At 74.3% G+C, this 114725-nt stretch carries 95 protein-coding genes, 3 pseudogenes and 2 riboswitches (1 of these 100 running past the window's edge); of the genes and pseudogenes, 60 read left to right on the top strand and 38 right to left on the bottom strand.

Annotated elements, in window-relative coordinates:
• The 4 genes in view from ABTY56_RS00490 to ABTY56_RS00475 are tightly spaced (at most 34 nt apart) and all read left to right on the top strand, a layout consistent with a single transcriptional unit that may run on beyond the window.
• On the top strand, window positions 1–545 hold the final stretch of the coding sequence (locus ABTY56_RS00490; protein WP_350624907.1) for a condensation domain-containing protein. The gene continues 1066 nt to the left of window position 1, outside the view; the window shows 545 of its 1611 coding nt (coding positions 1067–1611); its start codon lies beyond the left edge, outside the window; it ends in the stop codon at window positions 543–545.
• Window positions 536–2155 (top strand): argininosuccinate lyase, encoded by a 1620-nt coding sequence (locus ABTY56_RS00485; RefSeq protein ID WP_350624905.1) that lies wholly within the window; start codon window positions 536–538, stop codon window positions 2153–2155. Before ABTY56_RS00490 ends, ABTY56_RS00485 begins: the two co-directional genes overlap by 10 nt.
• Window positions 2152–3060 (top strand): GHMP family kinase ATP-binding protein, encoded by a 909-nt coding sequence (locus tag ABTY56_RS00480; protein WP_350624903.1) that lies wholly within the window; start codon window positions 2152–2154, stop codon window positions 3058–3060. The genes ABTY56_RS00485 and ABTY56_RS00480 overlap by 4 nt, the downstream gene beginning before the upstream one ends.
• A 34-nt stretch (window positions 3061–3094) precedes the next feature.
• Window positions 3095–5371 (top strand): pyridoxal-phosphate dependent enzyme, encoded by a 2277-nt coding sequence (locus ABTY56_RS00475; RefSeq protein WP_350624901.1) that lies wholly within the window; start codon window positions 3095–3097, stop codon window positions 5369–5371.
• 134 nt (window positions 5372–5505) lie between these two features.
• Here ABTY56_RS00475 and ABTY56_RS00470 read toward each other — a convergent pair whose 3' ends face one another.
• From ABTY56_RS00470 to ABTY56_RS00455, 4 genes are all read right to left on the bottom strand, one after another.
• Window positions 5506–6297 carry a thioesterase II family protein gene (locus ABTY56_RS00470; protein ID WP_350624899.1) on the bottom strand — a complete coding sequence of 264 codons (792 nt, stop codon included), beginning with the start codon at window positions 6295–6297 and terminating at the stop codon, window positions 5506–5508.
• Entirely contained in the window at window positions 6297–6941 is a 645-nt protein-coding gene (locus ABTY56_RS00465; protein WP_350624897.1) for a LuxR C-terminal-related transcriptional regulator, read from the bottom strand. Before ABTY56_RS00465 ends, ABTY56_RS00470 begins: the two co-directional genes overlap by 1 nt.
• A 149-nt stretch (window positions 6942–7090) precedes the next feature.
• A complete protein-coding gene (locus tag ABTY56_RS00460; protein ID WP_350624895.1) occupies window positions 7091–7303 on the bottom strand; it encodes a response regulator transcription factor in 213 nt (70 codons plus the stop codon).
• Window positions 7304–7308: 5 nt separating this feature from the next.
• Window positions 7309–7506: a hypothetical protein gene (locus tag ABTY56_RS00455; RefSeq protein WP_350624893.1), complete on the bottom strand. Its 198-nt coding sequence runs from the start codon at window positions 7504–7506 to the stop codon at window positions 7309–7311.
• A gap of 160 nt (window positions 7507–7666) precedes the next feature.
• Between ABTY56_RS00455 and ABTY56_RS00450 the strand changes: the two genes are divergently transcribed.
• The 4 genes from ABTY56_RS00450 (at window position 7667) to ABTY56_RS00435 (ending at window position 12982) form a co-directional block, all read left to right on the top strand.
• Entirely contained in the window at window positions 7667–8671 is a 1005-nt protein-coding gene (locus tag ABTY56_RS00450; protein WP_350624891.1) for a helix-turn-helix transcriptional regulator, read from the top strand.
• 88 nt (window positions 8672–8759) lie between these two features.
• Window positions 8760–9188, top strand: a complete 429-nt coding sequence (locus ABTY56_RS00445; protein WP_350624889.1) for a hypothetical protein — start codon at window positions 8760–8762, stop codon at window positions 9186–9188.
• 173 nt (window positions 9189–9361) lie between these two features.
• The gene (locus ABTY56_RS00440; RefSeq protein WP_350624888.1) at window positions 9362–10072 is read left to right on the top strand and encodes a rhomboid-like protein; all 711 of its coding nucleotides are present in this window, start codon (window positions 9362–9364) and stop codon (window positions 10070–10072) included.
• Window positions 10073–10261: 189 nt separating this feature from the next.
• Window positions 10262–12982 carry a ligand-binding sensor domain-containing protein gene (locus ABTY56_RS00435; protein WP_350624886.1) on the top strand — a complete coding sequence of 907 codons (2721 nt, stop codon included), beginning with the start codon at window positions 10262–10264 and terminating at the stop codon, window positions 12980–12982.
• 201 nt (window positions 12983–13183) lie between these two features.
• Here the strand turns inward: ABTY56_RS00435 and ABTY56_RS00430 are convergent, their stop codons facing one another.
• The 7 genes from ABTY56_RS00430 to ABTY56_RS00400 form a co-directional block, all read right to left on the bottom strand.
• Window positions 13184–13564: a VOC family protein gene (locus tag ABTY56_RS00430; RefSeq protein WP_350624884.1), complete on the bottom strand. Its 381-nt coding sequence runs from the start codon at window positions 13562–13564 to the stop codon at window positions 13184–13186.
• A gap of 378 nt (window positions 13565–13942) precedes the next feature.
• A complete protein-coding gene (locus ABTY56_RS00425; RefSeq protein WP_350624881.1) occupies window positions 13943–14881 on the bottom strand; it encodes an STM4011 family radical SAM protein in 939 nt (312 codons plus the stop codon).
• A complete protein-coding gene (locus ABTY56_RS00420; RefSeq protein ID WP_350624879.1) occupies window positions 14878–16212 on the bottom strand; it encodes an STM4012 family radical SAM protein in 1335 nt (444 codons plus the stop codon). Before ABTY56_RS00420 ends, ABTY56_RS00425 begins: the two co-directional genes overlap by 4 nt.
• Window positions 16209–17081, bottom strand: coding sequence for an STM4013/SEN3800 family hydrolase (locus tag ABTY56_RS00415; protein WP_350625243.1), 873 nt, complete (start codon window positions 17079–17081; stop codon window positions 16209–16211). The genes ABTY56_RS00420 and ABTY56_RS00415 overlap by 4 nt, the downstream gene beginning before the upstream one ends.
• Window positions 17082–17140: 59 nt before the next feature.
• Window positions 17141–18265, bottom strand: coding sequence for an STM4014 family protein (locus tag ABTY56_RS00410; RefSeq protein ID WP_350624877.1), 1125 nt, complete (start codon window positions 18263–18265; stop codon window positions 17141–17143).
• 15 nt (window positions 18266–18280) lie between these two features.
• Complete coding sequence (locus ABTY56_RS00405) at window positions 18281–19216, bottom strand: STM4015 family protein (protein ID WP_350624875.1); 936 nt, start codon at window positions 19214–19216, stop codon at window positions 18281–18283.
• 60 nt (window positions 19217–19276) lie between these two features.
• On the bottom strand, window positions 19277–20254 hold the full coding sequence (locus tag ABTY56_RS00400; protein ID WP_350624873.1) for an STM4015 family protein: 978 nt from the start codon (window positions 20252–20254) through the stop codon (window positions 19277–19279).
• A 201-nt stretch (window positions 20255–20455) separates the two neighbouring features.
• Here ABTY56_RS00400 and ABTY56_RS00395 point away from each other — a divergent pair, with 201 nt between their 5' ends.
• The 5 genes and pseudogenes from ABTY56_RS00395 to ABTY56_RS00375 all read left to right on the top strand — a co-directional run bounded on the left by ABTY56_RS00395 (window position 20456) and on the right by ABTY56_RS00375 (window position 24965).
• Window positions 20456–20782: a DUF8820 family protein gene (locus ABTY56_RS00395; RefSeq protein WP_350624871.1), complete on the top strand. Its 327-nt coding sequence runs from the start codon at window positions 20456–20458 to the stop codon at window positions 20780–20782.
• Window positions 20783–20941: 159 nt separating this feature from the next.
• Window positions 20942–22063, top strand: a complete 1122-nt coding sequence (locus ABTY56_RS00390; protein WP_350624869.1) for a DUF6745 domain-containing protein — start codon at window positions 20942–20944, stop codon at window positions 22061–22063.
• Between the two features lie 136 nt (window positions 22064–22199).
• Window positions 22200–22982 (top strand): annotated as a pseudogene (locus ABTY56_RS00385) (MerR family transcriptional regulator); the annotation flags it as partial.
• A 170-nt stretch (window positions 22983–23152) separates the two neighbouring features.
• Window positions 23153–24370, top strand: coding sequence for a glycosyltransferase (locus ABTY56_RS00380; protein WP_350624867.1), 1218 nt, complete (start codon window positions 23153–23155; stop codon window positions 24368–24370).
• Between the two features lie 199 nt (window positions 24371–24569).
• On the top strand, window positions 24570–24965 hold the full coding sequence (locus tag ABTY56_RS00375; protein ID WP_350624865.1) for a DUF5958 family protein: 396 nt from the start codon (window positions 24570–24572) through the stop codon (window positions 24963–24965).
• Between the two features lie 53 nt (window positions 24966–25018).
• On the opposite strand, the gene ABTY56_RS00370 is transcribed toward ABTY56_RS00375, so the two are convergent.
• Window positions 25019–25792, bottom strand: coding sequence for a class I SAM-dependent methyltransferase (locus tag ABTY56_RS00370; protein ID WP_350624863.1), 774 nt, complete (start codon window positions 25790–25792; stop codon window positions 25019–25021).
• An 83-nt stretch (window positions 25793–25875) separates the two neighbouring features.
• Between ABTY56_RS00370 and ABTY56_RS00365 the strand changes: the two genes are divergently transcribed.
• The 7 genes from ABTY56_RS00365 (at window position 25876) to metE (ending at window position 35287) form a co-directional block, all read left to right on the top strand.
• Entirely contained in the window at window positions 25876–26418 is a 543-nt protein-coding gene (locus ABTY56_RS00365; protein ID WP_350624861.1) for a hypothetical protein, read from the top strand.
• A gap of 7 nt (window positions 26419–26425) precedes the next feature.
• Window positions 26426–27205, top strand: coding sequence for a class I SAM-dependent methyltransferase (locus ABTY56_RS00360; RefSeq protein ID WP_350624859.1), 780 nt, complete (start codon window positions 26426–26428; stop codon window positions 27203–27205).
• Between the two features lie 215 nt (window positions 27206–27420).
• Window positions 27421–27593, top strand: a riboswitch (cobalamin riboswitch).
• A gap of 224 nt (window positions 27594–27817) precedes the next feature.
• On the top strand, window positions 27818–29317 hold the full coding sequence (locus ABTY56_RS00355; protein WP_350624857.1) for a CoA-acylating methylmalonate-semialdehyde dehydrogenase: 1500 nt from the start codon (window positions 27818–27820) through the stop codon (window positions 29315–29317).
• A 5-nt stretch (window positions 29318–29322) separates the two neighbouring features.
• Window positions 29323–30465, top strand: a complete 1143-nt coding sequence (locus ABTY56_RS00350) for an acyl-CoA dehydrogenase family protein (protein ID WP_350624855.1) — start codon at window positions 29323–29325, stop codon at window positions 30463–30465.
• A complete protein-coding gene (locus tag ABTY56_RS00345) occupies window positions 30465–31538 on the top strand; it encodes an enoyl-CoA hydratase/isomerase family protein (protein WP_350624853.1) in 1074 nt (357 codons plus the stop codon). The genes ABTY56_RS00350 and ABTY56_RS00345 overlap by 1 nt, the downstream gene beginning before the upstream one ends.
• Entirely contained in the window at window positions 31535–32419 is an 885-nt protein-coding gene (mmsB, locus tag ABTY56_RS00340; protein ID WP_350624851.1) for a 3-hydroxyisobutyrate dehydrogenase, read from the top strand. Before ABTY56_RS00345 ends, mmsB begins: the two co-directional genes overlap by 4 nt.
• 167 nt (window positions 32420–32586) lie before the next feature.
• Window positions 32587–32811, top strand: a riboswitch (cobalamin riboswitch).
• A gap of 160 nt (window positions 32812–32971) precedes the next feature.
• A complete protein-coding gene (gene metE, locus ABTY56_RS00335) occupies window positions 32972–35287 on the top strand; it encodes a 5-methyltetrahydropteroyltriglutamate--homocysteine S-methyltransferase (protein WP_350624849.1) in 2316 nt (771 codons plus the stop codon).
• Window positions 35288–35553: 266 nt separating this feature from the next.
• Here the strand turns inward: metE and ABTY56_RS00330 are convergent, their stop codons facing one another.
• Entirely contained in the window at window positions 35554–36132 is a 579-nt protein-coding gene (locus tag ABTY56_RS00330; protein ID WP_350624847.1) for a class I SAM-dependent methyltransferase, read from the bottom strand.
• A 55-nt stretch (window positions 36133–36187) separates the two neighbouring features.
• Between ABTY56_RS00330 and ABTY56_RS00325 the strand changes: the two genes are divergently transcribed.
• The 3 genes from ABTY56_RS00325 to ABTY56_RS00315 all read left to right on the top strand — a co-directional run bounded on the left by ABTY56_RS00325 (window position 36188) and on the right by ABTY56_RS00315 (window position 42731).
• Window positions 36188–36979, top strand: coding sequence for an AraC family transcriptional regulator (locus ABTY56_RS00325; protein WP_350624845.1), 792 nt, complete (start codon window positions 36188–36190; stop codon window positions 36977–36979).
• A 67-nt stretch (window positions 36980–37046) separates the two neighbouring features.
• Window positions 37047–38030, top strand: a complete 984-nt coding sequence (gene modA / locus ABTY56_RS00320; protein WP_502892999.1) for a molybdate ABC transporter substrate-binding protein — start codon at window positions 37047–37049, stop codon at window positions 38028–38030.
• Window positions 38031–38402: 372 nt separating this feature from the next.
• Window positions 38403–42731 carry a bifunctional nitrate reductase/sulfite reductase flavoprotein subunit alpha gene (locus tag ABTY56_RS00315; RefSeq protein ID WP_350624841.1) on the top strand — a complete coding sequence of 1443 codons (4329 nt, stop codon included), beginning with the start codon at window positions 38403–38405 and terminating at the stop codon, window positions 42729–42731.
• A 483-nt stretch (window positions 42732–43214) separates the two neighbouring features.
• Here ABTY56_RS00315 and ABTY56_RS00310 read toward each other — a convergent pair whose 3' ends face one another.
• Both ABTY56_RS00310 and ABTY56_RS00305 read right to left on the bottom strand, forming a co-directional pair.
• On the bottom strand, window positions 43215–44210 hold the full coding sequence (locus ABTY56_RS00310) for an endonuclease/exonuclease/phosphatase family protein (RefSeq protein WP_350624839.1): 996 nt from the start codon (window positions 44208–44210) through the stop codon (window positions 43215–43217).
• Between the two features lie 208 nt (window positions 44211–44418).
• The gene (locus ABTY56_RS00305; RefSeq protein ID WP_350624837.1) at window positions 44419–46341 is read right to left on the bottom strand and encodes a lamin tail domain-containing protein; all 1923 of its coding nucleotides are present in this window, start codon (window positions 46339–46341) and stop codon (window positions 44419–44421) included.
• A 424-nt stretch (window positions 46342–46765) separates the two neighbouring features.
• Between ABTY56_RS00305 and ABTY56_RS00300 the strand changes: the two genes are divergently transcribed.
• Complete coding sequence (locus ABTY56_RS00300; protein ID WP_350624835.1) at window positions 46766–48310, top strand: FMN-binding glutamate synthase family protein; 1545 nt, start codon at window positions 46766–46768, stop codon at window positions 48308–48310.
• Window positions 48311–48404: 94 nt separating this feature from the next.
• On the opposite strand, the gene ABTY56_RS00295 is transcribed toward ABTY56_RS00300, so the two are convergent.
• Window positions 48405–49739: an NAD(P)/FAD-dependent oxidoreductase gene (locus ABTY56_RS00295; RefSeq protein ID WP_350624833.1), complete on the bottom strand. Its 1335-nt coding sequence runs from the start codon at window positions 49737–49739 to the stop codon at window positions 48405–48407.
• A 138-nt stretch (window positions 49740–49877) separates the two neighbouring features.
• Here ABTY56_RS00295 and ABTY56_RS00290 point away from each other — a divergent pair.
• The 8 genes and pseudogenes from ABTY56_RS00290 to ABTY56_RS00255 all read left to right on the top strand — a co-directional run.
• Window positions 49878–50051: pseudogene (locus ABTY56_RS00290) on the top strand (CorA family divalent cation transporter); the annotation flags it as partial.
• 531 nt (window positions 50052–50582) lie between these two features.
• Window positions 50583–51413 (top strand): SDR family NAD(P)-dependent oxidoreductase, encoded by an 831-nt coding sequence (locus ABTY56_RS00285; protein WP_350625242.1) that lies wholly within the window; start codon window positions 50583–50585, stop codon window positions 51411–51413.
• A 354-nt stretch (window positions 51414–51767) separates the two neighbouring features.
• A complete protein-coding gene (locus ABTY56_RS00280; protein WP_350624831.1) occupies window positions 51768–53279 on the top strand; it encodes a GlnX family signal transduction membrane protein in 1512 nt (503 codons plus the stop codon).
• Between the two features lie 157 nt (window positions 53280–53436).
• Complete coding sequence (locus tag ABTY56_RS00275) at window positions 53437–53598, top strand: hypothetical protein (RefSeq protein ID WP_350624829.1); 162 nt, start codon at window positions 53437–53439, stop codon at window positions 53596–53598.
• 116 nt (window positions 53599–53714) lie between these two features.
• Entirely contained in the window at window positions 53715–54311 is a 597-nt protein-coding gene (locus ABTY56_RS00270) for a helix-turn-helix domain-containing protein (protein ID WP_350624827.1), read from the top strand.
• 63 nt (window positions 54312–54374) lie between these two features.
• The gene (gene lepB / locus ABTY56_RS00265) at window positions 54375–55394 is read left to right on the top strand and encodes a signal peptidase I (protein WP_350624825.1); all 1020 of its coding nucleotides are present in this window, start codon (window positions 54375–54377) and stop codon (window positions 55392–55394) included.
• A 268-nt stretch (window positions 55395–55662) separates the two neighbouring features.
• The gene (locus ABTY56_RS00260) at window positions 55663–55950 is read left to right on the top strand and encodes a hypothetical protein (protein ID WP_350624823.1); all 288 of its coding nucleotides are present in this window, start codon (window positions 55663–55665) and stop codon (window positions 55948–55950) included.
• A 91-nt stretch (window positions 55951–56041) separates the two neighbouring features.
• Window positions 56042–56701 carry a double zinc ribbon domain-containing protein gene (locus tag ABTY56_RS00255; protein WP_350624821.1) on the top strand — a complete coding sequence of 220 codons (660 nt, stop codon included), beginning with the start codon at window positions 56042–56044 and terminating at the stop codon, window positions 56699–56701.
• Between the two features lie 154 nt (window positions 56702–56855).
• Here the strand turns inward: ABTY56_RS00255 and ABTY56_RS00250 are convergent, their stop codons facing one another.
• Entirely contained in the window at window positions 56856–58511 is a 1656-nt protein-coding gene (locus tag ABTY56_RS00250; RefSeq protein WP_502892998.1) for an LCP family protein, read from the bottom strand.
• A gap of 223 nt (window positions 58512–58734) precedes the next feature.
• Here ABTY56_RS00250 and ABTY56_RS00245 point away from each other — a divergent pair, with 223 nt between their 5' ends.
• Window positions 58735–59133: a hypothetical protein gene (locus ABTY56_RS00245; RefSeq protein WP_350624819.1), complete on the top strand. Its 399-nt coding sequence runs from the start codon at window positions 58735–58737 to the stop codon at window positions 59131–59133.
• A 179-nt stretch (window positions 59134–59312) separates the two neighbouring features.
• Window positions 59313–60083: a DUF1775 domain-containing protein gene (locus ABTY56_RS00240; protein WP_350624817.1), complete on the top strand. Its 771-nt coding sequence runs from the start codon at window positions 59313–59315 to the stop codon at window positions 60081–60083.
• Between the two features lie 69 nt (window positions 60084–60152).
• Here the strand turns inward: ABTY56_RS00240 and ABTY56_RS00235 are convergent, their stop codons facing one another.
• The gene (locus ABTY56_RS00235) at window positions 60153–61061 is read right to left on the bottom strand and encodes a DUF8832 domain-containing protein (RefSeq protein ID WP_350624815.1); all 909 of its coding nucleotides are present in this window, start codon (window positions 61059–61061) and stop codon (window positions 60153–60155) included.
• 411 nt (window positions 61062–61472) lie between these two features.
• Window positions 61473–63218 (bottom strand): SpoIIE family protein phosphatase, encoded by a 1746-nt coding sequence (locus ABTY56_RS00230; RefSeq protein ID WP_350624813.1) that lies wholly within the window; start codon window positions 63216–63218, stop codon window positions 61473–61475.
• Window positions 63219–63618: 400 nt separating this feature from the next.
• Here ABTY56_RS00230 and ABTY56_RS00225 point away from each other — a divergent pair, with 400 nt between their 5' ends.
• Window positions 63619–64842 (top strand): ROK family transcriptional regulator, encoded by a 1224-nt coding sequence (locus ABTY56_RS00225; protein WP_350624811.1) that lies wholly within the window; start codon window positions 63619–63621, stop codon window positions 64840–64842.
• A gap of 223 nt (window positions 64843–65065) precedes the next feature.
• Window positions 65066–65578, top strand: a complete 513-nt coding sequence (locus tag ABTY56_RS00220) for a hypothetical protein (RefSeq protein WP_350624809.1) — start codon at window positions 65066–65068, stop codon at window positions 65576–65578.
• Between the two features lie 135 nt (window positions 65579–65713).
• Here ABTY56_RS00220 and ABTY56_RS00215 read toward each other — a convergent pair whose 3' ends face one another.
• The 6 genes from ABTY56_RS00215 to ABTY56_RS00190 form a co-directional block, all read right to left on the bottom strand.
• Window positions 65714–66373 (bottom strand): thiaminase II/PqqC family protein, encoded by a 660-nt coding sequence (locus ABTY56_RS00215; RefSeq protein WP_350624807.1) that lies wholly within the window; start codon window positions 66371–66373, stop codon window positions 65714–65716.
• Window positions 66374–66567: 194 nt separating this feature from the next.
• On the bottom strand, window positions 66568–66966 hold the full coding sequence (locus ABTY56_RS00210) for a hypothetical protein (RefSeq protein WP_350624805.1): 399 nt from the start codon (window positions 66964–66966) through the stop codon (window positions 66568–66570).
• Window positions 66967–67076: 110 nt separating this feature from the next.
• Window positions 67077–67667 (bottom strand): DUF6817 domain-containing protein, encoded by a 591-nt coding sequence (locus ABTY56_RS00205; protein ID WP_350624803.1) that lies wholly within the window; start codon window positions 67665–67667, stop codon window positions 67077–67079.
• Window positions 67668–67757: 90 nt separating this feature from the next.
• Entirely contained in the window at window positions 67758–68708 is a 951-nt protein-coding gene (locus ABTY56_RS00200) for a ketopantoate reductase family protein (protein WP_350624801.1), read from the bottom strand.
• Window positions 68709–68745: 37 nt separating this feature from the next.
• Window positions 68746–69549 carry a hypothetical protein gene (locus ABTY56_RS00195; RefSeq protein ID WP_350624799.1) on the bottom strand — a complete coding sequence of 268 codons (804 nt, stop codon included), beginning with the start codon at window positions 69547–69549 and terminating at the stop codon, window positions 68746–68748.
• On the bottom strand, window positions 69546–70100 hold the full coding sequence (locus ABTY56_RS00190; RefSeq protein ID WP_350624797.1) for a hypothetical protein: 555 nt from the start codon (window positions 70098–70100) through the stop codon (window positions 69546–69548). The genes ABTY56_RS00195 and ABTY56_RS00190 overlap by 4 nt, the downstream gene beginning before the upstream one ends.
• A gap of 114 nt (window positions 70101–70214) precedes the next feature.
• Here ABTY56_RS00190 and ABTY56_RS00185 point away from each other — a divergent pair, with 114 nt between their 5' ends.
• The 4 genes from ABTY56_RS00185 to ABTY56_RS00170 all read left to right on the top strand — a co-directional run bounded on the left by ABTY56_RS00185 (window position 70215) and on the right by ABTY56_RS00170 (window position 74277).
• Window positions 70215–70511 carry a hypothetical protein gene (locus tag ABTY56_RS00185; protein ID WP_350624795.1) on the top strand — a complete coding sequence of 99 codons (297 nt, stop codon included), beginning with the start codon at window positions 70215–70217 and terminating at the stop codon, window positions 70509–70511.
• Window positions 70512–70601: 90 nt separating this feature from the next.
• Window positions 70602–71375, top strand: coding sequence for an ABC transporter ATP-binding protein (locus ABTY56_RS00180; RefSeq protein ID WP_502892997.1), 774 nt, complete (start codon window positions 70602–70604; stop codon window positions 71373–71375).
• 5 nt (window positions 71376–71380) lie between these two features.
• The gene (locus tag ABTY56_RS00175; RefSeq protein WP_350624793.1) at window positions 71381–72787 is read left to right on the top strand and encodes an FtsX-like permease family protein; all 1407 of its coding nucleotides are present in this window, start codon (window positions 71381–71383) and stop codon (window positions 72785–72787) included.
• Between the two features lie 266 nt (window positions 72788–73053).
• The gene (locus tag ABTY56_RS00170) at window positions 73054–74277 is read left to right on the top strand and encodes a sensor histidine kinase (protein WP_350625237.1); all 1224 of its coding nucleotides are present in this window, start codon (window positions 73054–73056) and stop codon (window positions 74275–74277) included.
• 268 nt (window positions 74278–74545) lie between these two features.
• On the opposite strand, the gene ABTY56_RS00165 is transcribed toward ABTY56_RS00170, so the two are convergent.
• Entirely contained in the window at window positions 74546–75214 is a 669-nt protein-coding gene (locus ABTY56_RS00165; RefSeq protein WP_350624791.1) for a response regulator, read from the bottom strand.
• Window positions 75215–75272: 58 nt separating this feature from the next.
• Between ABTY56_RS00165 and ABTY56_RS00160 the strand changes: the two genes are divergently transcribed.
• On the top strand, window positions 75273–75776 hold the full coding sequence (locus tag ABTY56_RS00160; RefSeq protein ID WP_350624789.1) for a hypothetical protein: 504 nt from the start codon (window positions 75273–75275) through the stop codon (window positions 75774–75776).
• A gap of 40 nt (window positions 75777–75816) precedes the next feature.
• Here ABTY56_RS00160 and ABTY56_RS00155 read toward each other — a convergent pair whose 3' ends face one another.
• Both ABTY56_RS00155 and ABTY56_RS00150 read right to left on the bottom strand, forming a co-directional pair.
• Window positions 75817–76347, bottom strand: a complete 531-nt coding sequence (locus tag ABTY56_RS00155; RefSeq protein WP_350624787.1) for a DUF5959 family protein — start codon at window positions 76345–76347, stop codon at window positions 75817–75819.
• A 401-nt stretch (window positions 76348–76748) separates the two neighbouring features.
• On the bottom strand, window positions 76749–77747 hold the full coding sequence (locus ABTY56_RS00150) for a ScbA/BarX family gamma-butyrolactone biosynthesis protein (protein ID WP_350624785.1): 999 nt from the start codon (window positions 77745–77747) through the stop codon (window positions 76749–76751).
• Window positions 77748–78209: 462 nt separating this feature from the next.
• On the opposite strand from ABTY56_RS00150, the gene ABTY56_RS00145 reads away from it, so the two are divergent.
• Together ABTY56_RS00145 and ABTY56_RS00140 are read left to right on the top strand one after the other, a co-directional pair.
• On the top strand, window positions 78210–78926 hold the full coding sequence (locus ABTY56_RS00145) for a ScbR family autoregulator-binding transcription factor (RefSeq protein WP_350624783.1): 717 nt from the start codon (window positions 78210–78212) through the stop codon (window positions 78924–78926).
• A 241-nt stretch (window positions 78927–79167) separates the two neighbouring features.
• Entirely contained in the window at window positions 79168–80022 is an 855-nt protein-coding gene (locus ABTY56_RS00140; RefSeq protein WP_350625235.1) for an AfsR/SARP family transcriptional regulator, read from the top strand.
• 73 nt (window positions 80023–80095) lie between these two features.
• On the opposite strand, the gene ABTY56_RS00135 is transcribed toward ABTY56_RS00140, so the two are convergent.
• The gene (locus ABTY56_RS00135) at window positions 80096–80572 is read right to left on the bottom strand and encodes an SgcJ/EcaC family oxidoreductase (RefSeq protein WP_502892996.1); all 477 of its coding nucleotides are present in this window, start codon (window positions 80570–80572) and stop codon (window positions 80096–80098) included.
• A complete protein-coding gene (locus ABTY56_RS00130; protein WP_350624779.1) occupies window positions 80569–81354 on the bottom strand; it encodes a TioE family transcriptional regulator in 786 nt (261 codons plus the stop codon). Before ABTY56_RS00130 ends, ABTY56_RS00135 begins: the two co-directional genes overlap by 4 nt.
• Window positions 81355–81466: 112 nt before the next feature.
• Between ABTY56_RS00130 and ABTY56_RS00125 the strand changes: the two genes are divergently transcribed.
• Window positions 81467–82687 carry an erythromycin esterase family protein gene (locus ABTY56_RS00125; protein WP_350624777.1) on the top strand — a complete coding sequence of 407 codons (1221 nt, stop codon included), beginning with the start codon at window positions 81467–81469 and terminating at the stop codon, window positions 82685–82687.
• Between the two features lie 32 nt (window positions 82688–82719).
• Here the strand turns inward: ABTY56_RS00125 and ABTY56_RS00120 are convergent.
• Window positions 82720–83772, bottom strand: a pseudogene (locus tag ABTY56_RS00120) (LysR family transcriptional regulator); the annotation flags it as partial.
• Window positions 83773–83843: 71 nt separating this feature from the next.
• Between ABTY56_RS00120 and ABTY56_RS00115 the strand changes: the two are divergent.
• Window positions 83844–84599: a maleylpyruvate isomerase family mycothiol-dependent enzyme gene (locus ABTY56_RS00115; protein WP_502892995.1), complete on the top strand. Its 756-nt coding sequence runs from the start codon at window positions 83844–83846 to the stop codon at window positions 84597–84599.
• Between the two features lie 21 nt (window positions 84600–84620).
• Here ABTY56_RS00115 and ABTY56_RS00110 read toward each other — a convergent pair whose 3' ends face one another.
• Window positions 84621–85031, bottom strand: a complete 411-nt coding sequence (locus tag ABTY56_RS00110; RefSeq protein WP_350624775.1) for a hypothetical protein — start codon at window positions 85029–85031, stop codon at window positions 84621–84623.
• 141 nt (window positions 85032–85172) lie between these two features.
• Here ABTY56_RS00110 and ABTY56_RS00105 point away from each other — a divergent pair, with 141 nt between their 5' ends.
• The 8 genes from ABTY56_RS00105 (at window position 85173) to ABTY56_RS00070 (ending at window position 101062) form a co-directional block, all read left to right on the top strand.
• The gene (locus tag ABTY56_RS00105) at window positions 85173–86435 is read left to right on the top strand and encodes a PP2C family protein-serine/threonine phosphatase (protein ID WP_350624773.1); all 1263 of its coding nucleotides are present in this window, start codon (window positions 85173–85175) and stop codon (window positions 86433–86435) included.
• Window positions 86436–86809: 374 nt separating this feature from the next.
• On the top strand, window positions 86810–88216 hold the full coding sequence (locus ABTY56_RS00100) for an MFS transporter (protein WP_350624771.1): 1407 nt from the start codon (window positions 86810–86812) through the stop codon (window positions 88214–88216).
• Between the two features lie 48 nt (window positions 88217–88264).
• Complete coding sequence (locus ABTY56_RS00095) at window positions 88265–89563, top strand: amino acid adenylation domain-containing protein (protein ID WP_350624770.1); 1299 nt, start codon at window positions 88265–88267, stop codon at window positions 89561–89563.
• A gap of 438 nt (window positions 89564–90001) precedes the next feature.
• Window positions 90002–93124 (top strand): non-ribosomal peptide synthetase, encoded by a 3123-nt coding sequence (locus ABTY56_RS00090; protein WP_350624768.1) that lies wholly within the window; start codon window positions 90002–90004, stop codon window positions 93122–93124.
• Window positions 93121–94296 (top strand): acyl-CoA dehydrogenase family protein, encoded by a 1176-nt coding sequence (locus tag ABTY56_RS00085; protein WP_350624766.1) that lies wholly within the window; start codon window positions 93121–93123, stop codon window positions 94294–94296. The genes ABTY56_RS00090 and ABTY56_RS00085 overlap by 4 nt, the downstream gene beginning before the upstream one ends.
• A 27-nt stretch (window positions 94297–94323) precedes the next feature.
• Window positions 94324–96150 (top strand): amino acid adenylation domain-containing protein, encoded by a 1827-nt coding sequence (locus ABTY56_RS00080; protein WP_350624764.1) that lies wholly within the window; start codon window positions 94324–94326, stop codon window positions 96148–96150.
• Window positions 96151–96302: 152 nt separating this feature from the next.
• Window positions 96303–98198, top strand: coding sequence for a non-ribosomal peptide synthetase (locus ABTY56_RS00075; protein WP_350624762.1), 1896 nt, complete (start codon window positions 96303–96305; stop codon window positions 98196–98198).
• On the top strand, window positions 98195–101062 hold the full coding sequence (locus tag ABTY56_RS00070; protein ID WP_350624760.1) for a condensation domain-containing protein: 2868 nt from the start codon (window positions 98195–98197) through the stop codon (window positions 101060–101062). Before ABTY56_RS00075 ends, ABTY56_RS00070 begins: the two co-directional genes overlap by 4 nt.
• 117 nt (window positions 101063–101179) lie before the next feature.
• Here the strand turns inward: ABTY56_RS00070 and ABTY56_RS00065 are convergent, their stop codons facing one another.
• The 3 genes from ABTY56_RS00065 to ABTY56_RS00055 all read right to left on the bottom strand — a co-directional run bounded on the left by ABTY56_RS00065 (window position 101180) and on the right by ABTY56_RS00055 (window position 105387).
• Window positions 101180–102559 (bottom strand): vWA domain-containing protein, encoded by a 1380-nt coding sequence (locus ABTY56_RS00065; RefSeq protein WP_350624758.1) that lies wholly within the window; start codon window positions 102557–102559, stop codon window positions 101180–101182.
• Entirely contained in the window at window positions 102556–103866 is a 1311-nt protein-coding gene (locus ABTY56_RS00060) for an AAA family ATPase (protein ID WP_350624756.1), read from the bottom strand. Before ABTY56_RS00060 ends, ABTY56_RS00065 begins: the two co-directional genes overlap by 4 nt.
• 63 nt (window positions 103867–103929) lie before the next feature.
• Complete coding sequence (locus ABTY56_RS00055) at window positions 103930–105387, bottom strand: hypothetical protein (protein WP_350624754.1); 1458 nt, start codon at window positions 105385–105387, stop codon at window positions 103930–103932.
• Window positions 105388–105797: 410 nt separating this feature from the next.
• On the opposite strand from ABTY56_RS00055, the gene ABTY56_RS00050 reads away from it, so the two are divergent.
• The 3 genes from ABTY56_RS00050 to ABTY56_RS00040 all read left to right on the top strand — a co-directional run bounded on the left by ABTY56_RS00050 (window position 105798) and on the right by ABTY56_RS00040 (window position 108449).
• A complete protein-coding gene (locus tag ABTY56_RS00050; protein WP_350624752.1) occupies window positions 105798–106634 on the top strand; it encodes a Rossmann-fold NAD(P)-binding domain-containing protein in 837 nt (278 codons plus the stop codon).
• A gap of 262 nt (window positions 106635–106896) precedes the next feature.
• Window positions 106897–107490: an anthrone oxygenase family protein gene (locus ABTY56_RS00045; RefSeq protein ID WP_350624750.1), complete on the top strand. Its 594-nt coding sequence runs from the start codon at window positions 106897–106899 to the stop codon at window positions 107488–107490.
• Between the two features lie 233 nt (window positions 107491–107723).
• On the top strand, window positions 107724–108449 hold the full coding sequence (locus tag ABTY56_RS00040) for a polysaccharide deacetylase family protein (protein WP_350624748.1): 726 nt from the start codon (window positions 107724–107726) through the stop codon (window positions 108447–108449).
• Between the two features lie 52 nt (window positions 108450–108501).
• Here the strand turns inward: ABTY56_RS00040 and ABTY56_RS00035 are convergent, their stop codons facing one another.
• A complete protein-coding gene (locus ABTY56_RS00035) occupies window positions 108502–108969 on the bottom strand; it encodes an anthrone oxygenase family protein (protein ID WP_350624747.1) in 468 nt (155 codons plus the stop codon).
• A 219-nt stretch (window positions 108970–109188) separates the two neighbouring features.
• On the opposite strand from ABTY56_RS00035, the gene ABTY56_RS00030 reads away from it, so the two are divergent.
• From ABTY56_RS00030 to ABTY56_RS00015, 4 genes are all read left to right on the top strand, one after another.
• Window positions 109189–110196, top strand: a complete 1008-nt coding sequence (locus ABTY56_RS00030; RefSeq protein WP_350624744.1) for an AraC family transcriptional regulator — start codon at window positions 109189–109191, stop codon at window positions 110194–110196.
• Between the two features lie 127 nt (window positions 110197–110323).
• A complete protein-coding gene (locus ABTY56_RS00025) occupies window positions 110324–110902 on the top strand; it encodes a TetR/AcrR family transcriptional regulator (RefSeq protein WP_350624743.1) in 579 nt (192 codons plus the stop codon).
• A 189-nt stretch (window positions 110903–111091) separates the two neighbouring features.
• Window positions 111092–112249 carry an SGNH/GDSL hydrolase family protein gene (locus ABTY56_RS00020; protein WP_350624741.1) on the top strand — a complete coding sequence of 386 codons (1158 nt, stop codon included), beginning with the start codon at window positions 111092–111094 and terminating at the stop codon, window positions 112247–112249.
• A 187-nt stretch (window positions 112250–112436) separates the two neighbouring features.
• Window positions 112437–112808, top strand: coding sequence for a hypothetical protein (locus ABTY56_RS00015; protein WP_350624739.1), 372 nt, complete (start codon window positions 112437–112439; stop codon window positions 112806–112808).
• Between the two features lie 219 nt (window positions 112809–113027).
• On the opposite strand, the gene ABTY56_RS00010 is transcribed toward ABTY56_RS00015, so the two are convergent.
• Both ABTY56_RS00010 and ABTY56_RS00005 read right to left on the bottom strand, forming a co-directional pair.
• The gene (locus ABTY56_RS00010) at window positions 113028–113681 is read right to left on the bottom strand and encodes a 4'-phosphopantetheinyl transferase family protein (protein WP_350624737.1); all 654 of its coding nucleotides are present in this window, start codon (window positions 113679–113681) and stop codon (window positions 113028–113030) included.
• Between the two features lie 5 nt (window positions 113682–113686).
• Entirely contained in the window at window positions 113687–114583 is an 897-nt protein-coding gene (locus ABTY56_RS00005) for an alpha/beta fold hydrolase (RefSeq protein ID WP_350624736.1), read from the bottom strand.
• Between the last annotated feature and the right edge of the window lie 142 nt (window positions 114584–114725).

Genomic DNA, 114725 nt, shown 5'->3' with positions numbered 1-114725 from the left:
CCGAGGGCTTCGGGCCCCCGTCCACCACGGCCGAGGACGACCTGCTGCTGGAGGTGTCCGGCACCACGGCCCGCCTGGAGTACAACACCGCCCTGTTCGGACGGGAGACCGCCGCAGGGCTGCTCGCCGACTACGCGGCGGTGCTCACGGCGGCCCTCGCCGACCCGGCGACACCGCTGTCCCGCCTCCCGGCCGGCCCCGGGCCGGAGGGGGGCGCCGGCCCGGCCCCACGGCCCGGGCACGTCCCGCCGCGCACCGCCGCCGAGGAACTGGTGGCCCGCGCCTGGGCCGATGTCCTCGGCGTCGACCGGGTGGGCGTCGACGACGACTTCTTCGCCGTCGGCGGCCACTCGCTGCAGGCGCTGCGCCTGCTCGCCCGGCTGTCGTCCGACCACTGCGTCGAGACCACCGCCGACGCCTTCTTCGCGAACCCGACCGTCGCCGGGCTGGCCGCCGGGCTGGAGCGGCACACCGCCGACCCGGGCCGACACACCGCGATGCGCCGGGAGGACCGGACCGACCCCGAAGGAGAGACATGGCAGTGACCGGCCGGATCGACGGCGTACCCAGCGAGGTCTGGGACGAGGAGGTGCTGGCCCCGCAGTTCGGCTACGAGGCCCAAGCCCTGCTGCCGCACTACGTCTCCATCGAGAAGGTGCTGCTGCTGGAGTACCGCAGGATGGGCCTGGTCGACCCGCAGGGCGCGGCCGCGATCGCCGGACGGCTCGACGAGCTGACCCCCGAGCTGATCCGGGCGGACCCGCGGGACAACATGTCGGACATCTTCTTCGCCATGGAACGTCACGTGGCCCGCGGCGGCACCGCCCCGTTCGCGGCCTGGCACGTGGACCGCAGCCGCAACGACTTCCAGGCCTGCGGCCAGCTGCTGTCCTGTCGCGAGAACGTCCGTGCCCTCGCCGGGGACCTCGTCGCCCTGGGACGCACGGCCGCGGCACGCGCCGCCGAGCTGCCGGACAGCCCGATGCCCGGTTACACCCACGCGCAGGCCGCGCAGACCATCACACCGGCCTTCTACCTCTCGGCGCTCTCCGAGGAGACCCTCCGCGCGGCCCGGCGCCTGCTGACCACCTACGACGAAATCGACCGCTCGCCCCTCGGCGCGGGCAGCATGGCCGGCCAGGAACTGCCCTGGGACCGCGACCGGATGGCCGGACTGCTGGGCTTCCGGGAGCCGCAGCCGCACGCCCTCGTCTCGGTGGCCTCCCGGTCCTGGGCCCTCGCGGTCGCGTCCGAGCTGTCGAACTTCGCCGTGCTGCTCAGCCGGTTCACCACCGACCTGATGACGTGGAGCGGCGCCGGGTTCGGCTTCGTGGACTTCCCCGACGCGCTGGCCGGGATCTCGGCCGCGATGCCGCAGAAGCGCAACTTCCCGGTCCTGGAACGGATCCGCGGCCGCTGCTCGCACGTCGTCGGCTGCGCGACCCAGCTCGCCTTCGCCCAGCACGGCACCCCGTACGCCAACAGCGTGGAGGTGTCCAAGGAGGCCGGGCGGCACCTCCCGGCCCAGTTCGCCGCGCTGCGCTCGGCCCTGAGGCTGGCCCACACCGCCCTCGCCACCGCCACCTTCCGGACCGACCGCATGCGCGAGGCCTGCGAGGGGGACTTCCTCGGCGCCTTCACCCTCGCGAACCTGCTGACGCTGGAGGCCGGCGTGCCGTGGCGGACGGCCCAGGTCATCGCCGGAGCCTATGTCAGGGCCGCCATCGCCAAGGGCCTGTCCGCGGCCACCCCCGACGGCCCGCTGCTCGCGGCGATCGCCGAGGAGCACGGCCGGCGGGTGCCCGAACCCGCCGGACTGCTGTCCGGCTCCCTCGACGCCGACAAGGCCGTCCGGGTCAAGCAGTCCGCGGGGTCGACGCACCCCGATGCGGTGCGTGCCCTGCTCGCCGCGCAGGACCGCGGATTCCGGGAGGTGTCCGAGCAGTGGCGGCTGCGCGGCGAGGCGGCGAGCGTCGCCGCCGCGCGCGTCGACGCCCTGCTGGTCGTCGAGGACACCGCCGAGGGCATCGGTGACGGTCCTGCCGACGGCATCGGTGAGGGCACTCCGGCGGGCACCGGCGACGGCATCGGTGCGGATCCTGCCGAGGGCACTGCGGCGGATCCTGCCGAGGGCACTGCGGCGGGCGCTCCGTGACCGGCCCCAGCCTCATCACCCGCCGCCCGGGCGCGGACCTGCGCAGCGGCCGGGCCGACGCCTCGGGCACGTTCGGCGAACTGCTCCAGGGACGGCTGCCCGACGGCACCGACTTCCTCGTCACCCTGCCGATCACGCTCCGCTCCCGGGCCTGGTTCCGCTTCGACCCGGCCGGTCCGCTGCGGGTCTTCCCCGCCCACAAGACGAAGTCCCTGCGGCTGGCCGAGGCCATGCTGACGGCGCACCAGCCCGGTGGCGGCGGGACCCTGATCCTGGACAGCGACCTGCTCATCGGCAAGGGACTGGCCAGCTCCTCGGCCGACCTGGTCGCCACCGCGCGCGCGGTCGGGGGCGCGCTGGGGCTGGACACGGGCCCGGCGGCGGTGGAGCACTGGCTGCGCCCGATCGAGCCGACCGACGGGGTCATGCACCCGGGCGTCGTCGTCTTCGAGCACCGCGAGGTACGGCTGCGCGAGGCCCTGGGCGGGCTGGCGCCGGCCACCGTGGTGGCGGTGGACGAGGGCGGCCACCTCGACACCGTCGCCTTCAACAAGCGTCCCAAGTGCTACTCGCCGGCCGACACCGCCGAGTTCACCGGTCTGCTGGACACCCTGACCGCGGCCGTGCGCGCCGGCGACCTCGCCACCGTGGGCCGCGTGACCACCCGCAGCGCCGTCCTCAACCAGCGGTTCGCGCCCAAGCGGCACCTGGACGCGATGCTGGCCGTCGCGGAGCGGACCGGGGCGCTCGGCGTGGTGTGCGCACACAGCGGCACCATGCTGGGCCTGCTGTTCGACGACGCGGACCCGGACCGCGCCCGCAAGGTGGCCGAGGCGCACGCGGCCTGCGAGGCCCTGGGCGACGACACGTTGCTGTTCCGGACCCTCACCCAGCCCGCCCGGTAGCGGCGGATCCCACACCTCCCAAGGACGTGCACACATGCGGCAGGAATCGGTCATCGACGGCATCGGCCACACCCCGGCGGTGCGGCTGCGGGTGGACGCCCCCGACGGCGTCGAGGTCTTCGCCAAACTGGAGATGCAGAACCTCTTCGCGATGAAGGACCGGGTGGCCCGGCAGGTGATCCTCGAAGCCCGGCGCACCGGCGCGCTCGCCGAGGGCGGCCCGATCGTGGAGAGCTCCTCGGGCACGATGGCGCTCGGGGTGGCCCTGGTCGGCACGTACCTCGGCCACCCCGTGCACATCGTCACCGACCCGCGCATCGACCCCATCACCCTGGCCAAGCTGCGCACCCTGGGCTGCGAGGTCCACGTCGTGGCGGCGATGACCGGGCAGGGGTGGCAGAGCGCCCGGCTGGAGCGCCTGGCCGAGCTGATGGCCTGCCTGCCCGGCGCGTTCTGGCCGCGCCAGTACAGCAACCCGCAGAACCCGGCCGCGTACCGCGGCCTCGCCGACGAACTGGTCGCCGACCTGGGGTCGGTGGACGTCCTGGTCGGGGCGGTGGGCAGCGGCGGCTCGCTCTGCGGGACGTCGAAGGCGCTGCTGGAACGCCTGCCCGACGTCTCGGTGGTGGGCGTGGACTGCGTGGGCAGCGTGCTCTTCGCCCAACCGGACCGCCCGACCCGCAAGCAGGGCGGGCTCGGCAACAGCCTCTTCCCGGAGAACATCGACTACCGGCTCTTCGACGAGGTGCACTGGCTGTCCGACGACGAGGCCTTCGACGCCACCCGCCGGCTCGCCCGGGAGCAGAAGATCTTCGGCGGGAACACCTCCGGGTCGGTCTACCGGGTCCTCACCCACCTCGCGGCCCGCGCCGAGCCCGGCACCCGGCTGGTCGGGATCATGCCGGACCGCGGGGACCGGTACGTGGACAGCGTCTACGCGGAGGGCGACGGCGCGGGCGAGGCGGGCGCCGCCGGCCGGGGCGCGCCGCGGGGCGTGGTCGCCGAGGCTCCGGAGGAGGTGGAGTACGGTGCCACGGTCTCCGGTTGGTCGTTCGCCCGGATACCCCGCCGGGACCGTCGGCTGCTGCTCTTCGTCGAGTCCAACACCACCGGCACCGGGATGATCGCGCTGCGCACCGCCGTCCGGCTGGCCCTGGAGCCGGTGCTGTTCACCAAGGACGCAGCGCGCTACCCGGAACTGCCCGACACCGGCTGCCGCGTCGTCGTCTGCGACACCGACGACGAGGCCGCGCTGGCCGAGGCCATCGCCCGGGTGAGCGCCGGGCGCCGGGTGGCGGGCGTCACGACGACCAGCGAGTTCTACCTGGAGCACACCGCACGGGCGGCCGCGGCCCTGGGCACACCCGGCAACCCGCCGGAGGCGATGACCCGCTGCCGCAACAAGGCGCTGACCCGTACCGCGCTGCACGAGGCCGGGGTGACCCAGCCCGGGTTCGCTGTCGTCACGGATCCGGACCCGGAGCGGATCGCGGCCGCCGTCGCCGCGGTGGGGCTGCCCTGCGTGGTCAAGCCGGTCGGGGAGTCCGGCTCGCAGTCCGTGCTGTGGTGCGAGGACGCCGCGACCGCCGCCGCGCACGCCGTGGAACTGCTCGCCGTCACCCACAACGTGCGCGGCCAGCGGACCCCGGGCGCGGTGCTGGTCGAACAGTACCTGGAGGGGCCCGAGTTCAGCGCGGAGATGTTCGGCGTGGACGGCGAGGCCCGGTGCGTCGGCGTCACCCAGCGCACCGTCAGCCCGCTGCCGCACTTCGTCGAGACCGGTCACCTCTTCCCCGCCGACATCGACGACGCGCTGGCCGAGCGGATCGCCGACACGGCCCGGCAGGCCCTGAAGGCCGTCGGCTTCGAGCGCGGCCCCGCGCACGTCGAGCTCAGGCTGACCGCCGACGGCCCGGCCGTCATCGAGATCAACGGACGGCTGGCCGGCGGCATGATCCCGGAGCTGATCCGCCCGGCCACCGGGATCGACCTGCTGGAGCAGCAGATCCGCGCCGCCGCCGGCCTGCCGCTGAACCTGTCGGCCGACCACGCACGCCGGGCCGGCCTGCGGTTCCTGACCGCGCCGCGGCCGGGCCGGCTGACCGGCGTGGACGGGGTCCGGCAGGCGGAGCGGGTGCCGGGCGTGGAGCGCGTCCTGGTGAGCGGGACACCGGGGCGCGAGGTCCGGCCGCCGCGGAGCGCCTACGACCGGCTGGGCCACGTCATCGCCGTCGGCTCGTCGCCGCAGGACGTCGGACGGGTGCTGGCCGAGGCGACCGGACTGATCGAGCTCGGCGTCGAGCAGGACTGACGGGCCCGGCAGGGTGTGACGGGCCGGGGACTTCTGCCGGGCCCGGCAGGCGTGACGGGCCCGGCAGGCGTGACGGGCCGGGGAGGGGTGACCAGCCCGGCAGGTGTGACGAGCCGAGCGAATTCGGCTGGTCGTCACACCTCGCTCGGGGCCCGTCGGTCGTCAGCGCGCTCGTGGAGGTCGGCGGCGATCCGGGCGAGCATGGCGTCCATCTCCTCCCGCAGGAAGAAGTGGTCCCCGGGATGGACCTGAAGGGCGAAGGACGCCGAGGTGTGGTCGGCCCAGCCCGCGGTCAGCTCCGCCCGGACGATCCGGTCGTCCCGGCCGGCGAACGCCGTGATGGGGCAGGAGACCTGGCTCCGCGCCTCCGCGTGCCACTGTTCGAGCAGGGTCAGGTCCGCCCGGAACACCGGCAGCATGAACTCCATCAGTTCCGCGTTGGCGAGGATCTCGGGAGGCGTGCCGCCCATCTCGGACAACTCCGCCATCAGCGCCTCGTCCGGCAGGTCGTGCAGCGGCTTCGGCTCGGGGGCCGAGGCCGGCAGCGCCCCGGACACGAAGAGCCGGGCCGGCGGTGTCGCCCCGGGCCGCCGCTCCAGCTCCTCGGCCACCGCGTACGCGATCTTCGCGCCCATGCTGTGCCCGAGGATCGCGAAGGGTCCGCTCTCCGGCCGGAGGACCTCCTCGCACAGCGCGTCGACCATGGCGGCCATGCCGCTCACCAGAGGATCGCGCAACCGGGTCCCGTGGCCCGGCAGTTCGACCGGGACGACCTCGACCGCGAGGTGCCGGGCCGCCTCCGCCCACGGGCGGTAGAAGTGCGCCGCCCCGCCGGCGAATGGGAGGCAGTAGACACGGGGCAGGCCCGTCGTCCCCTTGGTCCACGGCAGCCAACGGGCACTGTGGTCCTGGTTCTGTCGCAACATCAGATGACACCGTTCTGGTGGGCGAACACGGCGGCTTGCAGGCGGTCCCTGAGGCCGAGCTTCCTGAGCAGCTGGGAGACGTGGAACTTGACCGTCGACTGCACGATGCAGAGCCGCTTGGAGATCTCGGCGTTGGACATCCCGTTCGCCAGCAGCGCCAGGATCTCACGTTCGCGGAAGGTGAGGAGGTTGAGTCCGAGCGCCGGGAACAGCGCGGGCTGCTTGTCCCGGACCCAGCCCAGGAGCAGGGCCGCGATGTCGGGCGAGAGGAAGGAGTGGCCGGTGGCCATGGCTCTGATCGCCTGGGGGAAGTCCTCCACCAGGGTGTTCCGGGTGACGATCCCGGTCGCGCCCGCCAGGACGGACTCCAGGACGGCGTCGTCCTCGGCCGGTGCCATCAGCAGCGTGCGGGGGGCCTCCTGGCCCGGCCCCAGGAGTTCGCGGACGAGATCGATCCCCGTCATGTCCGCGAGCTCGAAATCGGCCACGACGACGGCGGGGTTCAGCTCGCGGGCCAGCGCGGTGGCGGTGCTCCCGTCCGCGGTCTCGCCGACCACCCGGATGTCCGGCTCGGCCACGAGGGCCGAGGAGAGTCCGCTGCGCATCAGCGGCTGGCCCGCACAAATCAGGATCGGTATTTCCATCGGTCTGTGACATCCCCCTTCTCCGGAGTGGTCCTCCCAGCACGCCCGGTACCCGCCGGTCCGGGCGTCGCCGCAGGGCGGGTCGCCGGCCGGCCGGACCTGTCCGACCCCCGTCGGGAGTGCTGAGCGGATTCGGACTGGATCAGCGATCAGCCCCTGTTGGGCCCGGCGGGCCCAACGGCGTCGAGCTTGAGGGCGATGGCCAGCAACTGGGTGCGGCTGCTGGCCCCGCTCTTGGCCCGCATGTTGCGGATGTGGGTCTCGACGGTGTGGTGGCTCAGGTGCAGCAGGTGGGCGATCACCCGGGAGGTGCGGCCCTGTGCGAGGTGAACGAGGATCTCCCTCTCCCGCGTTGTGAACAAAGGGCTCAGCCTCCCCAGGAGGTGTCGTTGCAGCGGGTACTGGCCGGGCAGGTGAAGGTGGCGGACGGGGCGGGCCCGGCGCGGTGGGCGGCTGCGGTGGCACCGTCGTGGTGGGTGTGCCCCGCGGCGGCCGAGGCGGTCGGCGACAGCCAGGCGGCGGCAGCGCCGAGCAGCGCCACGGTGGTGAGGATGGTGCGCTTCATGGGGATCTCCCGGGGGTCGTTTGCATTCGCCCCATTGGGTGAAGGGGCCATGGCTCCACTCTGGCGGGCATCGAAGATCGCCGACATGCTTGGAACCGTTCATCAACTTGCCTGGCAGCAAAGGGGTGTGGGGGTAAATATGGACAATTGCGATCGCGATGTGACAGAGCGTCGGACCCAAGCAGGCCCGGGGTGCGAATCCGACCTCTCCGTCTACGCATGGTTCGCGGAGAACCGGTACACCGGCGCCCACGATCCGGCGGTCGTGGCCCGGGCGACCGGACTGTCCCCGTCCGCCGTGACGGCGGCGGTCGAGCGGCTGCTCGACACGGGACTGCTGGCACCGGCCGGCGCCAGGCAGGAGGCGCTGCGGGTGGTGTCACCCGACTCGGCCTTCTTCCGGAGAGCCGCACCCGTCGAGGCGGAGATCCGCCGGCGCCAGGACGACATCGCCCGGATGCGCAGCCGGTTCGACGAGTTCGCCCCGCTGTTCCCGGACAGCCGGGAGTCCGGCGCGGGCATCGAGGTGATCCCCACCCTGGCGGAGGTGCGCTTCCTGCTCAACCGGCTGGGCGAGCAGTGCACCACCGAGGTGGTCTCCTGCCAGCCCGGCGGCGGCGCCCGGTTGCCTGAGGCGATGTCCGAAGCCCTGGTGCGCGACCGGGCGATGCTGGAGCGCGGCGTGCGCATCCGCACCCTCTACCACCACACCGCCCGCTTCAACGGCCCCAGCCAGGCCTATGTCGCCGCCGCCTCCGACCTGGGCGCCGAGTACCGCACCACGCACGAACTGGCCGGGCGGCTCATCATCATGGACCGCGAGACCGCCTTCCTCCCCGCCGCGGGCCCGGAGCTGGGAGCCGCGGTCATCCGCGACCCGTCGACCGTCGCCTACCTGTACGAGATGTTCGAGCTCACCTGGGGCCAGGCCACCCCGTTCCAGGAGTCGACCGGACGCGAGATGGAGGCCGTCGCCCGGGAACTGCACTCCACGATCCTGCGCCTGCTCGCCGACGGCTTGAAGGACGAGGCGATCGCCCGTCGGCTGGGCATGTCGCTGCGCACCGCGCGCCGTCACATCGCCGAGATCCTGGAGCAGCTGGGTGCCGACAGCCGCTTCCAGGCGGGCGTCGCCGCCAGTCGGGCGGGCCTCCTGGATACCTGAAAATCGTGATGCCGTCCGACACGCCGATGCACCATGCTTGACACTCCTACATCACTGTGGTGGACGGCACCGCCGAAGGAGACGACACGTGAACTGGGAACGTCTGAGCGAGCGCCCCGGGATGGATCCCTACCTCCAGGAGCTGGCGCTCTTCCTGGACGCCCACTTCGCCCGCACCTTCGGCCTGCTCTGGCCCGAGAACGACCCCGCCGTCCCCCGAGGCGCCGGCGGACCTCCGGACACGGCGCTGGCCGGGTACGTCGCGGCCGGCCTCACGAGCGTGCTGGGCTGGAAGGTCGAGCACGCCACCGGCGCCCGACCACCCTCCGGCCACGTCCTGGTGATCCAGTCCGCCGGATCGAGCCGCTGGACGCTGCGGTCGCTCGGCGACCCCCCCGCCGAGGTCCCCACCCTGAGCGGCGAGGCCCTGTACGTTCCGCCCGGCTACCGTTGCAGCGCCGTGCACAGCGACGACGCAAGGCACGTCTTCCTCGTCGTCACCGGGCCCGAGGAGTAGCCGCCGGCGCCCCTGCCCTCCAGCTCGGTGGCGAGGGTGCGGGTGCGCCGTCGGAGAGGGGCCCAGGGGGTGGCGGATCACCCGGACGGGCCGCCGCGGCGGCGGGTGGCGGCCGGGCGGGGTGAGGGTGAGGGGGAGTGGACGGTGCGGGAGGGTGTGTCGAGGAGGCGTCGATGGCCGGCGGTACCGCCAGGAGCTCCGAGACGCACCGGCGGCCCTGGTGGGCACGCACCGCCCACGCGGTGTGGGCCTACGTCCGGCGTGCGCCGGGCACCTACATCTGGCTGGCGATCCTGCTCGTCACCACGCAGGTGATCCGGCACGTCGACCCGGTGACCGCCGACCGCATCCTGCAGCGGCGCTCGACCAACCTGCACCACCTGCAGGTCTCGCCGGTCCGGGTCCTGGTGGCCAGCGCGCTGTGGATCGCGGGCGGCGGATGGCTGTCCTACTTCCTGCTCTACAACCTCTTCCACGTGCCGGCCGAGCGCTGGCTCGGCACGCTGCGCTGGATCTCGGTGGCGGCGATCGCGCACGTCGGCGCGACCTATCTCAGCGAGGGTGTGCTCGGCTGGGCGATCCACCGCGGCCTCGCCCCGCCGAGGGCCGTCTACACCCTCGACTACGGCGTCAGTTACGCGCTCGCCGGCGTGGTCGCGGTGCTCACCTACCTCATCGTGCGGCCCTGGCGGTACCTGTACGCGGTCGGCGTGCTCGTCGTCTACGGACTGGGCGTCCAGCAGAACCGGGACTACACCAGCATCGGTCACCTCAGCGCGGCGCTGATCGGCTTCGCCTGCTACCCGCTGACCCGGGACCGCCCCGGCGCCTTCGACCCGGTCGCCTCGGTGCGCGCGGCTCGGCGGCGCGTACGCGGGCACTGATCGGGAGTCCGCCGACCAGACATGACGGGCAATCAGCATTCTGTGAATGCCAACTGGGTGAAACCGTAGGAGTATTACCGCCTTCTTACCGTACGCCCCTTCCCCCGGGCGGATCGGCCGACCAGGCTGTCCCCCTGTTTCCGCCGAGTCGCGCGACCGCGCGACCGGCCGCAGGGGAGGACCGCAACCGTGCCCACCAGGCAACGACGACGGCTGCTGCTGAGCGCCGTCACGCTCACCGCGATCGGACTGACCACCACCCAGGCGCTCGCAGCGCCGCCCGTCCCCACGGAGTCGCAGCCGTGGCAGGTCCGGCACCAGGCGGACATCGGGAAGAAGCACGCCCGGAAGGTGCGGAGCGCCGCCGGCGCGACCACCGCGGCCCCGGCGGCCCCGGGCCTCAGCCCGCGGGCCGAGGCAGAAGCCGGGGACGGCGGCGACGAGGCGGAGAACTCCGCCGAGGGCACCGCGCAGTACACCGAGGCCCGCACCGCCCCGGGGGTGGTCGCGCCGGGCGCCTACGGCGCGGCCTGGGCGCAGTTGCAGTCCGTGCCGCACACCGGCGGCAGCTGGGACCACGTCACCGACAAGCCGTACAACTCCGACGACCCGCGCTACCGCGACGTCAACTCCAACTCCAGTGGCGGGTCCGGTCTGGTGACGGGCCGGATCACCGGCCTCGCTGCCGACCAGGACGGCTACGTCTACGCGGGCGGAGCCAACGGCGGAGTGTTCCGCTCCCGCACCGGCGGCGGTCACTGGGAGCCGATCGCCGACAAGCTGCCCACCCTGTCCACCGGCACCCTGAACCTCGACGAGGGCGGCCGGCTCTGGTACGCCACCGGCGAGTCCAACACCGGCGCGACCTCGTACGTCGGCACCGGCGTGTACGTGCTCGCCGACCCCGGGCACGGTGAGTTCCAGCCGGGCAGCCGGGTCGGAGGCGCCGAGCTGGAGTCGACCATCATCCACGCGCTGCGCTTCGCCGGGGGCACCGTGTGGGCGGCCACCAGCCGGGGTGTCTGGAGCCACTCGACCACCACGCTGTCGGGCCCGTGGACCCTTGAGTTCGCGCCCAACCCGGAGTACCTGCCCGGAGGTTCCAAGGCCGGGGACCCGGCCGCGCCGTACAAGAACATCGCCAACGACATCGCGATCGACCCCAAGGACCCGAGCAAGGTGATCCTGGCGGTGGGCTGGCGTGGCGGCGACACCTACAACGGCTTCTACAGCAAGGCCGCGGACGGCAGTTGGCAGCGGGTGGCCTCGCTGGGCGACCTGCCGACGGACGCGTCCGACGTGGGCAACGTGACCTTCGCCCGCTCGGCGGACGGCTCGCGCTACTACGCGATCGACCAGTCCCCGGCGGTCATGGCGAGCGACCCGGACACCGGCCTGAAGGGCATCTACGTCTCCAAGTCCGGCTCGCCGTCCGGCCCGTGGACGCTTGTCGCCGACAAGGACAAGCTGAAGAACTCCGGCTCCGCGCTGCAGGACGACGGGTACCAGCCCGGCATCCAGGCCTGGTACAACCAGTCCCTCCAGGTCGACCCGGCCGACCCGGACCACGTCTACGCCGGTCTTGAGGAGGTCTTCGAGACCACCGACGGCGGCGCCAAGTGGGCCACCGTCGGGCCGTACTGGAACAACGGCTTCCCCTGCTGGAGCATCGACCCGGCCAGGCAGACCGGCGACTGCTCGCCGACCACCCACTCCGACCAGCACGCCGTCGCCTTCGGCGGCTACCAGGGCAAGGCCACCGTCTACGTCGGCAACGACGGCGGCGTCTACCGGCGCCCGGCTGTCGGGCAGTTGGACGCGTTCGGCCACGCCAAGGACTGGACGCCGCTCAACGACGGCACCATCGACACCCTGCAGTACTACTCCGTCGGCGTCGGCAAGGACCCGGCGGACCGCTCGGGCCGGGGCGTGATCGTCAGCGGTGGTCTGCAGGACAACGGCCAGTCGATCCTGCGCGCCCACGACAAGGTGATGGGCTCCAACTTCGGCGGCGACGGCGCCGACACGCTCGTCGACCCGGCGAACGGCTGCAACATGGCCGAGGAGTACGTCTACCTCGACATGTGGGTCACCCAGAACTGCGCGGTCAACGACGGCAGCTGGACGAAGGATCCGAGCAAGGCCACCTCCTACGAGGTCGCCCCGCCGGACAAGGACGCCGGCGCCGCGCGGTTCATCGCGCCGATCACCAGCGACCCGAAGGACGGCAACACCTGGATCGCGGGCGGCCAACACGTCTGGGTGCAGCACAAGGGCTACGCGATCCGCAGCGGCAGCGAGTGGACCTCGGCCTACGACCTCGGTGCCGGCCACGTCGCCAGCGCGGTCGCGACCGTCGGCGGCACCGTGTACGCGGGCTGGTGCGGCCCGTGCAACAACGTCGGTTTCAGCCGCGGCATCGCGGTGGGCAAGACCGACGGCAGCGGCTGGCACCAGCTCGACCTGCCGGTCGACGGCACCCTGCCGAACCGCTACATCTCCTCCTTCGCGGTGGACGAGAACGACGCCCAGCACGTCCTCGTCGCCTTCAACGGCTTCTCGCGCACCTGGACGGAGGGCCCCGGCGCGGGCATCGGCCACCTCTTCGAGACCCACGACGGCGGCACCACCTGGACCGACGTCTCCGCCAACCTGCCCGACGTCCCGGCCACCTCGGTGAAGATCCTGCCGAACGGCGGCCTGGCCCTCGGCACCGACCTGGCCGCGTTCTACCGCGCGCCGGGCACCACCGACTGGCGCGTCCTCGGCCGCAACCTGCCCACCACCGCGGTGCAGCAGCTGAAGATCGGCCCGGACGGCAAGCTCTACGCCGCCACCTTCGGCCGTGGCATCTGGTCCTTCGACCTGCGCCGCCTCGGCCACGGCCGCTACGACGAGGCGGACGACTGATCGGTCGACCGGGTGATCGGTTGACCGGCTCGCTCCCGTCGCCGTCGGCGGCTGCCGCCGCCCGGTCCGCTCCGCGCGAGTGGGCCGGGCAGCGGAGCCGCCGTGCGAGGGGTGCCGTGGGGCGGGAGGCACGGGGGCACGACGGGCCGGTGGGCGGACCCTCGCGGAACCGTCCACCGGCCGGGTGGATGGTGGGACGGCCTACGGCCCGACGCGCTGGGCCACGCAGAGGATGTTGCCCTCGCTGTCCTTGAACCAGGCGGCGCGCATGCCCTCGCCCTCGGCGACGCCGTTGACGGTCTTCAGGCCGGGGAAGTCGTACTCCTCGAAGGTGATGCCGCGGTCGCGAAGGCCGGCCATCTCGCCGTCGAGGTCGGCGACCTTGAAGCTGGCGAGCGTGTGGGCGGCCTGCCCGCCGCTCGGTGTGTGGTAGACGGAGAACTGGGTGCCGCCGCAGTCGCAGGCGAACTCCTCCTCACTCTCATCGGTGAGTTTGAGGCCGAGGGTGTCGGTGTAGAAGGCCTTGGCGCGGGCGAGATCGGCGGCGGGGATGACTGCTTGCAGCGGTGCGTCTCCAAGCATGGTGTATCGCCTCCTCCCTGCTACCAGGCTAGGGAATCCGGAGCCGGGCCGCCCGGCGGGCGGGGTGCCGCTGCGGGGGGTGCGCGCGGCGTTGCCGGGAGTCACCGGCGCGGGGTGAGCGAGCGGACGGCAGGTGGGCGCCGATCATGTCGCGGAGCTGCAGACACACGATTCAGTTGTCAAGGAGCGGTTCGCAGGCCGCCACCGTGCCGGGGTGCCGCCGGCCGGGGCCACTGAGCCGGGGTGCCGCCGAGCACGGGGCCCGGCACGGCTGCCGGTCGTATGCCGCTGATCATGTCGGGCTCCTTCCTGAATCTGCCGGTCGTGTACGGTCGTTCGTACACTTTCACGCAGCGTGGTCGGTTCGCAACCGATTTATCACCGGCGCTGCGGCCACCCGTCCGGCACGCGCTCCAGGACGCCCGCGCCGAACAGCTCGTACAGCGGCAGGGTCTCCAGGTGGACGTAGCCGATGTGGCAGTCGCAGGCCTCCGCCGGACAGGGACGGGGCCCCAGCCCGGCGCGGTAGCTGCCGTCGTAGAGGTTGCCGAGGACGTCCCGGACGAAGTGGCAGCGGCGTACGGTGCCCCCGCCGTCCACCGACAGCACGGACTCGCCGGTGCGGCAGGGCAGCCCGGCGCTGGGGTGGGCGTGCCGGCTGTAGCCGAAGTGCGGGTCGATTTCGGCCCACCTGGCGGCCTCGGCGTCCGGGTAGGAAAGGCCCTCGGCGGCGTTGACCCACAGGTAGACGCCGCCGGCGAGTTCGGCGCGCAGGCGGCGGGCCTCGTCGAGGTGCTCGGGCTGACCGACCACGCCGACGCTGTAGCGCACCCCGAGCGCGTCCAGCTCGCGGCACTTGGCGAGGAACCGGTCGCGGGTGACCTGACCCGGGTGGAAGGTGACCCAGAGGGCGAGCGTGTCGAGGTCCGCCTCGGCGAGCCAGCCGGTGCGGCAGCTGAGGTTGGTCTGGATCGCGACCCGGCGGACGTGCGGCAGGCGGCTCAGCTCCACCAGCGCCCGGCGGTACCAGGAGCGGACCAGGCCCTCACCCCAGGGCGTGAACAGCAGCGACAGCGTGTCGCCGGTGCCCGCGCGCCCGGTGGCCCAGACGGTGAAGCGCTCCAACGCGGCCCGGTCGGCGCGCAGTTGATCCGGGGTGTCGCGGCGCTTGGCGAACGGGCAGTAGGGACAGTCGTAGTCGCAGGAGGCCAGCGGGCCGCGGTAGAGCAGGGTGAGGTCCCGCGCGCCGCCCTCCTCGGCCGGCCCTGGGGCGGGAGCAGCGCCGGGTGCGGCGGCGGGCATACCGAGGAAGGTCATCTCGCCTCGTACGCCGCCATCAGGGCCCGGACCTCGGGCGAGAACAGCATCGGGCCGGCCGCGTCCGAGTGCGCCAGCCCCTCCGGCGAGAGCCGCAGGTGCTCCGGGTCGTCCGCCGCGAGCCAGCCGCGCTCGGCGAACTCGGCGAGCTCGGCCGGGAAGTCCTCTGCGGGCGAACCGCCGAACCGGGCCCGGTAGTCGGCCAGCGGCATGCCCCCGGCCTGCAGCAGCGACTGCACCAGGTGGCGCCGGCGCGGCTCCGCGCCGTGCATCCGGTGGCCCACCTCGGCCCGGTGGAAGTCCTCGGTGGCGACGTAGTCGTCGATGATGCCGCGCACCTCGGTGGCGTTCACCGCGTAGTCGAAGGAGTAGTGCAGCCGCGAGGTGTAGGAGCGGGCACCGCAGCCGAGGCCGACCATGCCGTCGGTCTGGCAGGCGTACTCGCCCGCCCCGGCCTGCGGGGAGGCGGCGCGGCGGAACATCCGCATCGACACCTGCTCGTACCCCTGGGAGAGCAGGTGGTCGCGGCCGGAGCGGTAGAGCCCGAGCCGACGGGCGTCCCAGTCCGCCCGGCTCTCCTGCTCGCCGCGCCGGGCCAGGCCGGTCAGCGGACGGACGTACAGCGGGTACAGGTACAGCTCCTCGGGCTGCCAGGCGAGCGCGGCGTCGAGGGAGCGCAGCCAACTCGCCTCCGTCTGGCCGTCGATGCCGTAGATGAGGTCGATGTTGAGGACCGGGAACCCGGCGGCGCGGATCCGACCGAGGGCGGCCTCCACCTCGGCCCGCTTCTGCGGACGGACGGCGGAGCGCGCCTCCGCGTCGTCGAAGGACTGCACGCCGAGGCTCAGCCGGGTGGTGCCCCGGGCGGCCAGCACCTCCAGCCGGTCGGCGGTCGACGTGGCGGGCGAGGCCTCCACCGAGAGCGGTACCGCCCGCAGGTCGGCGCCCATCCGCCGCTCGGCTATGTCGCACAGCCGCTCCAGCTCACCGGCCGTCAGGTAGGTCGGCGTGCCGCCGCCGAACGCGGCCAGCGCGAACCGGGCGCCCTCGTCCAGGGCCTCGCGGACGGCCACGGCCTGCCGCTCCAGCGCGTCCAGGTAGGCGGTGGTCAGCCCCTCGGGGCCGCCGATCCGGGTGAACAGGTTGCAGAAGCCGCAGCGGACCTCGCAGAACGGGATGTGCAGGTAGAGCGAGAGCGCGTGCTGCGCCTCCCCGGCCCACAGCTCGCGCAGCAGCGGGCGCTCGGGCAGCGGACGGTAGGCCGTCTTGTGCGGGTAGGCGTAGACGTACGACTGGTACGGCGATTCGACGCGCGGGGGTGCCGTGGTCATGCGCGCTCCTCGGGGGCTGCGGAGGAGGAGAGGGCGGCGGAGGAGACGGCAGCGGCGTCCGCCGGTCGGGCCGGGAGGGTGAAGTGGGCGTACGGGACGGTCCAGACGACCTCGTGGCCGATCCGGTGGCCGGTGTAGCCGTCCTCCCCGTACGCGGTGCCGTGGTCGGAGCAGACGATCGCGAAGCACGGGCGGCGGGCGCTCATCGCCTCGAACAGTCGGCCGATGTGGGCGTCGACGTACTCCAGGGCGGCGGCGTGACTGGCCCGGGAGTCGCCGTGCTCGCGGTCGGCGCCGGGCAGGTGGAACCAGTTGGGCTGGTGCAGGGCCGAGACGTTCAGGAAGAGGAACAGCGGCCGACCGGCGGGCTGTTCGGCGGCGACCCGCTCGGCCCGGGCGACCTGCTCCTCGAAGGACGTCGGGGACGCCACGCCGAGCTCGGGCGCCCAGTGGCTCTCCTGGAACAGACCGGGCAGCACCGAGCCGAGCGGGCCCTGGTTGTTGAAGAAGCCGACGCCGCCGATGCACACCGTGCGGTACCCGGCCGCGGCCAGGGCGGTCGGCAGGTCCGGGGCGTCGAAGACCCAGGTGCGCGGGGCGGTGCTCTCGGAGCCGGCGAAGCGGGCCGCGAACAGCCGCGGGTGCGGGCCGTCGGGGGAGGCCGGGGTCGGCAGGAAACCGGCCAGGATGGCCTGGTGGGAGGCGTAGGTGAAGCTGCCGGGCGCGTGCCGGCGCTCCCAGCGGCCCCCCGGGAGGACGGCGGCGAGGTTCGGGATCCGGCCGGCGGCGGCCAGCTCCTCGGCGACGTCGAAGCGGAGCGTGTCGAGGGTGACGAGCAGCAGGTCGTGGGTGCCCACCACGGCGTTCATGTCGGGGGAGGGCGCGGGAGAGGAGGCGGGCACGGTGGCCGGGGCGGTGGTCTGGTGGTTCATCGAGCGGGTTCCGTGATCTGGTGGTCCGTCGCCCGGAGCGGCGATCGGGAGGGTGCGGTGAGGGCGGCGAGCTGGGCGCCGTAGGTGTCGAGGCCCTCGGCGGGGCCGCCCGGCAGCCCGGTGAGGCCGGGGAGCAGGTCGCCGAAGGCGTTCACCTCGCCGACCAGGGCACGCCGCCAGCCCGCCGTGGGCAGGACGTCGACGCCGACCATCGGCGAGGCGGGGAAACAGGCCGCGGCGCGCTCGGCCGTCTCCAGCAGGGCCGGCCAGGCGGGGCCGGCGGCCTCCCGGGCCGCGTCGAGACTGCCCCGGGCGCCTCCGAGGTGCAGGTTGGTCATCGGTTGGGTGCTGGTGCGCACCACGGCGTGGGTGGCCCGGCCCGCGACCACCACGACCCGCAGGTCGGCCGAGCGGCCGGACTGCGAGGCCTTCGGGATCCACTGCTCGACGTGCAGCCCGTCCGGCGCCAGGCGGTCGACGATGGCGGCGACCTCCCGTTCGCTGCGGTAGCGGCGCACCCGCAGCGAGTTGTGCAGCTGCCCGCCGGCCAGCTCGACCGACGTGGTGGCCAGCAGCTGCCCGCGCGGCCCGAACTCCAGGGCCGTCACCCCGGAGGCGGAGGAACCGTGCGCGGGCTTGACGAAGACCCGGCGCAGACCGGCCTCGGCGAGGCGCGTGCGCAACTGCTCCCAGCCGGTGACCTCGCCGCCGAGTGCCCGGGGCACCGGGACCCCGGCCGCGGCGAGCAGCGGGTGCGCCCGGCGCTTGTCGAACATCACGGCGATCTCCTCCGGATCGCCCAGCAGCCGCACGCCCGGCCGCGACGCCAGCCCGCGCAGTGCGGCCAGCACGCCCGCGTACCAGGCGGCGGTGCCCTCCACTCTGGTCGGCGCGTAACCGGGGCCGAGGACCGGGCCGCGCAGCAGCCGGTCGACCTCCGGCTCCTCACCGGGCGACTCGATGCGCAGCAGACCGCCCTCGGGCAGCCGGTACCGGCCGCGCAGCACGTCCAGCCAGGGCAGGACGGCGGGCTCGGGCAGCCCGGCGGCCCGGGCGGCGGCGGCGAACAGCGTCACCCGCCGGTGGCCCGGGTTGCCGAGGACGGTCAGCTGCGGCGTCATCGTCGTGCCACCCGCCTACTCGGCGACCGAGACGTACCGGTCGTCATCGTCGTCCGGGCCGCCGCCCTCGGCCTCGCCGAGGTCGAGTTCGACCCCGGGCAGGGCCTGGCGCAGGCGTTCCTGCAGCTCGTCGCTGAGGTAGTGGTGGTGCAGGTCGAGCGCGCGCAGGTGGGTGAGCGGCTGGCCCTCCAGCAAGGCGGTGGCGCCCTCGTCGGAGAGCACGCCCATGGAGAGGTCGATCGACTCCAACCCGGCGACCACGGGCGCGTGCGCGAGGGCGGCGGCGATCTCGTCCTGCAGCTCGCTGTTGGCCAGGCCGAGGTGGCGCAGCGCGGGGAAGCGCGTGCCGTCCAGGAACGGTGCGAGGTCGTCCATCGTGGTGTCGCCGCCGTACTCGTCCACGCCGAGCCACAGCTCCAGGCGCTCCAGCGCGGGCAGTTCGGAACCCGCCACCGCGCGCACCACGGTGGACGGCAGGCCGCCGGACTCGAAGCGCAGGCTGGTCAGCCGGTCGTGCCGCACCGGCTGCAGGACGAGATCCATACCGCCGCGCACGGTCAGCGACCTGAGCCCGGGGAACGCGGTCAGCAGCGGGGTGACGTCGTCCATCTCCAGCCAGGAGATCTCGCACTCGTCGAAGGTCACCTCGCCGAGGAACAGCGCCTCCAGGGCGGGCAGACGCTCCGCCTCGGCCGTGACGGCCTCGACCACCGCGCGCACGGAGTCGTAGCCCTCCTGCCACCAGGGACCGATCACCACGGCGCGGACGCCGGCCGGGTCGACGGTCCGGAGGAAGGACTGCCAGAGCTGACCGAAGTCCTGCTCGGAGCCGTATTCGAGGGCGAGGCGCCAGGCGACGGCGCCCGCGGCGGGCTGCGGCCGGGTGGCCTCGGCGTTGAACTCGTGGATCGGCAGCTCGTGGAAGCGCTCGATGTGTAGGGAGACGGTCATGTCTGGTCCTGGCTGGTCGTCGGGTCGATCGGTCGGACGGGGGCGGGAGGGCGCTGACGGCTACTCGGCGACGGCGACGTAGCGCCGCCGGCCGTCGGGCTTTCCGGGCTCGGACAGGTCGACCTCGACGCCGGGCAGGGCCTGGCGCAGGCGCTGCTGCAGCTCGTCGGTGAGGTAGTGGTGGTGCAGGTCGAGCGCGCGCAGGTGGGTGAGCGGCTGGCCCTCCAGCAGCGCGGTGGCACCCTGGTCCGTCAGCACACCCATGGCGAGGCTGAGCGACTCCAGCCGGGCGACCACCGGCGCGTGCGCCACGGCGGCCGCGATGTCGTCCTCGAACTCGCTGTTCTGCAGGCCGAGGTGGCGCAGCGCGGGGAAGCGCGTGCCGTCCAGGAACGGTGCGAGGTCGTCCATCGTGGCGTCGCCGCCGTACTCGTCCACCCCCAGCCAGAGCTCCAGGCGCTCCAGCGCCGGGAAGTCGCAGCCGGCCACCGAGCGCACGACCGCGCCCGGCAGGCCGCCGGCCTCGAAGCGCAGGGCCTTGAGCGCCTCGTGCCGCAGCGGCTGCAGGGCCAGGCCGCCCTTGCCGTCCCAGTCCTCCGAGGCGCCGCGCACCACCAACTCCGCCAGCTGAGGGAAAGCCGTCAGCAGCGGCGTGACGTCGCACTGCTGGATCCAGGAGATCTCGCACTGCTCGAACGTGATGTCCCCGACGAACAGTGCGCGCAGGGCGGGCAGACGACCGGCGGCGGCGACGACCGCCTCCATCGGCTCCTGGAAGCTGTCCGGCTCCTCCGGCGACCACTGGCCGATCACCACGGCCGTGACCCGCTCGGTGTCGACGGCGTCGAGGAACTGCTGCCAGTGCTCGGCGAACGTCGACCCGGACTCGTAGTCGAGGTTGATCCGCCAGGCGGCCGAGGCCGCGTCCGGCAGCCGGAGCGCAGCGGAACCACCCCGCTCCGCGGACTCCTCCAAGGCCTCGACGAAGTCGAAGACGGGGAGACCGTGGAACCGCTCGATGTGGTCGTTGACAGTCATGCGCCGCTCCTCCGGGGTCTGGGCCGAACAACTGTCTACCAGCAGGGACTGACAACCCGGCGGGCGGGTCGGCGCCGGGGCGCGTTGTCAGACCCTTGCCCTATGGTCCGGTCATGGCTCCGGAGAGTGACCGCGGGAGGCGCTGCGGAGCCGTGGGCTCCGGCGTCCGCCGGGGTCCGGCCGTACGGCGAGGGAGGACTGATGTACCGCCAGGGTGACGTGCTGATCGTGCCGGTCGAGGAGGGTGCGGTGCAGCCGCGGGTGGCGGACCTGGCCGTGCAGCCCCGGGACGCGAGGGGCCGGATGGTGCTCGCGCTCGGCGAGGTCACCGGGCACGCGCACGCCGTGGTCGGCCCCGGCGAGCTGCGCCGGGAGGCCGGGCCGTTCGGCGCGGGCTGGCTGCACCTGCCCGAGGGCGGCCGGGTGGTGCACGAGGAGCACGCGGCGATACCGCTGCCCAAGGGCTTCTACCGGGTGGTCCGTCAGCGCGAGTACGTCCCCGGCGCGGTGCGGATGGTCGCGGACTGACGTCCACTGCGCCCGTCGGGCGGGGCGCCGTACCGGCCGCCGTACGGGGTCGGCAGGCGGTGGGCGGAGGGCGGTGGCACGGCCGCGGGCGGGGCCCGCGGGAACGGAAACACGAGCGGAACAGCCGGGTGGGGAGCCCGGCCGGGAACGGAGCAGGCGATGGAGACGGTGACCCACGACAAGCCGGCAGCCGCGCGGACCACGGACGCGCCGGCGGCGGCCGGTCCCGCCGAGGTGACGGCCCGCTGGCGGGCGGCCGCCGCGGCCACCGGCACGGGCGACCGGGCGGTGGCCGAGCGCGCCGTCCGGGCCGCCTACCGGGCGGCCGGGCTGCCCGAACCCGTGGCGATCCGCTGGTTCGGTTCGCCGCTCGCCGCGGCCGGGGCGGCGATGGAACTGCGGGCCGCCGGTGCCCAGAGCGTGCGCGAGGCCGTGCGCACCCGGCCCTGGGAGGAGGCCCGACGGCGGACCGTCGAGCAGGTCGGCGCGGCCGACTGGCCGGCGCACTGGGCACTGACCGGCGGCGAGCTCGGCCCGGTCACCACCCCGCTCGCCGACCGGGTGCGCAACGCCGTGCTCGACCGGCTCGCGCCCGAGGCCGACCGCGAGGCGGACACCGCCGTGGCCACCGGGGCCCGGGCCCGCCGCACCACCGTCCGGCTCGCGCTGCTGGACGCCGTCCGTGGCCACCACGACGCGCCGTGGTTCGCCGCCTTCGAGGCCGCCGGGGCGAGCGCCGACGCCGTCGCGCCGCTCGCCGAGCTGGCCCGGGAGGCCGGCTGGTGGTGGCCCTACCGCGAGGTGGCCCTGCTCAGCGAGCGGCCGACCGAGCTGCACCGCGACGAGGCCGGGCGGCTCGACCGGGCGGACGGGCCCGCGCTGGAGTACGCCGACGGATTCGCCCTGCACGCCTGGCGCGGCATGCCCGTTCCCGCGGAGTTCCTGGCGGGGCTGGCCGAGGTGACGGTCGAGCGGATCCGCACCGAGGAGAACGCCGAGCTGCGCCGCGTCCTGCTGGAGCACTACGGCTACGACCGCTACCTGGCCGACTCCGGTGCCGAGCCCATCCACCGCGACGAGACCGGTGTGCTCTGGCGGATCGTCCTACCCGACGACGAACCGGTCGTGATGGTCGAGGTGGTCAACTCCACTCCCGAGCCAGACGGCACCCACCGCACCTACTGGCTGCGCGTCCCCCCGAGCACGCGCACCGCCCGCGCAGGGGTCGCCTGGACCTTCGGCATACCCGAGACCGCCTACCACCCGCAGCGCGAGACCTGACCGGCCCTGCTTCCCGGCCGGCCCCAGGGGCAGGCCGCCGAGCTGCGCGTGTTGACCCTCACCCCACGTCAGGCCGCACGGTGGGGCACAGCGAACGCACGGATGCACGGGCGGCACGGACGGCACGGGAGGACTCATGAGCTGGTCGGTGGGACAGGTCTCCGGATTCGCCGGGGTCACCATTCGGACCCTGCACTACTACGACCGGTCCGGGCTGCTGTCGCCCAGCGAACGCAGCCCGGCCGGCTACCGGCTCTACAACGGCGCGGACCTCGCGAGGCTGCAGCAGATCCTCTTCTACCGGGAACTCGGCTTCCCGCTCGACGAGATCGCCGACATCCTGGCGGACCCGCAGGCCAACGCGCTGGACCACCTGCTGGCCCGGCGGCAGGCCCTCACCGAGCAGATCGCCCGGCTGCAGAAGCTGGTCGACGTCGCCGAGCGGGCCATCGAGGTCCAGCGCACCGGGGTCGAGCTCGGCCCGGAGGAACGCTTCGAGGTCTTCGGCGACGTCGTCTTCGACCTCAGCTACGCCGCCGACGCCCACCTCAAGTGGGGCGAGCGGGAGAGCCACCGGGAAGCCCTGGCCCGCGCCGCCACCCACTCGAAGGAGGACTGGCGGCAACTGATGGCGGAGGCCGCCGAGTGGCGCGGCCGTCTGCTGGCCGCCTTCGACGACGGCCTGCCGGCCGACCACGCGGTGGTGCTGGACCTCGCCGAGGAACACCGGCGGCACGTCACCCGGTGGTTCACGCCCTGCCCGCCCGAGATGCACTGCCGGATCGCCGACGACTACGAGGCGGACGCCCGCGCCTTCGCACTCGTCGTACCGGCGGCCGAGCAACGCCCCGGCCTGGCCGGCTACCTCCGCACGGCCATCAGCCGCAACGCCGAACGGCACCGCGCGAACGAGCCCGATTCGGCGAACGGGCCCGAGACGGCGAGCGAACCCGAGACGGCGAACACGTCTCAGCCGACGAACGGCACCGGGCCAACGAACGGCACCGGGCCAACGAACGGCACCGGGCCAACGGACGGCACCGGGCCGACGAACGACTCCGAGACGCCGATCGACCCCGAGGTGACGCGATGAGGATCCTCGTGATGGCCGCAGGCTCGCACGGTGACGTCGCGCCCTACACCGGGCTCGGGGCGCACCTGCGCGGCGAGGGGCACCACGTCGCGCTCGCCGCTCCGGAGACCTTCCGCGAGTCGGCGGCCGACAGCGGCCTGGAGTTCCGACCGCTCCCGGTCGACCCGCGCGGGGCGCCCGCCGGTTCCAAGGGCGGTCGCCCCGAACTGCTCGCGCGAGCGGCCGCGTTCATCGACCGGCTCGGTGACGCGCTCGCCGACGCGGCTGCGCCCGGTGCCGACCTGCTGCTGCTCAGCACCACCACCGCACCGCTGGGCTGGCACCTCGCGGAAGCGATGGACGTACCGAGTCTCGGTGTCTACCTCCAACCCACCCTGCCGACCGGGGAGTTCCCGCCGGTCGTCGGCGGAGGCCGCTCGCTGGGCAGGTGGGGCAACCGGGCCGCGGGCGCGCTCGGCCAGCGGGTCGTCGACCGCCTGCACACCGGGGCCGCGCGACGGCTGCGGGAGCGGCTGGGCCTCCCGGCGCTCTCCCACGGCGCACGGCGGCGGACAGTGGACCGGGCGAACTGGCCGGTGCTGCACGGGTTCAGTCCCACCCTCGTGCCCCGCCCGGCCGACTGGCGGGCAGGGTTGCGGGTGGTCGGCAACTGGTGGCCGCACGTCGCCGCGGACTACCGGCTTCCGGCCGAGGTCGAGGACTTCCTCCGGGCCGGTCCGCCGCCGGTGTTCATCGGGTTCGGCAGCATGGCGGCGGGGCAGGGCGAGCGGCTGGGCGTCCTCGCGGTGGACGCGCTCCGGCGGGCGGGTGTCCGGGGGGTGCTGCAGGCGGGCTGGGCCGGAATCGCCGGCGAGGGGGACGACGTGCTGAGCGTCGGCGAACTGCCGCACGCCCACCTCTTCCCCCGCATGGCCGCCGTCGTGCACCACGCCGGAGCCGGTACGGCGGCGGCGACCCTCCGAGCCGGGGTCCCGAGCGTTCCGGTCCCGGTGATGGCGGACCAGCCCTTCTGGGCCGACCGGCTCGTCCGGGTCGGCGCTGCCACCGCGCCGGTCCGGTTCGCCGACCTGACCGCCGGCGGGCTGGCGGAGGCCGTACGCCGGGCCGTCGAGGACCGGTCCCTGCGTACACGGGCGGAGGTGGCGGCTCGCGCGATGGCGCGGGAGGACGGTGCGGCGCGGGTCGGGGAGGCGGTGGCGAGGTGGGGGTCGTAGAGGTCGCGTTCGTAGGGGAGCGAGCTGCGGCGGCGCTGACGGACGGGAGAGGGGTGCCATCGGAGTGGTGGGCGGCGACCCCGGTCGGTGACGGGGCGCGGGGAGGTCCACGGCCCCGGATAACGGGTTGGCGGACGGCCCGCGGATCTGGGAAGGTCGCGCGCACCGAGCGCAGGAGGGGCGGATGTACGAGCGGGCAGTGATCCTCAACGAGCTGGCGCAGGGCTTGCGGCCGATGGCGGAAGGGATCGGCTGGTTCGAGGGGCTGGCGGACGAGGACCAGCGCCTCGTGCTGCGGGAGCTCGATCAGTTCTGCCGGCAGGCTCGTGCCGGCACGGACGACGCGTCGGAGGCCGTCCGGCTGGCCGGGCTCAGGCCGACGTACACGCCGTGCGTCCTGGTCACGCGGGGGCCGATCGAGCACCAGCTGGGGAAGGTGGCCGCGTTGACCCCGGCGCACGAGCGGATCAAGGCGTTCCGTCTGCTGGTGCACACCTTGGGTCTCGCCGATGCGCGACGCCGGGAACGGTTCTGCGCCGCGGGGTGCGGGCACGAGTGGCACCACCTGGTGGCTCGTCGTCCCGGCGGGGCGTGATCCGTGGCGGGAGGCGGCCCTGAGCTCTTCCTGGCGGGCCGCCAGGCCAGGGCTCAGGGCCTCAGGGCGATCAGGACCGGCTGGAAGAACCCGTTGTCGGCGGGTTCCCTCCAGGCCGCCCCGGTGAAGCCGGCTTCCTCGGCGTAGCCGCTCGACTGCGCCCGGGTGAGCGCCCAGTAGGTGGAGCGGTGGGCATCGACCCGCCACTGCCCGGCGTCGTCGCGCAGCAGCTGGAACAGCTCCAGGTCGTACCGTTCGCCGTCCTCGTGCCACTGCCAGAGCTGGAAGACGACGGACCTCCGCCCCTCCCGCTCGGTGGTCTGCGGCGGCGTGGAGGACGGCCGGCTGCGGCGCAGTTCGTCGTACGGACGGGTGGTGAGCAGCAGCAGGCCGCCCGGGCGCAGGACACGGCGCATCTCACCGAGCGCGGCCAGGACGTCCCCGGGGGTGAGCAGGTGGGGCAGTGCGTTGTCGGCGCAGACGACGACGTCGAAGCAGCCGTCCGAGAAGGGGAGTTGCCGCATGTCGGCGGTCGCGATGGGGAGGTCGAGCCCGAACCGGGCGGCCTCGACGGCGGCGCGCCCGGCGGCCACCGGGCTGATGTCCGTGCCGGTGACCCGGTGCCCCCGCCCGGCGAGGCCGATCGCCTGGGTGCCGATGCCGCAGGCGCAGTCCAGCACCTCGGCGGCGCGGTCGCCGAGGCGGTCCCGGATCAGAGTGTCCAGCGCGGCGCCCTGGCGGGCGACGGAGGCCTCCCAGTCGGCGTAGAGGAGGTGGTAGCCGGCCGCGAAGGCGTCATAGAAACGCGCGATGGGGGAGCTGGTCATGCCACCATCGTCGCGGAGGAAGTCCGCTGCGGGGTACCGGTTTTCGAAGGCGTCACGGGCCGGGGGGAGAGAAGGGGGACCGGGTGGATCCGGAGCAGCAACGAACGACCGCTCGTCGAGCCCAGCCGGAAGCCCAGCCGGAAGCCGGGCCGGAAGCCGGGCCGGAAGCCGAGCCGGAAGCCGAGCCGGAAGCGGCGCCGGCTGCCGGCCCGGGGGCGTGCCCCGGAGCACGCCCGGAGGAGCAGCCGGTCGAGCTGCCCGAGGGTTCCTGGTGGGACTGGGACGTCTTCTCCTGGCGCCCGGGCGAGTTGCGCCTGGCGGCCGGGTACGACCTGTCCTACCACCACGGCCTGGAGCTGGTCTTCGCCGATCCGCTGTACGTCCGCTGCCCGGCGGCTTTCCAGGACCCGGTGTTCCGGGTGCCCACGTGCGAGGAGCGGCAGGCGGTCGAGCGGCAGTGCGGCGAGTCGCCGGGTGTGCTGGTGGCCTTCGAGGCGGACGGCGGCGGCACGGAGCCGGTGACCGGGGTGATCGCCGCCGGGAGTCTGCGGATGCGGTTTGAGCTGGTGCTTCGGTACGCGCCCGGCGCGGAATCCGGTGGCTGTGCGGAGCCCACGCCGGGATGATGCGTGCATGCGCACCTTCGAAGAGCTGATCGCCGAGGCCGAGACCGTGTCCGTGGACGGCTGGGACTTCTCCTGGCTGGACGGCCGCGCCACCGAGGAGCGCCCTTCCTGGGGCTACCAGCGGCTGCTGTCCGAGCGGCTGGGCACGACGGTGGCGGCCCTGGACATCCAGACCGGCGGTGGCGAGGTGCTGGCCGGTGCCCTGCGGCTCGCCGAGCCGAAGGGATGGCTCCCGCCGGTCCTCGCCGCGACCGAGTCCTGGCCACCGAACATCGCCCGCGCCACGCGGCTCCTGCACCCGCTGGGCGCGGTGGTGGTCGCGGACCAGGACGAGCCCCCGCTGCCGTTCGCCGACGAAGCCTTCGACCTGGTCACCAGCCGGCACCCGGTGCGGGCCTGGTGGACGGAGATCGCCCGGGTGCTGCGGCCCGGGGGCAGCTACTTCGCCCAGCACGTGGGCCCGGCGTCCGTCTTCGAGCTGGTCGAGTACTTCCTCGGGCCGCAGCCGGAGGCGCGCGAGGGCCGTCGTCCCGAGGTCGAGAGCGAGGAGGCCCGCGCCGCCGGGCTGGAGGTGGTCGATCTGCGCTCCGAGCGGCTGCGGATGGAGTTCCGCGACATCGGTGCGGTGGTGTACTTCCTGCGCAAGGTGATCTGGATGGTCCCGGGCTTCACCGTCGACGCCTACCGGGACCGGCTGCGCGAGCTGGACGCCCGGATCCGCTCCGAGGGCCCGTTCGTGGCGCACTCGGCGCGCTTCCTGATCGAGGCGCGCAAGGAGATCGACTGATCCGGCGTCCGCCCTGTGCAGATACGGAAGAGTTGAGGGAGTCCGGAAGGTCCGGCCGGCGGTCCCCGCCGGTGCGGGCACCGTTTCATCCGGGAGACGGCTCGGAATCACCTCTCCGGGGCATTCGCACGACCCGCGTGGCGTTCGGCCCAGTGGGATACCGATGACGCGACGCGTGCTCGGACCCCTGGACTTACTAGGACGTCCAACTATATGGTCGATGGCAGGTCCGCGGTGTCAGGGAAGCCGGTGTGAGTCCGGCACGGTCCCGCCACTGTGACCGGGGAGTTCGTCCTCGCAGGAGACGGCCACTGGCAGCCAGCCGGGAAGGCCCGGGGGCGTGCGTCGATCCGGGAGTCAGGATACCGGCCGCGGGTGATCCGTGTTTTCCACGAGGATGGAGACGACACGCATGACTCCGGGCTGCTCCCGTTCCGCTGCTCCTGGCTGTCCTGTGCCGACGACTGCCGGGGCTCAGGCTCACCTGCTCTGACGGTTCGTCATGCCACCGCCACCGCCACCGTGACGCCGCGGGGCCGCGCCACCGTGCGCCCGCCCGTCGGCGGCGGCCTCCACTCCTCCTCTCCCCGATCCTGTCGAGAGAAGGAACCGATGGTCCGTGAACTGACCCACTTCGTCGGCGGCAAGCCCGTCGCCGGCACCTCTGGCCGCTTCGGCGACGTGTACGACCCCAACACCGGCCGGGTGCAGGCCCGGGTGCCGCTGGCGAGCCGTGCCGAGGCCGAGGCGGTGATCGCCGACGCCGCGCAGGCCCAGCCCGCGTGGGCGGCCCGGAATCCGCAACGCCGCGCCCGGGTGCTGCTGCGCTTCCTGCAGCTGGTCGAGCAGGAGAAGGAGGAGCTGGCCCGGCTGCTCTCCGCCGAGCACGGCAAGACCGTCGCCGACGCCCACGGCGACCTCCAACGCGGCCTGGAGGTCGTGGAGTTCGCCGCCGGCATCCCGCACCTGCTGAAGGGCGAGTTCAGCGACAACGCCGGCACCGGCATCGACGTGTACTCGATGCGCCAGCCGCTCGGCGTCGTCGCCGGCATCACCCCGTTCAACTTCCCCGCGATGATCCCGCTCTGGAAGGCCGCGCCCGCGCTGGCCTGCGGCAACGCCTTCGTCCTCAAGCCCTCCGAGCGGGACCCCTCGGTGCCGCTGCGGCTGGCCGAGCTGTTCCTGGAGGCCGGGCTGCCGCCGGGCGTGCTCAACGTGGTCAACGGCGACAAGGAGGCGGTGGACACCCTGCTGGAGGACCCGCGGGTGCAGGCGCTCGGCTTCGTCGGGTCCACGCCGATCGCGCAGTACGTGTACGCCACGGCCGCCGCGCACGGGAAGCGCGCGCAGTGCTTCGGCGGGGCGAAGAACCACATGATCGTGATGCCGGACGCCGACCTCGACCAGGCGGCCGACGCGCTGGTCGGCGCCGGGTACGGCTCGGCCGGCGAGCGCTGCATGGCGATCTCGGTGGCCGTCCCGGTGGGGGAGGAGACCGCGGACGCCCTGGTGGCGAAGCTGGTCGAGCGGATCGCCGCGCTCAAGGTCGGCCGCTCGGACGACCCTTCGGCCGACTTCGGCCCGCTGGTGGGCCGCGACGCCCTGGAACGCGTCCGCGGCTACCTGGACATCGGGGTCGAGGAGGGCGCCGAACTCGTCGTCGACGGCAGGGACTTCCGCCTGGAGGGGCACGAGGACGGCTACTTCCTCGGCGCCTCGCTGTTCGACCGGGTGACGCCGGACATGCGGATCCACCGGGAGGAGATCTTCGGCCCGGTGCTGACCGTCGTCCGCGCCGCCGACTACGAGGAGGCGCTGCGCCTGCCCAGCGAGCACGAGTCCGGCAACGGCGTCGCCATCTACACCCGGGACGGCGACACCGCCCGGGACTTCGCCCGCCGGGTGAACACCGGCATGGTCGGTGTCAACGTGCCCATCCCGGTGCCGATCGCCTACCACACCTTCGGCGGCTGGAAGCGCTCCGGTTTCGGCGACCTCAACCAGCACGGGCCGGACTCCGTCCGCTTCTACACCCGCACCCGCACCGTCACCTCGCGCTGGCCCTCCGGGGTCAAGGAGGGCGCGAGCTTCACCATGCCGACGATGGGGTGAACGCCGTGCACACGCACCTGACCGACGATCAACTCGCGATCGTCGACACGACCCGGGCCTTCGCCCGCGAACACCTCGCGCCGAACGCCGTCGAGTGGGACCAGACCAAGCACTTCCCCGTGGACGTCCTGCGCAAGGCCGCCGACCTGGGCCTGGCCGGCGTGTACGTCCGCGACGAGTCCGGCGGATCCGGGCTGACCCGAGCCGACGGCGTGCTCGTCTTCGAGGCGCTGGCGACCGGCTGCCCGTCCATCGCCGCCTACCTGTCCATCCACAACATGGTCGCCTGGATGGTCGACCGCTACGGCGACGGCGCCCAGCGCGCCCGCTGGCTGACGGGACTCTGCGCGATGGAGACCCCCGCCAGCTACTGCCTCACCGAGCCGGGCGCGGGCTCGGACGCCGCGGCGCTGACCACCCGGGCCCGCCGGGACGGCGACCACTGGGTGCTGGACGGCGTCAAGCAGTTCATCTCCGGCGCCGGGGCTGCCGAGGTCTACCTGGTGATGGCCCGCACCGGTGGGCCGGGGGCCGACGGGGTCTCCGCGTTCGTCGTCGAGCGGGGCGACCCCGGGGTCTCGTTCGGGCCGAACGAGAAGAAGATGGGGTGGAACGCCCAGCCCACCCGGCAGGTGCGGCTGGACGGTGTCCGGCTGCCCGCCGGCCGCCTCCTGGGAGGCGAGGGCGAGGGCTTCCGGATCGCCATGAACGGGCTGAACGGCGGCCGCCTCGGCATCGCCGCCTGCTCCCTCGGCGGCGGGCAGGACGCCCTGGAGCGGGCCACCGGCTACCTGGCGGACCGCGAGGCCTTCGGTGCGCGCCTCCTACACGCCCAGGCCCTGCAGTTCCGACTCGCCGACATGGCAACGGCGTTGGAGGCCGCCCGGGCGCTGGTGTGGCGGGCGGCGAACGCCCTGGACCGGGGGGACCCACGCGCCCCGCAACTGTGCGCGATGGCCAAGCGCTGCGCCACCGACACCGGCTTCGAGGTCGCCAACCAGGCGCTCCAACTACACGGCGGCTACGGCTACCTGGCCGAATACGGCATCGAGAAGATCGTCCGCGACCTGCGGGTGCACCAGATCCTGGAAGGGACCAACGAGATCATGCGCGTCATCGTCGCCCGCGGCCTGACCGGGGCCGCGTGATGCCCGGCTCCGACCTGGACGAGGTCATCCTCCGGCGCGAGGGCCGGGCCGGCCTCATCGTCCTCAACCGGCCCGCAGCCCTGAACGCCCTCACCCACACCATGGTGCTGCGCATCGCGGAGGCCCTGGACGCATGGGAGAAGGACCACCGGATGGAGAGCGTCGTCATCACCGGCGCCGGGGACCGGGCCTTCTGCGCCGGCGGCGACATCGTCGCCATCCACCGCGCCGCCACCGGCGGGGACCCGGGCGCGGTCGAGGAGTTCTGGCGCGACGAGTACCGGCTCAACGCCCGCATCGCGCGCTACCCGAAGCCGTACGTGGCTGTGATGGACGGCATCGTCATGGGCGGCGGCGTCGGCGTCTCCGCCCACGGAAGCGTGCGGATCGTCACGGAGACCACGCGCATCGCCATGCCGGAAGCCGGCATCGGCTTCGTCCCCGACGTGGGCGGCACGTATCTGCTCGCCCTGGCACCCGGCGAGCTGGGCACCCACCTGGCCCTGACCGCCGGATCGGTCGGCGCGGCGGACGCGCTGGTCTGCGGGCTCGCGGATCACTTCCTGCCCTCCGAACGGGTGCCGGCGCTGCTCGACGACCTCGCCGAGCTGCCGGTGCACGACGCCCTGGAGCGACACGTCGAGCCCGCGCCGACGGGCTCGCTGGGCGGGCAGCGCGCGTGGATCGACAGCTGCTACGCGGCCGGCACCGTCGAGGAGATCCTCGACCGCCTCCGGGAGAGCGGTGAACCCGAGGCCAAGAAGGCCGTCGACCGGATCACCGCCAACTCCCCGACCGCCGTGAAGGCGACGCTGGCGGCCCTGCGCCGAGCCCGGGCGCTCGGCCCGCTGGAGGCCGTACTGGACCAGGAGTACCGCACCTCCTGCGCGGCGCTCTCCACGCCGGACCTCGCGGAGGGGATCCGGGCGCAGGTGATCGACAAGGACCGTTCGCCGAAATGGAGCCCGGCCACGCTGGGCGCTGTCGAACCCGCCACCGTGGCCCGCTACTTCGCCCCGCTGGGTGAGCGCGAGCTCGGCCTCTCCACCACCACCCCCCTGGAGCGCTGGTGACCCTGACCATCGGATTCGTCGGACTGGGCAAGATGGGTGGCCCGATGGCCGCCAACCTCGTCAAGGCCGGGCACCGGGTGGCCGGCTACGACCTCTCGGCGGACGCCCGTGAGCGGGCGGCGGGGCACGGGATCGCCGTCGCCGCGTCGGCGGAGCAGACGGTGGCAGGAGCCGAGGTGGTCATCACCATGCTGCCGACCGGGCGGCACGTGCTGGACGCCTACGAGGGCCTGACCGCGGCCGCCCGCGGGGCACTGTTCGTGGACTGCTCCACCATCGCCGTCGGGGACGCCCGGGTCGCCGCCGACCTGGCCCGCACCGCGGGGCACCGGGCCGTCGACGCGCCCGTGTCCGGCGGAGTGCCCGGCGCCGAGGCCGCGAGCCTGACCTTCATGGTCGGCGCCGACGAGGCCGACTTCGCCGAGGTCGAGCCGCTGCTGGCCGCGATCGGCCGCAAGGTCGTGCACTGCGGCGCCTCCGGGGCGGGACAGGCCGCGAAGATCTGCAACAACATGATCCTCGGCGTCTCGATGATCGGGGTCAGCGAGGCCTTCGTCCTCGGGGAGAGTCTCGGGCTCAGCCACCAGGCCCTGTTCGAGGTGGCCTCCACCGCCTCCGGGCAGTGCTGGGCGCTCACCAGCAACTGCCCCGTCCCCGGGCCCGTTCCGGCGAGCCCGGCCAACCGGGACTACGCCGCCGGGTTCGCCGCCGCGCTGATGGCCAAGGACCTCGGACTGGCCGCCGGCGCCGCCGAGGCCGCGGGCCTGCCCACCGAACTCGGGCGCAAGGCGGCGCAGTTGTACGCGGACTTCGCGGCCGCCGAGGGCACCGGACTGGACTTCTCGGCGATCATCACCACTCTCAGGAAGGACGGCACGTGACCGGCTACGAGACGATCCTGGTCGCCGCGCCGCCCGCCGCGCCGCCCGCCGCGCCAACTTCGAGCCCACGGTGCGTTTCGGGGCCCCGGACGGCACCGGTGACGGTGACGGAGTCTCACCATGCGGACGCCACACGTGATTTACACCCCCGTCCCGGCGGTTTGCCCCTAAGCTGGCCGTGCAGCTGGTTCGCCCTGTCCGCCAGGCAGGCGCGTCGTAAGAGGGAACCCGGTGGGAATCCGGGACTGCCCCGCAGCGGTGAACCGGAACGACCGCCGTCATACGCACTGGGCCCGGACGGGTCTGGGAAGCGACGGCCAGTAGGTGTCCGCCCCCTCGAAGGGGTGGGCGTGCCGGTGAGTCCGAAGACCTGCCACTGCCCGCCCGCGGACGATCCGCGTGCGGCCATCCGGTGACCTCGTGGGCGGGTCGGCGACCACACCAGGCGGATCAGGCACGCGCCTTCACGGCGGCCGCCGCCCGGTTTCGTCACTCCTTCGCGCCCTCGTCCCGTCCCGGGGATCAGGAATCAGGCTCGCGAAGGAGAGTCCCTTGACAGCGAAGTCCGCAGCCGCGGCAACCCTCGCCACCGTGTACGGCTACCCCCGCCAGGGCCGGGGCCGGGAGCTGAAGAAGGCGATCGAGGGGTACTGGAAGGGCGCGGTCGCCGCCGAGGTGCTGCTGGCCACGGCCGCCGACCTGCGCCGGGGGAACTGGCAGCAGCTCGCCGACTCCGGCATCGAGGAAGTCCCGACCGGTGACTTCTCGCTCTACGACCACATGCTGGACACCACCGTCGCCGTCGGTGCGATCCCCGCCCGGCACCGGGACGCGGTCGAGGCCGACGCGCTGGACGGCTACTTCGCCATGGCGCGCGGTACCCAGGACGTCGCGCCGTTGGAGATGACCAAGTGGTTCGACACCAACTACCACTACCTGGTATCCGAGTTGGGCCCCGACACGGTGTTCGCCGCGAACCCGGCCAAGGCCGTCGGGGAACTGGCCGAGGCGCTGGCACTCGGCCACGAGGCCCGGCCAGTCTTGGTCGGCCCGGTCACCTACCTGCTGCTCGCCAAGCCCGCGCCCGGCGTCGCCGCCGACTTCCAGCCGATCACCCTGCTGGACCGGCTGCTGCCCGTCTACGCACAGCTGCTGGCCGCCCTGAGGGCGGCCGGTGCCACCTGGGTCCAGCTGGACGAGCCCGCCCTCGTCCAGGACCGCACCCCCGCCGAACTGAACGCCGCCGCCCGCGCCTACCGCGACCTCGGAGCCCTCACCGACCGGCCGAAGCTGCTGGTCGCGAGCTACTTCGACCGCCTCGGCGACGCCCTGCCCGTCCTCGCCAAGGCCCCGGTCGACGGCCTGGCGCTGGACTTCACCGGCCCCGCCGCCGGCAACCTGGACGACCTCGCCGCCGCCGGTGGCCTGCCCGGCAAGCGCCTGGTCGCCGGGGTGATCGACGGGCGCAACATCTGGATCAACGACCTGGAGAAGTCGCTCGCCACCCTGGCCACCCTGCTCGGCCTCGCCGACACCGTCGACGTCGCGCCGTCCTGCTCGCTGCTGCACGTCCCGATCGACGCCACCGCCGAACGCGACATCGACCCGCAGATCTCCCGCTGGCTCGCCTTCGCCCGGCAGAAGGCCGCCGAGGCGGCGCTGCTCGCCCGCGGCCTGCGCGAGGGCACCGGCGCGATCACCGCCCAACTCGCCGCCAACCGCGCCGACCTCGCCTCCCGCGCCGACTCCCCGATCACCCGCGACCCGGCCGTACGCGCCCGCACCGCCGCCGTCACCACGGACGACACCCGCCGCTCCCAGCCCTACCCCGTGCGCGCCGAAGCCCAGCGCGCCCGCCTCGCCCTGCCGCTGCTGCCGACCACCACCATCGGCTCCTTCCCCCAGACCACCGAACTGCGCCTCGCCCGCGCCGACCTGACGGCCGGCCGGATCGACGCCGCCGCCTACCGCGAGCGGATGGAGGCCGAGGTCCGCGAGGTCATCGCCTACCAGGAGAAGGCCGGACTGGATGTCCTCGTCCACGGTGAGCCCGAACGCAACGACATGGTCCAGTACTTCGCCGAGCAGCTCACCGGCTACCTCGCCACCCGGCACGGCTGGGTGCAGTCCTACGGCACCCGCTACGTACGGCCCCCGGTCCTCGCCGGGGACATCTCCCGCCCGCACCCGATGACCGTCGACTGGTACGGCTACGCCCAGGGCCTGACCGACCGCCCGGTCAAGGGCATGCTCACCGGCCCGGTCACCATGCTCGCCTGGTCCTTCGTCCGCGACGACCAGCCGCTCGCCGACACCGCCCGTCAGGTCGCCCTCGCCCTGCGCGACGAGGTCACCGACCTGGAGGCCGCCGGCGCGGCCGTCGTCCAGGTCGACGAGCCGGCCCTGCGCGAGACCCTGCCGCTGCGCGCCGCCGACCGCCCGGCCTACCTGGACTGGGCCACCGAGGCCTTCCGCCTCGCCACCTCCGGCGTCCGCGCCGACACCCAGATCCACACCCACATGTGCTACGCCGAGTTCGGCGCGATCATGACCGCGATCGACGACCTCGACGCGGACGTCATCTCCCTGGAGGCCACCCGCTCCCACATGGAGGTCGCCGGCGAACTGGCCGAGGCCGGGTACCCGCGCGAGGTCGGCCCAGGCGTCTGGGACATCCACTCCCCACGCGTCCCGAGCACCGACGAAGCCGTCTCCCTGCTGCGGGCCGGCCTCGCGGCCATCCCGGCCGAGCGGCTGTGGGTCAACCCCGACTGCGGTCTGAAGACCCGCGGCTGGCCCGAGACCCGCGCCTCCCTGGACAGCCTGGTCGCCGCCGCCCGCCGCCTGCGCGAGGAACTCGCCGGCTGACCGCGCGCACGGACGGACTCCCCGGGCCGGGACACGGCCGAGGCCGTCCGCGTCGAAGGTCGTGATCCGCCGTCACGGCACCGCCGTGCCCCGGCCGTCGTCGCTGACGGCCGGGGCGCGGCGGTGAGGGGTTGAGTGCTCACAGGGACGGCGGTGGCCCGCTGACCGCTCACAGGGACGGCGGTGAGCGGTCAGGGGGCCGCGGCCCGCGGTCGACCGCGCCCGGAAAGCGGCCCGGGTCGCCGGACCGGGGACGGCGCCCGCCGTCACCTGCTCGCTGCGGCCCCGGGCTTGTGGGCGACAAAGGTCAACCTGCCTCCCACCCCGATGGTGAGCTTCTCGAAGCCCAGCGTCTGCAACCGCGGCAGGAAGCCCGACGGCTCCACCGGGTTGTAGGTGTCGCCCTCGTGGAAGTGGTGCAACCCGTCGCCGGGCAGGCTGTCCGAGCCCACCAGCACACCGCCGGGGCGCAGCACCCGCAGGACCTCGGCGAGCAGCCTGTCCTGCAGTGCCCGGGTGGGGACGTGGTGCAGCATCGTGAAGCAGGCCACCGAGTCGAAGGTGTCGTCGGCGAAGGTCAACGCGGTGGCGTCGCCGTGGTGGACCTCGACGTTGGTGCCGGCGAAGCGGGCCGCGAGCGCCTCGGCGGCGGGCTGCTCGTACTCGACTGCGACGAGCCGCTCGACGCGGTGCCGCAGCCAGTCGGTGGCGGCGCCGGGGCCCGGGCCGACCTCCAGCATCACCGTGCCCAACTCGGCTCCGGCCGTCACCGTGGGCAGTACCGAGGTCTGCAACTTCTGGGCCCATTCGGGGCTGGTGCACACTCGTGCGTGGTTGGAGTTCATACCTCAGAGGCTAGGAAGGGCACGGCCGGGCCACCAGCGCGTACGCTTCCACATCATGTCGTCAAACGGACAACCTCAGGCCGGCCCGCCGGGCACCGTGGACCAGGTGGCCGCCGCGATCGTGGTGCGCGCCTACGATCTGGCGCCGGGCAGTCGGTTCGGCACCCACCGGCACGACACGCACCAGGTCGTGTGGGCCCGCAACGGCGTGCTGACCGTGTCGACCGAGGACGGCGAGTGGATCCTGCCGCCGACCCGGGCTCTGTGGATCCCGGCCGGCACCGCGCACCAGACCGCCGCCCTGGCCAGTACCGCCATGCGCAGCCTGAACATCACCCGGGGCGCGGGGCTGCCCGGTTGGTCACTGCCCCAGCCGGTTGCGGTGGGTCCGCTGGTCGCCGTCCTGATCGACCACCTGGCGGGCGCCACCCTCGCTCCGGCGCGCCGGGCCCGGGCCCAGGCCGTCCTGATCGACAACCTGGCCCCGGTCGCCGCCCGCTCGATCGAGGTGCTGATGCCCGCCGATCCCCGGGCCCTCGACGTCGCCCACGCCCTGGTCGCCGACCCGGCCGACCCGCGGACCCTCGCCCAGTGGGGACGCCACGTCGGATCCAGCGCCAGGACCTTGGCCCGCGCGTTCGCCGCCGACACCGGCCTCACCTTCGCCCGCTGGCGCACCGCCGTGCGGCTGCGTGCCGCCCTCGGCCACCTCGCCCGGGGGGAGCCCGTCATCAGGGTCGCGGACCGGGTCGGCTACGCGACGCCCAGCGCCTTCGTCGCCGCCTTCGTCCGGGAGACCGGACTCACCCCCGGCAGCTACTTCCACGGCGGCCCACCGGCGGTCTGAGGTCCACCGGGGGGACGCTTTCGGCGACATCTCAGATGCCAGGCCGCCGGCTCGTTCAGTCGGGCTAATGCCAGCTGAATGTCCCATACCTGCTGGTATCTGCCGTTCTATCCTCACGGGGACCGCCCCACGGCTCAGGGAGACCACCGTGTACCGCTCCGCCACCGCCGGCGCCGTCGCCGCAGCTCTGCTGGCACTCAGCGCCTGCTCGTCGAGCAGTTCGAGCAGTTCGAGCAGTTCGAGCAGCTCGTCCGGCCCCTCCGCCTCCGCCTCGGCGACCATCAGCGGCACGGTGACCGTCTTCGCCGCCGCCTCGCTGAAGAACGCCTTCACCCAGCTCGGCACGATGTTCGAGGGCGCGCATCCCGGCACCAAGGTCGTCTTCAACTTCGGCGGCAGCGACACCCTGGCCGCCGGCATCGTCAACGGTGCACCGGCGGACGTGTTCGCCTCCGCCAGCCCGGCCACCATGAAGACCGTCACCGACAAGGGCGACGCGGCCGGAACTCCCACCGTCTTCGTCAGCAACGCGCTGGAGATCGCCGTTCGGCCCGGCAATCCCCAGCACATCACCGGCCTGCAGGGTCTTTCCGACCCTTCGGTGAAGGTGGTGCTCTGCGCCAAGACCGTTCCCTGTGGCGCCGCCGCCCAGACCGCGCTCGCGGCCGGCAACGTCACGGTCACGCCCGTCAGCTACGAACAGGACGTCACCGCCACGCTCACCAAGGTCGAGCTCGGGGAGGCCGACGCCGGGCTCGTCTACCAGACCGACGTCAAGAGCGCGGGCAACAAGGTCGACGGCGTCAACTTCCCCGAAGCGGCCTGCGCGATCAACAGGTACCCGATCGCCACGCTCACCCACGCCCCGAACGCGGCCGGCGCCTCCGCGTTCGTCGCACTCGTCGAATCGCCCGACGGGCAGAAGGTCCTCGCCGACGCCGGCTTCCTGAGCCCGTCGGCCTCCCCGTCCGCCCCGCCGTCGACGTGCCCGTCCACGTCGGCTTCGGCCTCGGCCGGCGGTTCTGCTCCCCCCTCGCCGACCTCGTCCTGAGGGGCCGTCGCACACGTGACGGGGGGCCCGGGGGAGACATCCGGCTCCCGGGCCGTGCGCAGTACTCGGCCCCGTCCCGGGCTCGGCCGGTTTCGCGCCACCGACCGCCACCGACCGCGACCGGCCGCCACCCCGCCACCGACGCGCCACCGACCCCGACGAGGCTTCCGTTTCCGCCGACCGGCGTGGCTGTCGGGAAGGATCCGCGGCCACGCCCTCACAGCCGCGGCGCGGGGGCGGTGCGGGCGGCGTAACGGTCCCGAAGCGATCTCCGCCGTCCACCGCAACACGCACTTCCTAGGTTGGGCGTGCGTGCGGGCGTTGCCGCACGCGCGACAGGCGGGCCCGGGCCCGCACGGTGGAGGGGGACGTGTGGTCGGGACTGGTGGCGGTCGGGCGAGGACGGTCTGCTCGTACTGCGGCGTGGGCTGCGGAATCGTCCTGGACCTGACGCTCGGCGCCGACGGCCGCCGAACCGTCGCGAAGGTGTCCGGCGACAAGGCCCATCCGGCGAACACCGGGAGGCTGTGCACCAAGGGCGCGACGCATGCGGACATGCTGGCCGCGCCGGGCCGCCTCGACACCGCGCTCGTCCGGAGCAGCCGGGACGAACCCGCCCTGCCCACCGACGTGGACGCCGCCGTGGCGGCGGTCGCGGCCCGGCTGAAGGCGATCCTGGACGAGCACGGCCCCGACGCGCTCTCCTTCTACGTCTCCGGGCAGATGTCCCTGGAAGCGCAGTACCTGGCGAACAAGCTCGCGAAGGGATTCGTACGGACGAACCGGATCGAGTCCAACTCGCGGCTCTGCATGGCTTCGGCGGGTTCGGGATACAAGCTGTCGCTGGGCTCGGACGGCCCGCCCGGCTCGTACGAGGACTTCGAACGGGCGGACGCGTTCTTCGTGATCGGCGCGAACATGGCCGACTGCCATCCGATCCTGTTCCTACGGATGATGGACCGGGTCAAGTCGTCCGGTGCGAAGCTGATCGTCGTCGACCCCCGCCGCAACGCCACCGCCGACAAGGCCGACCTGTTCCTCCAGATCGAACCCGGCACCGATCTCGCCCTGCTCAACGGTCTGCTGCACCTCCTGGTGGAGAACGGCCACACCGACCCCGAGTTCGTCGCCGAGTTCACCGACGGCTGGGAGGACATGCCGGCCTTCCTCGCCGACTACCCTCCGGCGAGGGTCGCCGAGATCACCGGCCTCCCGGAGGCCGACATCCGCCAGGCTGCCCGGTGGATCGGCGAGGCCGGCGAGTGGACGAGCTGCTGGACGATGGGGCTCAACCAGTCCACCCACGGCACCTGGAACACCAACGCCCTGGTCAACCTGCACCTCGCGACGGGCGCGATCTGCCGCCCCGGTTCCGGCCCGCTCTCCCTGACCGGGCAGCCCAACGCCATGGGCGGCCGCGAAATGGGCTACATGGGCCCCGGCCTGCCCGGCCAGCGCTCCGTCCTGGCCGACGACGACCGGGCCTTCGTCGAGAACCTGTGGGGCATCGGACAGGGCTCGCTGCGCATCGGGGTCGGCCGCGGCACCGTCGAGATGTTCGAGCAGATGGCCGCCGGCGACATCAAGGCGTGCTGGATCATCTGCACCAACCCGGTCGCCTCCGTCGCCAACCGCAAGACCGTCATCCGGGGCCTGGAGGCGGCCGAACTCGTCATCACCCAGGACGTCTTCGCGGCGACGGAGACCAACGCCTACGCCGACGTGGTGTTGCCGGGCACGCTGTGGGCCGAGTCCGACGGCGTCATGATCAACTCGGAGCGGAACCTCACCCTCGTCCCCGGGGTCGTCACCCCGCCCGGCCAGGCCACACCGGACTGGCAGCTCATCGCCCGCGTCGCCTGCGCGATGGGCTTCGCCGAGGCGTTCACCTACGACAACGCGGAGGAGGTCTTCGAGGAGATCAAGCGGGCCTGGAACCCGAAGACCGGCTGGGACCTGCGGGGCGTGACCTACGAGCGGCTGCGCGAGACCCCGGTGCAGTGGCCCGCGGCCCCGGCCGGCCCGGCGCGCAACCCCATCCGCTACCTCAACGACGGCGTCAGCCAGAGCCTGCTGGAACGATCCGACGGCACCCGTCCCCGGCTCGTCTTCCCCACTCCGAGCGGCCGAGCCCGGTTCTTCGCCCGCCCACACCTTCCGGCCGCCGAACTCCCCGACGACGACTACCCCTTCGTCCTCAACACCGGCCGACTCCAGCACCAGTGGCACACCCTCACCAAGACCGGAAAGGTGGCCAAGCTCAACAGGCTCAACCCCGGCCCCTTCGTCGAGGTCCACCCCGAGGACGCCCGGCGCCTCGGCATCGCCGACCAGGACCACGTCGAGGTCGCCTCCCGCCGCGGCCGCGCCGTCCTGCCCGCCGTCGTCACCGACCGGGTGCGTCCGGGCAACTGCTTCGCCCCGTTCCACTGGAACGACCTGTTCGGCGAGTACCTCTCGGTCAACGCCGTCACCAACGACGCCGTCGACCCTGTCTCCTACCAGCCCGAGTTCAAGGTCTGCGCCGTGACCCTCGCCAAGACCGCCGCGCCGGTGCCCACGGCCCACCCGCGAACCGAGCCTGCCGCTGACACGGCCACCCCCGTCACCGCAGCCACCCCCGTCACCGCAGCCATACCCGTCACCGCAGCCACCCCCGGGTCCGGCGCACCGCCAGGACCCGTCACGACCCTCGCCCCCGTCCAGGCCGGTCCGGCGACGGCCGCACTGTCCGCCCTTGCCGCGACGTTCGGCATCACCGACCTCGCTCCGCCGGAGCTGGCCGACCACGAACGCCGCTACCTCTCCGGCTACCTCGTCGGCGTCGCACTGGCCCCGCCGCCCGTCGACGTGCCCGTGCTCCCGCCGACCGCCCCCTTCGACCCGGGCACGGCCCTGTGGGTGGACGGCCTCCTCGCCGGCATGTTCTCCCGTACCGGCGCCCCCGGCCTCGCGCCCGCAGCAGTCGGTGAACTCGTGACGGCACCGGCTCCCTCCTCCGGGGCGGCCGCGCCGACCCGCCGCCTGCTCGTCCTGTGGGCCTCGCAGACCGGCAACGCCGAGGACCACGCCGCCGCCCTGAACTCCCGGCTCGCCGACGCCGGCCACGCCCCCACGCTGCTCGCCATGGCCGATGTCGGCCCGGCGCAGCTCACGGCCGACACCGACGTCCTCGTGGTCACCAGCACGTTCGGTGACGGTGACGCCCCCGACAACGGCGCCGACTTCTGGCAGGGCCTCAGCGCCCCCGACGCGCCGCTGCTGCACGGCGTCCGCTACTCCGTCCTCGCGTTCGGTGACTCCACCTACGACGACTTCTGCGGCCACGGCCGCCGTCTCGACGAACGCCTCACCGCGCTCGGCGCCACCCGCCTGCACCCCCGGGCCGACTGCGAACCCGACGACGAGGAGAGCGCCGACGCCTGGCTCGAGGCCGTCCTCACCGCCGTCGACAGCCGGGCGTCGGTGCCCGGCTCCGCGCACGCTCCGGCGGCAGCACCCGTGGCCGACCCGGTCGCCACCGCCACCGCCACCGCCACCGCCGCCACTGCCACCGCGGTCACCGCCGCCGCCACCGCCGCCCGTCCCAGCAGGAACGCTCCCTACCGCGCGCCGATCTGCGACAACCAGCTCCTCAGCCTGGCCGGCGCCGACAAGGAGGTCCGCCGGTTCACCTTCGACATCGGCGACGCGCTTGAGTACGAGGCCGGCGACGCCCTCGGTATCCGTCCCGCCAACTGCTCCGAGCTCGTGAGCGAGTGGCTGGCCGTCACCGGCCTCGACCCCGCCGCCGACGTCGTACTCACCGGCACCACCACCGTCGGCTTCGCCGAGGCCCTCACCCACCACCTCGACATCACGCGCATCACCCCCGACCTCCTGCGCCTCGCCGTCGAACACACCGGCGACCGCGCGCTCAAGCGGTTGCTCCGCCCTGACAACAAGGACGGACTCGCGAAGTGGAGCTGGGGCCGTCAGGCAGTCGACATCCTCACCGACTACCCCGTCCGGATCGGCGCCCAGGAGTGGACGGACCTCCTCAAGCGCCTCCAGCCACGCCTGTACTCCATCTCCTCCAGCCCACTCGCCACCCCCGGCAAGGTCAGCCTCACGGTCTCCGTGCTGCGCTACGAGGGCCCCAACGGCCACCGGCGCAAGGGAGTCGCCTCGACCTTCCTCGCCGATGCCGAACCCGGCACCGAGGTCCCGCTGTTCGTCCAGCGCTCCGCGCACTTCCGCCCGCCGCTCGACCCCGCCACCCCGGCCGTCATGGTCGGACCCGGCACCGGGGTGGCGCCCTTCATGGGTTTCCTCGACCACCGGCGCGCCCTCGGTCACCGAGCAGGCAACTGGCTCTTCTTCGGCGAACAGCGCCGCACCACCGACTTCTACTACCGGCAGGAACTGGAAGAACTGCACCGCCACGGCACCCTCTCCCGCCTCGACCTCGCCTTCTCCCGCGACCAGCGCACCAAGGTCTACGTGCAGGACAGAATGCGCGAGAACGGAGCCCAGCTGTGGTCCTGGCTCCAGGACGGCGCCCACTTCTACATCTGCGGCGACGCCAGCCGCATGGCCAAGGACGTCGACCGCGCCCTGCGCGACATCGCCGTCACCCACGGCGGACTCGACGAGGAAGACGCAGCCGCCTACGTCAAACAGCTCGCCGCCGAGCGGCGCTACGCCCGCGACGTCTACTGACGGTGAGGGCGACACGGCGACCCCGACGCGTCGGCCGGCCGGGAGACGAGCGCCCGGTGCTGCTTGCCGATCTCGTTGACGTACCCGCCACCGTGCACGCACAGCCGCCGCCCGGCACACCTGTCGGACGGGCGGCGGGGAAGTTGGTGCGGGCGGCGACCTTCGGCGGCCAGGTAGAGGCCGGAGGCGGCGTGCCGGATCCGCGCGTGGACGATCCTGAACCGTTCCGCGACCCACTGCCCACCCTCGCCGCCGGTCTCCGGTGCGAGGACGACGGGCGTGCCCTCCGTGCTGCCCGCGGCGGCGCCCGCCGCCCGCTCCGGGCCGCGGTGGACGTAACACGAACGGTTCGGCAGGCCAGTCGACCGGCATGCCGGCAACACCCGTTCCGGGAGGTGGAAGTCACGCCACGTCAGCACATGATTGCCCGTACGGGTGGGGCCGCGCCAGCGTTCCCGGCTCGGGCGGGGTGCGCGGGCGGGGCTACAGCTGCAGCTCGACCACCACGGGCCGGTGGTCCGAGATGGGCATCCTCGGGGCCCGCACCGACTGCGGTCGGTGCGGGCCGAGCCCGGCTGCGAGGACGTGGTCGAGCTGCACCAGCGGGCGGTGCGACGGGAAGGTGCGGACGCGGGCCAGGTGGTGCCAGCCGGACCGGGGCGGCAGGCCGTCAGGCTGCGGCATCGAGGGCATCGACGGCGTCGGGGGCATCGACGGCGTCCGTGGTGCGGAGGGCGTCCGGGGTGCGGAGGGTGTCGCGCGGCTCGACGGGGCGAGGAGCTCGGCCGCGCCGAGGGTGGCCGCGGGTATCGCGCCGGGGATGTTGAAGTCACCCAGCAGGATGTGCGGCCGGGGCAGGTCGGCGATCCAGCGGTGCACGGCGAGGAGTTGGCGGAGGTTCCACCCGGGGACGAACGACAGGTGCAGCGCCACCGCGGTGAACGGGCCGCGCCGTCCCTGCAGGACGGCGGCCAGTGCCACGCGCGGATGGTCGCGGATCACGGTGAGGCCCGCCCGCCCGGCCACCGGCAGTGGCACGGCGAGGGGTGGTGCGCCGAACCGCCGGGCCCGCCGGCTCAGGACCGGCAGCCGGGACAGCAGCGCGATGCCGTGCGAGGGGACCTCACCGTCGTGCCCGGCGCCCTTCGGCCCGTACACCCGCAGCCCCGGTTCGGACCGGTCGGGGGCCCAGGCCCGTCCCGGCCCGGACCGGGCGTGGAACGCCGAGGCGTAGCGCCAGTCCGCGGCACCGGTCGCCTCGGCGATCGCCCGTGCCTGGTCCACCCGGCCCGACCGCTCCTGGAAGCGGTCGAGCTCCTGCAGCGCCACCACGTCGGCGTCCAGGGCGGCGACGGCGTCGATGAGCGGGTGCACGTCGACGGTGCCGGACGGCGTCCGAGGTGGGCGGCCGTCGTCCGGGAGCCGCTGCCCGTGCAGGACGTTGAAGGTCGCGAGGCGCACCAGCGCGGAGCCGATCATGGTGGGACGCTACCAACCGCGGGCCGGGTCCCGCGGAAGTCCCCGCCGTGCCCGCTGTGCCCGCCGAGCGTGGGCGGCCCGGCACGACGAAGCTCCCGGCCGTCGGCGGGTGGTCACGGTCGTGACCCGCCGTCGGCCGGGAGCTTTCACCACTGCGTGCGGCCCGCGCCGTCACCGACGCACGCCCGGTCCCGCCGCCCGGGAGGGATCAGCAGGGGAAGGTGCCGCTGTAGAGGGCGTGTCCGGAGGAGGAGGTCCCGGAGCCGAAGCCGTAGATGCCGTCGTCGCTCCAGACCGCTTCGCGGGAGCCGTTGACGCAGGTGGACGTCGGCGCGATCGCGAAGCCCTCCAGGTTGTCGATCGGCATGACGGCCGGGTTCGTGTAGGTCACGTCCGGGACGATCGCGCCGGCGGCGTCGACCTTCATGAAGGTGTGCGTCTCGCCGCAGGTGTTGTCGCAGGTCGCGACGAGGCGCTGGGTGCCGGCGTCGAAGGTCACGTCCATCACGGAGACCTTGCCGGTCGCGATCGTGCCGAACGTGGTGAACGTGCCGTCGGAGTTCAGGCCGTACACGTGCAGGGTGCCGTCCCACTCCAGTCCGGCGAAGAACAGGCCCGACCCGTGCAGCGGGTAGTTCGCCGGGTTGTAGGCGGCGTGGGTGAGCGGGTCGACCCAGCCGTTAGCGGTCAGCCAGCTGTCCGGCACGTAGCCGACGCCCTCGAAGCCGAGGTTGGCCTCGTCCTTGCTGCCGGTGTTCAGCTGCGGGAACTGCGAGGTCATGTCCCACTGGTGGATCGGGGTGAGCGTCGATCCGGCCGCGGCCGGGTCGAACTCCATGATCGTGTCCTTGGGGACGGTGTTGTCGGTGTTGTCGCGCTCGGAGGTCACGTAGAGGTGGCCGTTGGCGCCGACCGTCAGGCCCTCGGAGTCCGGCTGGCCGGAGCCGCCCGCGAAGCGGATCTGCTTGCCGGTCGCGCTCCACGACGGGTCCGGGATCCACTTGCCGTTGCTCTTGACCAGCTTGAACAGCCAGTTCTTGTTCTTGGCGGCCCACAGCACCGACGGGTTGGCCGGGTCGAAGGCCAGACCGCTCAGGTCACGGCCTTCGGGGCCGGTGGACGTGGTGAACGCGCAGACGTTGTCGGCGATCGTGACGTCCAGCCCGCCCGGCCACGCCAGGGTGCCCGCCGGGGTGGAACCCGTACCGGAGGGCGCCTCGGGGGTGCAGCCGCTGGTCAACGCGCCGCCGCCGCCCAGCAGGTGGCCGGTCTGTCCGCCACCGCCACCGCCCCCGCCGCTGCCCGAGCAGGAGTTCGCGCTGCCGGGCGTCGCGGTGGTGGAGGTCTGGAACCACCCGGTGCCGTTGGCGCAGCGCTCGTCCGACGGCTTGGCGCCGTTGGTGGCCCAGGTCACCGAGTCGACGGTGTTGCCGTTGCCGTCGAGGAGGAAGACCGAGTCGTTGTCGCCCAGGCCGAGGAGGGAGTCGAACGTGACGTAGCCGCCGGCGGGGATGCTGGTCGCGCTCGGCGAGGAGGACGAGACGGAGACCGGGGAGTGGGTGGTGTCGCCGTCGACGTACTTCCACGACCCGATGCTGACCGCGCTCGTTCCGCCGTTGTACAGCTCCACGGTGTCCGAGCCGTTCGAGGTGACCTCGTTGATCCGCACCCGGCTCGCCGCCGGTGTCGACGACGGGCAGCCGGGGGCGTTCGCGGCGCCGAAGGTGGTCGCGGCGGTCGTGGTCACCCACGCGCCGGTGCCGTCGCCGCCGCAGCGCGCCATCGCCGGCTTCGCCGCGCCGGTGGCCCACTCGACGCGGTCGACCACGGTGCCGTCGGCCGTGTAGATCACCAGCTTGTCCGAGTCACCGAGCCCCTTGGGGGAGTTGAAGGTGACGAAGCCGCCGGCCGGGATCGTGCCGGAGGACGGGCTGAACGACTGCGGGGAGAAGCTGTCGTCCGACATCTTCCAGCCGCTGATGCTCACCGCGGTCGAGCCGGTGTTGTACAACTCCACCGTGTCGCTGTTCGACGAGGTGACCTCGTTGATCCGAACGTTCTGGTAGCCGGCCGGGTCCGCGGCCGCCGCGGGCTGCGCGGCGACGATCCCGGTGACGACGATTCCTGACAACGTCAAAGCCGCGGCGCACACGGAGGCGACGCCGGCACGCGAGTGTGAGGTAGGCACGAGGCCGAACTCTGGTGACGCAACGTTGAAACAGCGTGTACGGCGGCTGAATGCCGCCTGCTGACCTCCGGAACGATCCGGAACACTCCGGAACGCTCTGGATCGCTCCGGATCGCGCAGAACGGCCCGGAACACCCCAGCACGGTCCGGATCGCTCCGGAACGGTCCGGAACGCCGGGCGCGGGTCGTCGCCGTGCGCTCCGACCGGCCCCTGGCCGCAGGCCGGTCCGGGTGGCCTCTTAACATCGTTTGGCATCCTTCGACGGACGCTGCTGCCTGCTCGGCCGCGTGCCCGCCGTCCGGCACCCCACACGACACGACGACCCCACCGCACGGCGATGGTGCCGTGCACCGAGGAGGAACGTTCATGCACGCCCGGAAGATCGGCGCGGCCGCCGCGACAGCGGTGGCGCTCCTGGCTGCCCGCGACCTCATGCAGAAGCGGCACGCGCTGCTCCGGAACTTCCCGGTGGTCGGGCACGCCCGGTACCTGCTGGAAAGGATCGGTCCGGAGCTGCGGCAGTACATCGTGACCTCCAACGAGGAGGAGCGCCCGTTCAGCCGTGACCAGCGCACCTGGATCTACGCGTCGGCGAAGGAGGAGAACAACTACTTCGGGTTCGGGACCGAAGTCGACGTCGAGCACGTCCAGGGGCACGCCTACGTGAAGCAGCGCACCTTCGCCGGCGCCCTGCCCGATGCGCACGACCCGCAGGCCCCGCTGCCCTCGGCCAAGGTGCTGGGCGGGCCGCGCGGGCGCGCCAAGGCGTTCCGGCCGGCCAGCGTGGTGAACATCTCGGCGATGAGCTTCGGATCGCTCTCCGGTGCGGCCGTCACGGCGCTCAACAAGGGGGCGGCGCTGGCGGGCACGATGCACAACACGGGCGAGGGCGGCCTCTCGCCGTACCACCGCAACGGCGGTGACCTCGTCCTCCAGCTCGGGACGTCGTACTTCGGCTGCCGCAACGAGGACGGCAGCTTCAACCTCGACAAGCTCAAGGACGTGGTCGCCGGCGCTCCCGTCAAGGCGATAGAGATCAAGCTCTCCCAGGGCGCCAAGCCGGGGTTGGGCGGGATGCTGCCCGGTGCCAAGGTGACCCCGGAGATCGCCGGGATCCGCGGCATCCCGGTCGGCGAGGACTGCGCCTCCCCGTCGCGGCACACCGCGTTCGGCGACGTCGACTCGATGCTCGACTTCGTCGAGCTGCTCGCCGCCGAGACCGGCCTGCCGATCGGCGTGAAGAGCGCGGTGGGCGACATGGGCTTCTGGCAGGAGCTGGCCGGCCTGATGGCGCGCGGCGACCGCGGGGTCGACTTCGTGACGATCGACGGCGGCGAGGGCGGCACCGGGGCGGCGCCGCGGATGTTCGCCGACTCCGTGTCGCTGCCGTTCCGGATGGGCTTCTCCCGGGTCTACGGCACCTTCGCCGAGCTGGGGCTGACCGACGACCTGACCTTCATCGGCTCCGGCAAGCTCGGCCTGCCCGAGAACGCCGCGGTCGCCTTCGCCCTGGGGGTCGACATGATCAACGTGGCCCGTGAGGCGATGCTGTCGATCGGCTGCATCCAGGCGCAGAAGTGCCACACCGACAAGTGCCCCACCGGCATCGCGACCCAGAACCCGTGGCTGGCCCGCGGCCTCGACCCGGCCTCGAAGGCCACCCGGGCCGCCGTCTACCTGCGCACCCTGCGCAAGGAGCTGATGAAGGTCTCGGCGGCCGTCGGCGTGGCCCACCCGGCGCTGATCACGGCGAACGACATCGAGATCATGAACGGCGACTACGAGGCCCGCACCCTGGCCGGCGTCTACGGGTACAAGGACGGCTGGGGCGAGCTCGGCCCGCACCTCGCCGACGAGATCACGGCCCTCGTCACGGCCGGGTCGGCCTCCCACGGGAAGCCGACCGTCTGACGCACCGGGCGGTGTGACCGCGCCGGGCCGACCGGCTTGGCCCGCCCTGCCGGCCCGGCTGCGTCCGGGCCGGCAGGGCTCGGCGCATCGGTGTTCAGCCGCGCAGGACGGCGCTGAGCACCGACGGGCGGAACAGCAGCGACGGCGGCTCCACCAGGGACATCACCTCGTGGAACGCCGCGGTGACCAGGGGGTCGCGGGTGGCACCGGCCAGCACCTTGTCCAGGAAGCGGTGCTGGAGCTTGAGCAGGGCGCCGGTGGGCGCGCCGGTGGTGGTGTCGAAGCGGGCGTCCTCGGCACAGGACATCACCCACGGGTTCTTGGACGCCGCCGCGACGGCGCGCCGCGCGTCCCGGGCCGCGGCGTGGTCGATGCCGCCGTGCCGCAGCACGGTGCGGCGCAGCTCCCGGGCGCAGAACAGGGCGACGGTGACCCCCTGGCCGTACACCGGGTTGAAGGTGCTCGCGGCGTCGCCGACCGCCACCAGGCCGTCCGGGCAGCTGCGTTCGTAGTGCCGCCGCACGCCCGGGCCGGGCAGGAAGCCGCGCACCTCGCCCGCCGGTTCGGCGTCCCGCAGCGCCTCGCGGAGCAGCGGGTCGCGCAGTCGGGCCAGGTGCCTGGTGAACCCCTCCTCGCCGGGCCCGGGTTCGGCGCCGCGCATCCCGGCGAGGCTGACGATCCACCGGTCGCCCTCGACCGGCAGCAGGACGCCCATCCGCGGCGCGTCCGGCGCCTTGGTCTGCAGGTAGACCGCCTGGCCGCCGAGGTCGACCCCGGCCGGGCGGTGGAACAGCCGGGAGGTGTACGCCACGCCCGCGTCCACCCGCTCTTCGGGCACCGGGGGGCAGCCCAGCTCCGTCAGCCACTTCGGCACCGAGGTCGAGCGGCCCGCCGCGTCCACCACCAACTCGGCCGGGAGGTCGCGGACTTCGCCGCGTTCCGGGCCCCGCTCGCGGACCTTCACCCCGGTCACCACCCCGGCCGAGCCGAGCAGGCCGACCACGTCGGTGCCCTCCAGGAACTCGATCGAGGAGTCGGCGCGGACCCGCTCCAGGACGAGGTGGTCCAGCACCGGCCGGGTGCAGGAGAGGAAGGCCATCCGCGCCGGGTACTCGGCCATCCACCCGGCGGAGCTGAGCCACTTGACCTCCGAGGTGGTCACCCGCAGCGCACCCGCGTCCAGCAACTCCTGCTTGATCCCGGGGAACATCTCCTCCAGGGCCCGGTGCCCGGCCTCCAGCACCAGGTGGGCGTGCCGCCCCTGCGGCACCCCGGCCCGGAACGCCGGCTCCGTCGGGTAGTGGTCCCGCTCCACGACGACGATCCGCTCGGCGCGCCCGCGCAGCGCCCACGCTGCCCCCAACCCGGCCAGTCCGCCGCCGATCACCACCGCAGTGCCCCGCCCGGGGGTCCTCTCCGAAGAAGTCATGACACGTAGCGTAGTGGGCGCCCGGGGCTCCGTGATCGTTTCGGTCGGACGAACGCCGTTACCCCCGGCCACCGTTGACGTCCGCTCGGGCCGCCCGGCCGGCCGGCCCCGCCAGGCCGACGCGACCGGGCGGCCGGGATCTCCTCCCGGGCCGCCATCCTCTTCGCGCCGACCCTGATCGGAACGGTGCAGGGATGGACTTCGGGCAGATGCCGGAGCTCAGGTGGGCCTTCGGCCATCCGTTCGCGATCGCCCTGACGGCACTGGTGTGCAACCGGGCTCTACCTGGTGTTCAAGAAGCGGGACTGGCTGTGGTCCGGCGGTCGGCCGGCTGCCGGGCTCGGAGTCGGCCCGGTCCCTCGATCGGTACCGGTGGCGGGTGTTGACCGTGCGGCAGGTGGCCGGCGTCAGGGATTCGTCAGGGCGGCGGCGTGGCGCTTGCCCGGGGTGGGGCGCGCGGGTTGGATGAAGGACATGAAGCGCCCGGCACGCCATCACGACCGCCCGCCGCATCCGCGGCCGCCGGTCGGCGCAGCCGTGGCCGTCATCGCCGTGCGCTGATCCCGCGCCTCCCCGCCGGAGGGCACGGCACGCGCCGCACCCCGTCCCGCCGCCGTCCCGGCACGGGCGGGGGCGGGTGTGTGGATCGCGCAGTCCGGTGTCGCTGTGCGGTACGTCAGTTCCGGCAGGTCACTTGCGGCGCGTCATTTGCGGCGCGTCACTTCCGGCACGTCTCTTGAGCACGCACCCCAGGCCCCGAGCAGGGCCGGTGGTGCCTCACACCCCTGGGAAACGGTCATGTCCGACTCCGTCCTGTCCACCTCCGACTCCGTCATGTCCGGAATGTCTGCAACATCCGGCAACGTCCTGTCCGGGCGCACCGCGCTGGTCACCGGGGCCTCCTCCGGGATCGGGTGGGAGACCGCGCGGCTGCTCGCCGGGCTGGGCGCCACCGTGCTGGTGCACGCCCGTACCACCGCCGAGGCCGGGTCGGCCGTCGCCCGGCTGGTCGAGGCGGGCGCCCGTCGGGACCGACTCGTCGAGCTGGCAGCCGACTTCACCCACCTCGCGGAGGTCGCGGTGCTGGCCGGTGCGGTCGTCGAGCACTACCCGGCGCTGGACCTGCTGGTGAACAACGCCGCCGCGATGGCGCCCGAGCGCTGCACCCTCACCGACGACGGCAACGAGGTCTCGCTGCAGGTCAACTTCCTGGCCGCGCACCTGCTGGCGAAGCTGCTGCACGCCCCGCTCTCGGCGGCCGGTGACGCCCGGATCCTCAACGTCTCCTCCGCGCTGCACCGGACCGCCTCGATGAACTGGTCGGACCCGCAGCGGGTGAAGAGGTACTCGCGGGTGGCGGCGTACGCGCAGTCGCAGCTGGCGCTGACCATGGCCACCGCGGACATGGCGCCGGCCGGCTCCGGCGTCACCGCCGTCAGCCTCAACCCGGGCCAGTGCGACACCGCGCTGCTGCCGCTCTACGGGCGGACCGGCGCGCCGGCCGCGGAGGGCGCGGAAGCCGTCGTCCGGCTCTGCCTGCCGAGCGTGGAACTCGCCAACGGCGCGTACTACGAAGGCGGTTCGGTCGCGCCGACGGCGGCGGCCGCGCAGGAGGAGCGCTCGCTGAAGCGGCTCGCCAAGCTCGCCGACCAGCTGGTCGGCCGGGCCGCCTGAACCACCCGACCCGACGGACCGGAGGAACCACGATGTCCAAGCGCGCCCGCAGGAAGAAGGCCCGCCGGAAGAAGAAGGCGAACCACGGCGGCAGGGCCGGTCAGGGCTGACCCGCCGGGCGGCCGCCGAAGGGCGGTGGCCGCCCGGGCACCGGGGCGGGCGCTAAGGAAGCGTCAAGACCGGTGCCCGGCGGCGTCAAGGAGGCGTCAGGGCGCACCGTGCCCCGGGCGGTGCGGGACTAGGGTCGCGCGGCGGAAGAGAGAGCGAAATGCAGAAACGGTTCTGCGTTCGAGGGGCTCCGGCGCGCCCGGAACCCCCGGCAGACCGTGCCACGGGGGAAAGGGACGTGCGGTCATGACGACCACCACGGAGTACAGCGCGACCACCTCGAACGAGGCGGGCCCACCGGAGAATGCGGAACCCGTCCCACCGGGCATCCTGGCCCGCCTCGGCCACGGCGTCCGGACGATCGGCAGCCGGGCGCACCGGACCACCCCGCGCCTGGTGCGCGGCCTCACCGCGCTGAGCCTGGCCGCCCTGCTCGGCCTCGGCGCCACCGCCACCGCCGTGCTCGGCGGGGCCCGCGACGGCACCGACACCATCGGCCACCGGGACGCCCCGCAGGCCACCCGCGCCGCCGACCTCTACTTCGCGCTCAGCGACATGGACGCCCAGGCCGCCAACCTGCTGCTGGTCGGCGCCGACCCCGAGTACACGGCCCTGCGCAAGCAGACCCAGGACACCTACGAGCAGCGGCGCGCCCAGGCCGACGACGACCTGCAGCAGGCCGCCCAGGCCGCGGCCGACGACCCGGCCGGGCAGCGCGCCGTCCAGCTCGTCCTGGGCCGGCTCGGCAGCTACGAGGCCCTGGTGGCCCGGGCGCAACTGCTGGAGGAGCAGGCCAATCCGCCGGCCGGGCAGCCCTCGCAGGCCGCTCTGGAGGCCTACCGGCAGGCCACCGACCTGCTGCGCCAGCAGCTCCTTCCCGCCGCCGACCGGGTCACCGTCGCCAACGACGCCTCCGTCGAACGCGTCTACCAGCAGCAGCGCGACGCCCTGGGCAGCGGCCGGTGGTGGCTGCTCGCCGTCGGCCTGCTCGCCCTCGCCGTCCTGCTCGGCCTCCAGCGCGCCCTCGCCCTGCGCTACCGCCGGGTGGTCAACCCGGCGCTGGCCGCCGTGACCCTGCTGACCGGTGTGGTGCTGGTGGCCGGGCTGAACCTGCTGGGCCGCGCCGAGGACCACCTGACGACCGCCAAGAGCAACGCCTACGACTCGGTGATCGCCCTCAGCCGGGCCCGAGCCGTCGCGTTCGACATGAACGCCGACGAGAGCCGCTACCTGATCGACCCGACCCGCGCGTACGAGCAGATCTTCCTGGAGCAGACCCAGGCGATCGCCCGGATCGACGGCGCCACCCTCGCGGACTACAACGCCGAGCTGGCCGACGCCGCCCGACGGCACCACGCCGACCGTACGGCCGTCCCCTTCGGCGGCTACCTCGGCAGCGAGCTGCGCAACATCACCTTCCCGGGCGAGCAGGACGCCGCCGAGCGCGTGCTGGACACCTTCCAGCAGTACCAGCTGACCGACCGCAAGATCCGCGAGCTGCGCACCGCCGGGAAACTCAAGGAGGCGGTCACGCTCAACACCGGGCTCTCGAAGGGGCAGTCCAACTACGACTTCGAGCAGCTGGGCGCCGCGATCGGGGACACCATCGCGATCAACACGACTGCGATGGACCGGGCGGTCGCCGAGACCGACGGGGACCTGGACGGCACCACGGCGGCCCTCGCGGTGGGTGTGCTGGCGGTGGCCCTGGGCCTCACGGCGATCGGGGTGCGGCCCCGGCTGCGCGAGTACCGGTAGCCGGACGCCCCGGCCGTTGGCCCGCCGTCGCTCGGGTAGGCGGCGGGCCGACGCGTCAGAGCCTCACCGGCCGGTGACAACTCGGTCTCGGTGCATGGACGTTCGGTGCCGCGACGGCCGCGCCGGGGAACCCTTCCGGGAACGGGAGGAGGGCCGGGTGCGGGCGATCGTACGAATCGTGGTGGCGGCCGTGGCGATCGGTCTGCTGTTGGGCGGAGGCGTGGGCGTGCTGCTGTTCGCGTTCAGCGACTGGCTCGACCCGTTCGTGGGATCGGTGCAGGAGCACTGGTCCCTGATCTGGCGGCGGGGTCGCTCCTAGCCGAGGTGCGCGTGCCGCGAGGACGGGCGTCCGACACGAGGACGGGCCTCGCCGGGCGGGCGCTCACCCGGGTGCCGGATTGACAAACGACCTTGCCGTAGCGGCACATGGCAGGCATGGTCGACGAAGAGTTCGAGAACGTCCTCACCACGGTGGGCCCCCGGCTGCGGGCCCTGCGCCGGGAGCGCGGCACCACGCTCGCCAAACTGGCTGCCGCGACCGGGATCTCGCTCAGCACCCTGTCCCGGCTGGAGTCCGGGCAGCGCAAGCCGACGCTGGAGCTGCTGCTGCCGCTGGCCCGGGAGTACCGGGTGCCGTTGGACGAGCTGGTCGGCGCCCCGGCCACCGGCGACCCGCGGATCCACCCGCGCCCGGTGACCAGGAACGGCCAGACGATCATCCCGCTCACCCGCCACCTGGGCGGGATGCACGCGTTCAAGCACATCATCCCGCCGGGCCGCAACACCGAGCCGGAGCCGGAGCTGAAGGTCCACGAGGGCTACGAGTGGCTGTACGTGCTGTCCGGCCGGCTGCGGTTGGTGCTCGGATCGCGCGACCTGGTGCTGACGGCCGGTGAGGCCGCGGAGTTCGACACCCGCACCCCGCACGCCTTCGGCAATGCGGGCCCGCAGCCCGTGGAGTTCCTCAGCCTGTTCGGCCCGCAGGGTGAGCGCATGCACGTCAGGGCGCGCCCGGGAACCTCTGTTCGGTAGGTTCGTTCCTGACAGGGGGTCTTCGTTGCGACTCCCGTCGGGCCGTCGGGAGGGGCCGAGGAAATGAGTGTGCAGCAGAGCGCGGAGTCCGGCGAGAGCGGTGGAGCCGGGGAACGCGGCGGGGCCGAGGACGGCCGGGCGGGCGTGGGCACGTCCTCGGACACGTCCTCGGGCACGTCCTCGGGCACGGGCACAGGCGTGGGTGGGGGCGCGGCCGCGGTTGCGGCTGCCGCCGTGGGTGCGGGCGCGGACTCGGACAGAGGTACGGGGGAGGACCCGGACGAGGGGGCGAAGCGCCAGCGGAAGAAGCGCCCGTTCTGGCAGGAGCTGCCGATCCTGCTGGTGATCGCCCTGCTGCTCTCGCTCGGCATCAAGACCTTCTTCGTGCAGGCCTTCTCGATCCCCTCCGGGTCGATGGAGCAGACCCTGGCGATCGGCGACCGGGTGCTGGTGGACAAGCTGACCCCGTGGTTCGGCGCGGAGCCCGAGCGCGGGGAGGTGGTGGTCTTCCGCGATCCGGGCGGCTGGCTGGAGGGCACGACGACGACCGACGACTCCCTCATGGGCTCCGTCCGGAAGGCGCTGAGCACCGTCGGCCTGATGCCCTCGGCGGACGAGAAGGACCTGATCAAGCGGGTGATCGCGGTCGGCGGGGACACCGTCCAGTGCGACGCGGGCGCCCCGCTGAAGGTGAACGGCGTCGCGCTGGACGAGCCGTACCTGTTCCCCGGCTCGACGCCCTGCGACAACGACCCGGTCGGCACCGTCACCGTGCCCAAGGGCAAGCTCTGGGTGATGGGCGATCACCGCAACAACTCGCGTGACTCCCGTTGGCACCACAACGTGACCGGCGACGGCTTCGTTCCGGTGGACAACGTGGTCGGCCGGGCGTTCGTGGTGGCGTGGCCGCTGTCGGACTGGTCCACCCTGCCGGTGCCGGACACCTTCGACAAGGTGCCGGCCGGGGCGGCCGGTGCCCCGTTCGAGGCGCCGCCGGCCTCGGAGGCGCTCGCGCTGGCCGGGGTCGTTCCGGTGGCGCTGTGGCGGCTTCGTCGTCGGAGCTCGGTGCGCAAGGACCGCTGAGGCGGGTCCTCTTCGGCCGGGCAAGGCCCTGTCCTGCCCGGCCCGGCCTTGCTCGGCCCGGCCCGGCCTTGCTCGGCCCTGCTCGGCTTCGGCGGAATCCTCCCGTCGTTCTCTACACGCCTGTAGAGTTCAGGAGGTGTGCTGCACCCCCGGCCGCGGCGGCCGCCCCGCACCGGACGGCCGCCGCGGCCGGGGCCGGGTCGGGAGGCGGAGCCGTGATGGAGAGTCAGTGCGGTCCCCGGGGCGCCGGGGATCCGGGGCGGACCCCGTGAACGGGGACGACCGGGACGTTCGGGACGACCGCGATGAGCGCGATGAGCGTGACGACCGGGTCGACGGAGCGGACCCTGCGGAGCACACCGTCCAGTGGGTCTACCAGCCGGTCGAGGTGGACCTCGGCGACGGCGCGTGGGTGCTCGGCCGGATCAGCGGCTGGTGGCAGGACGCGGCCGGCCGGCGTTGGTGCCGACTGCGGGTCGGCCGCAGCGGACAGCCCGCGTGCTGGGAACGGTTCGACCCGGCACGGGTGGTGCTGCTGCCGGTCTCGGGGCTCTGAACAGCACGGACTCCTTGGCGGAACCGTTCACCTGGCCCTATCGTCCCTGGGAGCGACCGCCGACATCCCACTTTCAGCGACCGGGGACGACGTGACTTCGGAGATCTACTTCAGCAGCAACTACCGCGATCTGTGCGAGCAACACGGCACCGGTGCGGGCTTCCAGTTCGAGTTCTACTGCTACCGCTGCTCGGACACCTGGCGCTCGCCGTTCGAGGCGTTCCGGACCGGTCAGATGGCCGGTTGGATAGGCAAGGGCGTCAGCGCGGCCTGGAACCTGATCGGCGGCAACGCCAACACCATCAGCAACGCCGCCGACGGTCTGGCCGGCCAGACCTGGGGCACCACGCGGGACGCCGCCTTCCAGCGCGCGATCGCCGACGCCCAGACGCACTTCAACCGTTGCGCCCGCTGCACCCACTACGTCTGCGGCCGCTGCTTCAACCCGGCGCAGGGCCTGTGCTTCAGCTGTGCTCCGGACACCGCGGCCGAGGCGATGGCGGCGCAGCACCGGGGCCTCAACGACACGGTCGCCGAGCGCGCTTACCAGGCCGGGCAGCAGTCGGGCGCCGGGTTCGACGTCAACGCGCCGCGCCAGCTGGTCTGCCCGCAGTGCCACGCCGAGACGCACGGCACGCCGTTCTGTCCGGGGTGCGGCTTCCGGCTGGCGCAGGCCGTCCAGTGCACCAGTTGCCACCAGGACGTCCCGGACGGCGCCGCGTTCTGCCCGTCCTGCGGGACGAGACGCTGACGCGGCTCCGCCCACGCCCGGTGGGGCGCCCTCGGGACGGCGGTCCGGGGGCGCCCCACCGCCGTTCGCGCGCCGGGGTGGCCGCCGTCCGCATGCCGGGACGCCCCGGAAGCGCAGCCGGCGGCCCGGGAGCGGCCCGGCGGTGGGTCGCCGCTCAGCCGTACGAGACGTTGGCGCAGGGGTCGTCGTCCGCCGAGCGGGCGGTGCCGCTGACGCTGGTGGGCAACGGCGCGGGGGAGGCGGCCGCGCCGGAGGCCGGACCGGCGCCGGACGCCGGGCCGGCGGACGTGAAGTCGTGGCCGAGGACGACGCTGACGCCCCGGCTGCCAGGCTGGACGGTCGCGCCCGGGAACAGCTTGGCGACCGCCTCGGCGGAGCCGCGCTCGCCCGCGCCGTACTCGACGACCGTGGTGCCGCGGGGCTTCCCGGGGGCGTTGCCGACGGTGGTGACGGTGTAGCCGGCGCCCTTGACCGTCTCCGCGGCCTTGCCGCCGAGGCCGGTCTCACCGGTGCCGTTGAGCACGGAGACCTTGACCCCCGCGGCCTTGGGGTCCGGGGCGGCGGTCGGTGTGGGGGTGGCCTCGGCGGCGGGGGCGGTGGGGGCTGCGGAGCCGGACCCGGCCTGGGCGCTCGCGTCCTGGCCGTCGATGGTGCGGTCGGCCTTGAGCGCCGCCCAGAGCTGGTCCACGTCGGGGTGGACCAGGGCCACCCGCGGGCCCTCGTAACGCCAGGGCGTGGTCAGGAACTTGATGTCATGCAGGTCCACGTCCTTGAGGGAGGTGGCGAAGTCGAGCAGCTTGGCGGCCGAGCCGAGGCCGGGGTCGACGGTCAGCGACTTGGTGGCCGCGTCGGCGAGCGGCAGCAGGGTGGTCGGGTCCATCCCGCGGGACTTGACCTCCTTGATGAGGGAGGAGAGGAAGGCCTGCTGGCGCTTGGTGCGGCCGATGTCGGAGCCGTCGCCGATGCCGTGGCGGACCCGGACGTAGTCGAGCGCGGCCTGACCTTCGACCTTCTGCTTGCCCTTGGGGAAGATGAGTTTGCCCTTGTGTTCCAGGTTCGGGTTGAGGTCCCCCTCCCGGACGTCGTTCGGCAGGCAGACCTCGACGCCGCCGACCGCCTTGGTCATCGAGGCGAAGCCGTTGAAGTCCACCACGATGGTGTGGTCGACACGCAGGTTGGTCAGCTTCTCGACCGCGTTCTGGGTGCAGGCGGGGTTGCCCTGCTCGGTGTCGCCCACGGAGAAGGCGCTGTTGAACATGACGTTGGTCTGTTCCTTGGTCCACTTCCCGCTGGGCAGTTTGCAGGACGGGATGGTGACCAGGGAGTCGCGGGGGATGGAGATGCCGACGGCGTGCTTGTGGTCGGCGTAGACGTGCAGCAGGATCGCGGTGTCCGAGCGGGCGCCGCCGTCCCCGCCGCCGCCCAGGTCGCTGTTGCCGTTGCCGCGGCTGTCCGAGCCGATCAGCAGGACGTTCACCGGGGTTCGGCCCTGGGCGTCCGCCGCCGCGGCCTCCGGGCGGTCCTTGCTGACGGCGTCGCCGTCGAAGGTGGAGATGTTGCTGTCCAGGCGGTAGTAGAGGGCGCCGCCGGCGAGGACCAGGAGCGCGGTGCCTCCGGCGGTCGCCCAGAGCACCTTCTGCTTGGTGCTGCGCTTCGGCTTCTTCTTGGCGCGACCGGCCGAACGGCCGTCCGCTATGCCCGCGGTGTCCGTTTCGCCCTTGTCCGGGGCGGTCGTTCGGCCCGCCGCCCGGCGTCCGCCCGCCCGGTGCGGCGAAATTCCGGCGTCGGGGGAACCCTTGCGGCCAGACACGTCGTCATCCTCCACAGTTGCCACGGAGCCCCCGTCGGAGCGGTGGGCTCGCGCGGCCCGGGGCCGGAGCCGATCCGGGCAGGGCCCGTCGCTAAACTTTTACACCGCTGTAGAACGTCAGTGGAGCATACTAGGCGCGGATGAGAAAACCAGCTGGTCAGAGCATGAGAAATTGCTTTGGTCGGACTCGTCCGAGCCACCCCGAACCCGCACGAGGAGCACGATGACTCACCGGATCGCACGTTCGATAGCCGGCGCCCTGGTGGCACTGGCGGCCGCCGTCGGCCTCACCGCCGTCGCGTCGAGCGCGACGGCGGTGGCCGCACCCCGAACCGCCGTCGTCGTGGTGTCCGACTCCGGCGCACCGGCCGCGGGGGCGGCCACCGGGACGGGCGCCCGGCCGCTCGCCGCCTCCGTCGCGCCGTCCGTCGCCTCGTCCGTCGTCCCGTCGAGCGCCGACGCCGTGCACCTCGCGGCCAAGGACACGAAGAAGAAGAAGGGCTTCCTCGCCAAGCTGGGCAAGTTCCTGCTGGTCGTGATCATCCTGGTGATCCTCCTCTTCGTCCTGCTGATCGTCGGGATCATCTACGCCGCGAAGCGGATCTTCAGCCGCCGCAAGTAGCCGGACGGGCCGGGCGGGTGAGCGGTCGTTCCGGCGGCCGGCCGCCGGCTCCGGCCGCCCGGGGGCCCACCGGGGCCGTGCCGCGATCCCGGATCCGTCGTGCATGATGGACGCCGCCCGGACCCGATCGGACGGGCCGGCCCCGGCCCGACGCCGACCTCCCCCCGGAGCGCAGTCCCATGGACAACTCCCGCCTGCTCGGCCGTGCAGCCACCGTCACGGCCGTCCTGGCCGGCTCCCTCGCCCTCGCGGTGCCGGCCTTCGCCCACGTGGAGGTCGCCTCCGAGGCCGCCCGGGCGCTGGCCGTCAACGCCACCGTCACCTTCACCGCCGAGGCCGAGTCGAGCACCGCCGGCCTCGCCAAGTTCCAGGTCGTCCTGCCCGAGGGCATCGCCCCCGCCGACGTCACGCTCGCCGACGCCCCGCAGGGCTGGACCCTCGCCGCCACCGCCGACGGCTACACGGTCGGCGGCCCCGCGCTGCCCCAGGGCAAGGACGCCGTCTACCAGATCACCGTCAAGCAGCTGCCCGACGCCCAGCAGCTGGTCTTCAAGACCCTGGAGACCTACAGCGACGGCCACATCGACCGCTGGATCGAACTCCCCGAGGGCGGCACCGAGCCCGAGCACCCGGCGCCCACCCTCAAACTCGCCGCCGCCGCGCCCGGAGCGACCCCGATCGGCACGCCGTCCGCCGCGCCCGCCGGCGCCGCTCCCTCGACGCCGGCCGCCACGCCCTCCGCAGCCCCCTCCTCGGCCGCCACCTCCGCCGCCGCGCCCGCTCCGTCCGGCGCCCCGAGCGTGACGGCCTCGCCCGGCACGGCCTCGACCGCGTCGAGCGGCGGCGGTTCCTCCTCCGCCGGCATCGCCATCGGTGCGGCCGTGGTGGTCGTGCTCGCCGCGGGCGGTGCGTGGGCGTGGCGCCGCAAGCGCGCCGCCGCCGACAGCTGACGTTTCGTCGCCGCCGGGTACCCGGCCCGTGGAGCGGGGGTACCCGACGGCGCCTGCGGGCCCGCGGCGTCAGTCGACGTGCAGGGTGAGTTCGGCGGTGTGCAGCTTCCCGGCGGTCTGGAACTGCAGGAAGACCCGCCAGTTGCCGGGCTCCGCGAGGAGGGCCTGGAACGTCAGGGTGGGGCCGCCGTGGTCCCCGGTCACGACGTCCGCCGGGTGGAGATGGGCCAGTGCCTGGTCGCCCTCGTGGAAGGCACTGAGGTGGGCGTAGCTGTCCAGGTAGGGCTGCAGGTCGGTGACCGGCCGGCCGTCCTTGCCGATGCTCGCGACCAACTGGTGTGCACCGGCCACCGGTTGGACCTGCAGGGTGACGGTGTAGCCGTCGACGTCGACCGTGCCGACCGGGGCGGGCAGGAGCACCGCGGCGGACTCGCCGCGCACCGTCACGGTGCGGCTGAGGACGAGTTCGGGGGCGTGGGGGCCGGTGTTCGGGACGAAGTCGGCGTACAGCCGCCAGGTGCCGGGCGTCAGGGCGGCGAGATCGGCGGTCCAGGTGCCGTCGTCGGCCAGGTCCGGGTGCAGGTGCTGGAAGCCGGTGAGATCGGCGCGGATCGCGTAGAAGTGCAGCTTCTTGGTCTGGTGGACCGCGAAGTCGGTGACGGGCGCGCCGCCCGGGCCGGTGACGGTGAACCGGAAGGGCGTCGGGCGCCCGTCGGGCAGCTCGGTGGTCGCGGTGTCCAGCCGGTAGCCGTCCTGCTCGGCGGCGAGGCCGCGGCCGCTACTCCCGGACGCGCCCGCCGTTTCGGGCATGCCCGCCATGCCCGCCATGCCCGCCATGCCCGGCATGGCGGCGTGCGGTGCGGGCCCGGGCGCGGAGGCCGGAACGGACGCGGCCATCCCGAGCACGAGCAGCACCGGCACGCAGGACGCGAGGAGCCAGCGCCGCTGGAACGGACGACGGGCGGGAGAAGCGGTCATCGGCAGATCTTTCCCGTTGCGGGCGCGCGCCGGTGGCGACGCCGGGCGGGCCGAGGGAGTTCGGCTCCGCTGTTCAGGAGACCGGTGCCGCGCGGCGTGATAACCGAAAGTCGCAGGCGGAGGGCCACCGCGCGCCCGCCTCGGGCCGGAGCGTCGCACGCTCCGGCCCGAGGCCGGCGGCATCGGTCGGCGTCGCGCGGGGGGCGAGGACGCCCACGTCAAGCCCGCCGGCGGTGGTGGTGGTGGCGGTGGGGGAGCCGGTGGCGGCGGGGCTGGCGGTGGCACCGGCGAGTCCTTCGGTGGCTTCTGCCCCGGGACGCAGGTCGCCGAGGTGTCGGGAGTCGACGGCACGGGTGGCCGCACGGGTGGGACGCGGGGAGACCGGCCGGCCCGCACCCGGGTGCGGGCCGGTCAGCGCGGCTTGGCGCGGGCGGCGAGGATGGCGATGTCGTCCTCGGCGGCGGGGGCCGGCGGCGGGACGAGGGCGTGGAGGACGGCGTCGAGGAGGTCGTCGAGGTCGCCGGTGGCGGGCAGGCGCAGGGCGGCGAGACGCTCCAGTGAGACGTCGATGTCCTCGCCGCGCCGCTCGACCAGGCCGTCGGTGTAGAGCAGCAGGGTCTGGCCGGGGGTGAGCGGGTGGGTGGACTGCTCGTAGCCGCCGAGGCCGGTGCCCAGCGGCGGGCCGCTGGGCAGGTGCAGCAGCTCGGTGGGCTGGTCGGGAGTGATCAGGGCGGGCGGCAGGTGGCCCGCGCTGGAGAGGGTCCAGCGGCCGCGGCCCGGGTCGGCGAGGGCGAGCAGGCAGGTCGCGGGGCGGGCGGAGTCGTCGGCGGAGATGACGGTGTCGAGCTGGCGCAGGATCCGGTGCGGGGGGAGGTCCATCCCGGCGATGTCCCGCAGGGCGGAGCGGTAGTGACTCATGTCGACGGCGGCCTCGACGCCGTGCCCCATGACGTCGCCCATGGCGAGCAGGGTGCGGCCGAACGGCAGCCGGACCGTCTCGTACCAGTCGCCGCCGACCACCGAGCTGGTGCCGGAGGGCAGGTAACGGGAGGCGAGGGCGAGGTTCTGGTGCGGGTTGCCGGGTTCGCTGAGCAGGGCCCGCTGCAGTTCGAGGGCGATGCCCTGGGAACGGGTGTAACGGCGGGCGTTGTCGATGCCGGTGGCGGCCCGGGCAGCGAGGTCGCCGAGCAGGGCGGCCTCGTCGGAGGTGAAGGGCGGGTTGGCGGCGGTACGGCCGAGGGTGAGCAGCCCGACCTGGCGGCCGCGCGCGGCCAGCGGCAGGACGAGCAGTGAGGCCGTCCCGGCGGGGCAGCCGTCCTCGGGGCCGGGCTCGGTGAGCACGGCGATGCCGCCGCCGAGGCTGCGGGCGGCGGCCGAGCCCTCCCGGTGGCGGATCGATTCGCCGGGACGGGCCAGGTCGGCGAGGGCGTCGGTCAGGGCCGGCACGGCCCGTACGGCGGCTCGGTGCATCCGCTGGGGCGGGCCGTGGCCGACCCGGGAGGGCGCGGCCTCGGGCGGCAGGACGTCGACGACGGCGAGGTCGGCGAGGCCGGGCACGGCGAAGGCGGCGAGCTCGGCGCAGGTCGTCCCGACGTCGAGGGTGGTGCCGATCCGCTCGGCGGCGTCGTCGAGCAGCGCGAGGCGGGCGCGGGCCTGTTCGAGCTCGCGGAGCCGTTCGCGGGCCGGGTCGGGGTCGTCCAGGACGACGACGATCACACCGGTGGTCCGTCCGGCGTGGCGCAGCGGTCGGTAGCGCACCCGGAGGCCGGGCGGGACGGGGTGGCCCACGCCGTCCGGCCCGCCGGTGGCGTGTTCGCGGTCGAGGCCGTCGGCGAGGACGCGACGCAGGGTGGCGGTCGCCGGGGCGAAGGCGGTGGCCTCGGCGGCGCGGCCGAGCAGATCGGCGCGGCGCAGGCCGGTGGCGGTGGTGAAGGCGGGGTTGAGGTACACCCAGCGCAACCGCTCGTCGAGCACGGCGACGCCGACCGGGGCGGCGCCGAGGACCGCCCGCAGCAGGTCGGGATCGTCACCGCCGTGGTCACTGCCGGTGATCGCGCCGAGCCTCGCCGCGAGGGCCGCCGCCGTCGCCGCCAGGGACCGGGGCCCCGGTGCCGCGGGCGGGGAACCCTCTGCTCGGTTTCCGTGCCGGAAGTGCATACGCCCATGATCACGCGCCGGGGCGCGGCACGCCCACAACTGGAGGAAACCTTGACTGGCCGGAGACGCCGTTGTAGCGAACCCGGTGCAGTGCGGAGCGGTGCCCCGGGCGGCGGGGAGCGGTTGCCCGGGGCGGCGTACCGCGCAGCGGCCAGGGTCCGGCGGGCGAACGCCGGATGATCACCGGTCATACTTGGGCGGCGGCGCCCGACCCCGGACGCCGCGGGCCGGGCCGCAACACCAACGGGCGGGGCCGGAACACCCGCCGGCGGGCCACGACCGCCCGCAGGAGGTCCGGACAACCCGCAGGCCGGGCCGGACCCCACCCGAAGACCAGCGCCGGACCCCGCGCGAGACCCGCGCCGGCGGCGTCCGTGCGCACCAGACCGGAGGAAGACCGATGAGCCCCCACCAGCCGACCAGTCGCCCGGTGGCCGGGGCTCCCGCGGTGCCCTGGAACCGGCAGCGGCTGCGCAGCAACAACGAGTGGCTGCTGCTGGAGCTGCTGCGCACCGGCGGTGGCTCCTCGCGTGCCCAGCTCGCCCGGGACACCGGCCTGTCCAAACCGACCGTCTCCGCCGCGCTGGCCGCGCTCGAACAGGCCGGGCTGGTCCGCGAGGCCGGCCGGCTGGCCCCCGAGCGGGGCCGCACCGCCGTGCTGTACGAGGTCGACCCGACGGCCGGGCACGTGCTGGGCGTGGACATCGGCCGGGCCCGGCTGCGGGTGGCGGTCGCGGACCTCGCCGGGACGGTCGTCGCCCGCCGGGACGTGGCCAACCGGGGCCGCTCGGCGGACGCCGTCGCGGACGCCGTGGTGGCCGCCGCGCACGGCGCGATCACCGACGCGGGCCTGGCGGCCGACGACATCGTGCACGCGGTGATCGGCACCCCGGGCGTGTGGGACGAGGGGCGGCGCGGGGTGCGCTACGCCTCCAACCTGCCCGGCTGGGGCCGACCGGGGCTGTTCGACCGGATCGCGGAGGGCCTGGGCACGGCCGTGTCGGTGGCCAACGACGCCAACCTGGCCGCGCTCGGCGAGTACACCCTGGGGGCCGGCCGGGGCAGCCGGATGTTCGCCTACCTGCTGGTCGGCACCGGCCTCGGCCTGGGCGTGGTGAAGGACGGCGAGCTGCTCGTCGGCGCGCACGGCGCGCTGGGCGAGATCGGCCTGGTGCCGCTGCCCGCCCGTGCCGGCGAGCCGACCGGAACCATCGAGGAGGAGGCCGCCGCGGACGCGGTGGTGCGCAGCGCCCGGGAGTTCGGGCTGGTCGGGCCGGGCGCCGCAGCGGAGTTGACGGCGAAGCAGGTGTTCGAGCGGGCCCGGGCCGGGGAGGCCCCGGCGCTCCGGGCGGTGGAGCGGCAGGCGGAGCAACTCGCCTACGCGGTGGCCGTGCTGTCCGCCGTCCTGGATCCGGACCTGGTGGTGCTCGGCGGCGGGATCGGCAGCAGCGCGGACCTGCTCCTGGAACCGCTGGAACGGGCTCTGCACCGGCTCGCCCCGATGCGTCCGACGCTCGCGCCGAGCCTGCTGGGGGAGGAGGCGGTGCTCCTCGGCGCGGTCTCCACGGCGCTGGAGTCCGCCCGCCCCGAGGTGTTCGAGCGTCGGACGGCGGGGCTGCGCTGACCGTCGGTCGGTTGGGGCGGTGGGGCGGGGAGCGGCGGGGCGGGGAGCGGCGGGGGAATGGCGGGGGCCGGGACGCGCAGCGTGACGGCGACCGGAAGGGCGCACACGCTCGGTTGTCGCCAGGTCTCGATCTGCAAACAAGTGGGGAAACGGTGCGCGGGGCGTGTGGGAGCCCTGCTTGAATCGCACGACTCATCCAAACGGAACGGAGCGTTCTCCTCCCATGCCTTCACGCATACCCGGGCGCCGCCGGGCCGGTCTGGCCGGATTCGCCGGACTCGTCCTCACCGTCGGTCTGGCGCTGACCGGTTGCGACCCGTCGGCCGCCGACTCCACGTCAACGGCCCCGGCCACGCCGACCGTCGCCGCCGCCCCGACGTCTCCCGCGCCGGTCGCGCCGCAGGCGACCCCCGCGGCGCCGGCCCCTGCCGCGCCCACCACCCCGTCGGCCCCGCCTGTCGCGCCGGCCGCCACGCCGCCCGCGGCCGCCTCGCAGCCCGCGCCGCCCGCAGCCCCCCAGCCGAAGGTGACCACCGCCCAGCCGCCGACCGACCCGCAGCCGGAGCACACCGCCGCGGCCGCCGGCGGCGGGTGCGAGATCCGCTCGAACGCCGGCAACTGCTACGAGGCCGGGCAGTTCTGCCGCAACGCCGACCTGGGGAAGAACACCCACGACGCGAGCGGCCGGGTGATCTACTGCCGGATGGTCAGCGGCAAGCCGCACTGGCAGGCCTGACGCGGACCGGCCGACCGAGGGCCCCGTCGTGGAACCCCGCCTGCGGGGCGAGGCCGGGGCCCGAGGCGTGCGGGCCTGCTTCGGCCTCGGTCGTGCGGGTCCGGCGTCCGACGTCCGGCGTCCGGCGTCCGACAGTCAGAGGTCGAGCACGCCCAGGGTGTCCCAGAACAGGTGCTCGTAGGACTGGAGCAGCAGCCCGTACTCGCGTGCGGCGGCCAGGGTCGGCGCGTCGAGCCCGTCCGCGCCGAGCGCGTCGGCGGCCTGCTGCTCCAGCTCGGTGGCGGGCTGGGCGAAGAAGTCGAAGAAGGCGCAGGCCTCGTCGGAGAAGCCGTAGTGACGGCGCAGCGCCTTCCCGATGGTGGCGCAGTAGCCGCCCCAGGCAGCGAAGTTGGCGACCAGGGCGGCGGCCGCGGCCTCGGGCCGGCTGTTCAGGGCGAGCCAGGCCAGGTAGGCGGGGTAGGCCTGGCAGCCGGGCAGCGGCGCTCGGGCCTCCTCCGCAGTGAGGTCGAGGCCGCTGGCAGCGGCGAGAGCGGGCAGCGTGCGCAGGGCTGCGCTCTCGCCCTCGGCCAGGGTGGCGAACCAGGCGCCGAGCGGGCGGTCCGCACAGCGGGTGGCGAGCATCAGCAGGCTGCGCCGGTCGGAGCGGATGATCCGGTGCTGCTGGGCGGCGAGTTCGGCGAGCGCCGAGCGCGTGGCGGTGCCGTCCGCCAGCGCCGTGACCAGCGCGGGGGCGGCGTCGCCGGGCGCCAACTCGGCGCGCAGGTCCTGGATCCGGTCGAGGATCGGGTGGTTCACCGGTGCCTCCGGGGTGCGGTTCGGTCCGGTGCCATTCCTACCTCCCGGCGGCGTCCGGAGGGTGGCGACAGGCCGGGCGCGGCCGGATCGGGCTTGCCGGGGGCGGTGGGTGCTCCCGGCCCGGCACGGGCCGGCCCGGGAGCGGTGGATCCTGGTGGTAGCGGTGGCGCGGTGCGGTCGGATGGTCGGGGCGGTCAGGCTCCGGCGCAGGCCTTGGTCACGTCCCCGGCGGCGCTGGTGATCGCGCCGAAGTCGGGCTGCTTGTTGTCGTTGACCTTGTCGATGGCGTCGGAGACGGCCTTGGAGAGCTTGTCGGCGGCCGCGTCGAGCTTGTCCCCGCCGTCGTGGCGGATCTTCTTGGTGTCGTCGACGACCTTCTTCAGCGCGTTGACGGTGTGCTGGCGCCGCTCGTCGTCGGTGATCTGGCCGACGTTGGCGGCAGCGTCCGTGAGGTCCTGGACATCGCCGGCGAGGCTGACCGCGCGCTTTCCGCAGTCGATGGCCTGGTCGGCGTTGTTGCACGCGGTGAACAACGGGGCCGCGAGGAGCACCGCGAGTGCGGTTGCGGCCAGACGGTACGGCTTCCTTGTCATGTCACTATCCCCTCCCGGCATGGACAACGCCGTTGTGCCGTACGGCGGTTCCGGCGGGACGGATGAACGGTTGGCAAAGTCTCCGGTCTGCCAGCGCTCTTGACCAATCATCAATTCCTTTCCTTGGGTGTGGTGGTGTGCGGTCCGAGGAGATCGGTGCAGGCCCGCCAGGCGGCGGGCGGCAGCAGGGCACGGGCGCGGGCGAAGAGTTCGTACAGGCCCGGTCCGTAGCGGGCGGCCAGGTCCGCGTTGTGTGCGAGGACGTCGAGTTCATTGGCGACGGTGATGGCGAGGAAGGCGCGCAGGTCCTCCTCCGGTGGTGTGTGGTCGGCCCCGGTGAACCGGTCGCGGAACACCACCGGTTCGTCGGCGCCCAGCCGTGGGTAGACGGCGGCCCGGTCGCAGCTCGCGTAGAGGTGGACGAGCGCCTCGGCGCGGTGGCCGACGAGCTCGGCCAGGGTGCCGCGCCGGTCGAGCCCCAGCAGGGCATGGTCGAACCCGTCGGTCCCGTACGCGGCGTGGCAGAGCCCGGCGGCCCGGACGTCCGGGTCGCAGCCCCAGTCCGTCAACAGGTCCGCCACGCGGTGGAGATGCGCCGGCAGCGTGCCGCCCGGGTGGGGGATCCGGTCGGTGTCGTGGGCGCGGAGGAAGGCTTCGATGCGGTCCCACGCGGGAGCGCTGCCGGGGCCGGAAGGCGTCATGCCGCGAGTCCTACCCGTTCCTGCCCGTTCCCGCCCGTTCCCGCCCGGGTCCGCCCGCTTCCGCCGGGGGAGCCGCCCGGCCGGAGCCCGTCACCGTTCGGAGGCCTCCGACAACTCGGACACCAGGCGGGTGAGCGTGGGGACGGCGACTCCGTGCGCGGCGGCGGCCCGCAGCACGGCGCCGCCGGTCGCGTCGAGCTCGGTCGGGCGGCCGGCCTCCGCGTCGCGCTGCATCGAGGACCTCATCGCGCCGGGGGCGCGGTCGATCACCGTGAGCAGGGCCTGCACGTCGGCCGGGGCGCCAACCGCCCGGGCGACGGCGGTGATCTCGTCCAGTGCGGCGAGGAGTTGGGGCCGGTGTTCGGTGCGCACGGTGCCGACGTCACTCGCATGGCGGGTGGTGAGCAGCGCCAGCGGGGCGAGGAAGGAGAGCTTGCTCCACAGCATCGCCGTCTCGTCCTCCCGCAGCGTGACGGTCAGGCCGGCGTGCCGCAGCTGCTCGGCGAACCCCTCGACCGGTCGGCCGAGTTCGGCGGACTTTGCGGCCCTTGCGGGCTCGGCGGGTCCTGCGGGTGCGGCGGGTGCGGCGAGTTCGACGGCGGCGAACGGGCTGCTGTGCTCGATCCGCCCGGGCGCCGTGCGGGTGGTTTCGACCCGGATCGTGCCGGCCATGACCCGGGTGGCCGGGTAGCGTTCGCGCAGCACCGCCATGTGGTCCAGGCCGTTGAGCAGCGGCACCACGAGCCCGGTGCCGAGCACGTCCGCCGGCAGCCGGTCGAGCGCTGCCGTCAGGGCCGTCTCCTTGACGGTCACGAGGACGGCGTCGACCGGCTCGCGCAGCTCGGTGGCGGCCTCGACGTCGGCGGTGAACTCGCCGAACTGCCCGCTGCGGACGTGCAGTCCGTCCCGGGCGAGGACGGCGGCGGTCTCCTCGCGCGCCAAGCAGACGACCCGGTGTCCGTCGCGGGCGAGCAGTCCGCCGATCAGTCCGCCGACGCCGCCCGGTCCGAGGATCGCGACGGTCAGGGGGGTGGTGGTCATGCTGAACTCCCGGGGCTGAGAGGGGGATTGGGGGAGGTCACGGGATGTCCCAGTAGAAGCGGCCTTCCAGTCCGTCCGGACTGAGGAAGCCGAAGCCGTCGCCGTAGCCGAAGTCGAGGAAGTACGGATCGTCCTCGTACGGGGCGTCCGAGAGGGCGAAGAAGTACCGCCACGGCGCGGGGACTTCGGCCCGGCCGCTCGGGAACGACGGGAGACCGCCGACGTGGTCGTGCACGTGGCCGCCGTCCGGGAACCGGACCTCGGGGCCCTCGCCGCGCAAGTACCGCTGGAAGGCGGCCCGTTCGTCCATCGCCCGGTCGAGGTCGCCCGGTAGCGGCACCAGGTCGAGGTGGAACTCGACCGGCGTCCCGTGGCCGTTGCGGTCGGGCTCCCCGCTGGGCTCGCGGTCGGGCTCGCGGCGCCACAGCGTAGGGCCGCGGGTGCCGGGCGGGCCGATGACGGCGAAGGGCGGGATCCGCCCGCCCGGCTGGACGAGCAGCAGGCCGTCGCCCGACTCCGGGTCGAGGCCGCCCATCGGGCCGTCGAGGCCACCGTCCGCCGCGAGGAAGAGGTAGGCGAGCCGGACGTCCTCACCGGGGACGGCGAACTGGCCGACGAACACCAGCGGTTCACCGGTGCCGGGGGAGAGCGGCCAGGCGGGCTCGGCCAGCCAGCACGGCTCGCCGCCCAGCTTGGGGACGGGAGCGGTGATCGGCCGCTCGGCCTCCCGCAGGGCGAACTGCAGCCGGGGGAGGAAGGCGGCGTCGTGCGGACCGGCGGCCGTGCCGGTCGGGTGCGGGAGGGTCGGGGGCCGCAGGGTCGGGGGCGGCAGGGACGTCATTCGGCGGCCTCGGCGGGATCGGTACGGCCGGTTCTTCCGGTTCGCGCGGTCGGTGCGTGGAAGGAGACGCAGTCGAAGGTGAACGGCTCCTCGTGGCGCGGCTTGCGGCCGGGGGCGGACGGTCGGCGCGGGACGGGGTGGCGGTAGAGGTGGAGCGGGTCGTGGTGGAGGGTGCCGCGGGTCGGCTCGGGCACCGGCAGGCCCTCCGCGCGCAGCGCCTCGACCAGCTCGTGCGCCGGCCAGCCGAGGAGGTCGATCCCGAGGTAGCCGACCGGGCAGGCGGGCCGGTCGTCGCTCGGGTTCCGGTCGACCGTGACGCTGCGGAGGCAGTCGTCGTCGCCGTCAGAACAGAGGGTGACGCTCACCCCGGGCAGCTGGAAGGCGAGCGCCCAACGGGGGCCGCAGACGAAGGTGTTCTGCACGCCGTCGGGCAGCAGCCTGCCGTGCGGGGCCAGCAGCGCGCGCACCGCCGCCTCGGTGAGGCCGAAGCGCAGCTCGGGCAGCGGCGCGGGCAGCCGGACGCCGTGGCCGGGCAACAGGTCGATGGTCACCCGGTCATGATTCCTCGTGGGGCGCGCGACGGGGAGCCCGGGGCGGAAAAACGCTGCGCCCCTTCGACTCCCGCCGGGTTGGGGGGCGCCGCGTGCACTCCCGACACCAGGGCGGTGCTGCTCACCCTGGTCGGCGAGGAGTCGGCGGACGTGCGCGCCGTAGCGGGAGTCGTCCTGGCCACCTCCGAGGACCGCACCCCCGAGGTCGCGGACGCGCCGGCGGCGCTGGTGGACGAGGAGGACCGCATCACGCGACGGGAGGCCGGCTACGGCCTCGCCGTGCGGGACGACCCGCGCACGGCGGTGGCGCTCGAACGACTGGGACCGCTGACCGGCCCCGAGTACCGCCACGCCCACCGGGCCGACGCCGTCCGGTCCTGGTGGCGGCGGAACCCGCCCGCGAGCACGTAGCGCCCCGCCTGCGGGGTTCGGTTATCCGAACCCCGGATCCGGGGGCCAGCTCGATCGATCGCCCGGCCCCCGGCGCCCAGGATGGAGGGCATGAACGGGATGACGACAGCAGCCGCCCCGGCGGCGCACGGCAGGACGACGGGCACGGCACTCAGCGGGGAGGGCCTGTACCGCGAGTACGGGCGCGGCACGGCGGCGGTACGGGCACTGGGCGGGGTGTCCGTGGCCTTCGGGCCGGGGACGTTCACCGCGGTGATGGGGCCCTCGGGATCGGGCAAGACGACCCTGCTGCACTGCCTGGCCGGGATGGACCGCCCGACCCGGGGCACCGTCCGGTGGGGCGACACCGAGGTGTCCGGGCTGCCCGAGCGGCGGCTGGCGGAGCTGCGCCGCACCCGGATGGCGTTCGTCTTCCAGGCCTTCAACCTGATGCCGGCGATGACCGTCGCCCAGAACGTCGAGCTGCCCGGGCGGCTGGCCGGGCAGCCGCCGGAGCGGGACCGGGTGCGGGAGGCGCTGGCCCGGGTCGGACTGGCCGGACGCGAGCGGCACCGGCCCGGGCAGCTGTCCGGCGGCCAGCAGCAGCGGGTGGCGATCGCCCGGGCGCTGGTCGCCCGGCCGCAGGTGCTCTTCGCCGACGAGCCGACCGGCGCGCTCGACCGGGCGACGGGGCACGACATCCTCGACCTGCTGCGCGCGGGCGTCGACGTGGACGGGCAGACCTGTGTGATGGTCACCCACGACCCGGTGGCCGCCTGCTACGCGGACCGGGTGCTGCTGCTCGCGGACGGCCTGCTGGTGGACGAGCTGCTCAGGCCGACCGCCGCGCAGGTCGGCGAGCGGCTCAGCCGGTTGGGCGGGTGAACACGGTGAGCGGAGTGTTGACGGGAAGTCCCGTCCTGACGCTGTCCGTCGGGCAGATCCGGCGGCGGCCCGCGGCCTTCGCCGGACTGGGGGCGGCGCTGTTCCTCGCGGTGGCGGCGGTGACGCTGTTCGGCTCGCTGGTCGCCGCGCAGGCGACGGCTCCCGAGAGGGTGGCACGGACACCGGTGACCGGGCCGGGGGTGATGGTGATCGCCGCGGCCTTCGGTGAGATCGCCGTCCTGGTCGCGCTGTTCGTCGTGGTCAACGCCCTGGGCTTCACCGTCCGTCAGCAGCACCGCGACCTGGCCCTGCTGCGCACGGTGGCCGCGACGCCCCGTCAGGTGCGGCGGGTGGTCCGCGCCCAGGTCCTGGCGACCGTCCTGCTCGCCGCCGGCCCAGGCAGCGCGGCGGGCCTCCTCGCCGCCCGGTCCTTCCTCACCGCCCTGCAGCGGCGCGGGATGGCCGCGCCCGGTCTGCGGATACCGGGGTCGCCGGTGCCCGTGCTGGTCGCGCTCGGAGTGGCGCTGCTGGTCGGCCTGGTGGCCACCGCCGTCGCGGCCCGGCGGATCACCCGGCCCGCACCGGCCGTCGCCATGACCGAGGGGACGGCCGGGCCAGGGCGGACCGGTGTGCTGCGGCTGTTCGCCGGGGCGGCCGTGCTGGCGGGCGGCGTGCTGCTGCTGCGACTGGCCGCGACCAGGCCGGCCGGGGAGTTGGACAAGGCGGGGCAGGCCTCGCTGCTCGGTTCACTGGTGCTCCTGGTCGCCGTCGCCCTGCTGGGTCCGTCGGCGGCGCGGGCGCTGGCCACGGTGCTCGGCGCCCCGGTCCGGGCGCTCGTCCCGCGGGCCGGCTGGCTCGCCGACGCCAATCTGCGCGGCTACGCCGCCCGGCTGTCCTCGGCGGTGGTCCCGGTCGCGCTGCTGGTCGGCCTCTCCGGCACGATGTCGATCATGACCAGTACCGCCGAGCGGGTCGCCCGGGCGACCGGCGCCACGACCACCGTCACCAAGGCCGGCGACATCTGGCTGCGACAGGCCGAACTCGGCCTGCTGGTGTGTTTCGCGGCGGTCTCCACGGTCAACACCCTGGTCGCGCTGACCGCCGACCGGCGCCGGGAGTTCGCCCTGCTGCGCCTGGTGGGCGCGACGCGGCGGCAACTGCTGCGGATGCTCTCGGTGGAGGCACTGCTGACCACGGCGGTCGGCGTGCTGTTGGGCGCGGCGGTGGCGGCCGCAGCCACGGGGGCGTTCAGCTGGGCGGTCCGGGGGTCGGTGGTGCCGGTGGTGCCGGGCGCGGCGTGCGCCTGGGTGGTGCTGGGCGCGGCGGTCCTGACGGTGCCGGGGATCGTGGGGACGGGCCTGTGGGCGAGCGGAGGATCGGCGGTGGAGTCGGTGGGCGGCGAGCGGGGGTGAGGTGACGGGGCGGGAGCGGGTGTGGGAACGGGGGCGGGAGCGGGTGCGGGGGTGAGGCGGCGGAGGTGGGGACGGCGGGGTGGTGTCTCGGCCGCCGTCCGGGGGAGGCCGGTGGTTGCAGTGGTTGCAGTGGTTGGGTTGCAGTGGTTGCGGCGGTGCCTGGTGGATGCTGGGGGCCGGTCGGTGGGTGAGCGGTGAGGTGGACGGCGGTGCGGTGGGCGGTGGCGCAAGGGGCAGCAGCCTGGTGGGCAGCGGTGACGCGGACGGTGGCCGAGCGGCGCCGGCTCCTGGCGGTGCGCGGTGACGAGGTGGCGTTCGCCGTCCTCGGGCTGCCGCTCGGGGTGCTCGGCGGCGTCTACGCGGTCGCCGTACTCTACGCGGGGGTGCTGCTCTCGCTCACCGTGCTGGGCCTGCCGTTCCTGGTGGCCGCGCTGCTCGGGACCCGGCGGATCGGCCGGATGCACCGATGGCTGGTCGAGTGGCTGCTCGACGAGACGGTGCCCGAGCCGCCGCCGCTGCCACGCCCGTCCGGGGTGCTCGCCCGCGGCCGGGTGGTGCTGACCGATCCGGTCGCCTGGCGGGTGCTGCTCTACCTCTTCCTACGGCTGCCGGTGGGAGTGCTCGGCTTCCTGGCCGCGATCGGGCTGCCGCTCGGGGGCGTCTGGCTGCTCGGCTTCCCCCTCTGGGTACGGCTGGCGGAGCCGGGCCCGAGACCGGTCGGCTGGCCGGACGTGCTCGCCATCCCGGTCGGCCTCGCACTGCTGGCCGCCGTCCCCGCCGTACTGCGCGCCTTGAGCCGGGCCAACCGGGCGCTCGCCCGGACACTGCTCGGCCCGGTGCGCTCGCAGCAGCGGGTGCGCGAACTGGAGAGCGCCCGGGCCACCCTGCTGGCCGAGAACAGCGACCGGCTGCGGCGCCTGGAACGCGATCTGCACGACGGCACCCAGGCGCAGTTGGTCGCGCTCGCCATCACCTTGTCGCTGGCCGACGACGCCCTCGCCGACTCGGCCGAGCCCGACCTCGGACGGCTGCGCACCCTGGTCGACCGGGCCCGCGGGCAGACCGACGACACCATCACGGGCCTGCGCCGACTGACCCGGGGCATCCACCCCGTGGCACTGGACGGCGGGCTGGCCGAGGCACTGCCCGGACTCACCGCGACCTCACCGGTGCCCGTCACGGTCCGGCTGGACCTGCGGGAGCGGCCGGTCGAGGTGATCGAACGGGCCGTCTACTTCTGCGCGGCCGAGCTGCTGACCAACGTGGCCAAGCACAGCGGCGCGCGGTCGGCGGAACTGACCGCGAGCGCGGTCGACGGGAGGGTCCGGCTGACCGTGCGTGACGACGGCCGCGGTGGCGCCGCGATCGGCACGGGCAGCGGACTCGCCGGCCTGGCCGAACGGCTCGCCGCGGTGGACGGGATGCTGCGGGTGGACAGCCCGCCGGGCGGACCGACCGTGGTCAGCGCCGAGTTGCCCGACAGGCTGTGACGAGTGGTCGGGGGCCGGGGCATGAGAGGGGTATGACCGGGGGCGGGGCATGAGCGGAGCTCATGGGCGCGCTCATGAGTCGCTCTCATGGGGCTGGGCCATGAGCTGCGCTCATGTGCCGGGATTCCCATGGGAGGGCTTCATGGGCCCTCCCCATGAGCGGATCTCATGATCATCCCCGATGAGCGTTGCTCATGATCAGCCCCCATGAGCGTTGCTCATGAGGCCGGCCCATGAGACGCGCTCATGAGCAGCCCGAGGGCCCGGCTCAGGAGGGGCCGCTCTCCGCGAGGTAGGCGAGCACGGCCTTGACCCGTCGGTTGTCGGCGTCGGTCGCCGGCAGGTCGAACTTGGTGAACACGGCGGCCACGTGCTTCTCCACCGCCCGCTCCGACACCACGAGCTGCCCGGCGATCGAGCGGTTGGAGTGGCCCTGCGCCATCAGCTCCAGTACCTCCCGCTCGCGCGGGGTGAGCGCGTCCACCCGGCTGCGCCGCCGGCCACCGATCAGCCCGTTGACGATCTCCGGGTCGAGCGCCGTACCGCCCGCGGCGACCCGGTGCAGAGCGTCCACGAACTGGGAGGTGCGGGCCACCCGTTCCTTGAGCAGGTAGCCGACGCCGGCGGCGCCGTCGGCCAGCAACCGGGCAGCCCAGACGGTTTCGACGTGCTGGGAGAAGACCAGGATCCCGACCTCGGGCATCGTGGCGCGGATCTCGACGGCCGCCCGGATGCCCTCGTCGGTGTGGGTCGGCGGCATCCGGATGTCCACCACGGCCACGTCGGGCCGGTGCTCGGTGACGGCAGCGACCAGCGCGGGCGCCGTACCGGCGGTGGCGACCACCGCGCAGCCGCGCGCCGTGAGGAGTTCGACCATCCCGTCCCGGAGGATCACCGAGTCCTCGGCGAGGACGACGCGGAGCTGTCTGTCGGTCATCCCGCCATTATTCCGGGCCGCCGAAGGGGGGCCGTCCCCGCGGTCGGAGCAGGGAGGAGTGGTCCTGCCGCCGCTCTCGCTCACGGCCCTCGCCGTGTCCGGCCTCACCGGCCGCAGTTCGGCCGGCCGCGGCAAGCTCCTGGTCGGTTCGGCGTGCCGGATCGCCGCCTGTGCGGCCCTGTTGTCGGTGCGCGCGGACAGCCCGGCCGTGCTGCTGATCGCGATCGGCGTGATGGCGGGCATCCCGCAGGGGCTGACCGGGCGCGGCACCCAGACCGCCCTCTACCACCAGGCCGACCCGGCTGCCATCGGCTCCGCGGCCGGGCTGCTGCGCACCTTCAGGTACCTCGGTGCGATGGCCGCCTCCGCCGCGAACGCCGCCGTCTTCCCCCAGGGCGCCACCACGGAAGGCCTGCACCACCTCGCGCTGTTCATGCTCGGCGGCGCGGCCCTGCTGTTCCTCCTCGCCCTGCCCGACCGCCCCCTCGGCCGCCTCGCGAAGCCCGCCGCGAAGCCCGCTGCGAAGCCCGCCGCGAAGCGCGCCGACAGGCCCGCCGAGTAGCCCGTCGAGGCGCCCGTCGAGAACCGGCGTTGACGATCCGTCAGTGCTCGACGCCCGACGTCCCGCGCACCGCGTGGACGCCGGGGGCGACCTCGACCACCTCGGTCGGGTAGGCGTCCCGGACGAGCTCCAGCAGGGCGCGCTGCTCGTCCAGCCAGCCGGAGGCGGGGGAGAGGGCGACCCTGAGGGTGACGCCCGAGTCCTCCGTGTCCGAGACCGTCACCCACAGCCCGCCCGGCCGTCCGGGTTCGATCCGCAGCTCCGGGCCGTGCTCCTCGTTCAGCCAGCGGACCGCGAACCCCTGACGGAGCCGGTCCAACGCCGTTTCCCAGCGCTGAAGATGGCGGTCGGTCACCACGGTGACGAAGTGCCCGCGCACGGTGTCGGCCGTGACGGTGATCTCGCAGTCCAGCCAGTCGTGCCCGAGCGGGGCGCCCGGCGCATGCCGCCCGAGCACCCGGACCCGGACGTTGCGGCCGCCGGTCCGCCCGTCGCGGCCGGGGGCGTCGTCGCTGCCCAGACGGTCCGTCAGTCTGATCAACTCGTGCTGGTGCGAATCGACTTCACTCACTGCGTGCTCCCCGGTGGCAGTGGATCCAAGGGCTGACATCCTCGCGCAGGTGTTCGTTCCGGTGCCAGCCCCGAGGGGACGGTGCATTTCTGGCGGGGTTCCCCGCCGGGGCTCGCGCACCGGCTGCCTGCCCCGCCGGCTTCCGTCCCCGCCGGGTTCCGTCCCCGCCGGGTTTCTTCCCGCCGGGCCGGAATCCGACCTCCGCCGACGTCCGGCGGCCAACCGGCGTCCCAAGCGGCGTCCCAACCGGCACGGCCCGCCTGACCGGGGCGGTCGGGCGGGCCGTTCGGGTGGTGCGGGAGGTTCGCGTGGTGGGGTTGATCGGGTGGTGCGGGTCGTACCGGCTGCCCTCGCCGTACCGGCTGCCCGCTTCGGTGCGGCGGCAGGCGGCTGGTGTCGGGTCAGCGGTGGTCCGGGTGTCCGGTGAGGATGGTGGTGAAGATCGGTTCGCCGTGCTGGTGGCCGGTCACGGTGGTGGTGAGGGCGTCCGGGTCCTCGCCGGGGGTGTGCCGGGCGGTGATGATGGTGGGCGCGTCGTGCTCGGCGTACCGGTGGAAGGTGGTGGCCGCTGCGGTCGGCGTGACGGTGACCGGGCTGGCCAGTGCGTTGGTCGCCTGGCGGGCCGCTTCGATCAGGACCATGCCGGGGATGTGGTCATTGGCGTGGTCGAAGAGGATCGGGTGCCAGGGGTCGGGGGTGAGGTGCCAGGTGCCCGGCGCACAGGCCGGGGTGAGGACGACGTCGCACGGGCGGAGCCGGCCGACCCGGGCCGGCGGCAGCGGCTCGGCGGTCGTGCCGGACACCGGCAGCGCGTCGACGTCGAGGCGCCCGCGGCGGAGCCGCTCGTAGGTCGAGCCCGGGACGGTGGTGAAGCGGGCGTACCCGGTGGCGGCCAGCTGCGGACCGCGCCGGACGACCGCGCTGAACGTGAAGTCGACGGTGCTGCGGGTGCGGCGCGGCTGGGCGACGAGCTTCGCCTCGATGGTGAGGTCGGTGGGCTTCGCGCCGATCAGCAGCTGGCGCGGGCGGGTGGTGTAGTCGAGGTTCCACATCATGAACTTGTGGTCGAGCGGGACGCCGAACCGGGTGTGGGCGAGGTAGAGCCCGGCCTGGCGGATCGTTTCAGCAGCCTGGATCGGGTCGTGCCGGGTACCGTCAGGGGTGCTGAAGAACGTGTGCGCCCGCGGCCATTGCGCGGAGACCGCGAAGGTGGTCTCGTTCAGCTGCTCGCTGCCGGTGAGGAAGACCTCTGCATGGCAGGCGCGGTGGACGTACTCCTTGGCGACGGTGCTGGTCAGACGGGGTGCCGGGCCGACGACCGGGCCTTGGCCGGGGACGGCCCCGGGGGCCTCGGCCGTGGTGATGGCGGCGGCAGGCGTGCGGAAGGCAAGCAGAGTCATGGGGAGCGCTCCGAAAGGCCGTAACGGGCGGGGTGGGCTGCTCAGGGCTCGTAAGATACGTACCTACCGGTTTGCTTTTCAAGGAGCCAGAACAAAGGTTCGTCGGCGGCCGAGCGAGGTCGTTCGGACACCCCCGGGAGAGGTCTGAACCGTTCCACGGGCTGTGTCGGGTTGGTGAAGGTCGGTTGACCTGCGGCGATTTCGCGACCCTGACTTGACGGGTTCATTATCACGAGGCACCTCCCCGTGGGTATGGGGCCTGCAAGTAGGAGCCGCTGTTCCGGTTGGGAGGCCTTGCGTGGAGGTCCCGGCCACCTGGCCGACTCATACCGTCCACGCGGTTTTTCATCGCTCAAAGACCGCCGTATGTGACCTGCTACGCAGGGATCGCCTTGGAGTCGGGCGGGTAAGATACGGGGTGTTTGGTTTTGTTTGCCGAGCGTTTCGGGTGGGGTGGTTGCGGTGGTGCGGCAGGAACGGGCGGTCCGGACGCGTCGGCTGATCCTGGAGGCGGCGGCGTCGGTCTTCGACGAGTACGGGTACGAGGGGGCGACGATCGGCGAGGTCGTCGCCCGCGCGGGAGTGACCCGCGGGGCGGTGTACTTCCACTTCGCCTCGAAGCGGGAGCTCGCCCAGGGGGTCGTGGAGGAGCAGTTCGGCCGCGACGAGATCCCCGAACGACACTGCAAGCTCCAGGAGTTCGTGGACCTCGGGATGGTGGTCGCCCATCTCATGCCGCGTGACCCGCTGTTGAGCGCGGGTGCCCGGCTCTCCCTCGGCCAGGACGTGTTCGGCGACTTCAGCGGCGGTGCGGCGCCCGGGTGGATCGAGCGGGCCGAGAGCGTACTGACGGTGGCCGCCGAGCGCGGCGAAGTGCTGCCGCAGGTGGTGCCGGCCGAGACGGCGTGGCTGGTGACCGGGGCCTGGACGGGCGTGCAGATCCAGTCCCAGAAGATGTCCGGCCGGGCCGACCTGGAGCGCCGGGTCGCGGTGCTGTACCAGCACCTGATGCCGAGCATCGCCGTGCCCGGCGTGCTCGCGACCCTCGACCTCGGAGTGGACCGGGGCGGCCGGGTGGTGGCCGAACTGGAGGCGGCCCGGTCGGTGGGGAGCGGCGGGGGTGACGCCGGACCGGGTGCGGCCGCCGAGGCGGGCGTCGGCGGGATCGCCTCGCGCTGACCGCGCCGGCTCCAGGCCCTCGGTCGGTCCGCCGGCCCGGTCCAGGGGCGGCTCCTCCGCCCAAAAACAAACAGCGCGTTCGGTTTTGTATTGACAAACCGTCCGTCCTGTTTTTGGATAGGCGTCGGGTGCTCAACCGATCCCTCCGTGCAACATCGCGGAGCCTCGATCGAGCAGCGGAGCACCCGCCCGGCCGGTGGCCGTCGGGGTCGCCGACCCGTCTGGATTTGGGGTGGTCGTCGTGGAAATCCGGGTGCTGGGGGCCTTGGGGGTCCAACTGTCCGGGGTGTCGGTGGTGCCGACCGCCCCGAAGCCGCGGCAGGTGCTCGCCCTGCTGGCGTTACGGGCCGACCAGGTCGTGCCCGCCGGTGTCCTCGCCGAGGAGCTGTGGTGCGGCCGCCCGCCGCGCAGTGCGCGCACCACCGTGCAGACGTACGTCCTCCAGCTGCGCGACCTGATCGACCGGGCACTCGCCCAGGGGGACGGCGGTCCGGGGGCGTCCTGCGCGAAGGACGTCCTGGTCACCTCGGTCGGCGGCTACATGCTGAACAGCGGCGGCGGACTCGTCGACCTCCAGGAGTTCGACCGCCTCGCCGGGCACGGCTACCGCGCCATGGACGCGGGTGACTACCCGCTCGCCGCCCGCCAGTTGGGCGAGGCGCTCGCGCTGTGGCGCGGACCGGCCTTCGCGGACATCCCCGTCGGCGGCCAACTCACCGTCGAGGCCAAGCGATTGGAGGAGACCCGGCTCTGTGCGCTGGACCAGCGGATCGAGGCGGACCTGCGGCTCGGGCGGCACCGCGTGCTGCTCGCCGAACTGACCGTCCTGGTCGACCGCTACCGCACCCACGAGAGCCTGCACGGCCAGTACATGATCGCCCTGCACCGCTCCGGTCGGCGCGGCGAGGCCCTGGAGGCCTACCAGCGCCTGCGGAACACCCTGGTACGGGAGTTGGGCATGGAGCCGTCCGCCGCCCTGCGCCGTCTGCAGCGCTCCATCCTGCTCGCCGGTCCCGAGCGGGCCGACCAGGACCAGCCGACGGTGCTCGCCGACGGGGTGGCCGCGCGCCCCGCCCGGCTCAGCCGGGTCGGCTGAGCCGGCCGAGCTGCTCCGTCCGGGCTGACCCGGATGGCCCGGCCGGCCCGGCCGGCCCGGATGGGCTCACCCGCTAGGCGGTCCTCACCTCGGTGTTCTGGCAGGCGTGCAGCAGCCACCGCCCGTCGTCCTGCCTGGTCATGACGTAGAGCGGGGTGCCTTCGGAGTCGCCCGCCGCGGAGTGGTACACCTGGCGCACCTTGACGGCCGCCACGTCGGGGTGCAGGAACCGGATGTGCGCCACCTCGTAGGTGACCTCGCCGTCCCAGCTCGCGGCGGGCAGGACGGCGCGGGTGAACTCGGCGATCGCGTCGAGGCCGAGGAGGACCTTGCCGTGGCCGGTCGTCCAGAGGGCGTCGGGGTGGAACAGCGCGAGGAAGCCCTCGGGGTCCTTGGCGCGCTGGGTGCGTTCGACCGTGGCGACGATCCGCTCGATCGCGTCGACGTCGGCCGTGCGGTTGCCCGCGGCGCGGGTGTCGACGGCGCGGTTGCCCGTGTCGCGGGTGTCGGTAACGGGGGTGTCTGCGGCTTCGGTGTTCATGCGGATCACTCTCGCACCTCAAGTCGGCTTGAGGTCAAGCCGGTTACCGGTGCGGCGCGGAGGCTCAGGTAGTCGCCGAGGCGGGCGGCGGCGGTGAGCATGGCGAGGCCGCGGTCGGTGAGACGTCGCTGCCAGCCGTCGAGGGCGGCGGCCAGCTCGTCGGTGCCGCCCGCCGAGCGGATCTGCCGGACCACGGTGGCGATGTGCTCCAGCGGGTAGCCGCCCCGCCGCAGCAGGTGGGCGAGTTCGGCGTCGCGGACGTCGGCCGGGCCGTAGACGCGGTGGCCGGTGGCGCGGTCGCGGGCCGGGGTGAGGATCCCGGCGACCTCCCAGGCGCGCAGCGTCGCGGGGGTGACGCCGAGTCGGTGTGCGACGTCCCCGATGGCGAGCGGGCCGGACGGGGCCGGACGCTCGGGCACGGCCGACGGTACGACGGGTGCGGTCGACGGTGCGGCACCCGCGGCGGCCGCGGAGGTCAGGTGGCCGACGGCCTCCCGGACGGTGGCCAGCGTCTCCCGGTCGCGCAGCATGCGGGCGTGGCCGCGGTCGAGGGCGGTCAGCGCCTCGTCGAGGCGGTCGGCGTGGACGGCTGTCATGACCGGGCCGGCGACCGGGTGCCCGTACGCGGCGACGAGGGCGAGGAAGGCGCGCAGGGCGGCCGCGTGCAGCTCGGTGTAGATCCGGTAGCCGGTGGGGGTGCGGGCAGCCGGCGGGAGGCAGCCGTCGCGCTCGTAGTTGCGGACCGCCTGGGTCGAGATGCCGTGCTCGCGCGCGAGATCGGAGGGGCGCATGCTCGTCTTCCGTTCGGTCCTGTTTGATACTTCGTGCGGCGGTTCGCGCGAGATTCGGCGGGCAGGCTCGGGCAAAGTCTCAACCGATCTTTCAAGGATACGCTTGAGGTCCATGAGTCAGGACATGCACGACTTCGTCACCCCGTCGTGCGAGCTGCTGGGGCTCGGCGAGCCGACGCACCAGGAGCCCGCCTTCGGATGGGTCCGCAACGAACTGTTCGCCCGGCTGGTCGACCGGGGCTACCGGTCGATCGCCCTCGAAACCGACCGCGTGGCCGCGCTGGCCGTGGACGACTACGTCCGGGAGGGCACGGGCACGCTGGACGCGGCGATGGCCGAGGGCTTCTCGCACGGCTTCGGCGAGCACGACGCCAACCGCGAACTCGTCGCCTGGATACGCGAGTTCAACCGTCACCGACCGCCGGGGGAGCGGCTGGCCTTCCACGGCTTCGACCTCCCGACCGAGACGTACAGCGCCCCCAGCCCCCGCCGCTACCTCGAGCACGCCCGCGACTACCTGCGACGCGACATCGACACCGACCGCGATCTCGACCTCGACATCGGGGGACTGGCGGGCGAGGACGAGCGCTGGAGCCGGGCCGAAGCGGTGCTGGACCCGGCGCAGTCGCCCGGCGCCACCGCCGAGGCCGAGAGGCTGCGCTGCCTCGCCGACGACCTGCTCGTCCGACTCCACGCACGGGCACCCGGGTTGATCGCGACGACCTCCCGTGCCGCATGGGCCGAGGCCAGGACGCGGCTGACGGCGGGCATCGGACTGCTGCGCTACCACGCGCAGTCGGCGATCCGGGGCCTCACCCCGAGCGACCGGCTGAGCGGCCTGCTGGGTGTGCGGGACGCGCTCATGGCGCAGAACCTCCTCGACATCCGCGAGCTGGAGGCGCAGCGCGGGCCGACCCTGGTGTTCTCGCACAACCAGCACCTGCAGCGGAACCCGAGCGCCTGGGCGCTGGGGGACTTGGACTGCGGGTGGAACAGCGCCGGCCGCATCATCGGCGCGCTGCTCGGCGATCGGTACGCCTTCGTCGCGGGGAGCCTGGGGCGCAGCGAGGCGATCGGGCTGGGCGAACCGGCGCCGGAAACGTACGAGGCGCTCCTGCAACGGAGCGGTGCAGGCTGGGAGTTGACGGAGGCGGTGCTGCCCGACACGGGCCGTACCCGCACCGACACCACACCGCGCCAGGGCTACTTCCCGCTCGATGGGGAAGTCCTCGACGGTGCGGTCGCGCTGCTGCACATCGGTGACGGCGCGGCGGTCACGGAGGCCGCGGCAGCCGCAGCTGCGGCCGCGCCGTCGGGTGCAGCCGGGGGCTGAGCGGCGGCCGGGCCCGGGTAGGCGGCCCGTAGATGGGAGAGCAGGGCGGCGGCCGGCGGTTCGGCCGGCCGCTCGCTCGGCCAGGCCAGCGCGATCCGCACCAGCGGGACGGGGTCGGCCAGTGGGCGCACCCGCAGCCCCGGCACGGCGCCCGGGTCCGGCAGGACGGCCACGCCCAGCCCGTGCGCGGCGAGCTCCGCCAACTGCGGTGGTGCGGCGGCCTCGACGCCCACGGCCGGGCTCGCCCCGGCCTCGGCCAGGGCGCGCTCCAGCGCGGTGCGCATGCCGGTGCCGCGCGGGGTGCTGACCAGGGCGTGTCCGGCCAGCGCGGCGACCGGCAGGACGTCGCCCCGGACGGCGTCACCCGCGGCGATGCCCCGCCGGCCGCTGTCGTCCGGGTCGGCGTCACCCCGCCCGGCCTCGTCCGGGCTCGCGTCACCCTGCCCGGCCTTGTCCGGGCTCGCGTCACCCCGGCCCGCGTCGTCCGGGCCGGTCGCGAGCGGGTGGTGCGCGGGGCAGGCCGCGACCAGCGGGAGCTCCAGGACGGTGTGGAGGCCGAGTCCGGCCAGCGTCGTCCAGCCGTCGTCGTCCTCGCGTCCGCTCGCGACGGCGGGCAGGCCGATGACGGCGAGGTCCAGCCGCCCGTCGCGCAGGGCGGCGAGCATCCCCGCGGTGGTGTCCTCGGTCAGCGAGAAGTCGATGCCGGGGTGCTCCTGGCGGAACGCGGCGAGCGTGGTGGCCAGCCCGGGGAACGTGCCCAGCTCGGACGGCGGGGTGAACGCCGCCCCGGCGACCATGCCCAGCCGTACGTGCCCGCGCCGCAGCCCGTCGAACTCCTGCGCCGTACGCCGGGCGGCGGCGGCGGAGGCGAGCGCGGCCAGGGCGTGCGGCAGCACCGCCTCACCGGCCGGGGTGAGCCGTACGGTGCGGCCCGAACGGTCGAGCAGCCGGTGCCCCAACTCGCGTTCCAGCTGACGGATCTGGGAACTGACGCCGGGCTGGGTCAGGTGCAGCAGCTGCGCGGCCCGGGTGAAGCTGCCGTGCTGGGCGACGGTGACGAAGTACTGGAGCTGCCGCAGTTCCATAACTCATGATCATAGGCGGCAGAACATCCCGGTCTTGGACGGGCGTCCGGTTCCGGCCGCAGGCTGGACGCATGGAGAGCGTGCCGAAGAACACCGTGCCGAAGACCAGCGTCCCGCAGACCAGCGTGCCGAAGACCACCGTTCCGCGGAACGGCATGCCGAAGCAGGACGGCATGCCGGCGACCCCGGGCACCGGGCAGCTCGACTGGATCCGCGCACAGATCGCGGCCGAGCGCCGCGAACTCGCCGAGGTGTTCGCCGCCTTCACCCCGGAGCAGTGGAACGCGCCCTCGCTGTGCCAGGGTTGGCGGGTGCGCGAGGTCGTCGCGCACATGAGCACCGGCTTCCGGCACTCGACGCCGCGCACCCTCCTCGAACTCGTCCGCTCCGGCGGCCACGTCCACCGCATGGCCGACCGGATCGCCCGCCGCGACGCCGCCGCCATGACCGAGCGCGCACTCGCCGCCGCCCTGGCCGACCACGCCGACCACCCCTGGCGCCCGCCGGTCGGCGGCCGGATCGCGGCCCTGGCGCACGATGCCGTCCACGGCCTGGACATCACCGTGGCGCTCGGACTGCCCGCCCGGCTGCCGGTGATGCGAGCCACCGCGCTACTGGCTGCTGTCACCCCCCGTAGCCTGCGGTTCTTCGGGGCGCGGCTCGACGGAGTCCGGTTGGTGGCGACGGATGCCGACTGGTCATACGGGCAGGGTCGGCTCACCGTCGAGGGGCGGGCGGAACACCTGCTGCTGGTGGCGTACGGGCGCCGGGTGCCGGAGGGGCTGCTCGCCGGGTCGGGCGCCGGGCGGTTCGCCCTGGGCGGGTGAGACGGGAGGCGCCACCGGTGGTCACCGAGTGGCCAGCCACTCGGTGAGGGCGGCGTGCAGCAGCTCGACCTGCGGGCGGTCCAGGATCACCGTCGCCTGCGCGCCGGCGCCGGACGAGCCGCCCTGGTCCGAGCCGCTGCCGCCCGAGCCGCTGCCGCCCGAACCGCCGTCGCCCGAGGTGTCCTCGGAGGGCCGGCCGAGGCCCAGCCGGAGGTACTCCACCGGGACCGGCCGGCCGCCCGTCGGCTCGGGGTCGTCCCGGAACCGGACGTCGGGGTGGCAGTGGTCGGGGATCACGGCGAGCTCCAGCCAGCCCCCGCGCGGGTCGTCGGCGGCGGGGTTGACGTGCGAGCCCCGGTAGATCCGCGGCGCGGGCGCGGTTTCGAGGCCGCCGTCGTCGGCGAACAGCAGTCGGGTGGCGAAGATGGACACCGGGTCCTCCTCCGGGATCGGGAGTGGGAGTCGTCGCAGCCTAGGGGCGGCCCGCACGGTTGTCGTGCGAGTTCCGGGGGCCCGTGACTACGATCGGAAGAAGCCCTTCCGGATGGTGGTGAGACGGAAGCCAGGTCGCCGATGCCCCCGAGGTCCGTGCAGTGGCCGCCGTACGTGCGGGTCGCGCCGTGGTTGTTGATCATCGGCGGGCTGGTGTGGAACTCGCTCGATCCGTCCGACTACTGGGGTGATCCGCTGCTGGCGGCGGCCGCCGTGCTGGCGGGGGCGCTGCTGACCCTGCGCGACACGGTCGCGGTCGGGGTGGCCAATGTGACCGGGATCCTGGTGCTGTCCACCCAGGACGCCTCGATCGGGACGGGTGACGGCTACCTGGAGCTGGTGAACACGGCCTTCGCCGCGCTGCTCGGCGTCGGGGTGAACCGGGTGGTGGCCCGCCACGGACGACGGCTGGAGCGGGTGCGGTCGGTGGCGGAGGCGGCGCAGCGTGCGGTGCTGCCGGAGCCGCCGGGACGGGTGGGCGAGCTGTCCGTCGCGGCCTGCTACCAGGCCGCCTACCACGAGGCGCTGATCGGCGGGGACGCCTACGCGCTGCAGACCACCCCGTACGGCGTGCGCGCGCTGATCGCGGACGTACGGGGCAAGGGCCTGCACGCGGTGGGGGCGGTCTCGGTGCTGCTGGGGGCCTTCCGGGAGGACTCGCACCGGGTGCCGGACCTGGCGGCGCTCGCGGACGCGCTGGAGGCCTCGCTGCTCCGGGAGGCCGACCAGCTGAGCGAGGAGCTGCGTCTGGAGGGGTTCATCACGGCGCTGCTGGTGGAGTTTCCGCCGGGCGAGGGGGTGGTCCGCACGCTCGACTGCGGGCACCCCGGCCCGTACCTGCTGAGTCCGGGTCCGTCCGGGCCGGCTCCTGACCGGTCCGCCCCCGACCCCGCCCCCGACCTGGACCGGCTGACCGCCGTCCCGAACCGGCTGACGACCCTCCCCGACCTGCCGACCGCCGACCTGCACCGGCCGACCGCCGATCCCGACCCGCCGGACCCTCGCCCGTACCCGCGGAGCGGTGAACCGGCGGTGCGGCGGCTGGACGCGGCCGACCCGGGACTGCCCCTGGGGATGGGCGTGCTGGGGGTCGCCCGGCCCGCGCCGGAGAGCCGGCCGTTCCCGCCCGGGTACACGCTGCTGCTGGTGACCGACGGAGTGACCGAGGCCCGGGACGGGGCGGGGGAGTTCTACGACCCGGTGCTCGGGCTGGCTCCGTTGGGCCCGTTCGCCGGGCCGGGCGAGGTGCTGGACGCGCTGACGGCGGACGTCGAGCGGTGGGTCGGCGGTTCGCGGGACGACGACATGGCGATCCTCGCGATCACCCGCCGGACGGACGGCTGAGGGCTGGGCGCGGCGGCCGATGCCGTGCCGTGAAACGGTTGCCCACAGTCACGCCGATATCACAATGAGGTGACGGCGGTGCGGTACTCCACAGGATCCGGCCAAGTTGAGTGGTGTCGTCCGATGGCCGGAATGACCGTGTCCGAATATCGGACGACGGAATGGACGGGTGGCGCCGGCGGCGGCCCGGACGCCCCTCGCCCGGTGCCGCCTTGGCCGACAGGCGGCGCCGAGCTCACGACCGGTCCATAAGGCGGCGTAGGAGGCGCGCAAGAGGTGGTCGGGGGAGTGGCGGGATCCAGCCGAGCCACGGTTCGTCCGGAAACGGACCCGGTGCTTGCCCCGTGTCGAATGGGTGGCCGAGAGTCGCATCAATGAACGAGATGCCTCGCCCCCGCCAGGCCCGTCTGCTCGGCCACCGCGACTTCCGGCTCCTGCTGACCGGAGCGGCGGCCGCCCAGACGGGCAGTCAGGTCACCCTGGTCGCGTTGCCGTTGGTGGCGGTGGTGGTGCTGGACGCCACCCCGTTCGAGGTCGGTCTGCTGACCGCCGCCGAGACCGCCGCCTTCCTGCTGGTCGGACTGCCGGCCGGCGCCTGGCTGGACCGGATGCGCAAGCTGCCGGTGCTGATCCGCGCGGACGTCGTGCGCTGCCTGGCGGTGGGGTCGATCCCGCCGGCCGCGGCGCTCGGGGTACTGACCATGCCGCAGCTCTACCTGGTGGCACTGGTCACCGGGGTCGCGACGGTGTTCTTCGACGTCGCCCACCAGTCCTTCCTGCCCGCCGTCCTGCCGCGCGAGCAACTGGTCGGCGGCAACGGGGCGTTGGAGACGGTCCGCTCCTCGGCGCAGATCGCCGGGCCCGGCCTCGGCGGCGGGCTGGTCCAACTGCTCGGCGCGCCGCTCGCCATCGTGGCCGACGCCTGCGGCTACCTGGCCTCCGCGGTGCTGCTCGCCCGGATCCGGGTCGAGGAGCCGCGGCCGGAGCCGACGCCCGGGCGCTCGCTGCGCGCCGAGGTGGGGGAGGGCGTCCGGTTCGTGCTCGGGCATCCGCTGCTGCGGGCGATCGCGACCGCCACCGCCGTCTCCAACCTGTTCGCTGCCGTCCTGATGGCCGTGCAGACGGTCTTCTGGGTACGGGTGCTCGGCCTCGCGCCGGGAGCCATCGGCGTGCTGCTGTCGACCTCCGCCATCGGCGGGCTGGCCGGCGCGCTGTGCGCGGGGCGCCTCGCGCGGTGGGTCGGGCAGGCCCGGCTGATCTGGCTGTCCACGGTGGTGACGGCGCCGTTCGCGGTGCTGTGGCCGCTGTCCGAGGGCGGTGCGGCCGTGGTGCTGTTCGGCCTCGCCTCCGGGGTGGTGCTGTTCGGCGCGGTCGCCTACAACGTCGCCCAGGTCAGCTTCCGGCAGAGCGTCTGCCCGCCCGAACTGCTCGGCCGGATGAACGCCACCATGCGCTTCCTGGTGTGGGGCACGCTGCCGATCGGCGCGCTGGGCGGCGGGATCGTCGCCGACGCGGCCGGACCGCGCGCCGCGCTCTGGCTCTGCGCGGTCGGCTTCCTGCTGGTGCCCGTGCCGCTGCTGCTGTCACCGCTGCGGCGGATGCGCGAGCTGCCGGGCGCCGACGTGCCGGGCGCCGAGGCGCCGGATGCCGACGCGCCGGATGCCGGGGAGGCGCCCGCCGAGGAGACCGCCGCCGTCGAGCCCGCCGCTGCCCAGGAGACCGCCGCCGCCGCGGACCACCCCGCCGAGGTGATCGCCGCGAGCCCCACCACCACCCCCTGACCCACCCCAGACCTGCCGAGCCGCGACCGGAAACCGGAGACCGTTCCCGTGCACGCCAGCATCACCTCCGCCTACCTCGCCCGGTACCGCTCCGCCGCCGCCCGATCCCCGGTGGAGCTGCTCCCGCTGACCGGAGCCCAGCGGCGGTTCCTGATCACCCGCCGACTTGCGCCGCACCGCCGCTCCGACGTCGTCCCGCTGTTCTTCGCGTACCCGCGCGGCACCCTCGACCAGGACCGGCTGGCCCGCGCCGCCGCCGCGGTCGCCGCCCGCCACCCCGCCCTGTGCGGCGGCTTCGCGGCCGTGCGCGGCACGCCCGTCCTCCGGGTCGGCGGTCCCTCGGCCGAGGCCGTCCGGATCGCCGTCGCCCCCGGCGGCACCGCCCGCGAGGCGCTGCGCGAAGCCCTGCTGGACTGGCCCGCGGACGGGCCCGCGCTGCGTCTCCTGGTCGCCCAGGAACCGGACGGGGACGAGGAGTTGCTCGCCCTCGCGCTGGACCACGCGGCCTGCGACGAGCAGTCCCTCGGGGTGCTCACCGCCGAACTGAGCCAGGCGTACGAGTCGGACGAACCGGCGGCGGCCGGGCCCGGCCCGCAGGCCCTGGCCGACTACCGGCAGGCCGTGGAACTCCAACTGGCCGCCGAGGACGCCGCCGGCGGGCCCGCCGCGCAGGCCCACTGGGGCCGCCGGCTCGGCGCACTGACCGGCGCGGGCGGCGGCGCGGCCGCGTCCACCGGGATGCTCACCGAGCGGCTGCCCGCCGCCGAGGGCGCCGCGCGCAGCGCCGTCTTCCCGGCCCTGCTGGACGCCGTCGGCGTCGCCGCGCACCGGCTGCACCGGCCGTACCCAGGGGAGGGAGCGCTGGCGCTCGGCTACCCGTGGGGCGGCCGGCCGGCCGGCGCGCCCGCCGCGCTCGGCTGCTTCCTCAACACCCTGGTGCACCCGGCCGGTCCGACCGCCGCGAGCGACCCGGACGCCCTCGCCGACGCCTGGTGGGACGACCTCGACCACGCCGGGACCCCGTTCGACGAGGTGGTGCGCGCCGCCCGCACCGCCGGGGCGCCGTGGTCGGGCGCCCTGGACGCCATGCTGACCCTGGAGGACCTGCACCGCCGCCCGCCGCTGGTGCTCGGCGGCACGCCCGGCCGGGAGACCCACCTGGCCGGACGCCCGCTCGCCGCCCCGCTCGCCGTCTCCGCCTCGCACGGCGACGACCTGCTGATCCGGCTCGCCTGGGACAGCGACCGCTTCCCCGAGGCCGACGCCCGCGCCGCCTTCGACGACCTGCTCGCCGTGCTGCGGCACCACCTGCAGGCCCGGCCGCTCCTGCACACCACCCACGCCTGAACCCTCGCGCCCGAGCGTCCGCACCTGACGGCGCCCCAACACACCCGAACGCACCCGAAGCACACCCGAACGCACCCGAAGCACGCCCCAACGCACCCGAAACACGCCTGAAGCACGCCTGAACGCACCCGAAGTGCACCCGAAGCACGCCTGAACGCGCCTGCCCCGACCGGGGTGTGCGCCTCCCGTACCCAGGCCCCCACCCGCCCGACCTCCCGCGCCCCACCCCGCGGGCCCGAACTGCCATGCCGGATCCGCCTCGCCGGATCCACCGCGCCCGGACACGCGTGCCCGAACGGGCACGGGTGCCCCAGCCGCCCCGCCCCGGGGCGCACCGTCACCCCGGTGTGCCCCGGGCCACCGGCCGCAGCGGGACCACCCCACACCCGCTCCCGGCCACCGCAGTGCCGACAAGCCCACCACACAAGGGAACCGCCCATGTTCGCACTCTCTCCGTCGCAGGAGATCGTCTGGCTGCACGAGCAGATGCTGCCGGGAAGCCGCGCCTACAACTTCACCGCCGTCCTCGACCTCTGGGGCACCCTCGACCGGGACGCGCTGCACGCCGGTCTGAGCGCCGTCCTGGACCACCACCCGGGCCTGCGCCTGGAGTTGGTGCCCAGGTCGGAGGGGCTGCCGGGCCAGCGGGTCGCCGAGGGGTGCCGCCCGGAGCTCCGCCACAGCGACTTCGCCACCGAGGGCGACCCGGAGGCCGCCTTTCGCCGGCTGCTCGCCGCCGAGGCCGAGGAGCCGGTGGACACCGAGCGGGCGCCGCTGCTGCGCTGGCACCTGGTCCGCATCGCCGAGGATCACCACCGGCTGATCCACGTCGAGCACCACCTTGTCCACGACGGCCACTCCTTCGCGATCCTGCTGCGCGACCTGTTCACCGTCTACCGCGCCCGGGTCCTCGGCGAGCCGTACGAGCTGGCCGCCGCCCCCTCGTACGAGGAGCACGCGCGCGCCGCCGCCGACGTCCGCCGCGACCGCGCCCTCGACTTCTGGACCCGCGAGCTGACCGACGCTCCGCGCGAGGTCACCCTGCCCGGCCTGGCCCGCCCGGGCGTCGAGCGCCGCCACCGGGGCGGCCAGCTGCGCCAGGCGATCGGTGCCGACCTGGCCGAGCGGCTGCGCGAGCGCAGCACGGCGGACGGCCACACCCCGTTCAGCACCCTGCTCGCCCTGCTCGCCGAGCTGCTGCGCCGGCACAGCGGGCACCGCGAGCTGGTGATCGGCACCGCCGTCGGCAACCGCCCGGAGGGGTTCGAGGGCACCGTCGGCATGTTCGTGAACACCGTGCCGCTGCGCCTGCGGCTCGACCCCGCCGCGTCCGGCACCGATGCCGTGGACGAGGTGACCGACGTCCTGATGCGCGCGCTGCCGTACCAGGACCTGCCGGTGCAGGAGCTGACCCGCCGCCTGGGCCTGCACACCAGCGGCGCCGACAACCCGCTGTGGAACGTCATGTTCAGTGCGCACGACGCGGCGCTGCCGGACGTCCAGGCGCCCGGGCTGGAGGTCTCGCTGTACGAGGGCTTCAACACCGGCACCACCCGCTTCGACCTCGACCTGGTGCTGCTGCCGGACGACCGCCGGGTGGTCGGCGAGAAGCACGGCGCTGCCGGGATGACCCTGGTCTGGGACTACGACGCGGACCTGTTCCGCGAGTCCGAGGCCGTGCTGCTGTCCGAGCGGCTGCTGGAGCTGCTGCGCTGTTACCTCGACGGCCCGCAGGCGCCGATCGCCGAGCTGGCCCCCGCGCCCGGGGCCGAGCCCGCCGAACAGGCCGCCGGAACGCCCGCCCCCGTGCCCGCCGACGCACCGGCCCTGCTCGACCCCGCCGCCGCCCACGACCCGACCGCACTGGCCCTGCTGGCCGGCACCGAGCGGATCAGCTACGGCGAACTCGACCGCCGCGTCAGCGAGTTGGTCGAGCGGCTGCGCTCCGCCGGGGTCGCGCCCGGCCAGCCGGTGGCCACCGTCCTGCCGCGCGGCGCCGACAGCGTGGTCGCCCTGCTCGCCTGCCTGCGGCACGGCGCCGTCTACGCGCCGCTGTCCACCGAGGACCCGGCGGCCCGGCTCGGCCTGCTGCTGGAGCGGCTGAGCCCGGCGCTCGTCCTGGCCACCCGGCAGAGCGCCCTCGCGCTGCCCGCCGAGGGCGTCACCCCGGCCCTGCTGGACGGCCCGGCCTTCCCGAAGGCCGAGCCCGCCGCCGTCCTGGACGGCGCCGCCTACCTGATCCACACCTCCGGCTCCACCGGTGTGCCCAAGCCCGTCCAGGTCGGCCGCGAGGCACTCGCCGGGTACGTCGCCGCGATCGCCGCCCGCTACGGACTCACCTCCGCCGACCGGGTGCTGCTGTTCGCCCGGCCGTCCTTCGACGTGGCACTGGAGGAGGTCCTGCCGGCCCTCGCCGTCGGCGCCGCCCTGGTCGTGCCGCAGCGCGAAGTGCCCACCGGGCCCGAGCTGGTGGCCGTCCTGGCCGCCCGCGGCGTCACCGTCGCCAACCTGCCGACCAGCTACCTCCTCGCCGTCCGCGAGGACCTGCGCGAGGCGCTGCGCGACGGCCGCTGGACGCCCCGGCTGCTCGTCCTCGGCGGCGAGCGCCTCCCCGCGCGGGCGCTCGCCGACCTGACCGGGACCACCACCGTCCTGAACGCCTACGGAGTCACCGAGGCCACCGTCACCTCCACCGTCCACGAGGTGACCGCCGCCGACGTCGCCGCGGACGGCGAGATCCCGCTCGGCACCGAGCTGGACGGCGTGCGGATGCACGTCCTGGACGACACGCTGCGCCCGCTCCCGGCCGGCTGCGTCGGCGAACTCGTCGTCGGCGGGACGATGGTGGCCGACGGCTACCCCGGCCTGCCGGAGCCGACCGCCGCCCGCTTCGTCACCGTCCCCGCGCTCGCCGGCGCCCGCGTCTACCGCACCGGCGACCGCGGCTACCGCGACCTGGACGGCCGGCTCCGCTTCCTCGGCCGCGCCGACAACCAGGTCAAGCTGCGCGGCCACCGGATCGAGCTGGAGGAGATCGAGGCCGCCGCCTCGGCCGAACTCGGCGGCCGCTCCTGCGCGGTGGTGCTGCACACCGACCCGCAGAACGGCCCCCGCCTGGTCGGCTTCCTGGAGGGCGCCGAACGCCCCGACCAGGCCACCCTGCACGACGCGCTCGCCCGCCGGCTGCCCGGCGGACTCGTCCCGGCGACCTGGACCGCCGTCGCGGCGATGCCGACCCTGCCCGGCGGCAAGCCCGACCGCGCGGCCCTCGCCCGGCTCGCGGACGAGACCGCCGGCCAGGCCGCCGAGGCGCCGAGCGCGCCGAGCACCTTCGCCGACCCCGGCCAGGAGCTGATCGCCGCCGCCTGGCGCGCGGTGCTCGGCCACGACCGCTTCACCGCCGACTCGCACTTCTTCGAGGTCGGCGGCCACTCGCTGCTCGCCGCCGAGCTCGCCGCCCAGCTGGAACCGCACCTCGGCAGCCGCCCGCCGCTGCGCACCCTGTTCCGCCACGCCGTCCTGGCCGACCAGGCCCGCGCCCTCACCGGAGGACTGAAGTGACTGCTCCCTCCGCCGTCCTGGAGGACGGCCACCGCGAACTCGTCGAGGCCTTCGAGAGCTTCGTGCGCCGCGAACTCGTCCCGCTGGCCGCCGAGTTGCCGGAGACCGCCGACCAGGTGCCCGGCGACCTGCGCACCTACGTCCGCAAGCGCTCCGCCGCGCTCGGCTTCTACGCGGGCGACTACCCCGAGGAGCTCGGCGGCTCCGGCATGCCCTTCACCGCCGTCGTCCTGCTGCACCACGCCGCCGGGCGCAGCGGCTGCGTCCTCGCACCGTACGCCCTGGCCGGCTCGGACGGGCCCAGCCCGCTGCTGCGCAACGGCACCCCCGAGCAGGTCGAGCGCCACCTGATCCCGCTGGTGCGCGGCGAGCAGACCCGCTGCCTCGCCCTCACCGAGCCGCACGCCGGCTCCGACGCCTTCCGGCTCACCACCACCGCCGTGCGCGAGGGCGAGCGGTGGGTGCTGAACGGCCGCAAGACCTTCGTCAGCAACGCCGAGCACGCCGGGATCGCGCTGGTCGTCGCCGCCACCGACCTCGGCGACGGCGCCGGCCCCACCAGCGGCTCCACCGCCTTCGTGCTGCCGATGGACCAGCCCGGACTGCGGATCGGCCAGCGCTACGAGGGCATGTCCGGCGAGCCGCTGTTCGAGCTGCTGCTCGACAAGGTCACCGTCGGACCGGAGGCCGTGATCGGCGGCGAGGAGGGCGTCGGCGCGGCCACCGCCCTTGCCATCGACAGCCTCTCCCGCGGCCGCCTGGTGGTCGCCGCGATGTGCAACGGCATCGCCGAGTACGCGCTGCGCGTCGGCGTCGAGTACGCCAAGGACCGGCGTGCCTTCGGCCGGGTGATCGGCGAGTACCAGCACGTCCAGGAGCACCTGGTGTCCACCCGGGCCGAGGTCGAGGCCTCCAAGCTGCTCACCCTCGCCTGCGCCCGGCTGGTCGACGAGGGCACCGAGTCGCCCGAGAACGCCGCGCTCGCCAAGCTCACCGCCTCCGAGACCGCGGTGCGCGCGGTGGACCGCTCGCTCCAGGTGCACGGCGCCACCGGCTGGGTGCGCGGCCACCCGCTGGAGTTCCTGTACCGCTACGTGCGGATGACCACGATCATCGAGGGCACCTCGGAGGTCCAGAAAGTGATCATCGCCCGTTCCATGGGCCTGAACTGACGGTACGTCACGACTTTGGAGACCACGATGGAATCCCCGAGCATCGGATACGGCCGTCCGTACCAGGACGGCGCGGTCCTCGACCTGTTCACCACCTGGGCGCACCGCACCCCGGACGCCCCCGCCCTGATCGACGGCGAACGGACCTACAGCTACGCCGAACTCGACCGCCTCGCCGACAGAACCGCCGAGGCCCTGCGCGACAGGGTCGGCCCCGGTGACCTGCTCGGCGTCTGCCTCGGCCACTCGGTGTCACTGGTGGCCGTCACCCTGGCCGCCGCCAAGCTCGGCGCCGTCCACCTGCCGCTCGGCCCGCGCCCCGGCGAGCACCGGCTGCGGGCCGTCGCCGAGCAGCTGCGCCCGGCCTGCCTGATCGGCGAGCCGGACCTGCTGCCGCCCGGCGGCGAGCGGCTGCCGCTGGACCTGCCCACCGACGGCGTGGTGGCCGCCCTCGCCCCCGGCGAGCAGGTGCGCGTCCCCGCCGGCACCCACTACGCGGTGCTCACCTCCGGCTCCACCGGCACCCCGAAGGCCGTCGCCGTCACCGAGCCCGCGCTCGGCGCACTGCTGCAGTGGTACCGCGAGCTGACCGGCCTCGGCCCCGGCGAGCGGCACAGCCTGCTCATCGGTGTCGCCTTCGACCCGCACGTGATGGAGCTGTGGGCCGGCCTCACCTCCGGCGCCGCCCTGGTCGTCGCCCCCGAGGCCGTCCGCTGGGACTCCGGCGCGCTCACCGACTGGTGGCGCGAGGCCGGCATCACCGTGGCCGTCCTGCCCACCCCGCTGGCCGAACCCGTCCTGGGCCGGCCCTGGCCCGCCGGGTCGGCGCTGCGCCACCTCACCATCGGCGGCGACCGGCTGCGCCGCGCCCCCGGGCCGGACGTCACCGCGACCGTGCACAACGCCTACGGTCCCGCCGAGGCCACCGTCACCACCACCGTGCACACGATGGCGCCCGGAGCCGACCACGGCGCCGGCGCCCCGCCGATCGGGCTGCCGATCGCGGGCGCGGTCGTGCTGGTCACCGACGAGGACGGCCGGCCGGTGCCGCGCGGCGTCGCCGGAGAGCTGCGGATCGGCGGCCGCGGCCTGGCCGCCGGGTACCTCGACCCGGAGCTGACCGCCCGCCGCTTCGTCGGCGTGCCCGAGGGCGTGGACGGCACCGACCGGGTCTACCGCACCGGCGACCGGGTCGTCATGCGCCCCGACGGGGTGCTGGAGTTCCACGGCCGCCTGGACGACCAGGTCAAGGTCAGCGGCGTGCGCATCGAACCCGCCGAGGTCGAGGCCGCGTTCGAGCGCGACCCGCGGGTGCGCCGGGCGGTCGTCGCGGCCGAGCAGGCGCCCACCGGCGGCGTGCGGCTGCTCGCCTTCGTCCAGCTCGAGGACGGCCCGGACGGCCCGGACGCCTCGGACGCCTCGGACGCCTCGGACGGCGGTGCCGACCCGGCGCGGCTGCTCGACGCCGTCCGGCCCTGGCTGCCCGAGCAGGCCGTTCCGTCGGCCGTCCGGCTGGTGGAGCGCTACCCGCTGGACGCCAACGGCAAGGTCGACCGGCACGCGCTGCTGGCCGCCGAGCCGCCGGAGCCCGTCGTCGGCGAGGAGGGTGACACCCCCGTCGAGCGCACCGTGCTGAAGCTCTGCCGGGAACTGATCGGCCGCGCCGACCTCGGGCCCACCGACAACTTCCTGGCGTCGGGCGGCAATTCGCTCGCGGCCGCCCGACTGCTGGAGGCGCTGGAGAGCGAGTACGGGATCCGGCTGCGCGCGCCCCTGGTGCTGCGCCAGCCGGACCTGCGGGCCGTCGCCCGACTGGTCGAGGAACGGGTGGCCGCCTCGGCCGCGACCGCCTGAGGCACGACCGCCTCGGTGGCGACCGCGAGCGCCTGAGGCACGACCGCCTCGGCGGCGACGGCGACCGCCCGGCCACCACCGCCCGACACCTCCCGCACCTCCTCACTGGGGCGCCCCGGCCCTCCCGCCGGGGCGCCCGGAAGGGAACCACCATGACCACCGCGACCCTGCCCGCGCTGATCGCCCGGCAGGCCGAACGGCAGCCCGACGCGCTCGCCGTGACCGACGGCTCCACCATCCTCACCTACCGCGAACTCGTCGACGCTGCGGCACAGTTGGCCGCCGTTCTGGCCGCCCGGGGGATCGGCCCCGGCAGCGCCGTCGGCCTGCTCTGCGCCCGCTCCACCCGCCTGGTCGTCGCCCAGCTCGCGATCTGGCGCACCGGCGGCCACGTCCTGCCGCTCGACCCCGCCTACCCGCGCCCGCGCATCGCCGAGATGACCTCCGACGCCGGCGTGCAGCTCGTCCTCGGCGACAAGGCGCTGCTCGCCGAGGCCGGGCTCACCGAGGAGCAGACCCTCGTCCTGACCGACCACGGCACCGACGCCACCGGGCCGATGACGCCCGACGGGCCGGTGGCGCCCGACGCCGCCGACCCGGCCGCGCCCGCCCTGGTCTTCTACACCTCCGGCTCCACCGGGCGCGCCAAGGGCGTCCTCGTCCCGCACCGCGCCGTCACCGACCTGGTCACCGCCCCGGACGCCATCGCGGTCGGCCCGCGCGACCGGGTGCTGTTCCACTCCGCCGTCACCTTCGACGCCTCCACCTTCGAACTGTGGGCCCCGCTGGCCCGCGGCGCCGCCGTCGCCGTCTCCCCGGCCGACCGGCCCACCGCCGAGGAACTCGGCCGCGACGTCGAGCGGTTCGGCGTCACCACCCTGCTGCTCACCAGCGCGCTCTTCCACCACCTGGCCGCCCGGCAGTCGCGGATCTTCGGAGTGCTGCGCACCGTCGCGGTCGGCGGCGAGGTGCTGTCGCCCGAGCACGCGGGCGCCGTGCTGCGCGCCTTCCCGTGGCTCGAACTGGTCAACGTCTACGGACCGACCGAGGCGACCACCTTCACCACGCTGCACTGGGTCACCCAGGCCGACTGCGCCGGCGCCATCCCGATCGGCCGGACGTTCGGCGGCGCCCGCGCCCTGGTCCTGGACGAGCAGCTCGCCCCGGTGCCGCCCGGCACCGTCGGCGAGCTGTGGATCGCCGGCGACCGCCTCGCCGAGGGCTACGTGAACCGGCCCGAGCTGACCGCCGAGCGCTTCCGCGAGCTGCCGGACGTCGGACGCGCCTACCGCAGCGGCGACCTGGCCCGCCAACTCCCGGACGGCACCATGGAGTTCCACGGGCGGACGGACGAGCAGGTCAAGCTGCGCGGCTTCCGGATCGAACCGGGCGAGGTCGAACACGCGCTGCTGCAGCTCCCCGAGGTCGCCGAGGCGGCCGTCGTCGTCCGCCGGGCCGGGCAGGCCGACGCCGCCCTCACCGCCTGCCTTGTCCTCGCCGAGGGCGCCGGCCAGGCCGTCGAGACCCTGCGCGCCCGGCTCGGCGAGCGGCTGCCCGCCCACCTGGTGCCCACCGCCTGGGCCGTGCTCGACGCCCTGCCACTGACCGGCTCCGGCAAGGTGGACCGGCGGGCGCTGGCCGCCGACGAGCCGGCCGGGCAGCGCCCCTCCGGGGCCGGCGTACTCACCCCGATCCAGCAGGTCGTCGCCGAGGCCTGGAGCCGCGCCCTGGAGCGCCCGATCACCGACCTGGCCGCCGACTTCCTCGCCGAGGGCGGGCACTCGCTGCTCGCCATGTGGGTCGTGGACGACCTGCGCGAGGACCTCGGGGTCGAGCTGTCGCTCGCCGACTTCCTCGACCACCCGACCGTCGCCGGGCAGGCGGAGCTGCTCGAACGGGCACTGCGCGAAGCCGACGGCCCGGACGCCGCCGGAGACCCGGCAGGCTCCGCGGGTTCCGAGGGCTCGGCGGGTTCCGCGGGTTCCGCGGGCTCGGCAAGCCCCGAAGGCTCGGCCGGCACGGGCGACACCCCGGGAGCGGGCCGGTGACCGCCGTGGACCAGACCGACCTGCTGCGCCGCGCCCGCACCCGGCGGAGCGCCGCCACCGCCCCGCCGCAGCGCCCGGCCGTGCCCGACGGCCCGGCCCCGCTCTCGCACGCCCAGCAGCGGATGTGGCTGATGGACCACCTCGGCCAGGGTGGCGCCCTCTACAACGTCCCGATCGCCGCCCGGCTGCGCGGCCCGCTCGACCGGGTCGCCCTCGCCGCCGCGATCACCGGGCTCACCGAGCGGCACGCCGTCCTGCGCACCCGCTACCCGCGCCGGGGCGGACAGCCGTACCAGCAGACCGACCCGGTCGCGCCGGTGCCGCTGCCGGTCGTGGACGCCAAGACGGACACCGCTGCCTCGGAACAGCTCGCCGCCGAGGCCGCCCGGCCCTTCGACCTCGCCGCCGGCCCGGTGCTGCGCGCCCTGCTGCTGCGGCACGGGCCGGAGGACCACACGCTGGCGCTGACGATCCATCACATCGCCGTCGACGGCGGATCGTTGCCCGTTCTGGCCGCCGACCTGGCCGCGCTCTACGCCGCCGCCCGCGACGGCGCGGCGCCCGAACTACCGGCCCCCGGGCCGTCGTACGCCGAGTACGCCCGCCAGGAGCGCGCCCGGGACGCCGAACTCACCGCCGCCGCCGACACCCTCGCCGCCCGGCTGGCCGGAGCCCGCCCGCCGGCGCTGCTGCGGCCCGTCCCGCCCGGGGCCCGCGAACGCCGGGCGGTGCTGCACGCCGCCCCGCTGGATCCCGCCGTCCTGGACGGCCTGCGCGCCCTCGGCGCCCGGCACGGGGCCACGCTGTTCACCGTCGTCCTGGCCGCCGCGTTCGCCACCCTGCGGACCGCCACCGGGCAGGGCGGCGATCTCGTCCTCGGGTGCGCCAGCGGCCACCGGGCCCGGCCCGACCTGCGGCACACCGTCGGCCTCGCGGTCAACACCCTTGCCGTACGGGTCGACCCGGCCGAGGACCCGACGTTCGCGGAGCTGCTGGTGGCGGTGCGCGGCGAGCTGCTCGACGCCCAGCGGCACCACGAGGTGCCGTTCGACCTCGTGGTCGAGCGGCTCGGTGCGGCCGCCCGCGGCGCGGACGGCACCCCGCTGCTGTCGGTCAGCTGCGACCTCGTCCAGCCCGTCGCCCCCCTGACGCTGCCGGGCCTGGACTCCGAGAACGTCGAACTCGACCTGGGGCTGGCCAAGTTCGGCCTGGCACTGCTCGTGGAGGACGGCCCGGCGCCGCGCTGCCTGGTGCAGCACGACCGGGACGCGCTGGACGAGACCACCGCCGGGCGGCTGCTCGACGCCTTCGCCGCGCTGCTCGCGGCCGTGGCGGAGGAGGCCGACCGGCCCCTGTCCGCGCTGCCCGGCCGGCTGCTGGTCGCCGCCGAACACCCGGTGGTGGCAGGCCTGGTGGCCGATCCCTGGGTGGTCGAGGCGGCCGCGGTCGACAGCGCCGACGGCCCGCCGCTCGCCTACGCGGTGGTCCGCGGACCGGCCGCCCCGAACGGCGCCCAGCTGCGGTCGGCCCTGCGCGGACGCGTGCCGGCCGCCGAACTCCCGCTCGCGGTCACGCTGCTGGACCGGATCCCCCGGCACCCCGACGGCACCGTCGACCGCGGCCGGCTCCCCGGCGCCCCCGCCCCGCGTCGGCCGGGCCGGCTCCCGGACGGTTCGACCGGGGAAGGCCTGATCGGGGAGGTCCCGATCGGGGAGGGCCCGATCGACACCGTCCGTACGGCCTTCGGCGAACTGCTCGGCGCCACCCCGCCCGCCGACGGCGACTTCTTCGCCCTGGGCGGCCACTCCCTGGTCGCCGTCCAGCTCGCCGAACGCCTGCGCACCCGCACCGGGCTGCCGCTCACCGGGCTCGACATCCTGGAGCGGCGCACCCCGCGCGCCCTCGCCGCCGTGCTGGCCGCCCGGGAGGACGAGCGCCGCGCCGCCCTGGCCAAGGCCGGCGCCCGCCCGCGCACCCGCCCCCGCACCGGCACCGTCCTGCTCACCGGCGCCACCGGCGGGGTCGGCGCGGCCGTCCTGCAGGAGCTGATGGCCCAGGGCAGGCCGGTGCGCGTCCTGGTCCGGCCCGAGTCCGCGCACCTGCCCGCGCTGAACGGCGCCGAGGTGGCGGAGGGCGACCTCGCCGACACGGACAGCCTGCGGAGCGCAGTCGAGGGCGTGGACGCCGTGATCCACTCCGCCTGCACGTTCACCGACCACGCCACCGACCTCGCCGCGATGCGTGCCCTGGTGGACGGCTGGCGGGGCGGCCCGTTCGTCTTCGTCAGCAGCATCGACGCGTACGGCCGCCCCGAGGGCACCGAGGTCCCCGAGGGCGCCCCGAGCGGAGCGGCGGTCACCCCGTACGGGCAGGCCAAGCTGGACTGCGAACGGATCCTGTTCGAGGCCGCCGCCGGCGGTCGCGGCCCGGTCACCGCCGTGCGCGCCCCGATCGTCTGGGGCCCGCACCACCGCCTGCGCGACCAGCTCCGCTGGGGCTCCACCGGCGACCTCTACCAGGCCGCCCTGGCCGGCCGGCCGATCCGCCTGCCGGCGGCCGAGGACTGGTACGGCGCCTCCTGGGTGCACGCCGCGGCCCTGGCCCGCGCGCTCGCCGCCTGCGCCGTCCCGGAGCACCCGGCGGCCGGACGGGTCGTCAACGCGGTGAGCGGGCACGTCTCCTGGGCCGAGTTCACGGCCGAACTGGTACGCCTGCTCGGCTCCGCCAGCCCGCTCACCCTCGGCCCCGACGCCGACGCGGAACTGCGCCGCCCCTGGCGCTACCGGGCCGAGACCCTGGCCGGACCGCTCACGCCCGAGCCGGGCGAGGACTGGCGCAGCGTGCTGGCGGCCATGGTCGGCTGAGCCGGCTCCGGGCGGAGGGGGCCCCGGGCAGCGGCCCCCTCCGCCCGGCCACCGCAGCCGCTCCGCTGCCCGCCGGCCCAGGTCCTCGCACACCGCACCGCCCGGCACCGGCCCCGCTCACCCGATGGTCACCGCCCTGGCCCACTCCGGCGGGGCCTCCGGCCGGTAGTCCGGGTCGGACTCGTTGTAGCTGCTGGGACGGGGGAAGAGGCCGACGACCGTACGGCAGGGCGGGGCGGTGGACGGCCACGGGGTCTGGCCGTCGGTCAGCACCACCACGACGTCCGGCCGGGGAGTCGAGCCGAGGGCGGCGCGGAAGCCGGTGCGCAGGTCCGTGCCGCCGCCACCGAGCAACGGGATGCCCGCCGTCCGGCACAGGGAGTGCACGGCCTGGGGGGCCGCGTCGCACGGGACCACCGTGGCCTGGTCCCGGCGGCCGCCGACCGCCCGGGCGATCGCCGCGACCTCCAGCAGCGCGCTGCCCAGCTCGTCGTCCGAGACGGACCCGGAGGTGTCGATCACCACCGCGACCCGGGGCGGCCGCCGCCGCAGGCTCGGCAGCAGCACGCCCGGCACCCCGGCCGAACGGCGGGCCGGACGGCCGTAGCTGTAGTCCTCGCCCGTGCCCGGACCGGAGACCGCCGAGCGCATCGCCGCACCCAGCAACTGCCGCCACGGCTGCGGCGGGTGGAACGCCTCCTCGGCCCAGCGCCGCCAGCCCGCCGGGGCGTCCCCGGGCCGGCCCCGGATCCCCTCGGCGACCCGGAAGCGGACGGCGTCGCGCTCCTGCGCGCTCAGCCCGTGGGCGCCGTCGGGGCCGAGCTCCCAGGGGCGCTCCGTGCCGTCGGCGCCGCTTCCGCAGTCCAGCCAGGCCGCGTCCAGGTCGCGCGGGTGGAACCGGTAGCCGCGCAGGTACTCCTCCATCAGGAGGCCCGCCGGCAGCAGCAGGCGTTCCGGCAGCAGCGCCCCGGCCGGCCGGACCAGGCCGTCCCCGTACACGTCGTCGTTGATCTCGCAGTCGGCGGCGATGTTCGTGCGCAGCTGCGCGGCCGGGCCCTCCAGGCCGAGTTCGCGGGCGATCCGGTCGCTGCGCCCGTGGTGGTCCCGCAGCAGGTGCGAGACCTCGTGCACCCAGACGCCGGCCAGTTCCTCCACCGGCGTGCGGTCGACGAAGACCGGCGAGGCGTAGCAGCGCCAGTACTTGTCCACGGCCATGGTCGGCACGTCCCGCGACTCCACCAGGTGCAGCGCGAACAGGGCCGTCGCCAGGTACGGCCGGGCGCGGACGGCCTGCAGTCGGGCGGCGTACAGCTTCTCGACGTCCAGCTTGCGGGTGTCCGGCCATCGAGGGTCCGGTTTCCGGGCGGCGGTCGGCTTTCCGGTGGTCGGCTCCCCGAGGCGCGGGTTCCCGGCGGCGCGGTTCCCGGGCTGCGGCTTTCCGACGCCCGGCTTTCCGACGCCCGGCTTCCCGGCGCCCGGCGCGGCAGCCGTACTCATCGGCCCACCCGCTCCGACACCCGGGCGGCGGCGCGGTCGGCCCGGCGGGAGAGCGCCAGCGCCGGGGCCAGCCGCTCGATCGACTCCGGCACGTCCCAGTCCTCCCGCCGCAGCGAGGCGAGCGTGGTGGCCGGGACGACCACCAGGTCCGGGGCGCCGGTCTCCAGAGCCCGGGCCAGCAGCGCCCAGGCCGAGTCCCAGCGCTGACGGTCCGGCCGGTTGCGCACCGCCGCGACCACCCCGTCCAGCACCACCTGGCGCAGGTCCCCGCGCTCGGGCAGCTCCGCGCCCGCCGGGTCGGCGAGCAGGTCCTCCGGGTCGGGCAGGTCCATCCGGTCCATGCTCGCCATCAGCTCCAGCCCCGGTCCGTCGCCGACGGTCCCGCGGACCAGCAGCGACAGCACCTCGCGGGCGGACCCGGCGGCGGTCGCGAAGGCGATCAGCCGCAGCGCCATGTCCCAGCTGCGCGGGGACGGCCAGGCGCCGCCGCGCCGGGTCTCGGTGGTGGGCAGCCGGTGCACCAGCTCCAGGCGGGCGGTCAGCAGCCCGCACACCGCGCGCCGGGCGAGGGCGACGGCCTCCGGCAGTGCCTGCGGGTCGAGCCGGGGCAGGGTGGCCACCGGCCAGACCCCGCCGAGGCCGCGCACCACCACCTCGTGGTCGTGCACCCACTGCAGGTGCACGAAGCGGTTGGCCAGCGGTGGGCTCAGCTCCCAGCCGTCGGCCGCCGACGCGCGCGGGTTGGCGGCGGCCACGATCCGTACGCCCGGCGGGAGTCGGAGCGTGCCGATGCGGCGCTCCAGGACCACCCGGAGCAGCGCGGCCTGGACGGCGGGCGGCGCGGTGGACAGCTCGTCCAGGAACAGCAGCCCCCGCCCGGCCCGCACCAGCCGCACCGCCCAGTCCGGCGGGGCCATCGGCACGCCCTGGCGTGCCGGATCGTCGCCGACGACGGGCAGGCCGGAGAAGTCGGAGGGCTCGTGGACGCTGGCGATCACCGTGGTCAGCGGCAGTTCCAGCGCCTCGGCGAGCTGGTTGATCGCAGCGGTCTTGCCGATGCCGGGTTCGCCCCAGAGCAGTACCGGCAGGTCGGCGGCGACGGCCAGGGTGAGGGCCTCCAGCTGGGTGTCGGCGCGAGGCTCGGTGGCGGTGTCGCCGAGCAGGTCGAGCAGCCGGCGGGCGACGTCGAGTCGCGAGGGCTCGGGGCAGGCGGCGTCGGGGTGGGAGGTCTCGGGGTGGGCGGCGTCGGGGTGCGCGGCTTCGGCGCGGACGGCTTCGGTGGTGGGTGCGGACATGGTCATGGGCATGGGTGATCACCTGAGGGGTCACGTGCGGACCGGTCCCGGCGTGTCGCCGGTGCCGGTCCGGAATCAGCTGCGGGTGGCGAGGCGCGGATGGGCGCGGAAGGAGGAGTGGCGCGGGCGCGGCCGGTAGGCGGCGTCGCTCGGGGGTGTGCGGTACGTCGGCGAGCGATGGTCGATCGGGTAGGTCAGACCGGAGCGGACCAGCCCCGTCCGGTAGAGGCCGTACGCGATCCGCCGCTGGGCGGCCGCCGCCAGCTCGTCCCGCAGCGGGCCGTCGCGCAGCACCGCCTCCGGGCCGAGCAGGTGCTCCACCACGGCCAGCGCCCCGGCGGTGTCGCCGTGGTCCAACCGGTCGCGGACTCCGGCCAGTTCGTTCGGACGGCGGTGCGCCACGTCGACCGCGACCAGGCAGGGCAGCGGGCTTCCGGACAGGGCGGCCAGCAGTTCCTCGCGGCGCAGTTGGGCCGGATCGTGGTCGAGCGGGGCGAGTACCCCGTCGACCAGGCCGATCCGGTGCCACTCGCCGCGGCAGTCCACCAGCCGTTCGGGCGCGGGTCCTGCCGACGGGCCCGTCCGGGTCGGTGTCCGGGTCGGCGTCCGGGACGGGTGGCCGGGCGCCAACGCGGCCGCCACCAGCGGATGCAGGCGGTCCGGCTCGATCGCGCCGCGGCGGAGCAGGTCGAGGTCGGGCGGCACCCAGGTTGCCGCGTCGGGCAGCAGGGGCAGGCCCGTGGTGTCCCCGGTGGCGTCCGTCGTGGACCCGTCCGGCCCGAGGAGCAGTCGTCTCCGACGCCCGAGCCGCACGACCACGGGCCCGTCGGGGCGCCCGTCGGCCTGCCGCAGCAGGTCGGCTTCGGCGGCCCACCGGTCGACGGCGTGCCGCTCCCCGGGATCACCGACGGGAGCCCGAAAGAGATCGCTGACGAGATCGCCGACGGCAGCGTGGACGGGATCGCCAACGCCCGTGTCGGGACGGCTGGTTGGCGCACCCGACCCGGCCCGTTCGGCCAACTCCCCGCTGCGCCCGGCGTCCCAGAGGTGCCGGTGCAGGTCGTAGCGGAAGCGGCGGCTCGGGCGCGGACGCGGGTGGAGCGAGCGGCCGTCGCCGCCGGACCCGTCCCAGAGCGCCAGGGCGATCCGCTGGCCGTACTCCGCCCACCCGGGCGGCGTGCGGACCACCAGGTGCACGAGCCGCTCGCCCGGGTAGCGGGCCAGGGCCATGGTGAGCCCGGGTCGCAGCAGCCCGTCGGGCGCTGACCGCGGCAGGTGCCAGCGCAGCAAGTCCGGTGCGAGGCAGCGGAGATCGGCGCGCACCCGGTCGGCGAGCTCCCGGCCGTGGCGGCGCGCGACGTCCCTGAGGCGGAAGTCGACCTCGACGTTGGCGGCTGCGCAGGCCCCGGCCCAGTCGCCGGCCAGACGGCGGGCGGTGGCGGTTTCGATCATGGAGGGCGGCACGGCGTACTCACGTACGCGCCGCCAGAAGGAGTGGCGGGAGTCGTTCCCGTTCGCGGTGGAAGTGAGCATCAGCACTCACTCTTCGCGGACGGGACCCCCATTCTGTGATCAGCGTGAGTGGTCATCGTCGGGGAGCATAGCGCCCCCGGCGGCCCGCCCGCCACACCGTTTCGACGTGCTGCCGCCGGACGCTCAAGGGCCGCTGGAAGGCCGGTCGAGACGGGTGGTTCGTGACGGCTTGGGTGTGTTCTGGTGGTGGGCGGAGAAGGCGCGGCCCCGGATGTCCGGGGCCGGGCGGGGCAGCGCGAGGGCGTGTCGGGCGTGTAGACGCTCGCGCATGGAGCTGAGTGCGGAGGCTATGGTTCGCCGGCCCGGAGTGGCATTGACTGGTGGACACAAGGACGGACGCGAAGGGTCGCAGGATCCGGGGCCCGTCCGACCGATCCGACTGGTTTCTACTCCGAGTGAGGGTGATCGTGATGGCTGGTGTGGTGGATCTTTCGGCGGACGCCGGTGTCGTGCTGGTGGTCGGTGGTACCGGCAAGACGGGTCGGCGGGTGGCGGACCGGCTGGCGGCCCTGGGGTACGGGGTGCGGGTGGGTTCGCGTTCGGGTGCGGTGCCGTTCGACTGGCATGACGAGGGGACGTGGGAGGCGGCGCTGGAGGGTGTGAGCGCGGCGTACCTGACGTACTACCCGGATCTGGCGTTCCCGGGTGCGGTTGAGGCGGTGGGGGCGTTCTCGCGGCTGGCGGCGGCGCGTGGGGTGGGCCGCCTGGTGCTGCTGTCGGGGCGTGGCGAGGAGGCGGCGGAGGCGGGGGAGAAGGCGGTGATGGAGTCGGGGGCGGCGTGGACCGTGGTGCGGTGCGCGTGGTTCAACCAGAACTTCAGTGAGTCGTTCTTCCTGGAGCCGGTGCTGGCGGGGGAGTTGGCGTTGCCGGTGGGTGGTGCGGTGGAGCCGTTCGTGGATGTGGAGGACATCGCGGACGTGGCGGTGGCGGCGTTGACGGAGGCGGGTCACGCGGGGCAGGTGTACGAGCTGACGGGGCCGCGGTTGCTGTCGTTCGCGGATGTGGCGGTGGAGTTGTCGCGGGCGGTGGGTCGTGAGGTGCGGTTCGAGGCGGTGTCGCAGGAGTCGTACCGGCGGGTGTTGGAGGAGGCGGGGTTGCCGGCGGACTTCGCGGAGCTGTTCTCGATGATCCTGGACGGTCGCAACGCGTCGTTGGGTGACGGGGTGCGGCGGGCGTTGGGTCGTGAGCCGAGGGACTTCGCGGACTACGCCCGGGAGGCCGCCGCCTCGGGCGTGTGGAACGCGTGACCAGTCGTCCGGACGTGACCGGCCGCAGGCCCGTGGTCGGCTCGGCCCATTCGGTCGGCCCGGACCACCCGGTCGGCCCGGCCCATCCGGAGAGCAACACCTGCCGCACGTGCGGCAGTTCAGTATATCTTCGGTGCCGGGCGGCGCCGGCCCCCTGATCGTCCACCCCGGCTGCGGCCGGGAGCGGTGAGGAGGCCGGTGCGCCGGGTGCCGGGAGGGTCCCCGCGCAGGGCGGGGACCGGGGAGAACCGAAGGATCACCAATGCGCACGAATCAGACTGCGACTCCTGCTTCCTACACCGCTCCACAGAGCTTCAGCGGCCTCGCCCCGGGCGGTGCGGCCGTGCCCGCCACGCGCAGCAAGGCCACCGGGCCGCTGCTGGTGGGTGCCACCGTCGCGATGGGGCTGATGGCGGGGCTGTTCTTCGCCTTCGACGTGTCGGTCATGCCGGGTCTGGCGGCGAGTGACGACAAGACGTACGTGACGGCGATGCAGCACATCAACAAGTCGATCGAGAACGGGATGTTCGGCCTGGTCTTCGTCGGCGCCTTCGTCGCGACGGGTGTCGCGGCGTGGCTGCTGCACAAGGCGGGCCGTCGGCAGGCGGCGCTGTGGGCCGCGTTGGCGACGGCGCTGTACGTGGTGGCGCTGATGGTGACGATGGGCGTCAACATCCCGCTCAACAACCAGCTGGCGGCGGCCGGCGACCCGTCCCAGATCCAGGACCTCGCCTCGGTGCGGGCGCACTTCGCCGACAGCTGGGTGCCGGCCAACATGCTCCGCACCGCGCTGTGCACGGGCGGTCTGCTCGCGCTGACCCGCTCCCTGGTGCTGCACGGGCGCTCCGAGCGCTGAACGAGGCCGGCCCGCACCGCGATCGACGCCCCCGACGGAACCCGTCGGGGGCGCTCGACGTGCCTGGTGGACCCGCCGCGCCCGGTCGGGGTCCCTTGGCCGAATCCGCCCGGTTCGGCCTGACGTGCCGCCGGCCGAATCCGCCCGGTTCCGCCGTCCGGCGGGTCGCGGCCGCCCCCGCCGCCGGAGCAGACTGGCCGTCGGCACCGGAGTTCCGACCGCAGGGGGCAGGCATGTCCGTACGACTCGGCAGGCGCGGGAAGCTTGCAGGGATCCGGGCGGCGATCGGCGCGCTCGCCGTCGCCCTGGCGGCGGGAGCGGCGGTCACGCTGCCCGCCGCACCGGCGGAAGCCGCGGCCGGCGGCGCGGGTGGCAATGGCGGCACGGCCGTTACGGGTGGCAAGGTCGTCTACCTCACCTTCGACGACGGCCCGAGCCCCGCCTACACACCCAAGGTCCTTGCCACACTGGCCCGCTACGGGGTGCGCGCGACCTTCTTCGAGATCGGGCAGAACGTGGCCGCCCACCCCTCGCTGACCGCGCAGGTCGCCAGGCAGGGGCACAGCGTGCAGAACCACTCCTGGTCGCACCCGGACCTGCGCAGGCTCTCCGGCTCGGCGCTCGACTCCCAGGTGAGCGCCACGGACCGGGTGATCCGCGCCCGGACCGGCCGAACCCCGACCTGCCTGCGCCCGCCGTACGGTGCGGTCGACGCCACCGTGCGCTCGCACGCGGCGGCGCTCGGCAAGCAGGTCGTGCTCTGGTCGGTGGACCCGGCGGACTGGTCCCGCCCGGGGACCGCGGCCATCCGCTCACGGGTGCTGAACAACGTCCGCCCGGGGTCGGTGATCCTGCTCCACGACGGCGGCGGTGACCGCAGTCAGACGGTGGCCGCGCTGCCGGTCGTCATCTCCACGCTCAAAGCGCGCGGGTACGGCTTCGCCACCCTGTGCGGCTGAGGCCGCCCAGGGTGGCGTCGGGGTGAACCCCGCAGGCCGACGAATTTCGTTGTCAGCTCTGCCCGTTGAGGACCAACGCCCAGGCCAGGAAGCCGAGGGCGGCCGTGGCGAGCAGGGCCCGCAGCACGTTGAAACGCACCCAGCGCGCCTCGAAGCGGCCGCGCACGCCGGCCGGGTCGGCGATCCGCTGCGGCGTCCCGGCGGCGGCCAGCTCGTCGTTCAGCGGGATGTTGACCGAGCGGGTGACCCCGATCATCGCGACGTACAGCACCAGCGCGGCGATGGTCGCGGGCAGCACGTCGTGGCCGTCCGAGGGCAGGTGCAGGGCGACCGCGGCCGTCGTGGTCAGGAGGGCGCCGACGAAGCCGAGGACGAACCAGCCGTTCAGGATCGCCACGTTGACGCGCTGCATGACCTCGATGAAGGTCCGGTCCTCGACCCGGGCGAGCGCGGGCATGACCGAGCACGCGTAGGCGTAGAACAGTCCGGCGGTCAGTCCACAGGTGACAGTGGCCGCCACCAGGACGAGTGTGCGTGCCGTTTCCATCGTCGTGAGCCCCTCACTTCTCGCTGTCGGTATCGCTGTGTCGCTGTATCGCGGTGTCGCTGTCGCTGCGTGTCGCTCCTACCCCCGTGGGCAGATCATCCGGCATTTGACGCTCGCGAGCCACCTCGATCACTCAAGAGTCCCTCAAATGACCAACCGTCAAATGATGTCCTGCCGTCTACACTTATCGGCATGGACACTCTGACGGGACTCCTCGACGGCCCCAAGGCCCGCGGCGCGTTCCTGCTGCGGTCGATCCTCACCCCGCCGTGGTCACTGCGGATCGAGGACCGGGCCCCGCTCTCGGTGGTGACGATGGTCCGCGGCGACGCGTGGATCCTGCCCGAGCGCGGCACCCCGCTGCTGCTGCACCCGGGGGACGTGGCGATCGTGCGCGGCCCGGAGCCGTACACGGTCGCGGACGACCCGGACACGCCGGTGGACGTGATCGTCGGCCCGGGCCAGGTCTGCACCAAGGGCGGCGTGGACGTCTCCGAGGTGATGTCGCTCGGCGTCCGGACCTGGGGGCAGGGCCGCGAGGGCGACCAGGCCTCCTCGGTGGTCCTCTCCGGCACCTACCAGGCCGAGCACGAGATCGGCCAACGCCTGCTCGGCTGCCTGCCCGCCCTGCTGGTCCGACCGGCCGGCACCGGCGCCGACGACACCCTCGTGCACCTGCTGGGCGCCGAGATAGGACGCAACGAGCCCGGCCAGGAGCTCGTCCTGGACCGCATCCTCGACCTGCTGGTGGTCTCCGTCCTGCGGGCCTGGCTCGCCGCCCCCGACTCCGGCGCCCCCGCCTGGTACCGCGCCCAGCACGACGCGGTGGTCGGCCCGGTCCTGCGGATGATGCACGACGATCCGGCCACCGCCTGGACGGTCGCCGAACTCGCCCAGCGGGTCGGGGTCTCCCGGGCCGGCCTGGCGCGCCGCTTCACCGCCCTGGTCGGCGAGCCCCCCATGGCCTACCTCGCCGGCTGGCGCCTGGCCGTCGCCGCCGACCTGCTCCGCGAGCCCGAGTGCACCGTCGCCTTCGCCGCCCGCAAGGTCGGCTACAGCAACGCCTTCGCCCTCTCGGCGGCCTTCAAGCGGGTGCGCGGCGTCAGCCCGCAGGAGCACCGCCGCCTCGCCGCCACGGGCACCCCGTCGCAGCCGGTGGGCTTCTCGGGCCCGGCGGAGACGGTGATCCTGGCGGGCTGAGCGGGCTGAGCGGAGGTCCGTCACCCGATAGTGCTTTCCCATTTGCCTAATCCATTTAGGTAATCCCATACTGGCCGTAGGGCTCCGGTGCACCAGTGCACCGGCGCACCGGCATGGGAGGAAGCACATGGCACGGGCAGGGCTGACCGTCGAACGCGTGGTCGTCGCGGGCGCCGAACTCGCCGACCAGGTCGGATTCGAGCAGGTGACCGTCGCCGCGGTGGCGCGCGGCTTCGGCGTCCAAACCGCCAGCCTGTACTCCCACGTCAAGAGCTCGCACGACCTCAAGACCCGGATCGCCCTGTACGCCCTGGAGGAACTCGCCGACCTCGTCGCCGACGCCCTCGCCGGCCGTGCGGGCCGCGACGCGCTCGGCGCCTTCGCGGACGCCTACCGCGACTACGCGGCCCGCCACCCCGGCCGCTACGACGCCACCCGGCTGCGCCTGGACGCCGAGACCGCCGCCGCCAGTGCGGGAGTCCGGCACGCCCAGATGACCCGGGCGATCCTGCGAGGCTACGACCTCATCGAGCCCGAGCAGACCCACGCGGTCCGCATGCTCGGCAGCGTCTTCCACGGCTACATCAGCCTGGAGGCGGCCGGCGGCTTCAGCCACACAGCCGTCGACGCCCGGCAGTCCTGGGACTGGATCATCGACTCCCTCGACACCCTGCTGCGCCAGAGCGGCGCCCGCCAGACGGCCTGAACCGCCCGGCCGGCCGAACTGCCCCACGGCCTGAACGGCCCGACCGCCCGACGGCCCGACCTCCTGAGCCGCCCCCGCCGACGCGCCGCGCAGGCTCCGCCGGTGCACCGATCCGAAGAAGCGCGCGGTAACGCGTGGTACCGCGCCGCGCCGTACCGCGCCGTACCCCGACCGGAAGAAGCAATCGCCATGACCACGATCACCACCCCCGTCACCGAGGACCTCCTGCACGGCCACCTCGACGTCGAGCGCACCCGTCGCGGCCTGCTACCGCACCGACTGCCCGCCCGCGCCCGCCGGCAGATACCTGACGAACAGCTCGCGATGGCCGAGTCCCAGCCCTCCGGTGTCCGCCTCGTCTTCCGCACCCGCGCCACCGCGATCACGTTGCACGCCGTCCCCACCAAACGCGCCTACCCCGGAGTCCCCGACGTGCCGGACGGGGTCTACGACCTCCTCGTCGACGGCGCCCTCGCTGCCCAGAGCACCGTTCCCGGCGGCAACCTGCGCACCGTCGACCTTGCCACCGGCCGCTTCGAGCTCACCGAAGGGCCGCCCGGCAGCGCCCGGTTCACCGGCCTGCCCGCCCGGGACAAGACCGTCGAACTCTGGCTCCCGCACACCGAGACCACCGAGCTGATCGCCCTCGAAACGGACGCGCCCCTGCAGCCCCTCCCGGTCGGCTCGCGCAAACGCTGGGTGCACCACGGCAGTTCGATCAGCCACGGCTCCAACGCCGCCCACCCGACCGGCACCTGGCCCGCCCTGGTGGCCAACGGCGCCGGGCTCGACCTGGTCAACCTCGGCTTCGGCGGCGGCGCCCTGCTCGACCCCTTCACCGCCCGCGCCATCCGCGACACCCCCGCCGACCTGATCAGCCTGAAGCTCGGGCTCAACCTCGTGAACGCCGACACGATGCGGCTACGTGCCCTCACCCCGGCCGTCCACGGCTTCCTGGACACCATCCGCGAGGGCCACCCGACCACCCCGCTGCTGGTCGTCTCCCCGCTGCTCTGCCCGCTCCAGGAGGACACCCCCGGCCCGCTCGCCCCCGACTTCAGCAGCGGCACCCTCCGCTTCCGGGCCACCGGCGACCCGGCCGAACGCGCCGCCGGCCGCCTCACCCTCACCGTCATCCGCGAGCACCTGGCGCGCATCGTCGCCGAACGCCGCGCCGACGGCGACCTCGCCCTGCACCACCTCGACGGACTCTCCCTCTACGGCGAGCCCGAACACGGCACCCACCCGCTCCCCGACGGCATCCACCTCTCCCCGGAGGCCCACCGCCTGATCGCCGAGCGCTTCACCCGCCTGGCCCTCGCCGCGGGCGGCCCACTGGCGCCGTGACCCGCGGTGCAGGCGCTGACCACCCGTCACATCGGGAGTGACGGGGACTACCGACGCGGCACTACACCGTGCGTAATGACCGAGACGTAGCCCGTCCGGTCCGCGGCCGACTCGGGGGTTGTGAAGATCCCGTGCGCGCTACACACTCGTTCCCGCCCGGCCCGAACACCCCGACGCAGGAGGTCCGATGACCAGGTCCGTGTTCCAGTCCTCGATCAGGCGCCTCGGAGCCCTCACGGCTCCGCTGCTCGCGCTCGCCACCCTCGGGCTCGCCGCCCCCGCCCATGCGGACGCCGCGCCGAGCGTCACCGTGCTCTGCGATTCCGGCAACAGCGTCTGGTCCTGTGACGCCTACGCGACCGGCGGCAGCGGGAACTACAGCTACTCGTGGAGCGCGGTCGCCAACGCGGGCTTCTACTCCGGTCTCACCGCCTCGAGCGCCTACGGCCCGTGCCGCACGAACCTGGCCGCTGCCGTGCAGGTGACCGTGACCGACAACGGCACCGGCGCCACCGTCTCCCGCCAGGGCCGGTTCTTCTGTTACTCCATCGCGCCGTAACGGTGGCCGGTCACAGCGACCGGATCGACCGAGCGAGGCCCCTGCACACCAGCGCAGGGGCCTCGCGCCGTTCGGCCCCGATCCTCGGAGCGACTGTCCGGGACGCTGGGCCAGCCCCTTGCCAAGCTGACACTTCGTCGGGCACGGCGGCGCGGAACCCTGACCCCTGACCCCTGACCCCTGGCCGCTGGCTGCTGACCCTCGCCCGCGCACCGGCACTCACCCCGCCGGCGGAAGGGCGAGCGCGGTCATCAGGACGCCCCGGTGCACGCCCCACTGGCCCGTACCGACATCGCCGTGGTGGGGATGCCGGGCGGTGAACGTGCCGTCGGGGTGGACCGCGACGGTGATCGCGGCCAGTGCCGTCCACTTGCGGGTCAGCGGGTGGACGGCCTTGTAGACCGCCTCCTTGGCGCTGAACAGGACGGCGTCCCAGGGGATCTCGCCCGCCGGAAGCCCCGCGAGCCGTCGCCGCTCGTCCTCGCTGCTGACGAGGTCCAGGACCCCGCGCGGGAGCGGCCGGACGGGCTCGGCGTCGATGCCCAGCGAAACGTGGCGACCGGTACTGGTGACGGCGCAGGCGGTGTAGCCACGGGTATGGGTGATGCTGCCGGCGGCACCCGACGGCCACTGCGGCGCACCGCCGGGCCCGGGCAGCAGGGGCACCGGCGGATGGCCCAACTCGGCGAGGGCCCGACGGGCGAGCGTCCGGGCAGTCGTGAACTGCTGCCGACGACGCGGGGACCGGTCCTGGATGTAGGCCGCCTCCGAAGGGTGGAGACGGCCCGCATCCAGGGTGCCGAACGCCTCGGCGCAGTGGACGTACGACGGCAGCAGCGAGCCCAGGACGCCGGCGGGAACGGTGGTGGTCACGGCGGTCAGCGGCCGGCCAGGACCAGCTGGTGCGTGTGGTGGGCGATGTACCGGGGCGTCTCGAGCGGCAGCATGTGCCCGGTGCCCGGCACCTCGTACAGCGTCGCCTGCGGGAGCGCGGCGGCGAGCTCCTGACTGAAGCTCGGCTTCACGACCTTGTCCTCGGTACCGGTGATCACCACGGTCGGCGCCGCGATCCGGGCGAGCCCCGCCCGCTGGTCCATCTCCTGCGTCGAGGCGAAGCAGGCGGCCCGGGTCTGCGGCAACGTGCGGGCGAAGAGCCGACGGTTGGCCTCGCGGGCCTCCAGGGTCGCCCGCGGCCCGTGCGTCTGCCCGAGCAGCTTGCGCCCCAGCCACGGCGTCCGGAGCGCCCGGCTGAACAGCTGAGAACCCATCATCTTCACCTCGTTCGCCGGGGTCTCCTGCCCGTGCGAAGCAGTGGAGACCAGCACCAGCCCGGCGATCCGCTTGCCGGCATCGGCCGGACGCTCCGCGGACAGCTGCGCCGCCCAGGCGAGCGCCGCGTAACCGCCACCCGAGTGCCCGACCACCACGACCGGCCGCTCCGGCGTCGTCAGCGTCCCGACGACGGTGTCCAGGTCCCGCGCGAGCCGCTCGATGCTGATCGCCTCCCGCCCGACCGTCGACGAGGCGTGCCCCCGCTGGTCGTACGTGGCGACGGTGTGCCCCGCCGCGGCCAACTGGCTCGCGGTGCTGTGCCAGACCGTCCGAGAGGCCGCCCACCCGTGGACGAGGACCACGAGCGGCCGCTGCGGGTCGGGCGTCGCCGGCTGGTGGACCGTGATGGCAAGGCGCGCGAAGTCGTCCGTAGTCGCGGCGTGATCGGTGGCGGTGACGGCGTGATCGGACGGCAGCGCGGGGATTTCGACGGCGGTCTGCATGGGGGTCCTCCTCTTTCTTTTTCTTTGTTTTGTTATTTGGCGGTGGTGTTGTTGGTGAGGTGGTGGTGGAGGTTGGTGAGGGCGTGTTGGGTGGCGGTGGTGTGTTTGTAGGTGAGGTTGGTGAGTTTGTGGAGGAGTTTGG

It is taken from the genome of Kitasatospora sp. NPDC097691 (assembly GCF_040302665.1).
In the GTDB taxonomy this organism is placed as follows: Bacteria; Actinomycetota; Actinomycetes; order Streptomycetales; family Streptomycetaceae; genus Kitasatospora.
Note: the sequence above shows the minus strand (reverse complement) of the source record. Positions and strands in the feature narration are given on the sequence as shown.

Excerpts from the sequence above, each read along its gene's own strand:
- ABTY56_RS00485 (WP_350624905.1), top strand. The coding sequence starts at position 536 with ATGGCAGTGACCGGCCGGATCGACGGCGTACCCAGCGAGGTCTGGGAC.
- ABTY56_RS00280 (WP_350624831.1), top strand. The coding sequence starts at position 51,768 with ATGACGACCACCACGGAGTACAGCGCGACCACCTCGAACGAGGCGGGC.
- ABTY56_RS00100 (WP_350624771.1), top strand. The coding sequence starts at position 86,810 with ATGAACGAGATGCCTCGCCCCCGCCAGGCCCGTCTGCTCGGCCACCGC.
- ABTY56_RS00205 (WP_350624803.1), bottom strand. The coding sequence starts at position 67,667 with ATGACGCCTTCCGGCCCCGGCAGCGCTCCCGCGTGGGACCGCATCGAA.
- ABTY56_RS00325 (WP_350624845.1), top strand. The coding sequence starts at position 36,188 with ATGTCGTCAAACGGACAACCTCAGGCCGGCCCGCCGGGCACCGTGGAC.
- ABTY56_RS00470 (WP_350624899.1), bottom strand. The coding sequence starts at position 6,297 with ATGTTGCGACAGAACCAGGACCACAGTGCCCGTTGGCTGCCGTGGACC.
- ABTY56_RS00465 (WP_350624897.1), bottom strand. The coding sequence starts at position 6,941 with ATGGAAATACCGATCCTGATTTGTGCGGGCCAGCCGCTGATGCGCAGC.
- ABTY56_RS00285 (WP_350625242.1), top strand. The coding sequence starts at position 50,583 with ATGTCTGCAACATCCGGCAACGTCCTGTCCGGGCGCACCGCGCTGGTC.
- ABTY56_RS00040 (WP_350624748.1), top strand. The coding sequence starts at position 107,724 with ATGTCCGTACGACTCGGCAGGCGCGGGAAGCTTGCAGGGATCCGGGCG.
- ABTY56_RS00195 (WP_350624799.1), bottom strand. The coding sequence starts at position 69,549 with ATGACGTCCCTGCCGCCCCCGACCCTGCGGCCCCCGACCCTCCCGCAC.
- ABTY56_RS00045 (WP_350624750.1), top strand. The coding sequence starts at position 106,897 with ATGCGCACGAATCAGACTGCGACTCCTGCTTCCTACACCGCTCCACAG.
- ABTY56_RS00180 (WP_502892997.1), top strand. The coding sequence starts at position 70,602 with ATGAACGGGATGACGACAGCAGCCGCCCCGGCGGCGCACGGCAGGACG.
- ABTY56_RS00300 (WP_350624835.1), top strand. The coding sequence starts at position 46,766 with ATGCACGCCCGGAAGATCGGCGCGGCCGCCGCGACAGCGGTGGCGCTC.
- ABTY56_RS00390 (WP_350624869.1), top strand. The coding sequence starts at position 20,942 with ATGGAGACGGTGACCCACGACAAGCCGGCAGCCGCGCGGACCACGGAC.
- ABTY56_RS00150 (WP_350624785.1), bottom strand. The coding sequence starts at position 77,747 with ATGACTCTGCTTGCCTTCCGCACGCCTGCCGCCGCCATCACCACGGCC.
- ABTY56_RS00440 (WP_350624888.1), top strand. The coding sequence starts at position 9,362 with ATGGCCGGCGGTACCGCCAGGAGCTCCGAGACGCACCGGCGGCCCTGG.
- ABTY56_RS00130 (WP_350624779.1), bottom strand. The coding sequence starts at position 81,354 with ATGCGCCCCTCCGATCTCGCGCGCGAGCACGGCATCTCGACCCAGGCG.
- ABTY56_RS00115 (WP_502892995.1), top strand. The coding sequence starts at position 83,844 with ATGGAGAGCGTGCCGAAGAACACCGTGCCGAAGACCAGCGTCCCGCAG.
- ABTY56_RS00220 (WP_350624809.1), top strand. The coding sequence starts at position 65,066 with ATGCCTTCACGCATACCCGGGCGCCGCCGGGCCGGTCTGGCCGGATTC.
- ABTY56_RS00235 (WP_350624815.1), bottom strand. The coding sequence starts at position 61,061 with ATGACCGCTTCTCCCGCCCGTCGTCCGTTCCAGCGGCGCTGGCTCCTC.
- ABTY56_RS00370 (WP_350624863.1), bottom strand. The coding sequence starts at position 25,792 with ATGACCAGCTCCCCCATCGCGCGTTTCTATGACGCCTTCGCGGCCGGC.
- ABTY56_RS00295 (WP_350624833.1), bottom strand. The coding sequence starts at position 49,739 with ATGACTTCTTCGGAGAGGACCCCCGGGCGGGGCACTGCGGTGGTGATC.
- ABTY56_RS00410 (WP_350624877.1), bottom strand. The coding sequence starts at position 18,265 with ATGACGCCGCAGCTGACCGTCCTCGGCAACCCGGGCCACCGGCGGGTG.
- ABTY56_RS00090 (WP_350624768.1), top strand. The coding sequence starts at position 90,002 with ATGTTCGCACTCTCTCCGTCGCAGGAGATCGTCTGGCTGCACGAGCAG.
- ABTY56_RS00200 (WP_350624801.1), bottom strand. The coding sequence starts at position 68,708 with ATGACCACCACCCCCCTGACCGTCGCGATCCTCGGACCGGGCGGCGTC.
- ABTY56_RS00270 (WP_350624827.1), top strand. The coding sequence starts at position 53,715 with ATGGTCGACGAAGAGTTCGAGAACGTCCTCACCACGGTGGGCCCCCGG.
- ABTY56_RS00240 (WP_350624817.1), top strand. The coding sequence starts at position 59,313 with ATGGACAACTCCCGCCTGCTCGGCCGTGCAGCCACCGTCACGGCCGTC.
- ABTY56_RS00065 (WP_350624758.1), bottom strand. The coding sequence starts at position 102,559 with ATGAGTACGGCTGCCGCGCCGGGCGCCGGGAAGCCGGGCGTCGGAAAG.
- ABTY56_RS00475 (WP_350624901.1), top strand. The coding sequence starts at position 3,095 with ATGCGGCAGGAATCGGTCATCGACGGCATCGGCCACACCCCGGCGGTG.
- ABTY56_RS00345 (WP_350624853.1), top strand. The coding sequence starts at position 30,465 with ATGCCCGGCTCCGACCTGGACGAGGTCATCCTCCGGCGCGAGGGCCGG.
- ABTY56_RS00425 (WP_350624881.1), bottom strand. The coding sequence starts at position 14,881 with ATGACCTTCCTCGGTATGCCCGCCGCCGCACCCGGCGCTGCTCCCGCC.
- ABTY56_RS00050 (WP_350624752.1), top strand. The coding sequence starts at position 105,798 with ATGGCTGGTGTGGTGGATCTTTCGGCGGACGCCGGTGTCGTGCTGGTG.
- ABTY56_RS00380 (WP_350624867.1), top strand. The coding sequence starts at position 23,153 with ATGAGGATCCTCGTGATGGCCGCAGGCTCGCACGGTGACGTCGCGCCC.
- ABTY56_RS00455 (WP_350624893.1), bottom strand. The coding sequence starts at position 7,506 with ATGAAGCGCACCATCCTCACCACCGTGGCGCTGCTCGGCGCTGCCGCC.
- modA (WP_502892999.1), top strand. The coding sequence starts at position 37,047 with ATGCCAGCTGAATGTCCCATACCTGCTGGTATCTGCCGTTCTATCCTC.
- ABTY56_RS00230 (WP_350624813.1), bottom strand. The coding sequence starts at position 63,218 with ATGCACTTCCGGCACGGAAACCGAGCAGAGGGTTCCCCGCCCGCGGCA.
- ABTY56_RS00360 (WP_350624859.1), top strand. The coding sequence starts at position 26,426 with ATGCGCACCTTCGAAGAGCTGATCGCCGAGGCCGAGACCGTGTCCGTG.
- ABTY56_RS00030 (WP_350624744.1), top strand. The coding sequence starts at position 109,189 with ATGGACACTCTGACGGGACTCCTCGACGGCCCCAAGGCCCGCGGCGCG.
- ABTY56_RS00015 (WP_350624739.1), top strand. The coding sequence starts at position 112,437 with ATGACCAGGTCCGTGTTCCAGTCCTCGATCAGGCGCCTCGGAGCCCTC.
- ABTY56_RS00405 (WP_350624875.1), bottom strand. The coding sequence starts at position 19,216 with ATGACCGTCTCCCTACACATCGAGCGCTTCCACGAGCTGCCGATCCAC.
- ABTY56_RS00075 (WP_350624762.1), top strand. The coding sequence starts at position 96,303 with ATGACCACCGCGACCCTGCCCGCGCTGATCGCCCGGCAGGCCGAACGG.
- ABTY56_RS00105 (WP_350624773.1), top strand. The coding sequence starts at position 85,173 with ATGCCCCCGAGGTCCGTGCAGTGGCCGCCGTACGTGCGGGTCGCGCCG.
- ABTY56_RS00245 (WP_350624819.1), top strand. The coding sequence starts at position 58,735 with ATGACTCACCGGATCGCACGTTCGATAGCCGGCGCCCTGGTGGCACTG.
- ABTY56_RS00225 (WP_350624811.1), top strand. The coding sequence starts at position 63,619 with ATGAGCCCCCACCAGCCGACCAGTCGCCCGGTGGCCGGGGCTCCCGCG.
- ABTY56_RS00020 (WP_350624741.1), top strand. The coding sequence starts at position 111,092 with ATGACCACGATCACCACCCCCGTCACCGAGGACCTCCTGCACGGCCAC.
- ABTY56_RS00355 (WP_350624857.1), top strand. The coding sequence starts at position 27,818 with ATGGTCCGTGAACTGACCCACTTCGTCGGCGGCAAGCCCGTCGCCGGC.
- ABTY56_RS00210 (WP_350624805.1), bottom strand. The coding sequence starts at position 66,966 with ATGACAAGGAAGCCGTACCGTCTGGCCGCAACCGCACTCGCGGTGCTC.
- ABTY56_RS00430 (WP_350624884.1), bottom strand. The coding sequence starts at position 13,564 with ATGCTTGGAGACGCACCGCTGCAAGCAGTCATCCCCGCCGCCGATCTC.
- ABTY56_RS00400 (WP_350624873.1), bottom strand. The coding sequence starts at position 20,254 with ATGACTGTCAACGACCACATCGAGCGGTTCCACGGTCTCCCCGTCTTC.
- ABTY56_RS00055 (WP_350624754.1), bottom strand. The coding sequence starts at position 105,387 with ATGCTCACTTCCACCGCGAACGGGAACGACTCCCGCCACTCCTTCTGG.
- ABTY56_RS00165 (WP_350624791.1), bottom strand. The coding sequence starts at position 75,214 with ATGACCGACAGACAGCTCCGCGTCGTCCTCGCCGAGGACTCGGTGATC.
- ABTY56_RS00080 (WP_350624764.1), top strand. The coding sequence starts at position 94,324 with ATGGAATCCCCGAGCATCGGATACGGCCGTCCGTACCAGGACGGCGCG.
- ABTY56_RS00310 (WP_350624839.1), bottom strand. The coding sequence starts at position 44,210 with ATGATCGGCTCCGCGCTGGTGCGCCTCGCGACCTTCAACGTCCTGCAC.
- ABTY56_RS00415 (WP_350625243.1), bottom strand. The coding sequence starts at position 17,081 with ATGAACGCCGTGGTGGGCACCCACGACCTGCTGCTCGTCACCCTCGAC.
- ABTY56_RS00025 (WP_350624743.1), top strand. The coding sequence starts at position 110,324 with ATGGCACGGGCAGGGCTGACCGTCGAACGCGTGGTCGTCGCGGGCGCC.
- ABTY56_RS00395 (WP_350624871.1), top strand. The coding sequence starts at position 20,456 with ATGTACCGCCAGGGTGACGTGCTGATCGTGCCGGTCGAGGAGGGTGCG.
- ABTY56_RS00005 (WP_350624736.1), bottom strand. The coding sequence starts at position 114,583 with ATGCAGACCGCCGTCGAAATCCCCGCGCTGCCGTCCGATCACGCCGTC.
- ABTY56_RS00420 (WP_350624879.1), bottom strand. The coding sequence starts at position 16,212 with ATGACCACGGCACCCCCGCGCGTCGAATCGCCGTACCAGTCGTACGTC.
- ABTY56_RS00060 (WP_350624756.1), bottom strand. The coding sequence starts at position 103,866 with ATGCCCATGACCATGTCCGCACCCACCACCGAAGCCGTCCGCGCCGAA.
- ABTY56_RS00330 (WP_350624847.1), bottom strand. The coding sequence starts at position 36,132 with ATGAACTCCAACCACGCACGAGTGTGCACCAGCCCCGAATGGGCCCAG.
- lepB (WP_350624825.1), top strand. The coding sequence starts at position 54,375 with ATGAGTGTGCAGCAGAGCGCGGAGTCCGGCGAGAGCGGTGGAGCCGGG.
- ABTY56_RS00125 (WP_350624777.1), top strand. The coding sequence starts at position 81,467 with ATGAGTCAGGACATGCACGACTTCGTCACCCCGTCGTGCGAGCTGCTG.